Annotated in this window: 106 protein-coding genes and 1 pseudogene (1 of these 107 running past the window's edge); 43 read left to right on the forward strand and 64 right to left on the reverse strand. The window is 59.7% G+C overall.

The annotated features are described in order from the left end of the window. Positions 1–43: 43 nt before the first annotated feature. Positions 44–1,177 (reverse strand): AlgP family protein, encoded by a 1,134-nt coding sequence (locus tag AC1RQB_RS02305; RefSeq protein ID WP_063342172.1) that lies wholly within the window; start codon positions 1,175–1,177, stop codon positions 44–46. Between the two features lie 192 nt (positions 1,178–1,369). Here AC1RQB_RS02305 and AC1RQB_RS02310 point away from each other — a divergent pair, with 192 nt between their 5' ends. Then, a complete protein-coding gene (locus tag AC1RQB_RS02310; RefSeq protein ID WP_063342171.1) occupies positions 1,370–2,035 on the forward strand; it encodes an FKBP-type peptidyl-prolyl cis-trans isomerase in 666 nt (221 codons plus the stop codon). A 62-nt stretch (positions 2,036–2,097) separates the two neighbouring features. Here AC1RQB_RS02310 and AC1RQB_RS02315 read toward each other — a convergent pair whose 3' ends face one another. From AC1RQB_RS02315 to AC1RQB_RS02345, 7 genes are all read right to left on the reverse strand, one after another. After that, positions 2,098–2,556 carry an Rsd/AlgQ family anti-sigma factor gene (locus AC1RQB_RS02315; protein ID WP_063342170.1) on the reverse strand — a complete coding sequence of 153 codons (459 nt, stop codon included), beginning with the start codon at positions 2,554–2,556 and terminating at the stop codon, positions 2,098–2,100. Positions 2,557–2,735: 179 nt separating this feature from the next. Beyond that, positions 2,736–3,287 (reverse strand): disulfide bond formation protein B, encoded by a 552-nt coding sequence (locus AC1RQB_RS02320; RefSeq protein WP_063342169.1) that lies wholly within the window; start codon positions 3,285–3,287, stop codon positions 2,736–2,738. Positions 3,288–3,639: 352 nt separating this feature from the next. Beyond that, positions 3,640–4,878: a heme biosynthesis protein HemY gene (locus AC1RQB_RS02325; protein WP_063342168.1), complete on the reverse strand. Its 1,239-nt coding sequence runs from the start codon at positions 4,876–4,878 to the stop codon at positions 3,640–3,642. After that, positions 4,875–6,029: a uroporphyrinogen-III C-methyltransferase gene (locus AC1RQB_RS02330; RefSeq protein ID WP_063342167.1), complete on the reverse strand. Its 1,155-nt coding sequence runs from the start codon at positions 6,027–6,029 to the stop codon at positions 4,875–4,877. Before AC1RQB_RS02330 ends, AC1RQB_RS02325 begins: the two co-directional genes overlap by 4 nt. 16 nt (positions 6,030–6,045) lie before the next feature. Then, the gene (locus AC1RQB_RS02335) at positions 6,046–6,813 is read right to left on the reverse strand and encodes a uroporphyrinogen-III synthase (RefSeq protein ID WP_063342166.1); all 768 of its coding nucleotides are present in this window, start codon (positions 6,811–6,813) and stop codon (positions 6,046–6,048) included. Next, the gene (gene hemC, locus AC1RQB_RS02340) at positions 6,810–7,751 is read right to left on the reverse strand and encodes a hydroxymethylbilane synthase (RefSeq protein ID WP_008076101.1); all 942 of its coding nucleotides are present in this window, start codon (positions 7,749–7,751) and stop codon (positions 6,810–6,812) included. Before hemC ends, AC1RQB_RS02335 begins: the two co-directional genes overlap by 4 nt. Before the next feature lie 126 nt (positions 7,752–7,877). Further along, a complete protein-coding gene (locus AC1RQB_RS02345; protein ID WP_007899317.1) occupies positions 7,878–8,624 on the reverse strand; it encodes a LytR/AlgR family response regulator transcription factor in 747 nt (248 codons plus the stop codon). Between the two features lie 461 nt (positions 8,625–9,085). On the opposite strand from AC1RQB_RS02345, the gene argH reads away from it, so the two are divergent. Then, positions 9,086–10,480 carry an argininosuccinate lyase gene (argH, locus tag AC1RQB_RS02350; RefSeq protein ID WP_008076102.1) on the forward strand — a complete coding sequence of 465 codons (1,395 nt, stop codon included), beginning with the start codon at positions 9,086–9,088 and terminating at the stop codon, positions 10,478–10,480. Positions 10,481–10,599: 119 nt separating this feature from the next. Here argH and AC1RQB_RS02355 read toward each other — a convergent pair whose 3' ends face one another. After that, entirely contained in the window at positions 10,600–11,259 is a 660-nt protein-coding gene (locus tag AC1RQB_RS02355) for a glutathione S-transferase family protein (RefSeq protein WP_063342165.1), read from the reverse strand. 125 nt (positions 11,260–11,384) lie between these two features. On the opposite strand from AC1RQB_RS02355, the gene AC1RQB_RS02360 reads away from it, so the two are divergent. From AC1RQB_RS02360 to AC1RQB_RS02370, 3 genes are all read left to right on the forward strand, one after another. Then, complete coding sequence (locus tag AC1RQB_RS02360) at positions 11,385–11,669, forward strand: hypothetical protein (protein WP_008076105.1); 285 nt, start codon at positions 11,385–11,387, stop codon at positions 11,667–11,669. A gap of 343 nt (positions 11,670–12,012) precedes the next feature. After that, positions 12,013–12,258, forward strand: a complete 246-nt coding sequence (locus AC1RQB_RS02365) for a TIGR02647 family protein (protein ID WP_007894898.1) — start codon at positions 12,013–12,015, stop codon at positions 12,256–12,258. Positions 12,259–12,452: 194 nt separating this feature from the next. Continuing rightward, positions 12,453–15,299, forward strand: a complete 2,847-nt coding sequence (locus AC1RQB_RS02370; RefSeq protein WP_063342164.1) for a class I adenylate cyclase — start codon at positions 12,453–12,455, stop codon at positions 15,297–15,299. Between the two features lie 7 nt (positions 15,300–15,306). On the opposite strand, the gene rnk is transcribed toward AC1RQB_RS02370, so the two are convergent. The 3 genes from rnk to cyaY all read right to left on the reverse strand — a co-directional run bounded on the left by rnk (position 15,307) and on the right by cyaY (position 16,542). Continuing rightward, entirely contained in the window at positions 15,307–15,717 is a 411-nt protein-coding gene (gene rnk / locus AC1RQB_RS02375) for a nucleoside diphosphate kinase regulator (protein ID WP_063342163.1), read from the reverse strand. 269 nt (positions 15,718–15,986) lie between these two features. Further along, a complete protein-coding gene (locus AC1RQB_RS02380; RefSeq protein ID WP_081235258.1) occupies positions 15,987–16,205 on the reverse strand; it encodes a DUF1289 domain-containing protein in 219 nt (72 codons plus the stop codon). Positions 16,206–16,209: 4 nt separating this feature from the next. Next, positions 16,210–16,542: an iron donor protein CyaY gene (gene cyaY, locus AC1RQB_RS02385; RefSeq protein WP_063342162.1), complete on the reverse strand. Its 333-nt coding sequence runs from the start codon at positions 16,540–16,542 to the stop codon at positions 16,210–16,212. Between the two features lie 329 nt (positions 16,543–16,871). Here cyaY and lptM point away from each other — a divergent pair, with 329 nt between their 5' ends. The 6 genes from lptM to AC1RQB_RS02415 are packed head-to-tail and all read left to right on the forward strand — an operon-like array spanning position 16,872 to position 21,482. Further along, positions 16,872–17,051 (forward strand): LPS translocon maturation chaperone LptM, encoded by a 180-nt coding sequence (gene lptM, locus AC1RQB_RS02390; RefSeq protein ID WP_063342161.1) that lies wholly within the window; start codon positions 16,872–16,874, stop codon positions 17,049–17,051. Between the two features lie 9 nt (positions 17,052–17,060). Then, on the forward strand, positions 17,061–18,308 hold the full coding sequence (gene lysA, locus AC1RQB_RS02395) for a diaminopimelate decarboxylase (RefSeq protein WP_063342160.1): 1,248 nt from the start codon (positions 17,061–17,063) through the stop codon (positions 18,306–18,308). 4 nt (positions 18,309–18,312) lie between these two features. After that, positions 18,313–19,143 carry a diaminopimelate epimerase gene (dapF, locus tag AC1RQB_RS02400; RefSeq protein WP_063342159.1) on the forward strand — a complete coding sequence of 277 codons (831 nt, stop codon included), beginning with the start codon at positions 18,313–18,315 and terminating at the stop codon, positions 19,141–19,143. 13 nt (positions 19,144–19,156) lie between these two features. Beyond that, positions 19,157–19,882 carry a DUF484 family protein gene (locus AC1RQB_RS02405; protein ID WP_063342158.1) on the forward strand — a complete coding sequence of 242 codons (726 nt, stop codon included), beginning with the start codon at positions 19,157–19,159 and terminating at the stop codon, positions 19,880–19,882. 2 nt (positions 19,883–19,884) lie between these two features. Then, the gene (xerC, locus tag AC1RQB_RS02410) at positions 19,885–20,784 is read left to right on the forward strand and encodes a tyrosine recombinase XerC (protein WP_008007548.1); all 900 of its coding nucleotides are present in this window, start codon (positions 19,885–19,887) and stop codon (positions 20,782–20,784) included. Next, positions 20,781–21,482, forward strand: a complete 702-nt coding sequence (locus AC1RQB_RS02415; protein WP_063342157.1) for an HAD family hydrolase — start codon at positions 20,781–20,783, stop codon at positions 21,480–21,482. The genes xerC and AC1RQB_RS02415 overlap by 4 nt, the downstream gene beginning before the upstream one ends. Positions 21,483–21,644: 162 nt before the next feature. Here AC1RQB_RS02415 and sutA read toward each other — a convergent pair whose 3' ends face one another. The 4 genes from sutA to glnK all read right to left on the reverse strand — a co-directional run bounded on the left by sutA (position 21,645) and on the right by glnK (position 24,424). Beyond that, a complete protein-coding gene (gene sutA / locus AC1RQB_RS02420; RefSeq protein ID WP_008076129.1) occupies positions 21,645–21,968 on the reverse strand; it encodes a dormancy-specific transcriptional regulator SutA in 324 nt (107 codons plus the stop codon). 104 nt (positions 21,969–22,072) lie between these two features. Continuing rightward, positions 22,073–22,498 carry a secondary thiamine-phosphate synthase enzyme YjbQ gene (locus AC1RQB_RS02425; RefSeq protein WP_007989493.1) on the reverse strand — a complete coding sequence of 142 codons (426 nt, stop codon included), beginning with the start codon at positions 22,496–22,498 and terminating at the stop codon, positions 22,073–22,075. Between the two features lie 214 nt (positions 22,499–22,712). Next, a complete protein-coding gene (locus AC1RQB_RS02430) occupies positions 22,713–24,050 on the reverse strand; it encodes an ammonium transporter (protein WP_063342156.1) in 1,338 nt (445 codons plus the stop codon). 35 nt (positions 24,051–24,085) lie between these two features. Then, positions 24,086–24,424, reverse strand: a complete 339-nt coding sequence (gene glnK, locus AC1RQB_RS02435; RefSeq protein WP_002555808.1) for a P-II family nitrogen regulator — start codon at positions 24,422–24,424, stop codon at positions 24,086–24,088. Between the two features lie 418 nt (positions 24,425–24,842). Between glnK and AC1RQB_RS02440 the strand changes: the two genes are divergently transcribed. Both AC1RQB_RS02440 and AC1RQB_RS02445 read left to right on the forward strand, forming a co-directional pair. Next, entirely contained in the window at positions 24,843–25,109 is a 267-nt protein-coding gene (locus AC1RQB_RS02440) for an accessory factor UbiK family protein (protein WP_007894783.1), read from the forward strand. Between the two features lie 424 nt (positions 25,110–25,533). Then, positions 25,534–26,061, forward strand: a complete 528-nt coding sequence (locus tag AC1RQB_RS02445) for a BRO-N domain-containing protein (protein ID WP_063342155.1) — start codon at positions 25,534–25,536, stop codon at positions 26,059–26,061. Between the two features lie 11 nt (positions 26,062–26,072). Here the strand turns inward: AC1RQB_RS02445 and AC1RQB_RS02450 are convergent, their stop codons facing one another. After that, positions 26,073–26,336: a HigA family addiction module antitoxin gene (locus AC1RQB_RS02450; RefSeq protein ID WP_063342154.1), complete on the reverse strand. Its 264-nt coding sequence runs from the start codon at positions 26,334–26,336 to the stop codon at positions 26,073–26,075. 447 nt (positions 26,337–26,783) lie between these two features. On the opposite strand from AC1RQB_RS02450, the gene AC1RQB_RS02455 reads away from it, so the two are divergent. After that, entirely contained in the window at positions 26,784–28,277 is a 1,494-nt protein-coding gene (locus AC1RQB_RS02455; protein WP_063342153.1) for a YifB family Mg chelatase-like AAA ATPase, read from the forward strand. A 112-nt stretch (positions 28,278–28,389) separates the two neighbouring features. Here the strand turns inward: AC1RQB_RS02455 and glyA are convergent, their stop codons facing one another. Genes glyA through AC1RQB_RS02470 form a run of 3 tightly spaced genes read right to left on the reverse strand, consistent with a single transcriptional unit; the run spans position 28,390 to position 31,794 of the window. Beyond that, positions 28,390–29,655: a serine hydroxymethyltransferase gene (gene glyA, locus AC1RQB_RS02460; RefSeq protein WP_063342152.1), complete on the reverse strand. Its 1,266-nt coding sequence runs from the start codon at positions 29,653–29,655 to the stop codon at positions 28,390–28,392. A 34-nt stretch (positions 29,656–29,689) separates the two neighbouring features. Beyond that, on the reverse strand, positions 29,690–30,544 hold the full coding sequence (locus AC1RQB_RS02465; protein WP_063342151.1) for a YggS family pyridoxal phosphate-dependent enzyme: 855 nt from the start codon (positions 30,542–30,544) through the stop codon (positions 29,690–29,692). Further along, positions 30,544–31,794: a benzoate/H(+) symporter BenE family transporter gene (locus AC1RQB_RS02470; RefSeq protein WP_063342150.1), complete on the reverse strand. Its 1,251-nt coding sequence runs from the start codon at positions 31,792–31,794 to the stop codon at positions 30,544–30,546. The genes AC1RQB_RS02465 and AC1RQB_RS02470 overlap by 1 nt, the downstream gene beginning before the upstream one ends. Positions 31,795–31,947: 153 nt before the next feature. Here AC1RQB_RS02470 and pdxR point away from each other — a divergent pair, with 153 nt between their 5' ends. Further along, complete coding sequence (gene pdxR / locus AC1RQB_RS02475) at positions 31,948–33,447, forward strand: MocR-like pyridoxine biosynthesis transcription factor PdxR (RefSeq protein ID WP_063342149.1); 1,500 nt, start codon at positions 31,948–31,950, stop codon at positions 33,445–33,447. A gap of 42 nt (positions 33,448–33,489) precedes the next feature. On the opposite strand, the gene AC1RQB_RS02480 is transcribed toward pdxR, so the two are convergent. The 3 genes from AC1RQB_RS02480 to AC1RQB_RS02490 form a co-directional block, all read right to left on the reverse strand. Beyond that, the gene (locus tag AC1RQB_RS02480; RefSeq protein ID WP_063342148.1) at positions 33,490–34,704 is read right to left on the reverse strand and encodes an aldose 1-epimerase family protein; all 1,215 of its coding nucleotides are present in this window, start codon (positions 34,702–34,704) and stop codon (positions 33,490–33,492) included. 268 nt (positions 34,705–34,972) lie between these two features. After that, complete coding sequence (locus AC1RQB_RS02485) at positions 34,973–36,949, reverse strand: methyl-accepting chemotaxis protein (RefSeq protein WP_063342147.1); 1,977 nt, start codon at positions 36,947–36,949, stop codon at positions 34,973–34,975. A gap of 184 nt (positions 36,950–37,133) precedes the next feature. Further along, positions 37,134–38,054 (reverse strand): LysR substrate-binding domain-containing protein, encoded by a 921-nt coding sequence (locus AC1RQB_RS02490; protein WP_007894759.1) that lies wholly within the window; start codon positions 38,052–38,054, stop codon positions 37,134–37,136. Between the two features lie 157 nt (positions 38,055–38,211). On the opposite strand from AC1RQB_RS02490, the gene AC1RQB_RS02495 reads away from it, so the two are divergent. Continuing rightward, positions 38,212–39,609, forward strand: a complete 1,398-nt coding sequence (locus AC1RQB_RS02495) for a NorM family multidrug efflux MATE transporter (protein WP_063343916.1) — start codon at positions 38,212–38,214, stop codon at positions 39,607–39,609. Positions 39,610–39,717: 108 nt separating this feature from the next. On the opposite strand, the gene AC1RQB_RS02500 is transcribed toward AC1RQB_RS02495, so the two are convergent. Next, positions 39,718–41,391: a putative bifunctional diguanylate cyclase/phosphodiesterase gene (locus tag AC1RQB_RS02500; protein ID WP_008073357.1), complete on the reverse strand. Its 1,674-nt coding sequence runs from the start codon at positions 41,389–41,391 to the stop codon at positions 39,718–39,720. 263 nt (positions 41,392–41,654) lie between these two features. Here AC1RQB_RS02500 and rep point away from each other — a divergent pair, with 263 nt between their 5' ends. Both rep and AC1RQB_RS02510 read left to right on the forward strand, forming a co-directional pair. Then, complete coding sequence (rep, locus tag AC1RQB_RS02505; RefSeq protein ID WP_007894754.1) at positions 41,655–43,664, forward strand: DNA helicase Rep; 2,010 nt, start codon at positions 41,655–41,657, stop codon at positions 43,662–43,664. A 69-nt stretch (positions 43,665–43,733) separates the two neighbouring features. Continuing rightward, positions 43,734–44,306, forward strand: coding sequence for a xanthine phosphoribosyltransferase (locus AC1RQB_RS02510; RefSeq protein ID WP_063342146.1), 573 nt, complete (start codon positions 43,734–43,736; stop codon positions 44,304–44,306). Positions 44,307–44,433: 127 nt separating this feature from the next. Here AC1RQB_RS02510 and AC1RQB_RS02515 read toward each other — a convergent pair whose 3' ends face one another. The 6 genes from AC1RQB_RS02515 to dadA all read right to left on the reverse strand — a co-directional run bounded on the left by AC1RQB_RS02515 (position 44,434) and on the right by dadA (position 50,564). After that, positions 44,434–46,356: an acetyl-CoA hydrolase/transferase C-terminal domain-containing protein gene (locus tag AC1RQB_RS02515; RefSeq protein WP_063342145.1), complete on the reverse strand. Its 1,923-nt coding sequence runs from the start codon at positions 46,354–46,356 to the stop codon at positions 44,434–44,436. 133 nt (positions 46,357–46,489) lie between these two features. Continuing rightward, positions 46,490–46,903: a c-type cytochrome gene (locus AC1RQB_RS02520; protein WP_063342144.1), complete on the reverse strand. Its 414-nt coding sequence runs from the start codon at positions 46,901–46,903 to the stop codon at positions 46,490–46,492. 182 nt (positions 46,904–47,085) lie between these two features. Continuing rightward, positions 47,086–47,634 carry a cupin domain-containing protein gene (locus AC1RQB_RS02525; RefSeq protein WP_008073360.1) on the reverse strand — a complete coding sequence of 183 codons (549 nt, stop codon included), beginning with the start codon at positions 47,632–47,634 and terminating at the stop codon, positions 47,086–47,088. Between the two features lie 129 nt (positions 47,635–47,763). Continuing rightward, the gene (gene alr / locus AC1RQB_RS02530) at positions 47,764–48,837 is read right to left on the reverse strand and encodes an alanine racemase (RefSeq protein WP_063342143.1); all 1,074 of its coding nucleotides are present in this window, start codon (positions 48,835–48,837) and stop codon (positions 47,764–47,766) included. Between the two features lie 97 nt (positions 48,838–48,934). Next, positions 48,935–49,288, reverse strand: a complete 354-nt coding sequence (locus AC1RQB_RS02535; RefSeq protein ID WP_007894740.1) for a RidA family protein — start codon at positions 49,286–49,288, stop codon at positions 48,935–48,937. Then, on the reverse strand, positions 49,260–50,564 hold the full coding sequence (gene dadA / locus AC1RQB_RS02540) for a D-amino acid dehydrogenase (protein ID WP_007894735.1): 1,305 nt from the start codon (positions 50,562–50,564) through the stop codon (positions 49,260–49,262). The genes AC1RQB_RS02535 and dadA overlap by 29 nt, the downstream gene beginning before the upstream one ends. A gap of 156 nt (positions 50,565–50,720) precedes the next feature. Here dadA and AC1RQB_RS02545 point away from each other — a divergent pair, with 156 nt between their 5' ends. Continuing rightward, positions 50,721–51,209, forward strand: coding sequence for an Lrp/AsnC ligand binding domain-containing protein (locus AC1RQB_RS02545; RefSeq protein ID WP_003206849.1), 489 nt, complete (start codon positions 50,721–50,723; stop codon positions 51,207–51,209). Positions 51,210–51,325: 116 nt separating this feature from the next. Here the strand turns inward: AC1RQB_RS02545 and AC1RQB_RS02550 are convergent, their stop codons facing one another. Then, a complete protein-coding gene (locus AC1RQB_RS02550) occupies positions 51,326–51,679 on the reverse strand; it encodes a YkgJ family cysteine cluster protein (protein ID WP_063342142.1) in 354 nt (117 codons plus the stop codon). A 147-nt stretch (positions 51,680–51,826) separates the two neighbouring features. On the opposite strand from AC1RQB_RS02550, the gene AC1RQB_RS02555 reads away from it, so the two are divergent. Continuing rightward, positions 51,827–53,140, forward strand: a complete 1,314-nt coding sequence (locus tag AC1RQB_RS02555; RefSeq protein ID WP_063342141.1) for an NAD(P)/FAD-dependent oxidoreductase — start codon at positions 51,827–51,829, stop codon at positions 53,138–53,140. A 143-nt stretch (positions 53,141–53,283) separates the two neighbouring features. Here AC1RQB_RS02555 and AC1RQB_RS02560 read toward each other — a convergent pair whose 3' ends face one another. Then, positions 53,284–53,529, reverse strand: coding sequence for a DUF1127 domain-containing protein (locus AC1RQB_RS02560; RefSeq protein ID WP_063342140.1), 246 nt, complete (start codon positions 53,527–53,529; stop codon positions 53,284–53,286). A 179-nt stretch (positions 53,530–53,708) separates the two neighbouring features. Between AC1RQB_RS02560 and AC1RQB_RS02565 the strand changes: the two genes are divergently transcribed. Continuing rightward, on the forward strand, positions 53,709–55,127 hold the full coding sequence (locus AC1RQB_RS02565) for an aminotransferase-like domain-containing protein (RefSeq protein WP_063342139.1): 1,419 nt from the start codon (positions 53,709–53,711) through the stop codon (positions 55,125–55,127). Between the two features lie 4 nt (positions 55,128–55,131). On the opposite strand, the gene AC1RQB_RS02570 is transcribed toward AC1RQB_RS02565, so the two are convergent. The 4 genes from AC1RQB_RS02570 to AC1RQB_RS02585 form a co-directional block, all read right to left on the reverse strand. Beyond that, the gene (locus tag AC1RQB_RS02570) at positions 55,132–55,656 is read right to left on the reverse strand and encodes a DUF1120 domain-containing protein (RefSeq protein ID WP_008073368.1); all 525 of its coding nucleotides are present in this window, start codon (positions 55,654–55,656) and stop codon (positions 55,132–55,134) included. A 14-nt stretch (positions 55,657–55,670) separates the two neighbouring features. Then, on the reverse strand, positions 55,671–58,112 hold the full coding sequence (locus tag AC1RQB_RS02575; protein WP_063342138.1) for a fimbria/pilus outer membrane usher protein: 2,442 nt from the start codon (positions 58,110–58,112) through the stop codon (positions 55,671–55,673). Beyond that, positions 58,112–58,816: a fimbria/pilus chaperone family protein gene (locus tag AC1RQB_RS02580; RefSeq protein ID WP_063342137.1), complete on the reverse strand. Its 705-nt coding sequence runs from the start codon at positions 58,814–58,816 to the stop codon at positions 58,112–58,114. Before AC1RQB_RS02580 ends, AC1RQB_RS02575 begins: the two co-directional genes overlap by 1 nt. Positions 58,817–58,932: 116 nt before the next feature. After that, on the reverse strand, positions 58,933–59,583 hold the full coding sequence (locus tag AC1RQB_RS02585; protein ID WP_008073373.1) for a DUF1120 domain-containing protein: 651 nt from the start codon (positions 59,581–59,583) through the stop codon (positions 58,933–58,935). 234 nt (positions 59,584–59,817) lie between these two features. On the opposite strand from AC1RQB_RS02585, the gene AC1RQB_RS02590 reads away from it, so the two are divergent. Next, positions 59,818–61,446, forward strand: coding sequence for a phospholipase D family protein (locus AC1RQB_RS02590; RefSeq protein WP_241824471.1), 1,629 nt, complete (start codon positions 59,818–59,820; stop codon positions 61,444–61,446). Positions 61,447–61,630: 184 nt separating this feature from the next. Here AC1RQB_RS02590 and AC1RQB_RS02595 read toward each other — a convergent pair whose 3' ends face one another. Next, positions 61,631–62,776 (reverse strand): MFS transporter, encoded by a 1,146-nt coding sequence (locus tag AC1RQB_RS02595; protein WP_063342135.1) that lies wholly within the window; start codon positions 62,774–62,776, stop codon positions 61,631–61,633. A 184-nt stretch (positions 62,777–62,960) separates the two neighbouring features. Next, positions 62,961–64,454: an aldehyde dehydrogenase gene (locus AC1RQB_RS02600; RefSeq protein WP_038980753.1), complete on the reverse strand. Its 1,494-nt coding sequence runs from the start codon at positions 64,452–64,454 to the stop codon at positions 62,961–62,963. Between the two features lie 227 nt (positions 64,455–64,681). Between AC1RQB_RS02600 and AC1RQB_RS02605 the strand changes: the two genes are divergently transcribed. Continuing rightward, positions 64,682–65,044 (forward strand): cupin domain-containing protein, encoded by a 363-nt coding sequence (locus AC1RQB_RS02605; protein WP_008073381.1) that lies wholly within the window; start codon positions 64,682–64,684, stop codon positions 65,042–65,044. Positions 65,045–65,234: 190 nt separating this feature from the next. On the opposite strand, the gene rpmG is transcribed toward AC1RQB_RS02605, so the two are convergent. Then, positions 65,235–65,390, reverse strand: coding sequence for a 50S ribosomal protein L33 (rpmG, locus tag AC1RQB_RS02610; protein ID WP_007894709.1), 156 nt, complete (start codon positions 65,388–65,390; stop codon positions 65,235–65,237). Between the two features lie 11 nt (positions 65,391–65,401). Next, the gene (gene rpmB, locus AC1RQB_RS02615) at positions 65,402–65,635 is read right to left on the reverse strand and encodes a 50S ribosomal protein L28 (RefSeq protein WP_007894701.1); all 234 of its coding nucleotides are present in this window, start codon (positions 65,633–65,635) and stop codon (positions 65,402–65,404) included. A gap of 444 nt (positions 65,636–66,079) precedes the next feature. Here rpmB and AC1RQB_RS02620 point away from each other — a divergent pair, with 444 nt between their 5' ends. Then, positions 66,080–67,669, forward strand: coding sequence for an ABC transporter substrate-binding protein (locus AC1RQB_RS02620; RefSeq protein ID WP_063342134.1), 1,590 nt, complete (start codon positions 66,080–66,082; stop codon positions 67,667–67,669). A 72-nt stretch (positions 67,670–67,741) separates the two neighbouring features. Here the strand turns inward: AC1RQB_RS02620 and radC are convergent, their stop codons facing one another. After that, positions 67,742–68,416 carry a RadC family protein gene (radC, locus tag AC1RQB_RS02625; RefSeq protein WP_063342133.1) on the reverse strand — a complete coding sequence of 225 codons (675 nt, stop codon included), beginning with the start codon at positions 68,414–68,416 and terminating at the stop codon, positions 67,742–67,744. Between the two features lie 135 nt (positions 68,417–68,551). On the opposite strand from radC, the gene coaBC reads away from it, so the two are divergent. From coaBC to argB, 5 genes and pseudogenes are all read left to right on the forward strand, one after another. Beyond that, complete coding sequence (gene coaBC, locus AC1RQB_RS02630; RefSeq protein ID WP_063342132.1) at positions 68,552–69,760, forward strand: bifunctional phosphopantothenoylcysteine decarboxylase/phosphopantothenate--cysteine ligase CoaBC; 1,209 nt, start codon at positions 68,552–68,554, stop codon at positions 69,758–69,760. Between the two features lie 5 nt (positions 69,761–69,765). Beyond that, positions 69,766–70,221 (forward strand): dUTP diphosphatase, encoded by a 456-nt coding sequence (dut, locus tag AC1RQB_RS02635; protein WP_007894692.1) that lies wholly within the window; start codon positions 69,766–69,768, stop codon positions 70,219–70,221. A gap of 65 nt (positions 70,222–70,286) precedes the next feature. After that, the gene (locus AC1RQB_RS02640; protein WP_063342131.1) at positions 70,287–70,487 is read left to right on the forward strand and encodes a hypothetical protein; all 201 of its coding nucleotides are present in this window, start codon (positions 70,287–70,289) and stop codon (positions 70,485–70,487) included. After that, positions 70,478–71,881: pseudogene (locus AC1RQB_RS02645) on the forward strand (phosphomannomutase/phosphoglucomutase); the annotation flags it as partial. The gene AC1RQB_RS02640 and the pseudogene AC1RQB_RS02645, both read left to right, overlap by 10 nt. Before the next feature lie 25 nt (positions 71,882–71,906). Further along, positions 71,907–72,812: an acetylglutamate kinase gene (gene argB / locus AC1RQB_RS02650; RefSeq protein WP_007894690.1), complete on the forward strand. Its 906-nt coding sequence runs from the start codon at positions 71,907–71,909 to the stop codon at positions 72,810–72,812. A 202-nt stretch (positions 72,813–73,014) separates the two neighbouring features. On the opposite strand, the gene pyrE is transcribed toward argB, so the two are convergent. After that, on the reverse strand, positions 73,015–73,659 hold the full coding sequence (gene pyrE / locus AC1RQB_RS02655) for an orotate phosphoribosyltransferase (protein ID WP_008062842.1): 645 nt from the start codon (positions 73,657–73,659) through the stop codon (positions 73,015–73,017). An 82-nt stretch (positions 73,660–73,741) separates the two neighbouring features. On the opposite strand from pyrE, the gene crc reads away from it, so the two are divergent. Then, positions 73,742–74,521, forward strand: coding sequence for a catabolite repression control protein Crc (crc, locus tag AC1RQB_RS02660; protein WP_007934608.1), 780 nt, complete (start codon positions 73,742–73,744; stop codon positions 74,519–74,521). A 174-nt stretch (positions 74,522–74,695) separates the two neighbouring features. On the opposite strand, the gene AC1RQB_RS02665 is transcribed toward crc, so the two are convergent. Together AC1RQB_RS02665 and rph are read right to left on the reverse strand one after the other, a co-directional pair. Beyond that, entirely contained in the window at positions 74,696–75,064 is a 369-nt protein-coding gene (locus AC1RQB_RS02665) for a DUF4870 domain-containing protein (protein WP_008073410.1), read from the reverse strand. Between the two features lie 29 nt (positions 75,065–75,093). After that, on the reverse strand, positions 75,094–75,816 hold the full coding sequence (gene rph / locus AC1RQB_RS02670; RefSeq protein ID WP_008007612.1) for a ribonuclease PH: 723 nt from the start codon (positions 75,814–75,816) through the stop codon (positions 75,094–75,096). A gap of 269 nt (positions 75,817–76,085) precedes the next feature. Here rph and AC1RQB_RS02675 point away from each other — a divergent pair, with 269 nt between their 5' ends. The 6 genes from AC1RQB_RS02675 (at position 76,086) to AC1RQB_RS02700 (ending at position 81,379) form a co-directional block, all read left to right on the forward strand. Next, a complete protein-coding gene (locus AC1RQB_RS02675; protein WP_063342130.1) occupies positions 76,086–76,949 on the forward strand; it encodes a YicC/YloC family endoribonuclease in 864 nt (287 codons plus the stop codon). 12 nt (positions 76,950–76,961) lie between these two features. Beyond that, entirely contained in the window at positions 76,962–77,582 is a 621-nt protein-coding gene (gene gmk / locus AC1RQB_RS02680; protein WP_008073412.1) for a guanylate kinase, read from the forward strand. Positions 77,583–77,749: 167 nt separating this feature from the next. After that, on the forward strand, positions 77,750–78,013 hold the full coding sequence (rpoZ, locus tag AC1RQB_RS02685) for a DNA-directed RNA polymerase subunit omega (protein WP_003177259.1): 264 nt from the start codon (positions 77,750–77,752) through the stop codon (positions 78,011–78,013). Positions 78,014–78,070: 57 nt separating this feature from the next. Beyond that, on the forward strand, positions 78,071–80,176 hold the full coding sequence (spoT, locus tag AC1RQB_RS02690) for a bifunctional GTP diphosphokinase/guanosine-3',5'-bis pyrophosphate 3'-pyrophosphohydrolase (protein WP_007934594.1): 2,106 nt from the start codon (positions 78,071–78,073) through the stop codon (positions 80,174–80,176). Positions 80,177–80,200: 24 nt separating this feature from the next. Further along, entirely contained in the window at positions 80,201–80,581 is a 381-nt protein-coding gene (locus tag AC1RQB_RS02695) for a RidA family protein (protein WP_003177257.1), read from the forward strand. 57 nt (positions 80,582–80,638) lie between these two features. After that, positions 80,639–81,379 (forward strand): hypothetical protein, encoded by a 741-nt coding sequence (locus tag AC1RQB_RS02700; RefSeq protein ID WP_063342129.1) that lies wholly within the window; start codon positions 80,639–80,641, stop codon positions 81,377–81,379. Between the two features lie 140 nt (positions 81,380–81,519). Here AC1RQB_RS02700 and AC1RQB_RS02705 read toward each other — a convergent pair whose 3' ends face one another. Next, positions 81,520–82,377 carry an SDR family oxidoreductase gene (locus AC1RQB_RS02705; protein WP_063342128.1) on the reverse strand — a complete coding sequence of 286 codons (858 nt, stop codon included), beginning with the start codon at positions 82,375–82,377 and terminating at the stop codon, positions 81,520–81,522. Between the two features lie 189 nt (positions 82,378–82,566). Between AC1RQB_RS02705 and exbB the strand changes: the two genes are divergently transcribed. The 6 genes from exbB (at position 82,567) to AC1RQB_RS02735 (ending at position 89,441) form a co-directional block, all read left to right on the forward strand. After that, positions 82,567–83,505 (forward strand): tonB-system energizer ExbB, encoded by a 939-nt coding sequence (gene exbB / locus AC1RQB_RS02710; protein WP_063342127.1) that lies wholly within the window; start codon positions 82,567–82,569, stop codon positions 83,503–83,505. Positions 83,506–83,511: 6 nt separating this feature from the next. Beyond that, complete coding sequence (gene exbD, locus AC1RQB_RS02715; protein ID WP_007934588.1) at positions 83,512–83,940, forward strand: TonB system transport protein ExbD; 429 nt, start codon at positions 83,512–83,514, stop codon at positions 83,938–83,940. Then, a complete protein-coding gene (locus AC1RQB_RS02720) occupies positions 83,937–84,683 on the forward strand; it encodes an energy transducer TonB family protein (protein ID WP_008007617.1) in 747 nt (248 codons plus the stop codon). The genes exbD and AC1RQB_RS02720 overlap by 4 nt, the downstream gene beginning before the upstream one ends. A 264-nt stretch (positions 84,684–84,947) precedes the next feature. After that, a complete protein-coding gene (locus AC1RQB_RS02725) occupies positions 84,948–85,877 on the forward strand; it encodes a hydrogen peroxide-inducible genes activator (protein ID WP_007894647.1) in 930 nt (309 codons plus the stop codon). 9 nt (positions 85,878–85,886) lie between these two features. After that, positions 85,887–87,962: an ATP-dependent DNA helicase RecG gene (gene recG, locus AC1RQB_RS02730; RefSeq protein ID WP_063342126.1), complete on the forward strand. Its 2,076-nt coding sequence runs from the start codon at positions 85,887–85,889 to the stop codon at positions 87,960–87,962. Between the two features lie 78 nt (positions 87,963–88,040). Continuing rightward, entirely contained in the window at positions 88,041–89,441 is a 1,401-nt protein-coding gene (locus tag AC1RQB_RS02735; RefSeq protein WP_063342125.1) for an aminoacyl-tRNA deacylase and HDOD domain-containing protein, read from the forward strand. A gap of 209 nt (positions 89,442–89,650) precedes the next feature. Here AC1RQB_RS02735 and AC1RQB_RS02740 read toward each other — a convergent pair whose 3' ends face one another. Further along, positions 89,651–90,028 carry a hypothetical protein gene (locus AC1RQB_RS02740; protein WP_063342124.1) on the reverse strand — a complete coding sequence of 126 codons (378 nt, stop codon included), beginning with the start codon at positions 90,026–90,028 and terminating at the stop codon, positions 89,651–89,653. Between the two features lie 588 nt (positions 90,029–90,616). Between AC1RQB_RS02740 and AC1RQB_RS02745 the strand changes: the two genes are divergently transcribed. Then, positions 90,617–90,997 (forward strand): DUF6124 family protein, encoded by a 381-nt coding sequence (locus AC1RQB_RS02745; RefSeq protein ID WP_063342122.1) that lies wholly within the window; start codon positions 90,617–90,619, stop codon positions 90,995–90,997. Between the two features lie 128 nt (positions 90,998–91,125). Here the strand turns inward: AC1RQB_RS02745 and AC1RQB_RS02750 are convergent, their stop codons facing one another. From AC1RQB_RS02750 to tssF, 18 genes are all read right to left on the reverse strand, one after another. Next, on the reverse strand, positions 91,126–92,487 hold the full coding sequence (locus AC1RQB_RS02750) for a lysozyme inhibitor LprI family protein (RefSeq protein ID WP_063342121.1): 1,362 nt from the start codon (positions 92,485–92,487) through the stop codon (positions 91,126–91,128). Positions 92,488–92,530: 43 nt separating this feature from the next. Continuing rightward, the gene (locus AC1RQB_RS02755; RefSeq protein ID WP_241824470.1) at positions 92,531–93,019 is read right to left on the reverse strand and encodes a hypothetical protein; all 489 of its coding nucleotides are present in this window, start codon (positions 93,017–93,019) and stop codon (positions 92,531–92,533) included. 340 nt (positions 93,020–93,359) lie between these two features. Then, positions 93,360–93,923, reverse strand: coding sequence for a hypothetical protein (locus AC1RQB_RS02760; RefSeq protein ID WP_241824469.1), 564 nt, complete (start codon positions 93,921–93,923; stop codon positions 93,360–93,362). A gap of 5 nt (positions 93,924–93,928) precedes the next feature. After that, positions 93,929–96,637: a glycoside hydrolase family 24 protein gene (locus tag AC1RQB_RS02765; RefSeq protein ID WP_063342119.1), complete on the reverse strand. Its 2,709-nt coding sequence runs from the start codon at positions 96,635–96,637 to the stop codon at positions 93,929–93,931. A 16-nt stretch (positions 96,638–96,653) separates the two neighbouring features. Next, on the reverse strand, positions 96,654–97,673 hold the full coding sequence (locus tag AC1RQB_RS02770) for a tetratricopeptide repeat protein (RefSeq protein ID WP_063342118.1): 1,020 nt from the start codon (positions 97,671–97,673) through the stop codon (positions 96,654–96,656). A gap of 5 nt (positions 97,674–97,678) precedes the next feature. Next, positions 97,679–99,715: a type VI secretion system Vgr family protein gene (locus tag AC1RQB_RS02775; RefSeq protein ID WP_063342117.1), complete on the reverse strand. Its 2,037-nt coding sequence runs from the start codon at positions 99,713–99,715 to the stop codon at positions 97,679–97,681. 28 nt (positions 99,716–99,743) lie between these two features. Then, entirely contained in the window at positions 99,744–100,760 is a 1,017-nt protein-coding gene (locus AC1RQB_RS02780; protein ID WP_063342116.1) for a serine/threonine-protein kinase, read from the reverse strand. Beyond that, on the reverse strand, positions 100,757–101,485 hold the full coding sequence (locus AC1RQB_RS02785) for a PP2C family protein-serine/threonine phosphatase (protein WP_008007637.1): 729 nt from the start codon (positions 101,483–101,485) through the stop codon (positions 100,757–100,759). The genes AC1RQB_RS02780 and AC1RQB_RS02785 overlap by 4 nt, the downstream gene beginning before the upstream one ends. Continuing rightward, positions 101,485–105,009: a type VI secretion system membrane subunit TssM gene (gene tssM / locus AC1RQB_RS02790; protein WP_063342115.1), complete on the reverse strand. Its 3,525-nt coding sequence runs from the start codon at positions 105,007–105,009 to the stop codon at positions 101,485–101,487. Before tssM ends, AC1RQB_RS02785 begins: the two co-directional genes overlap by 1 nt. Positions 105,010–105,022: 13 nt before the next feature. Then, complete coding sequence (gene icmH / locus AC1RQB_RS02795; RefSeq protein ID WP_063342114.1) at positions 105,023–105,898, reverse strand: type IVB secretion system protein IcmH/DotU; 876 nt, start codon at positions 105,896–105,898, stop codon at positions 105,023–105,025. Positions 105,899–105,903: 5 nt separating this feature from the next. Further along, positions 105,904–107,235 carry a type VI secretion system baseplate subunit TssK gene (gene tssK, locus AC1RQB_RS02800; protein WP_063342113.1) on the reverse strand — a complete coding sequence of 444 codons (1,332 nt, stop codon included), beginning with the start codon at positions 107,233–107,235 and terminating at the stop codon, positions 105,904–105,906. Positions 107,236–107,237: 2 nt separating this feature from the next. Next, complete coding sequence (tssJ, locus tag AC1RQB_RS02805) at positions 107,238–107,738, reverse strand: type VI secretion system lipoprotein TssJ (protein ID WP_063342112.1); 501 nt, start codon at positions 107,736–107,738, stop codon at positions 107,238–107,240. A gap of 5 nt (positions 107,739–107,743) precedes the next feature. Next, positions 107,744–108,940, reverse strand: a complete 1,197-nt coding sequence (gene tagH, locus AC1RQB_RS02810) for a type VI secretion system-associated FHA domain protein TagH (RefSeq protein WP_063342111.1) — start codon at positions 108,938–108,940, stop codon at positions 107,744–107,746. A gap of 17 nt (positions 108,941–108,957) precedes the next feature. Next, complete coding sequence (locus tag AC1RQB_RS02815) at positions 108,958–109,098, reverse strand: hypothetical protein (protein WP_007894589.1); 141 nt, start codon at positions 109,096–109,098, stop codon at positions 108,958–108,960. A gap of 271 nt (positions 109,099–109,369) precedes the next feature. Further along, a complete protein-coding gene (locus tag AC1RQB_RS02820) occupies positions 109,370–110,887 on the reverse strand; it encodes a sigma-54 interaction domain-containing protein (protein ID WP_008007647.1) in 1,518 nt (505 codons plus the stop codon). 10 nt (positions 110,888–110,897) lie between these two features. Beyond that, positions 110,898–113,546, reverse strand: a complete 2,649-nt coding sequence (tssH, locus tag AC1RQB_RS02825) for a type VI secretion system ATPase TssH (RefSeq protein ID WP_063342110.1) — start codon at positions 113,544–113,546, stop codon at positions 110,898–110,900. A 13-nt stretch (positions 113,547–113,559) separates the two neighbouring features. Continuing rightward, a complete protein-coding gene (gene tssG / locus AC1RQB_RS02830) occupies positions 113,560–114,567 on the reverse strand; it encodes a type VI secretion system baseplate subunit TssG (protein ID WP_063342109.1) in 1,008 nt (335 codons plus the stop codon). Continuing rightward, a protein-coding gene (gene tssF / locus AC1RQB_RS02835; protein WP_063342108.1) for a type VI secretion system baseplate subunit TssF crosses the window boundary here: on the reverse strand, positions 114,531–114,583 show its 3' end. 1,735 nt of this gene lie beyond the right edge of the window; the window shows 53 of its 1,788 coding nt (coding positions 1,736–1,788); the start codon falls outside the window, past its right edge; it ends in the stop codon at positions 114,531–114,533. Before tssF ends, tssG begins: the two co-directional genes overlap by 37 nt.

Consider the following 114,583-nt stretch of genomic DNA (forward strand, 5'->3'; position numbering starts at 1 on the left):
CCCCCCCCCCCCCCCCCCCCCCCCCCCCCCCGGCAACCGGCACTTAGGAAGCGCTGGTTGGGGTGGTTGCTGCGATCGATGCGGCGGCCGGCGTTGGCGCTGGCGTGGCTGTCGAGGTGGCTGCTGCTAAGGCAGACGTTGCTGCCGGAGCCGGGTTGGCTGGCTTGGCAACTGGCGCGGCGGCCGGCTTGGCGGCAACCGGTTTTTTCACCGCTGGTTTTGCAGCCGGTTTGGTAGCGGCAGGTTTGGCTGCTGGTTTCGCTGCGGCAGGTTTTGCAGCAGTAGCTGGCTTGGCTGCAGCAGGTTTTGCAGCAGCAGTTTTGGCAGCCGGTTTGGCTGCAGCTTTTGCAGCTGGTTTTGCAGCTGGCTTGGCAGCTGTTTTAGTCGCGACTGATTTCGCGGCTGGCTTGGCAGCAGGTTTCGCAGCGGCAGGTTTCGCAGCGGCAGTTTTTGCAGCTGGTTTTGCAGCTGGTTTTGCAGCTGGTTTTGCGGCCGGTTTGGCAGCTGCTTTCGCCGCTGCAGTTTTCGCCACCGCGGGTTTAGCAGCAGCGGTTCTGGCAGCCGGTTTAGCGGCAGCTGTTTTGGCAGCGGCTGGCTTGGCGGCAGGTTTGGCAGCGCTTGCAGCGACTGTTTTTTTCGCCGCAGGTTTAGCGGCAGGTTTTGCTGCGGCTTTCACCGGTGCTTTGGCAGCCGGTTTGGCAGCAGGCTTGGCCGATGCTTTTGCAGCAGCCGGTTTGGCAGCGGCTTGCTTGGCAGGAGCCGCAGCAGGCTTGGCCGAACGCAGGGACAGCGCCTTGCCGACAGCCTCTTGTACACGACCGACGCCCTGGGCCAGTTTCAGGCTTTCTTGAGCATCGCGCTTGAGTTGCAGAATGTAGCTGCGCGTTTCGGATTGACGATCCTTGAGGGCATCGAGCAAGTCCTCAAGCTCCTTCACCGCACCCTTGGCTTTGGCTTGTGCCTTGGCCTTGCCGGCCGCCGCAGCGTCCTGCAATTTGGTCCGGGATTTGTGCAACTTTTCCTGTGCTTTTCCGCGCTGCTTCTCCAGTTTGGCGAGCAGTTTTTCAGCATCAGCCAAGGCTTGGGAACAAGCGTTTTCCAAATGCTCGAGCAGGCTGCCCGAGAGTTGTTGGAGTAAGTGCAACGGAGTATTTACTGGCTTCTTGGTGGCCGACATGGTTTACCTCCTGGCTGACGTGAATGCGGCTCATACTAGACCTCTGCTGCAACCGCCGCTAGGGCATGTTGACAGTATCGAAAGCACTACGTTGCAACGAAGTAAAAATGTTCTGTGCTTGCGCAAAACCAGTTCACCTTTGAACGCATTCACACTGGCATAATCCTGCGCATCTCAGGTCGGAGAGTGCCCATGTCGCGCTACCTTTTTTTATCGTTGTGCGTGGTTTTTTCTGTGGCGCAAGCCGCCGAAAAAACCGCCGCAAATGACACTCACGATCTCGCTTACAGCTTGGGCGCAAGCCTTGGCGAACGCTTGCGCCAGGAAGTTCCGGACCTGCAACTTCAGGCCCTGCTCGAAGGTTTGCAACAAGCCTATCAAGGCAAGCCGCTGGCACTGAAAGATGAGCGGATCGAACAGATTCTGGCTGAGCATGAAGCCCGGATTGCCATGCAGTCGCCTGTACCACAAAGCGAATTGGCATTGGAAAACGAGCGACGGTTTCTCGCTGAAGAAAAAGCCAAACCCGGCGTTCGCGAACTGGCCGATGGAATATTGCTGACAGAGTTGGTGCCAGGCACCGGTGCCAAGGCCGGTCCGAATGGCAAGGTCCAGGTGCTGTATATCGGACGCCTGCCTGACGGCTCAGTGTTCGACCAAAACAGCGAGGCGCAGTGGTTCAGTCTTGATAGTGTGATAGCGGGCTGGCGCAGTGCGCTGCAAAACATGCCGGTCGGCGCGACATGGCGCCTGGTGATTCCATCGGCCCAAGCCTATGGTGCCGAGGGTGCCGGCGACCTGATTGCGCCATTCACGCCGCTGGTATTCGAGGTCGAATTGCGCGGTGCTAAAAGCTGAAAACCGGAATCGAAAAACGGCGCGCATTTGCGCACCGTTTTGAGGGTGTTGCTGGATAAGGTTCAGGCTTGAACCGAATCCTCTTCCTTGTGAGCAGTGTGCAGCACTTCGATCAGGCAATCTTCCAGCTCGAAGCGTTCGTGCAACAAGCCACCCAGCTCCTTGAATTTCTCCGCGACACACTTGCCGGCATCACATAGATCGTTGAACGCCAGCAGCTTCTCGGTGATGACGTCGATGCGCGGGTAAATTGTCTCGGCCAACTCCAGACCGCGAGTATCACCGAACGCCCTGGCTTCGCCGGTCAGCTGTTCGTAGATCTCGAAATGCCCGGCTGACACGTAGTCGACCAGCACACCGCAGAACTCCTGCAACTGTTTTCGGTTCTCGCCCAGAGCCTCGGGCTTGTCGCCGAGAGCATCATAGGCCCGAACCAGTTCGTGACGCTCCTGCAACCAGCGGTCGATCAGCAGATGCACTCCACCCCAGCGTTCCTGAGCATTCTGACAACTTTCGAGCATGGTGATTCTCTCTTCCCTTGTGGGTCATGCTGCTCTACACCTGTCGCACACTTGAAGATCAAGAATCGACCAGGCAGAGCGTCATTCGAGCAACATAAATCCAATGACACGTGCGGGCCAGATTATGCCCGCGCGCCTATGGCTTCAAGGTACGCAGGAGATAAAGTTCATACAAGTGTTTAATCACCCGCCAATGCCCGGTGCGACGACTCGCCGCTGAGCGGTTGCTGACACGCGATCCAGACAAGGCGCAGCAACTGATACCCGCCCAGAATCATCATCGCAACGAAGAACAGCAAACTCCATTCCGGGATGCTCAGGTCGAACAGCGTCCAGGAAATTTCCGCGCAATCGGCGGTTCCTTTGAACATTCGCTGCACGACACAAAGCCAGGGCATAGTGGCGAACAGATCGGCCAGATCAGGCGAACATGTCGATAACTGATGCACCGGATCGCTCTGCAACACCACCTGCCGCCACGCCGTGATGGTGCCCGCCAGACTGCAGAACAGACCCAGCAACCAATACAGGAAGGATCCAAAGCGTCCAGGCCCCTGCACTGAAGCCGCCAGGCAGACACCCGTCAGCAGCGCCAGGCAAACCCGCTGCAACAGGCACAACCCGCACGGCTTGAGGCCGACCGCATATTCCAGGTGATAGGAAACGCCCAAGGCCAGGGCACCTGCAATGAAAACCATGAAAAACAAGGAGCGTGAGCAGGCCAAAGACATGGCTTTTCCGTAACAGTAGAGACAGGCGGTTACGGTAGAGGAAAGCGCAGCAGCCTTTCAAGGCAGGCCCCCACGGACACTTCACCAGAAGTGTAGGGAATTCCCGACAGCGTCGAGAGGATTTGATGTAGTCCTCTGTAGGACTTTGCCGGCAAAGGATTACAACGCTGAAACAGCGGCGGATTCGAAGCGATTACCGCCCTGTAGCAGCTGCCGAAGGCTGCGTTCGGCTGCGCAGCAGTCGTCATCCGTCTAACGCGCCCCACCTGATCAAACCGTGGCGCCTGATTTACGACTGCTGCGCAGCCGAACGCCGCCTTCGGCAGCTGCTACATAGGTCCGACTCAGGAAATCAGGCGTGAGCCGGCACCGGCAGCGGTGCCGCCAGCAAACGCTCATCCAATAGACCCAAGCCCTCCTGGAACAGCTGATTACTGCGTTCGGTGTCACCCAGTTGCGCCAGCAACCGCGCCAGCTCGGCGCAGGCTTCAGGGTTGCGCTGCACGCGCAGGCTGCTCTCCAGATAATCCCGGGCCTTGCCCCACAGACTGCTTTGCAGGCACAAACGGCCCAACGTCAGCAGCAGGCTCGGGTCGGCGGGATGATCCTTGAGCCAACCCTCGGCGGTGTGCAGTTGCCTGGCCGCATCGCTGCCGCGAACCAGCCCGTAAAGGCGTGCCAGATGGCTGTCGTATTTGCGCTTGAGGGCTGCACGCAGGACCTCCTCGGCCTCGACCTGTGCCCCTAGTTGCCGCAATTGCTCGGCATAGGCCAGCACCAGTTGCGGTTCCTGGCGCTGAGCGGCGGTGAGTTGCTGCCAGGCGCGATTGAGCGATTGCAAACCGACCGTTCCGTCCTCTTCCCGCTGCGCCGCCAACGAAAGATTTTCACCCCAGGCACGACGCTCCAGCTCAGCCAGTTCGGCCGGTGGCAATACCTTGTCCTTGCGTAACTCCGGCAACAAGCGAATCACTGCCGACCAGTCGCCCCGCTGCTGAAGCAGGCGCTGCAACTGGCGCAGGGTCTGGACGTTATGAGGATGACGCTCGTGCATGGCTTGCAGGGTCACCAGCGCGCCTTCAGTGTCGCCGCGGTCAGTCTGCAACTGGGCATGGTTCAAGGCAATCGCCAGCTCGGCCTGGGGCTGCCGCTCGAGGGCGCGCTCCAGCAGGTTGTCGCTTTCCTCGTAGTGACCTTGTTCGTTCGCGGCGCGGGCGGCACCGAGGTAGTAGAGCAGCGGCTGGCGCTCGGCTTCCGCTGCGCGATACAGATGACGCTGCGCACTGGCCCAGCGGCCCTCGGCCAAATCCAGCTGACCGTGTTCTATCGCCACTTGCACCCGCCGGCTGCGATTGCGCCGGGACCATGGATTGACCACTCCACCGGAAGTCGTCACCAGCTCGATCAGCGCCTTGATGCCCCAGAACACCAGCCACAGCACGGCCACCAGGGCGAGGGTTGCCCACAGGCTCGATTCGTAACGGAAAGTTTTGTAGGCGATCAGCACATAGCCAGAATGCTCGGCAATCGCCAGCCCCAGCGCGGCAGCCGCCGCGATGACCACGAACACGATCACATAGAGGCGCTTCATGGCGTGGCCTCCTGCGTCGTGCTCGCGGCAGGTTTGGCCAGAGGTTTCACCGACTCCTCGGCGTTGACGTTGCGCCGCTCAAGATAGGCCTGGACCGTACTCAACGTGCCCGTCAGATCTGGCGTGATCACCGTGACTGGCTGCTTGCTCAACTCGGCCACCTGCTCCAGCATGACTTTGCTCTGAGGGTTGTCCGGGTTGAAGTTGCTCTTGAGCACGTCCCGCGCTTCGGCCAGCGCTTGGGTGTAAACCGCGGCCTGGCCATTGAGCGCGGCCCATTGCGCCTGCTCCAGCGCCAGACTGAGAGCCAGACGCACCTGGCTCAGGCTCTGCCCTGCCAGCAACGGTCGGACATTCTTGTCGGCGTTGAAATCGATGCGGATATAACGCGAGATCTGATCCCACCATTGCGCCCAGCGACTGGCGCCATCGCCATCAGCGGTCAGGCCCAGCAGGGATTCACCACGATCCTTGTACTCAGGCGCCAGCTCGGTGAGGTTGATCACCTGATCGCGCAAGGCACCCAGTCGCAGGAACAACCCGGTGCGATCCGGCTGTTCGGTACTGCGCAGGGCCACCAGGGTTTTTGCCACTTGCTCGCGAGCGGCGAAAGCCCCGGGGTCGTTCTGTTCACGAAGAATTTCGTCGGCGCCTTGCACCAGAGCCTGGGCGCTGCTGATGTCCTGCAATGCCGACAGACGCAGGCTGGCCAGGCGCAGCAAGTGCTCGGCTTCGGCCAGACGCCAGTCCTTGCGGCTCGCGCCGAGGACGGTTTCCAGACGTTGATTCAGACGTTGCTGATCGCCTTGGAGTTGCGTGACCAGACGACTGCGCGCGTCGAGTTCCTCGGCGGCAGGCATTTGCTCGAGGCGAGCCGTCAGGCGTTGTTCGTTGAGCTTCAAGCTCTGGGCCTGATCGTTCAGCGCCTGAACCTGACTCAACTGTTGCTGGTTATTGGCTTGCAGGTGACGCACCTGCCAGACTCCCCAGCCGCCCACAGCAACACCTGCCGCGCCCAACAGTAGCGCGACGATTGCCAACCCATTGCCTCGGCGCTGCTCAACAGCAGGTGGCGCAGTTTCAACCGGTGCATCAGCCGGTGCATCAAGCACGGGCCGGACGTCATCTTTAGGCAAGGCTGTTTCGCTCACGTATCCATCCTTTGCATTAGAAAACGGGCACGGGGTGTTCCCGTAACGCCGCCAGCAAGGCCGCGGCACTGGCGCCACGACAATCCACAACTGTTTGGGCCCCGGCGGCGCGTGCCAGCTCGGCGACCCTGGGGCTTGGAACAAACAACGGCAGCCGCACCATGCTCGGCCAGGCATCGCCAGCCAATCGGTGCAGGTGCTCAAAACCCTGTCCACTGCTGACCACCAGCCCGTTCAAGCGTTCCGCCTTGATCCGGTCAGGCAGCGTTGCCGACGGGTACTGTGGCAAACCACGTCGGTACAACTCCAGATACTCGACACTAGCACCAAGCTCGCGTAAACGCTCAGCCAGCAACTCGCGCCCACCCTCCCCGCGCAGGATCAGCACTCGCGGATCGGGGCCGGCGACAGCCTCGCGCAACGGCGCAAGCTCAAGCAAGGCTTCGCTGTCATCGCCGTCGACCGGGAAGCTCACATCCAGCCCGCTATCCTCGAGAATCTGCGCCGTCGCCGCGCCCACGCTGAACCACTTCAGGCCCGGCGGTTGCGGCCAGTACTGGTTGAGCAGGCTGACAGCGATTCTGGCGGCCGGTTTGCTGACCACGATCACCGCGCAATAGTTTTCCAGGTTCTGAATCACTTCGCGCATTGTGTCAGAGGCAGGAATCGGCTCGATATCCAAAAGCGGCAAGCTGCTGCTGAAAATCCCCGCGTCGGCCAGCACACGGGCAAGCGCCGCCGATTCATCCGCAGGGCGCGTCAGCAACAGGCGCCAGCCAGTCACTCGTGCCCTGCCTCGCCATAGACTGCTTTCAGAATGTCGGCGGCGCCCTGGCTCAGCAGGTCTTCAGCCACTTGCACACCCAATGCCTCGGCATCAGCCCGCGGCGCCCGGGCCTCGGCGCTGAGCAACAGGCCGCCGCCCGGATCACCCACCAACCCGCGCAACCAGATTTGCTCGCCTTCAAGCACGGCGTAGCAAGCGATCGGCACCTGGCAGCCGCCATTCAAATGCTTGTTGAGCGCACGTTCGGCGGTAACGCGAGTGGCCGTGTCCTGATGATGCAGCGGCGCCAGCAGCGCATGGATTTCAGTGTCGGCGCTACGGCATTCGATACCGACCGCGCCTTGGCCACCGGCCGGCAGACTGTCTTCGACACTGATGGCCGAGGTGATGCGGTCTTCGAAGCCCAGGCGAATCAAACCCGCCGCGGCGAGGATGATAGCGTCGTATTCGCCGGCATCGAGCTTGGCCAGGCGAGTGTTGACGTTGCCGCGCAGGAAGCGGATTTCCAGGTCCGGGCGGCGGGTCAGCAACTGCGCCTGGCGACGCAAGCTGGAGGTGCCGACGATGCTGCCTGGCGGCAACTCATCAAGGCTGGTGTAGGTATTGGAGACAAAGGCATCGCGCGGGTCTTCGCGCTCGCAGATGCAGAACAGACCGAGGCCTTCAGGGAAGTCCATCGGCACGTCTTTCATGGAGTGCACGGCGATGTCGGCTGCGTTTTCCAGCAGCGCGGTTTCCAGCTCCTTGACGAACAAGCCCTTGCCGCCAATTTTCGACAGCGGCGAATCGAGCAGCTTGTCGCCTCGACTGACCATCGGGACCAGCGTCACGAGCAGGCCCGGATGGGCCTCTTCCAGACGAGCCTTGACGTATTCGGCCTGCCACAGGGCGAGAGCACTTTTGCGGGTGGCGATGCGGATTTCGCGAGAGGACATGGATCAATCCGTACTGAATAGATACGGCAGATAATAACAGCTCAGCCAAATCCGCTTTGACTTGTATCAGAAACTGCATGGCCTCCCTGGCCCTCAATGTCCGGTAATAGGGTAGAAATCCGGCCCCTAAAGCTGTTGCATCATTTTTCGCACGCCGGCCACATGGCGTCGACTGACGATCAGGGCATCGCCGTTCAGGCCTTTGAGAAACAGCTGGAAATGCCCCAAGGGCGTGCGTTGCAGCCGCTCGATGCGTTCACGAGCCACCAGTGCATTGCGGTGGATCCGCACGAAACGGTCGCCAAATTCGTCTTCGAGGGCCTTGAGTGGTTCGTCGAGCAGCACTTCACCGCCTTCATGACGCAAGGTGACGTACTTGTGGTCGGCAATGAAGTAGACCACCTGACCCAACGGAATCAGCTCGATGCCTTTTCGGGTGCGGGCGCTGATGTGGCTGCGCGGACCGCTACCGGTTTCGGCCGCAGGGCGAGTCAAGGCCGCGAGCTGGACGCGATTGGGTCGCTCGGCTTTCTTTAATGCTTCGTGTAACTGTTCTGTGCGCACTGGCTTCACCAGATAGCCCACGGCGCTGGCCTGTAGGGCTTCCACGGCAAATTCATCGGGCCCGGTGCAAAACACCACGGCGGGCGGGGTTTCGCGTTCGCACAATCGTGCAGCCACTTGCAGGCCATCGAGGCCCGGCATGCGAATATCGAGCAGCACGATATCCGGTTTGTGACTGTCGATCAGTGCCAACGCCTCTTCGCCGTTCGTGGCGCTGGGCTCCAGGACATTGTATCCCTCGAGTTCGCCCACCATTCGGCTCAGGCGCTCGCGGGCCAGGGGTTCGTCATCAACGATCAGGACATTCATATTGCGCTGGATTCCTGCGTGAGTCTCGCACAAGGATAGCGTAGACAGGTGAAGTGACGTCCGTCACCGCGATCCACGCTAAGACTAGCGCGAGGGCCAAAAAGTGCCGCGAGACCGGCGGCTAAATTTTTATCTGCCGCGTGACTGGCGGCCCAGGCCCGCAATGGCGAGGCATCGCCGTAGGGTTTGCTGATACACAATATGAACACCCCTCTTCTCTCTATAGTCAGCTGCAGCATCGAGAAGTGCGCTGATCCTCTGTCCAACTGTAGACGGTTGCCGGGACGATATTGCTCAATTGAGAAATATCGTTGTGCAATTTCCGCATCGCTTGCTTCGAGCAGGGGTCGCACGATGAGAAAAAAACCTGTCGACCAGTGTCAGCGACAGGATTGGCAACCCTGTTATTATCCGCGTCAGCGTTTCACGCCATCTTTCTTCAAGCCGATACGAGCGAATTCATGAGCACTGACAAGACCAATCAGTCCTGGGGCGGCCGCTTCAGTGAACCCGTCGACGCCTTCGTCGCCCGCTTCACCGCCTCCGTCACCTTCGACCAGCGCCTGTATCGCCACGACATCATGGGCTCGATCGCCCACGCCAGCATGCTGGCCAAGGTCGGCGTGCTGACCGATGCCGAGCGCGACAGCATCATCGATGGCCTGAACACCATCCAGGGTGAAATCGAGGCCGGCCAGTTCGACTGGCGCATCGACCTTGAAGACGTGCACATGAACATCGAGGCGCGTCTGACCGACCGCATCGGCGTGACCGGTAAAAAGCTGCACACCGGCCGCAGTCGTAACGACCAGGTCGCCACCGACATCCGCCTGTGGCTGCGTGACGAGATCGACCTGATCCTGGGCGAAATCACCCGCCTGCAACAAGGCTTGCTGGAGCAGGCCGAGCGCGAAGCCGCCAGCATCATGCCGGGCTTCACTCACCTGCAAACCGCCCAGCCGGTGACCTTCGGGCACCACATGCTGGCCTGGTTCGAAATGCTCAGCCGCGACTACGAACGTCTGGTCGACTGCCGCAAGCGCACCAACCGCATGCCGCTGGGCAGCGCCGCGCTGGCGGGCACCACTTACCCGATCGACCGCGAGTACACCGCTCAACTGCTGGGCTTCGACGCGGTCGGCGGTAACTCCCTGGACAACGTGTCCGATCGCGACTTCGCTATCGAATTCTGCTCGGCCGCGAGCATCGCGATGATGCACTTGTCGCGTTTCTCCGAAGAATTGGTGCTGTGGACCAGCGCACAATTCCAGTTCATCGATCTGCCGGACCGTTTCTGCACCGGCAGCTCGATCATGCCGCAAAAGAAAAACCCGGACGTGCCGGAACTGGTTCGCGGCAAGACTGGCCGGGTATTCGGCGCATTGATGGGCTTGCTGACCCTGATGAAAGGCCAACCATTGGCCTACAACAAGGACAACCAGGAAGACAAGGAGCCGCTGTTCGACGCCGCCGACACCCTGCGCGATTCGCTGCGAGCCTTTGCCGACATGATCCCGGCGATCAAGCCGAAACACGCGATGATGCGCGAAGCGGCCCTGCGCGGTTTCTCCACCGCCACTGATCTGGCTGACTACCTGGTGCGCCGTGGCCTGCCGTTCCGTGATTGCCACGAGATCGTCGGCCATGCGGTGAAGTATGGCGTGGACACCGGCAAGGATCTGGCGGAAATGAGCCTGGAAGAACTGCGCAAGTTCAGCGACCAGATCGAACAGGACGTATTTGCCGTGCTGACCCTGGAAGGCTCGGTGAATGCCCGTGACCATATCGGCGGGACTGCGCCGGCGCAGGTCAAGAAGGCTGTTGCTCGCGGCCAGGCGTTGCTCGCCAGCCGTTAAAAGCTTCGCGGGCAAGCCTCGCTCCCACAAGGATCTCCGACGGGCCAAAATCTATGGCAGACAGAGAAACCTGTGGGAGCGGGCTTGCCCGCGAAGGCATTCTCAAGATCGTTACACGTCTACTTTTTGGACGCGATCATCTCCAGGAACGCTGGCATCGCCGCGTCCTTGTCCTTTGCGATCCGCTGCACATGCGGATTCTGCTCCAGACGCTCCAGCAGCGCCCTGGCCGCTGGCATCTCGGCCAACAGATCGATATCAAACAGCTTCTGCGCCACGGCACGCGCCAACGGCACGCTGTAGAGGAAATACAGATCGGCCACGCTCAGGCTGTCACCCGCGACGTAGGGGGCGAACTTGCCATGCCTGCTCAGGGCAGCAAAGCCCAGCAGCAACTCGGCCTTGGTTTTCTCTTTGATCGCGTCCGGCACGGCCATACCGAAGAACGCCTCGGCATAGCACGCGCGGCCCGGCAACTCGATGTACAGCTCGATCTCCTTGGCCAGCGCCAACACCTGCGCCCGTTCGAACGGATCACTGGACAGCAGCGGCGTGCCTTTCTGGCTCTGCTCGAGGTACTCGAGAATCACGCTGGTTTCATTGATGAAACCTCGTTCGACGCCCAGCACTGGAACCTTTCCGCGTGGGCTGATGGCTAGCGTCTCGGGGGTAGTGCCCGGGTAAAACGGCACCTCTTCAAACGGCAGTCCCTTCTCCAGCAACGCCAGCTTGACCATGTTGTAGTAGTTGCTGACGCAAAATCCATAAAGCTTGAGCATTACATAGCCTCCAGGCCGTGCAAGGGGTTGGCAGCGCCAGTTATAGAACGCCCGGGCACTTCCTGCCAGCAGCATCACAGCGCTGAATGCAGGTAAACTGGCCGCCTTAACTTGAGGAGCCTGCCATGAGCGAGCCAACTGATATCGAGATCGACGAAGAAGAGTTCGCCGAAAACACCCTGATCGAAGCCATCGAAAACCAGATCGAAAGCGATAACCCGCCAGCGGCCAAGGCGACCTTCAACAAGCTGACCCTGGTGGGTTACGAGCGTGAGGAAATCCTCAACCTGATGGCCCACGTGCTGGCGGTGGAAATCGACGCGATCCTCGAAGAAGACCGCCCGTTCAACAGCGAATGGTACGAAACTGCGCTGCGCGCGCTGCCAGAGTTGCCACCGGAAAAGAAATAAGCCGAGCCCTGGCACGGAATACTGTTCACTTAAGAGAGTCTTGAATCAGAGTAACCTGTGGCGAGGGAGCTTGCCCCCGTTCGGCTGCGTAGCAGTCGCAAAGCTTTTGGGGTCGCTTCGCGACCCAACGGGAGCAAGCTCCCTCGCCACAGGCAAGCCCCCTCGCCACAAAAGCCCGCCTCCACATAGATTGTCACCAATCAGTACCGCCTTGCCCCAGACGCTGACTAAACTGGAAACCACCCCAAGGCGAAAAAACCCTGTTACGAGCACTGGACATGCTGCGCGAGTGGGCTCACCTTAGGAGCGCTATCGTCCAATTCCTAGAAAGTCTGGAGTCCTTATGTCGCTTACCCCTGAGTTGGTTGCCGAACTGGAAATCCTCGCCCTCTTCAACCTGGACAGTTCCCAGGAAGGTTTGAAAATTCATCAGACCGCTGCCCCGAAAGCCATTGCCGCTGCCCAAAGACTGTTCGATAAAGAATTGATCACCCAGCCCGATGGCGGTTATCTGACCAGCCTGGGGCGTGACGCTGCACAAAATGTGCAAACCGTTCTAACCATTCTGTCCGTGCGCGAAACAGCCTGAGCCTCACCGCATCGCCCACGGAAACCTCTGTCACGGGATTTCCGCGGGCACACTTTGGTGCCCGCTGTCGCTGTACGATAGAAACCTGACGCCAGAAATACAAAATCAGCTTAAAAGTCCCGGGGCCGAGGCGCTAAACTGCCCCTCATCCCGAGCCCACCACGTCCGAGCCCCGCGAGCCGGATTGAGCTGACATGACCCGCACCCATGAAATCCGCCCCGATCTGGACGAGGGAATCGACCGCAAGGTTCTCAGCCAGCTGCGCGCCCGTTTTCTGAAGCTCAACGAGGGCCGCATGGCCCGCGCCATGGAAGGGTTGTCGACCCGCCAGCAAACGGTGCTGACCCTGCTGCCGCTGTTTTTCCACGTCAATCATCCGTTGTTGCCGGGTTACGTTTCGGGTAGCACCCCGGCCGGGCTGTCGAATTTCGAACCTGACGCCAATACACTCGCCGAAGCCCAGCGCCTGACCCGCTCGTTTTCCTACAAGCCACGCCACGGCAGCAACCCGCCGCGACCGATTCACGGCCTGTTCCTGATGGGCAGCCTCGGTACCCTGGCTCAAGCCGATCAGAGCGATATGGACGTCTGGGTCTGTCACGGGCCGGACTTGAGCGAAAGCGAACTCAGCGAGCTGCGCAAGAAATGCCAGTTGCTTGAAATATGGGCCGCCAGCCAGGGTGCCGAGGCACATTTCTTCCTGATCGACCCTGCTCGCTTCGTGCTCGGCGAGCGCGATACCCAACTGAGTTCGGAAGACTGCGGCACCACCCAGCACTACCTGCTGCTGGACGAGTTCTACCGCACCGCGATCTGGCTGGCTGGCCGCACACCCATCTGGTGGCTGGTGCCGGTTTACGAGGAGGCCGCGTACGACCGTTACACCCACACGCTGCTTTCCAAGCGATTCATCCGTGCCGACGAAACCCTGGACCTGGGACATCTGGCGTACATCCCGCCCGGGGAATTCATCGGTGCCGGGCTCTGGCAATTGTTCAAGGGCATCGAGTCACCGTACAAATCAGTGCTCAAACTGCTGCTGACCGAGGTGTACGCCAGCGAACACCCCAAGGTCCAGTGCCTGAGCCTGCGTTTCAAGCAGGCGGTGTTTGCCAATCGACTGGACCTCGACGAACTGGATCCATACGTCGTGGTTTACCGGCGCATCGAGGAATACCTCACGGCCCGGGGCGAACCGGAACGCCTGGAGCTGGTACGCCGCGCGCTGTACCTGAAGGTCAACCGCAAGCTCACCGGCAGCAGCGGGCGCACCCAGAGCTGGCAGCGTTCATTGCTCGAACGCCTGGCCAACGAATGGCAGTGGGATCAGCGTCAGCTCGCATTGCTCGACAGCCGCAGCCAGTGGAAAGTCCGCCAGGTCAGCGCCGAACGCCGAACCCTGGTTGGCGAACTGAACTACAGCTATCGCTTCCTGACGCAGTTTGCCCGCAACGAGCAGACCGTCAGCCTGATCAACAAGCGCGACCTCAATGTGTTGGGCCGGCGGTTGTACGCAGCCTTCGAGCGCAAGGCCGACAAGGTCGAATTCATCAACCCGGGCATCGCCCCTGATCTGGCCGAAGACACCTTGACGCTGGTGCAGGCACCCAACAAGAAAGAACCGGGGCAAACCCAATGGGGTTTGTACAACGGCAGCCTGGCCGCCCACGAATGGGAGCATTTCGCGCCAATCAAGCGCAGCCGCCAGCTGCTGGAACTGCTCACCTGGTGCCACCGCAACGGCGTGATCGACAGCAGCACCCGCCTGGCCCTGCACCCCGGCACCAGCGACTTGAGCGAGTTCGAACTGTTCAACCTGCTTGGCAGCCTGCAACAAAGCATCGCCCTGCCCCTGACCACTGTCGCCGAAGAGCCTTTGCTGCGCGCCAGTGTGCCGAGCGAAGTACTGATTCTGGTGAACGTCGGCATCGACCCGCTCAAGCACCATCGCGACCTGAACATCCTGATGACCACCGAGCGCACCGACTCGCTGAGCTACGCCGGCGTGCGGGAAAACCTGGTGCTGACCCTGGATCAGGTCACGCTCAATAGCTGGAACGAGGTGCTGGTCAGCCGTTTTGACGGCCCCCACGCCCTGCTCGACTGCCTGCGCGATTACCTCAACAATCTGCCGGACGGGCCACAACAGCCCAAGCTGCGGGTGCGTTGCTTCTGTCACAACCGCGCACAATTCATTGCCCGGCGGGTCGAAGAAATCCTCGACACCGCGCAGAACCTGCTGCTGAGCAAACTCAATCATCGTTACCTGATTCAGGTCCAGCAGCACTACCACGTGCTGGAGCTGGTGCCGGGCCAGGTCAATCACATTGCCCTCGCCACCCTGCCGGCGCTGTTCGATTACCTCGGCGAAGAACTGGCGAGCTATAGCCCGTTTCATCTGGACCCGATGGCACTGGAAGACCACGACCTGGCGCTGATCCTGCCCATGGGGCAACCCGACTGCGTTCAGGTGTTCTACCGGATTAACGAACACCAGGCCGATGTGTATGTACTGGATGAATTCAATGCCCTGTGGCAGCAACGCTTGCCCTATCACGACGAACAAAGCCTGTTGGTGCCACTGCAACGTTTCCTGCAATCGATTCAGTACCGGCGCGATGCCTTGCTGCCGATGGACACCGCCCAGCCGCTGAGTCTGGAGACTTTGTATTACCAGTTGTTGCCTTCAGGCTCCGCGCGGGCGCGCCGGGTAGAAGCCCGGCCGGCACCGCAAACCCCGGTCAACAAACCGTTCTATGACGTGCAGGCCATCGTCGGCAAAGCCGCACCAGGGCAGGTGCAGGTCACGTTGTATTGCAATCAGCGGGAATTTTCAGAGCTGGAACATGGCGACGAACTGTTCAGCGTAGTCGCCCGGGAAATCGTCGAGCAGCGCCGCGAGACCGAACGCTATCGCTGCTACATCACCGACCTGGACCTGTCGGGCCTGCTCGGTGATGGTCAGGGTTCAAGCCATCTGTATCTGCGCTACAAGGCCGACCTGGAGCGCGCCTTGAACGAGGCGCTCGAGCAGGTCTGAGGCATGGTCAAACGTTGTAATCGCCGCCATTGGCAGGTTGCGATTCGACTTCCAGCAAAGTCAGTTTGAGGGTCTTGCCGCCCGGTGCCGGCCAGTCGATGTGCTGACCGACTTTCAGGCCCAGCAAAGCACTGCCCACCGGCGCCAGAATGGAAATCCGGCCTTCGTCGGCGTTGGCATCCTTGGGGTAAACCAGGGTCAGGTGATAGTCCTTGCCGCTGCTCTCTTCACGGCAATGCACACGGGAATTCATGGTCACGACATCGGCGGGCACTTCATCGTGACCGACCAGGGTATCGGCGCGATCCAGTTCGGTTTGCAGCGCGATAACGCCCGGCAGCGTGTCATCCAGGCTGTCGATCAGGCGCTCCAGACGTTGCACGTCCAGACGGGTAAGGGTGATGGAAGGTGCGGTCATGATCAGGGCAGACTCCTTTCTTCTGCACGAAAAAAGCAAAACCCCGCCAGAAAAAGGCGGGGTTTTCACGAGCCTCGATGGGTTGAGGCGTCTCTGGACACTATCACAGCTCAATAAATATACAAGTGAGGCCGCTGAACGCACTCTTTAGGGTTGGCGAGTAACTTTGTGGCGAGGGAGCTTGCTCCCGCTGGGGCGCGCAGCGGCCCCGAAAAGTTCACGACTGCTGCGCAGCCGAACGGGAGCAAGCTCCCTCGCCACAAAAGCCCTTAAGCCAAAGCTTTGCGTTGTGCAGCCTGCGCACAAATCACTCGCCGCCGCTCATCGTCGGCCGAACGCCATTCGCGAATGTCTTCGACATGGCGAAAACACCCCAGACAAACCTTCTGCTCATCCAGCCGACACACACCGCTGCACGGCGACGGCACCGCCGGGCTGACATTGCTGTAAAGCGGTTTGGGCGGACGAACGGGAGCGGGCTGGGTCACGATCTCACAGACCTTCGAAATCGAGTTCGACGTCGGCTTGCTGCTTGACGATGCGCTCGAGCATTTCGCCCAGTTGCTCTTCGCTCTTGTCGCACATCCAGCGTTCGCTCTCTTCGTCATAATCAAAATGGAAGCCACCCGACACGGCCGCCAGCCACAGCTGACGCAGCGGCTCCTGACGACTGAAGATCAATTGGCTGCCGCTTTCGAACTTGACGGTGAGCACACCGGCCGAACTCTCCAGATCGATATCCAGGCCACTCTCGTCGAAAATATCCTCCAGCGTCTGCTGGGTTGCATCGACCAGGTCGTGGAAACGGGCTTCGGTCAAACTCATTGCGGGAACCTCAAAAAGTGTCTACTCACGCTCAAGCGCCGCAAGATACGGGCGAGCTCCGGTGATTGCAAAGGATAACGATCAAGCGTCGATATCGATATGGTAGCGCTGTACCTGTGGGAGCGGGCTTGCTCGCGAAGGGGCCAGCACATCCAACATGTTTGTTGACTGAACCACCGCATTCGCGAGCAAGCCCGCTCCCACAATGGACTGCACCTAACTTACCGGCATCCGGCGAAGGCCCGCCGGACGGGAGGCCCGTCGCATAGGCAAGCTGCCGGGTGGCCGGTATACTCCGGCGCAATTAACGCATTTTCAAGGATTTCGCCATGAAGCGCCTGATCTCTTCCCTTGCTGCGCTCGCTTCGCTCGTCGCTTTTGTCAGCTTATTATCGGCCTGTGGTCAAAAAGGCCCGCTGTACCTGCCTGATGAAAATCAGGACCCTGCAGAGCAAGCCAAATCGTCGCAGCAGACTCCGTCGAAAGCCCACAAGCACGACGTCTACTAAGGGAACGCTATGGACGCTTTTAACTACCGTGACGGTGAGCTGTTCGCGGAAGGGGTTGCCCTGTCCGCCATCGCCGAGCGCTTTGGTACACCGACCTACGTTTACTCCCGTGCCCACATCGAAGCCCAGTACCTGGCTTACGCCGATGCGCTGGCCGGCGTGCCACACCTGGTCTGCTTTGCGGTCAAGGCCAATTCCAACCTGGGTGTACTGAATGTCCTGGCGCGTTTGGGTGCCGGTTTCGACATCGTTTCCCGTGGCGAACTGGAACGCGTACTGGCCGCTGGCGGCACTGCTGACAAGATCGTGTTCTCCGGTGTCGGCAAGACCCGTGACGACATGCGTCGTGCGCTGGAAGTCGGCGTGCACTGCTTCAACGTCGAGTCCACCGATGAGCTCGAACGCCTGCAAGTAGTGGCCGCCGAGCTGGGCGTTCGCGCGCCGATCTCGCTGCGCGTGAACCCGGATGTCGACGCTGGCACCCACCCGTACATTTCCACTGGTCTTAAAGAGAACAAGTTCGGCATCGCCATCGCCGATGCCGAGGACGTGTACGTCCGCGCCGCACAACTGCCTAACCTGGAAGTGGTCGGCGTCGATTGCCACATCGGTTCGCAACTGACCACCCTGCCGCCGTTCATCGACGCCCTTGACCGCCTGCTGGGCCTGGTCGACCGTCTCGGCGATTGCGGCATCTACCTGCGCCACATCGATCTCGGTGGCGGTTTGGGCGTGCGTTATCGCGATGAAGAGCCGCCATTGGCTGCCGACTACATCAAAGCCGTGCGCGAGCGTCTAGACGGTCGTGACCTGGCCCTGGTGTTCGAGCCGGGCCGTTTCATCGTCGCCAACGCCGGCATGCTGCTGACCCAGGTCGAGTACCTCAAGCATACCGAGCACAAAGACTTCGCCATCGTCGACGCGGCCATGAACGACCTGATCCGCCCGGCGCTGTATCAAGCCTGGATGGACGTCACCGCCGTGCGCCCGCGCAACAGCGCCGCTCGCGCCTACGACATCGTCGGCCCGATCTGCGAAACCGGCGACTTCCTGGCCAAGGATCGTCAACTGGCCCTGGAAGAAGGCGACCTGCTGGCCGTGCATTCGGCCGGTGCCTATGGGTTTGTCATGAGTTCCAACTACAACACCCGTGGCCGCGCCGCTGAGGTGTTGGTGGACGGTGATCAGGCATTTGAAGTGCGTCGCCGTGAGACGGTAGCCGAGTTGTTTGCTGGCGAAAGCCTGCTGCCGGAGTAAAACCATGCTGCTGCGTTTTACCAAGATGCACGGCCTGGGCAATGATTTCATGGTCCTCGACCTGGTCAGCCAGCACGCGCACATCCTGCCCAAGCACGCCAAGCAATGGGGCGATCGGCACACCGGCATCGGCTTCGACCAGTTGCTCATCGTTGAGGCGCCGAGCAATCCGGACGTGGATTTCCGCTATCGGATCTTCAACGCCGACGGCTCCGAAGTGGAACAGTGCGGTAACGGTGCGCGCTGCTTCGCCCGCTTCGTGCTCGACAAGCGCCTGACCGCCAAGCGGCTGATTCGCGTCGAGACCAAAAGCGGCATCATCGAACTGGACATCCGCAACGATGGCCAGATCAGCGTCAACATGGGCGCCCCGCGCCTGGTGCCGGCCGAGATTCCATTCGACGCCCCGAACCAGGCCCTGAGCTATCAAGTCGACGTCGACGGCACCACGGTCGAACTGGCCGCGGTGTCCATGGGCAACCCCCATGCCGTGTTGCGGGTCAGCGACATCAACAACGCACCGGTGCATGAACTGGGGCCGAAAATCGAACATCACCCGCGCTTCCCGGCACGGGTCAATGTCGGTTTTCTCCAGGTCATCGACCGGAGCCGTGCGCAGTTGCGCGTCTGGGAACGCGGGGCCGGGGAAACCCAGGCATGCGGAACCGGCGCCTGTGCTGCCGCAGTGGCCGCGATCAGCCAGGGGTGGATGGATTCGCCGCTATTGATCGACCTGCCCGGCGGGCGTCTGTCCATTGAATGGGCAGGCCCAGGCCAACCGGTCATGATGACCGGCCCGGCAGTGCGCGTATACGAAGGACAAGTGCGTCTTTGAGTGAGCCAAATCCATGACCGACAAGCCCCAGGTTCCCGCCCTACAGCCCGACGAATCCCCTTCCGAAAGCCTTGAGGCGGCGGCGATTGCCGCGTACCTGGAGGCTCATCCGGATTTCTTCATCGAGCACGAAGAACTACTCCCGGCCCTGCGCATTCCGCACCAGCGCGGCGACACCATTTCGCTGGTCGAACGCCAGATGACGATTCTGCGCGACCGCAATATCGAGTTGCGTCATCGCCTTTCGCACTTGATGGACGTGGCCCGGGACAACGATCGACTCTTCGACAAGACCCGCCGCCTGATTCTCGCGCTGATGGACGCCACCAGCCTAGAAGATGTGGTGATCAGCGTTGAAGACAGCCTGCGCCAAGACTTCCAGGTACCCTTCGTCAGCCTGATCCTGCTGGGCGACAACCCGATGCCGGTGGGTCGCTGGGTGACGCATGCCGACGCGCAAACGGCCATCGGCGGCTTGCTCTCGGAAGACAAAAGCGTCAGCGGCAGCCTGCGCGAGCATGAACTGGACTTCCTGTTCGGCGAAGAACAGCGCAAGCAGATCGGCTCCACCGCTGTCGTCGCCATCTGCCACCAGGGCATCCACGGCGTCCTGGCCATCGCCAGCCGCGATCCGCAGCACTACAAGAGTTCGGTGGGCACGCTGTTTTTGAGTTACATCGCCGAAGTCATGGGGCGCGTGCTGCCACGGGTCAACAGCTCCCTGCGCTCGGTACGCTGACCATGGAACGACAACTGGACGCTTACTGCGAACACCTGCGCAGTGAGCGGCAGGTGTCGCCTCACACGCTGTACGCCTACCGCCGCGACCTCGACAAAGTGCTGGGCTGGTGCATCAAACAGAACATCGACAGCTGGGCAGCGCTGGACATCCAGCGCCTGCGCAGCCTGATCGCTCGCCTGCATGCCCAAGGCCAATCGTCCCGCAGCCTGGCGCGCCTGCTGTCGGCGGTGCGCGGGCTCTATCACTATCTAAACCGCGAAGGCTTGTGCGATCACGACCCGGCCAATGGCCTGGCGCCGCCCAAGGGCGAACGCCGCCTGCCGAAAACCCTCGACACTGACCGCGCGCTGCAACTGCTTGAGGGTGCGGTAGAGGATGATTTTCTCGCGCGTCGGGATCAGGCGATTCTGGAACTGTTCTATTCCTCCGGCTTGCGCCTTTCCGAACTGACCGGGCTCAACCTTGATCAGCTGGATCTGGCTGACGGCATGGTCCAGGTGCTCGGCAAGGGCAGCAAGACTCGACTGTTGCCAGTGGGCAAAAAGGCTCGCGAAGCACTGGAACTGTGGCTGCCACTGCGGGCCATGACCAACCCGGCGGACGACGCAGTGTTTGTCAGCCAGCAAGGAAGACGCCTCGGCCCTCGGGCGATTCAGGTACGGGTCAAGGCTGCCGGTGAGCGCGAGTTGGGGCAGAACCTGCACCCGCACATGTTGCGACATTCCTTCGCCAGCCATTTGCTGGAGTCCTCTCAGGACTTGCGGGCGGTGCAGGAACTGCTCGGCCACTCAGACATCAAGACCACCCAGATCTATACCCACCTGGACTTCCAGCACCTGGCGACGGTCTACGACAGCGCCCATCCACGGGCCAAACGCATTAAAGGCGATGATTCATGACCATCCAATTGATCACCTTCGATCTCGACGACACCCTGTGGGACACCGCCCCGGTGATCGCCAGCGCCGAAGTCATTTTGCGTGAATGGCTGACCGAGCATGCACCGAACCTGGGCGCGGTACCGGTGGAACACCTGTGGTCGATTCGCGAGCGCGTGCTGAGCAGCGAACCGAACCTCAAGCACCGCATCAGTGCCCTGCGTCGGCGGGTGTTGTTCCATGCGCTGGAAGAAGCCGGTTATGGACATATCGAAGCATCCGACCTGGCCGATCAGGGTTTCGAAGTGTTTCTGCATGCACGACATCAGATCGAAGTGTTCCCTGAAGTCGAGCCGACGCTGGAGACGCTGGCCAAGCATTACGCCTTAGGCGTGGTGACCAACGGCAATGCCGATGTGCGTCGATTGGGGCTGGCGGATTACTTCAAGTTTGCCCTGTGCGCCGAAGATATCGGCATCGCCAAGCCCGATGCGCGACTGTTTCATGAAGCGCTGCAGCGTGGCGGGGCAACCGCCGAAACAGCGGTGCATATTGGCGACCATCCCGGCGATGACATTGCCGGCGCTCAGCAGGCGGGGTTGCGGGCAATCTGGTTTAACCCGGCGGGCAAGGTATGGGAAGCACAGACGGCACCGGATGCCGAGATTCGTAGCCTGAACGAATTGCCGGGGTTGTTGGCGCGGTGGAATACAGTTTAGTTTTGAGGTGATCCCGAAAAGATCGCAGCCTTCGGCAGCTCCTACAGGTGTACACCATCAATAATGTAGGAGCTGCCGAAGGCTGCGATCTTTTGATTTTGTTTCACCCATGAAAAAGCCCGCAGCGACGGCGGGCTTTTTCAGCAAGCAAGAAGCAGGCGCTTAGATAGGCCGGCTGCCGTACTTGTTATCAGGCTTCTTGGGAGGATCGGCGACCACATTGGCCTCCACTTCCTGCACCTTGCCGCCCCGCGCAAGAAACTCTTCCATGGCCTTGGCCAGGGCGTCGCGTTCCTTGTTCTTGGCTTCGACGCTCGGCAGCTCATCGACCGATACCGCAGCCTTGGCCTTGCCTTTGGCAGTCGGAACGGCCACATCACCGCTGTCGTCTTCAGCGACGTCTTCTGCCGCCGCTTCAAGGCCTTCTTCGGTTTCGTCTTCGTCGCCTACTTCGAGGTCGTCGTTTTCCAGATCATCGTCGCTCATGTTCTACCTCATGACTTGCGAAAAGCAGATTAGTTATAGCCCAGCTTTGCTGTCTGTCGACGGCTGCCGGAAAAAAATCAACCACCACTGGTGACCAGCGGTTTTCATGCCCCTTCACCGTGCACGGTGGCGAGGACTTTACGGGCACCGCCGTGATCACGGTGCTCGCCCAGATAAACACCTTGCCAGGTCCCCAACGCCAGTCGGCCTGCCGAGATCGGCAAACTGAGCTGACAGCCAAGTACGCTGGCCTTGAAGTGCGCCGGGAGGTCGTCCAGGCCTTCGTCGTTATGCTCATAGCCGTCTGTTCCTTGTGGGATCAGACGATTGAAAAATCGTTCGAAGTCGCGACGTACCGCCGGATCGGCGTTCTCGTTGATGGTCAACGACGCCGAGGTATGCTGTAGCCACAAATGCAACAGACCGACCCGACACGCCTTGAGTTCAGGCAAGCCAGCGAGTAATTCGTCCGTTACCAGATGAAAGCCTCGGGGCCGTGCTCGCAAGGTGATCAGAGTCTGTTGCCACATACAGTTCTCCGCACGTTCGGGGCGCATTCTAGCGCGCTCTGGAAAAAAACAAAGGCCCTAATATTCCTTCAATCGTGTAAGCCATTGGCCGTAGAAAATCGCCCGTCGTAAACGCGACTGAACGCGTGAGAAAAAACCTTTCAGCCCTTCCTTCACTGACAAATTCCAGACAAAAAAATGCCCGGCAAGCCGGGCAAATTTTTCATGCGCGTGCTTACAAGTTGTAGCCGCGTTCGTTGTGAAGCGCCAGATCGATGCCGACAGCTTCTTCTTCCTCGGTGATACGCAGCCCCATGACAGCGTCCAGGACCTTGAGGATGATAAAGGTGACGATCGCGGTGTAGATCACCGTGAAGCCCACGCCTTTGCATTGAATCCAGACTTGAGCAGCGATGTCGGTAACGGTGCCGAAGCCACCAAGGGCCGGTGCCGCGAACACGCCAGTCAGGATTGCGCCGAGGATACCGCCGATACCATGCACGCCGAAGGCATCCAGGGAATCGTCATAACCGAGTTTGCGTTTCAGGGTGGTGGCGCAGAAGAAGCACACCACGCCCGCCGCCAGACCGATCACCAGAGCGCCCATCGGGCCCACGGTGCCTGCCGCCGGAGTGATTGCAACCAGACCGGCCACCACACCCGAGGCGATACCCAGTGCGCTTGGCTTGCCGTGAGTGATCCACTCGGCAAACATCCAGCCCAGCGCCGCAGCAGCGGTGGCGATCTGGGTGACTAGCATCGCCATGCCGGCAGTGCCGTTGGCGGCGGCAGCGGAACCGGCGTTGAAGCCGAACCAGCCGAACCACAGCATCGCGGCGCCCATCAGGGTGTAGCCGAGGTTGTGCGGAGCCATCGGGGTGGTCGGGAAACCTTTACGCTTGCCCAACACCAGGCAGGCAATCAGACCGGCCACACCGGCGTTGATGTGCACCACGGTGCCGCCGGCGAAGTCGAGAACGCCCCAGTCCCACATCAGGCCGCCGTTACCGGACCAGACCATGTGCGCGATCGGTGCATAAACCAGGGTGAACCAGATGCCCATGAAGATCAGCATGGCGGAGAACTTCATCCGCTCGGCGAACGCACCGACGATCAACGCGGGGGTGATGATGGCGAAAGTCATCTGGAAGGTGATGAAGACCGCCTCGGGGAACAGTGCCGCGGGACCGGTCAGGCTCGAAGGCGTGACACCGGCGAGGAACGCCTTGCCCATGCCGCCAAAGAACGAGTTGAAGTTGACGACGCCCTGCTCCATGCCGGTGGTGTCGAACGCAATGCTGTAGCCATAAATGACCCACAGAATGCTGATCAGACCGGTAATGGCGAAGCACTGCATCATCACGGAAAGAATGTTTTTCGAGCGAACCATGCCGCCGTAGAACAGCGCGAGACCGGGAATGGTCATGAACAGCACAAGGGCTGTCGAGGTCATCATCCAGGCGGTATCGCCGGAATTGAGGACTGGGGCCGCCACTTCGTCTGCCGCCATGGCCAGGCCGGGCATTACGAGGGACAACAGGGCTCCTAGCCCTGCGAATTTACGCAGAGTCATATTGTTTTCTCCTGGGGCGTTGGGTTTGTGGCGGCTTAGATTGCGTCGGTATCGGTTTCGCCGGTACGGATGCGAATCGCCTGTTCCAGATTGACCACGAAGATCTTGCCGTCACCGATCTTGCCGGTGTTGGCGGCCTTGGTTATCGCCTCGATAACCCGGTCCAGATCCTTGTCGTCAATGGCGACATCGATCTTCACCTTGGGCAGAAAATCGACCACGTACTCCGCGCCGCGATACAGCTCGGTGTGACCCTTCTGCCGACCGAAGCCTTTGACCTCAGTAACGGTAATGCCCTGCACGCCGATCTCGGACAGCGACTCGCGCACGTCGTCCAGTTTGAACGGCTTGATGATGGCAGTGACTAGCTTCATGAAAACTCTCTCCCGAATTGGTGGACTTGCCCCAGGAAAACAAACCCGACTCAAGTCTAAGCGCAGTGCCTGGCTTTGTAACGCATCGTTCGGCCTTACCTGCCCGTCCGACGCCAGCTAACCACTCCGCACGAAACTTCCCCCGTTCCGCTTGGCGCACTGCATTCGTCACAGCGACTGCATCAGTGCATGGGTCACCAGCGACTAAGCAGAAAGCTTGCCATCTATCCAAAACCCATTGATTTCAATACCTTGGCCGCTACCGAAGAGCCTCTCGCCCGATTGACGCAACCGTTACGCACAACAACAGTGCGCGGCCGCCCACTCGACTGCGCGAAAAGCGTGCATCGCTGCTGCCGAGATTGACTATAGACACTGCGTGATACACTGCCCGCCATTGTTGACAGGAACATTTCCCATGCTCGCGCCCAAAGACTTCCTCGACGCCCTGAGCGGCACCGCCTCCCGCCTCTTCAGCGGCGACACCCCACTGCCAAAAAGCGAAATCGAAAGCCAGTTCAAGGCTTTGTTGCAGAGCGGCTTCAGCAAGCTGGATCTGGTGAGCCGGGAAGAGTTCGACAGCCAGATGGTCGTACTGGCACGCACCCGCGCACGGCTCGAGAGTCTTGAAGCGAAAGTGGCGGAGCTGGAAGCGAAGCTCAATCCACCTGCTGACGCCGAGTAACTGATCGTTCCCACGCTCTGCGTGGGAATGCCGCCAGGGACGCTCCGCGTTCCGCTCCAGATGTGACGCAGAGCGTCACGGGATGCATTCCCACGCAGAGCGTGGGAACGATCATTCAGCGCTAATTCAAGGCTGAGTCCTACAAGAAAACCACCGCCGTCCGATTGCGCCGCAAAGCCCCGGTTCCTAAGCTAACCCAATGCTGAATGTTCAGCACTGGGTTTGGCGACCCGGAAGCTTAAGGCGCACGACGACCATCCGATGGCGGGCTTATTCCCGCCACATCGAGTCATGGCGGTTGTGCGTGGGAGATCTTCGGGTCTGCCGGGTTCCTTTTGCTCCGGTTCGCCAACCCGCGTACAGCTGCCACCCAATCGTTTGGCGACGATTGACGGCAGCCCCTTTTGCAAAAGGAGCTGTATCAATGAATAGCGATGACGCTTATCTGATTCCCCACATCTTCACCCGCCACAAACTCCACCTCCACGCCCTCCTCCTGGAAAACCAACCCTGGTTCAGCGCCCGAGACCTCGGCCGCCTACTCCGCCTCTTCCTCGACGAACGAGCGCTACGCAAACTCGATCCCGACCAACACCAAACCGTACAAATGCTCATCCACGGAGCCATCGAAAACACACTGCTGATCAGCGAATCCGGCGTCTACGCGTTACTGGTTTACCACTACTGCCCCGAATACCGAGGCCTGCGCGAATGGCTGACCCACGACGTGGTGCCAGCCCTCAGAGACGCCCAACAACCCACCTCAACCGAACGCCCGATTCTGAGCCTGCTGAATTGGCCGCAGATGTCGTTGAGTTTGCTGCACTGGAATAACCAGCCGTGGATTCGGCTGCAAGACGTTCCGCAGCTGCTGCCGAATGAGGAACGACCGCGAAGTCCGGTCAATGCGCCGTGGTGGAAGCGTGCTTCGCGGGTGCTGCAGTCTTTTTAATTACCCGAAGCTCACCCACGCTCGATTTCGGCTCTGCGCTGATCGTAGGTCGATTGCAGGTTTAGCCAGAACTCGGGCGTGGTTTTCAGGTAGAGCGAGAGCTTCTTTGCGAGCTCAGGACTGATACCACTCTCCTGCATCACAAGGGCTCTCACGTCACCCGCGCCTTCATTCAACAAGCTAGCTAGCCCAGCCGCCGTAATGCCCAGAGGCACTAGAAACTCCTTTTCAAGGATTTCGCCAGGGTGAATCGGCCGCATTCCAGAATTACTCATTTCCCCTCCTGAGGGCTCGATCAGCTGTGATCATAAGCAGCCACGTCGATCCGACAAGTGCGTTCGTGAGTTTTCACCGAAGTCCTTCATTTATCCAAGACCGGTCCTACAAAAAACTAGCTGCCATGGCTGATTACGCCTAAATACTGGCCGCGACATAACCTTTGTAGCAGCTGCCGAAGGCTGCGTTCGGCTGCGCAGCAGCCGTGAAATCAGATCACGCAGTGCATCTGGCAGACCGCACAACTTGAATTTACGACTGCTGCGCAGTCGAACGCAGGCTCCGCCAGCTGCTACGGATTGCGTTACGGCTTAACTGACTGGAATCAGCTCCCCCAGCAACATCCTGCGAAAGTTTGGTTACTCCGTCGCCACGCTAAATCATCCGCCCACGACTACCCTTCAAAAAACCGCAGGAAGCGGTCCTCGTCAGCTCAAGGAACGACCATGTCCCTCTCCATCGTCCACAGCCGCGCCCAGGTTGGCGTGGAAGCGCCCGCCGTTACCGTAGAAGTCCACCTGGCCAACGGGTTGCCGTCACTGACAATGGTCGGTTTGCCCGAAGCCGCCGTGAAGGAAAGCAAAGACCGGGTGCGCAGCGCGATCATCAATTCCGGCCTGCAATTTCCGGCACGGCGCATCACCTTGAATCTCGCTCCCGCCGATCTGCCAAAGGACGGCGGGCGATTCGATCTGGCGATTGCCTTGGGAATTCTCTCGGCCAGTGTGCAAGTGCCAACATTGACGCTGGATGACGTGGAGTGCCTGGGAGAGCTGGCACTGTCGGGCGCAGTGCGGGCAGTTCGTGGGGTGTTGCCGGCAGCGCTGGCGGCGCGCAAGGCCGGGCGCACGTTGGTGGTGCCGCGGGCGAATGCCGAGGAGGCGTGCCTGGCTTCGGGGTTGAAGGTGATTGCGGTGGATCATTTGCTGGAAGCGGTCGCGCATTTCAATGGCCACACGCCCATCGCCCCCTACGCGTCCAACGGTTTGCTCTACGCCAGCAAACCCTATCCAGACTTGAACGAAGTGCAAGGGCAACTCGCGGCCAAGCGAGCCTTGCTGATTGCGGCGGCAGGGGCTCATAACTTGCTGTTCAGCGGACCGCCGGGGACGGGGAAAACGTTGTTGGCGAGTCGTCTGCCGGGGCTGTTACCGCCATTGGCCGAGAGTGAGGCGCTGGAAGTCGCGGCGATTCAATCGGTCGCCAGTTGTGTGCCGCTAAGTCATTGGCCACAGCGTCCTTTCCGACAGCCACACCACTCCGCGTCAGGCCCCGCACTGGTGGGCGGCGGCTCGAAACCGCAACCCGGCGAAATCACCCTCGCCCACCATGGCGTGCTGTTCCTCGATGAGCTCCCGGAATTTGATCGCAAGGTATTGGAGGTATTGAGAGAGCCACTGGAATCCGGCCACATCGTGATTTCCCGCGCCAAGGACCGCGTACGCTTCCCGGCACGCTTTCAATTGGTCGCGGCGATGAATCCTTGCCCCTGTGGATATCTTGGCGAGCCCAGTGGTAAATGCAGTTGTACACCGGACATGGTCCAGCGTTACCGCAACAAACTGTCGGGGCCACTGCTGGACCGCATCGACCTGCATTTGACCGTAGCCCGGGAAAGCACGGCGCTGAACCCGATCAAGGCCGGTGACGACACGGCCAGCGCTTCTGCCCTGGTTGCCCAGGCCCGGGAGCGTCAGCAACAGCGTCAGGGCTGCGCCAACGCCTTTCTCGACCTGCCAGGGCTACGCCAGCATTGCGCGTTATCCAAAGCAGATGAAGGCTGGCTGGAAAGCGCCTGCGAGCGACTAACCCTTTCGCTTCGTGCTGCTCACCGCCTACTGAAAGTCGCCCGCACCCTGGCGGATCTTGAACAAGTAGACGCTATCAGTCGCAGCCACGTAGCCGAAGCACTGCAATATCGGCCATCAGCACCCAGCTAGAGACGCAACAGGTTGGCATCGGATGCACCCGTTCGTCCCAGGCGCCTTGCCGCGCGCCTGGTTTTTCGCCCAATGACGGACATCAGCCTGGTAGTAGCCCGGAGTAACAGGGTTAACGATAGACAGGATGACGGCGGCAGAGCTCCACCACCTGTTCGCGCACGTGGTGCCCGACCCTTTCGCTGTCGCCGTTTTCCAAGGCGTCCAGGACGTCGCACAACCAGCCCGCCAATTGTTCACATTCGATCACGCCGAAACCACGGGTAGTGATGGCTGGGGTACCGATGCGCAGCCCGGAAGTCACGAACGGTGAGCGTGGGTCGTTGGGCACCGAATTCTTGTTAGCGGTGATGTAGGCATTGCTCAGGGCCGCATCAGCTTCCTTGCCGGTATAGGGCCTGTCGGACAGGTCGATTAGCATCATGTGATTATCGGTGCCACCGGAGACGATCTTGTAACCACGCTCTTGCAGCACGGCCGCCATGGCCCGGGCGTTGATCACCACTTGGGTCTGATAGGTTTTGAACTCGGGCCTCAGTGCTTCCTTGAAAGCGACGGCTTTGGCGGCGATCTGGTGCATCAATGGGCCGCCCTGAACACCCGGGAATACCGCAGAATCGAGTTTTTTGTAGAATGCTTCATCTTGCCCCTTGGACAAAATCAAGCCACCCCGTGGGCCCCGCAGGGTCTTGTGCGTGGTGCTGGTGACCACATGGGCGTGCGGCAATGGGTCCGGGTATTCTCCTGCGGCGATCAACCCTGCGACGTGGGCCATGTCGACCCAGAAAATGGCTCCGACCTTGTCGGCAATCGCCCGCATGCGCGCCCAGTCTTTGTACCGGGAGTAGGCGGAAAAACCACCGATCAGCATCTTCGGCCGGGTTTCCAGGGCGATACGTTCCATCTCGTCGTAGTCAAGAAAGCCCGTCTCCGGGTCAAGGCCATAAGGAACGATCTTGTAATGACGGCCCGAGAAGTTTGAAGGGTTGCCGTGGGTCAGGTGGCCACCTTGGGCCAGGTTCATGCCCATCACCGTATCGCCGGGATTGATCAATGCCAGGAATACCGCGGCGTTCGCCTGTGCACCCGCATGCGGCTGCACGTTGGCGTAGTCGCAGTTGAACAGGGCCTTGACCCGCTCGATGGCCAGGCGCTCGGCCACATCGACATATTCGCAGCCGCTGTAGTAGCGCTTGCCTGGATAGCCTTCGGCATATTTATTGGTGAGCACGGTGCTCTGGATTTTCATCACCAGAGGGCTGGCGTAATTTTCGGAAGCGATCAGTTCGACGTGGTCTTCCTGACGATGTTCTTCGTTATGAATCGCCTCACACAGCTCGGCGTCGAATGCTTTAAGGGTCAGCGTTGAGTCGTACATATGAAGGGGTCCTTGGTTGGGAAAGTAAGCTGGTTTACAACGGTGCAGAGGGGATCGGATGGCTTCCTGTGTGCTCATCACTTTCCGAACGGGCATCCGCGGTCGGCCAGTAGTAGGCATCCGGCATGGCACGTGCGCCGAAGATGGCCTGACCGACACGCACCACAGTCGCCCCTTCTTCAATGGCGATTTCGAAGTCACCAGACATGCCCATGGACAGTTCCTCCAGCCCGACGCCCGCCGGGGCGTGCTGGCGCAAGCGCTCGCGCAGTTCGCGCAGCCGTACAAAGCAAGGGCGGACACGGACCACGTCGGCCGAAAACAGCGCCAGCGTCATCAAACCACGCACCCGTAACGCCGAGAACGCCGGCAGGGCGTACAAAAAGTCCGCGACGGCTTCGGGCGCCAAGCCGTATTTGCTGGCTTCGCCGGAGGTATTGACCTGAACGAACACATCCAGTTGGCGCCCCTCGATGTGCAGGCGACGATCCAGAGCCTCGGCCACTCGCAGGCTGTCCAGCGCCTGAAACTCACTGGCAAAACGCGCCACCTGCTTGGCCTTGTTGGTTTGCAGGTGGCCGATAACCGACCATCGCAGATCGGCCAGATCGGCCATGGCCTGCGATTTGCGCTGCGCTTCCTGCACTTTGTTCTCACCCAGTAGCCGGCAGCCGGCGGCGTAGGCCAGACGCAGATGAGCTTCGTCAAAGGTTTTGCTGACCGGCAGCAGGCGCACACTCGCCGGATCACGTCCGACCCGCTGACAGGCATTGGCGATTCGCTGCTGCACGGCTGCCAGGTTGCGGCGAAAGTCCTCAACGCTGGTGGCCTGTGGGTAACGGCCATGACGCTCGTGCAGGGTGACGGTTTCTTCCAATTGATCGAGCATCAGTGGGTGGCTCCTTTAGTCGTCACAACAGCGTCGGCAGCCGGAATGACTACCGCCTCGCGACGCGGCAAGCGCCCATTGAGTAAGGCGTAGGCCGCCAGACCGATCAGCAATCCCCAAAACGCCCCACCGATCCCCAGCAAGGTGATGTTCGCGGCGCACGCCAGAAAGGTAATCAGCGAGGCTTCGCGGGTTTTGACGTCAGCCATGGCACTGGCCAGGCTGGCGCCGATAGTGCCGAGCAGGGCCAGCCCGGCCAGCGTCGTAATGAAGGTGGGCGGGAACGCCATGAACACTGCGGCGAGGGTCACCCCGAAAATCCCTACGAGGATGTAGAACAATCCCGCGGCAACCCCGGCGACCCAGCGCTTGGACGGATCCTCCGAGGCTTCCTTGCCTGTGCAGATGGCCGCCGTGATGGCCGCGACGTTGAAGGCGTGGGAACCGAAGGGTGCCATCAGTAGGGAGCCCAGCCCTGTGACAGTCAGGATAGGGTTAGCACTGGTACTGAAGCCATCGTTGCGCAGTACCAGCATGCCCGGCATGTACTGGCCGGTGAGGGTGATCAGGAACAGCGGCAGCGCCACGCTGAGCAGCGCATTGATCGAAAACTCGGGCTGGGTGAATACAGGTGCCGCGAATTGCAGCGCCAGCCCCGACAGTTCTACACGGCCCTGCGTCAGAAGAAACGCCAACCCCAGCACCAGAATGCCCACCACCGCGTAGCGCGCGGTAAAGCGCTTGAGCAAAACGTAAGCGGCAATCAGCAACCCGACCAACACCGGGTCAAGACTCATGCCACCAAATGCGCCGATACCGAACTGCAGCAAGATACCGGCCAGCAGCCCCGCAGCCACACCCGGCGGAATCAGTCGGATGACTTTTTCGAAGCAGCCGGACAAACCCAGCAGCACGAAGGCGGCGGCTGAAATGATGTACGCACCTACTGCCTCGGCGTAGGGCGTAGTAGACAGCGCGACGACCAAAAAGGCCGCGGCGGGTGTCGACCAGGCAGTGATGATCGGCTCACGACTCACCCAACTGAGAAACAGCCCGGTGATACCCACGCCAATTGACACCGACCATACCCACGACGCCGTCATCTCGGGGCTGAGCCCGGCGACTTTGGCGGCCTGAAAAACCAGGATGAACGTGCCGCCATAGTTGACGATGACTGAAATCAGCCCGGCGACGATCGGATGCAGAAGATCGCGTAAACGCAGGGGCGATGGGGATGCTGAAGAAGACACGATTGCTTTGCTCCTTGCAAAACGAGGTGTTGGCCCGGGCGAGGGGATTTATAGCGCTGAAATGACCGAGCGCAGAGGCAGTGGCGAGAGGCGAATTCTACGGATAGGATGGCCTGCTACTACAGGCCAATTTATTCAATCAGGGCAGACCGCATGGCTAGAACGTTCGAACTGGAAACGCTCAAAATGCGCCTCAGCGATGTCGAGTTTCAGCTGTTGGATCTGCACCAGCGGATTCAACGCGCATTGCGTGCATTGATCCTCGAGGGCGCCCTTGACCCAGGCTTGAAGCTGCCTGCGACTCGGGTCTTGGCCAAGTCACTGGGGATTGCCCGCGATACCGTTGAGAACGCCTATGTGCAACTGCACCGCGACGGTTTTATCGTGCGGCGCGAGGGGGCTGGCAGTTATGTCTGTGAAACGCTGGGTACCGACTTGCGCGGCGCAGCGCGCCGACGCATCAAGGCGCAAGAGGTCAAAGGCAACCAGGCGGCACCGGGAGCGGGATTGAGCCAGCGCGGGCGGATGATCTTCGACAGTGGCGGCGTTACCGATCAGCAGGTGATCAAAGCGTTTGCGACCGGCCTGCCGGAAACCCGCACTTTCCCCACCGATGTCTGGGAGCGCCTGCAACGCCAGGTGATGAAGGACTATCGCGCCAACGTGCTGTTGCACGGCGACCCGCAAGGTGCCGAGCCGCTGCGCAAGGCCATCGCCACCTACTTGAACCTCGAGCGTGGGGCCAAGTGCTCCGCAGACCAGATCCTGGTGCTGAGCAGCACTCGCCAAGCCCTCTTTCTGTGTGCGCAGTTGTTGGTGGACGCCGGCAAACCGATCCTGCTGGAAAACCCGGGTTATTTTGGTGCCAGGAAAGCCTTTGAAACCGCCGAGACCAAGGTTCTGCCCATCGATGTCGATGAACTGGGCATACGCACCGACCTGCTGTACGCCGATCGCAGCGGCGCCAACTGCGTCTATGTCACGCCTTCTCATCAATACCCCACCGGCGCGACCTTGCCGCTGGAACGCCGGCTCGAGCTGATCAACTGGGCCGCAGAGAAGGGCAAGTGGATCCTGGAAGATGACTACGACAGCGAGTTTCATTACGACGGGCAGCCGACCGCCTGCGTGCAGGGCCTCGATAAGTACCAGCGCACTCTCTACCTCGGCACCTTCAGCAAGACCCTCTACCCCGGGTTGCGAATGGGCTACATGGTCTTGCCCCACGAGTTGATCAAAGCCTTCACCTACGCGCGCAGCATGATGGACGGCCATACGCCCCAAATCCTGCAACTGACCCTTGCACGCTTTATGGAAGACGGCCATTACAACGCCCATGTCCGGGCCATGCGCAAGCTCTATGCCGGGCGCCGAACCATCATGCTCGACGCCATTGGCAAGCATTTGGACGGCATCGTTACCGCCTTGCGCCCCCAGGGCGGGCTGCAAATTCCCTGCCTGCTGCATGATGGCTGGTCGGAGGAAAAAACCATCCGCCAGGCAGCCAGCGCGGGCGTGCAGCTCTCCGGCCTCAGCCGGTTGTACGCCGGCGATCAGAAGAAACAAGGTTGGCTATTGGGTTACTCGTCCTTGACCGCTTATGAAATCGAAGCCGCCATGCTGCACCTGGCCAATGCGCTGAAAACCAGGTAGAGCAGCGTCAAGCGGCCAGTGGCCCAAGGCATGGAGTCAGCGTCACCCCTTGGTCAGATCAACCAACGGCGTCTGCCGCACCTCAGTCTCCCGCCCACCCTGAATCTCGCTCACCCGCTTCAACGCCTTATCCACAGCCACCTTATCCGCCAACAAGCTGTAGCTGATCCCGAACTGCTTCTGTTCCTTCGGCCCAATCGTCGGCACCAGGTTCAGTGGCCGCTGATACCGGCGGTTGTAGGAAAAACTCGTCCCCGGCTCCAGCCCCGTGACATAGCCCTGCCCTTGGGTATCGGTGTTTTTCCACAGGGAAAACACGGGCAGTGTTTGAGTATTGAAGCCGACCGAGACACCCAGGCTGCCGGCCTTGTTATGCAGCACGGTCAGCGTATCGCCCTTGGCATCGGCATACGGCACCACGTTGTAGACCGTTTCGTCGTAGTCCTTGGTCGGTGCGCGGTAGGTTTGCCAGTCCGGCAAGTCTCCTTTGGCCTTGTCATTGAACGGCGATACCTGTTTCACCGGCGCGGCGAAGCGGGCGCCCTGCTCCAGGAATGGGGTGCTGAAGTTGCTGTGATACAGCGCCTGGTATTCCTTCGGATAGTCGCCGTTGTTGGTCAGGGTGTCGTTGAGGGCGAACGCTACGCTGCCGGGTTCGGTGACCAGTTCGGTTGCGACGGAGAAGTCGACTTTCTTGAACGCCTGTTCTTTCAGCTCGCCGCGCAGGGTGATGGCGTACGGCGGTTTTTCATCGATGTGCAGGGTGACTTTGTTCGCGGGGATGTTGGCGGCGCGACCGTGCAGGGTCAGCAGTTCACCATTGTCGATGCCGGGGTGGCCGACCCATTCGTAGCCGCAGCGGGTGACCAGTTCGTTGAAACCTTCCAGCCAGCCCAGGCCACCTCGGCCGTTGAGTTCGATGAAGGATGGATTGACCACTTCCTTGACCGGCGAATCCCAGCCCATACGCACATTGCCGACCGAGGCCTGCAGGACGTTCATGCCACGAGTCGGTACCACCGAGAGTTTCATTGTGCCGTTATCAATGTCGACGATGCTGACACCCTCCTGCCGACCGCCATGCAAGGTGCGTAGGGTCACACTGAAGGGTTTGTCGGTTTTTACCCCGAGTTGCTGGCTGGTGATCTGCCAGTTCTGGGCGGCTTTGTCGGTGTCGAGCAGGACGTAGTCCCAAGCCATGGCTTGGGAAGCAGCGGACAGTGCGCTGAGAGCAACGAAGAGTTTGAGCGGGGTCATGGCAGCAGCCTTTCTTGGAGTTGTGCCAATTTTATAGACTTGAAGAAACGTTTCAGCAAGCATAAAAATCGAGACACTGGTGCTAAATGCCAAGTAATACGACTAGAGAGGAATTGATCCGCAGATTTGGGACAAATCCTTGAATTGGGGTCGATCCCTTCGCGAGCAAGCCCGCTCCCACATTTGATCTCGGGTGTTCACACATACTGTGTTCACCGCAGATCTACTGTGGGAGCGGGCTTGCTCGCGAAGGGATTTCAGAGGCGACTCAACGAAACCGGTCAACCTCATGCCGCAAGTCCGCCGCCAGCTTCTCCAGCTCTTTGGCAGTCACAGCCAGGTTCGACACCACTTCGCGCTGTTCACTGTTCGCCAAAGCGATGCTTTGCAGATTGCTGCTGAGCAAGGTCGCGGTGCTGCTTTGTTCCTGGGTCGCGGTGGTGATGGCGGCGAATTGCTGACCGGCCGAGCGGCTTTGCTCATCGATCCGTGCCAGCGCCGAGGCGACGTTGGCGTTGCGCGACAGGCCTTCCTGCATCAGCACGTTGCCCTGCTCCATGGTGCTGATGGCGTTGCCGGTTTCCTGCTGGATGCTTTGGATCATCCCGGAAATTTCATCAGTGGCCTGGCGCGTACGCGAGGCCAGGTTGCGCACCTCATCGGCCACCACCGCAAACCCGCGGCCCTGCTCACCGGCGCGGGCGGCTTCGATGGCGGCGTTGAGCGCCAGCAAGTTGGTTTGTTCGGCGATCGCGGTAATCACCCCGACAATGCCGCCGATTTCCTGGGAGCGCTGCCCCAAGGTATTGATCACCGTCGCGGTGCTGTTCAGAGCACCGGCGATTTGCTCCAGGGATGAGGACGCTTCGTCCATCGACGTACGACCGATCTGGGTTTGTTGTGCGTTTTCCTGCGCCAGTCGCTGGGTATTGCCCATGTTGTCGGCGATGTTCAACGAGGTGGCGCTGAATTCTTCTACGGCGCCGGCCATGCTGGTGATTTCGCCGGACTGCTGTTCCATCCCTTCATAGGCGCCACCGGACAAACCGGACAACGCCTGGGCACGGCTGTTGACCTCTCCCGAGGCCTTACGAATGTGCTCGACCATGGTCGACAAGGCCTGGCTCATCTGGTTGAAGGCGCGGGCAAGTTGACCGATTTCGTCGTTGCTCGACACGTTCAGGCGCACACTCAAATCACCGGCGCCCAAGGCTTCGGCCTGACGCACCAGATCCCCCAGCGGCGCCAGTTTGCTGCGCAGCAACCAGACCGCCGCACCGACCGCCAGCAACATCGCCAGCAGACTGCCGATCGCCAATTGAATACCGACGCTCCAGGTCACCGCGCGGATTTCGGTTTTCGGCATGCTCGCCACCACCGACCACGGCCCGCCTTCGAACGGCACGGCAACACTGTAAAAGTCTTGCGACTTGTCGTTCCAGAAGTCGCCTTTGCCCGGTGTCTTGGCCAGACCGACGATGCTCGGGACCGCCTGATCCAGCGCTTGCACACCGGCAATCGGCACCAGCCATTTGCCTTGTTCATCCAACAACGCCAGGGAACCGGTCTGGCCGATGCGGAAGCGTTTGAGGTTGGCGAACTGCGCGTTCTGCGCGTCGGTGTAATCGAATCCTACGTACAGCACGGCAATGATCTTACCGCTGCTGTCGCGTACGGGGGTGTACTGCGACATGTAGAAGCGTTCGAACAGCAACGCTCGCCCCACATAACTCTGCCCCGCCATCAAACGGGCGTAAGCCGGGTTCGCGTGGTCGAGCAGAGTGCCAATGGCACGGCTGCCGTCTTGTTTGGTGACATTGGTGCTGACCCGAATGAATTCTTCTCCGCTGCGCACGAACACGGTCGCAACACCAGCGGTCATCTGCTTGAACTCGTCGACTTCCGCAAAGTTGTTGTTCAACACTTCACTGCCCAAGTGCAGGCCCGGGGTCTGCACACCCGCCACGGTCACCGGCTCATCCGGATGCACGCTCAAACCGGCGCTGAAGCGCTTCTCGAACAGGCCGGCCAGGCGCTGGGTGCTTTCACGCAAAGTGCCGTGAAAGGTGCTCAACTGATCGGCAAGCAAGCGGGCCTCACTGGCCAGATGCTCTTCGCGGGTGGCGAGGTTGGCGGTGTCCAGCGAGCGCAGGGCGAACACGGTACTGCCGCTGATGACAATCGCCAGAATCACGGCAAGCGCAAGACCCAGCTGTGAGGCAATCCGAGCACGAGGTTGAGACATGACAGCTCCTGACCCAGTGGCCGGATCATTCTGATCCATCGCACACTCGGCAAAATTTCTGATTGTGGGGAAAACACGGAACCTGCACCAAGGTCCCATCAGCAGATTTTCGGCGGCAACACTGAATACTTGAGTAATTAACGGGGATATGGCTCAAGGCCGCCATTGCGGCGGCTCTATCGATTCAGCCCAAGCGTTCGACATCCGGTAATTCCATGGCCCGGACTTCGCCTTGCAGGAAATCGCTGAGGCGACGCAAACGTTCGCCGCCGGGGCGGGTTTTCGGCCAGACCAAGTAATAATTCTCACCACTGGCGACGGCCGTCGGCCACGGCAAACTCAGACGTCCCTGTGCGACATCCTCCGCCACCATCAGCAAATCGCCCATGGACACGCCGTAACCTCGGGCAGCGGCGATCATGCCCAGCTCCAGCGTGTCGAACACCTGCCCACCCTTGAGCGAGACTTGATCGGTCAGGCCCATGCGCTCCAGCCAGTTGCGCCAGTCGCGGCGGTCCGGCGTCGGGTGCAGCAACTCGGTACTGGCCAGGCGCGCAACGTCCCATGGTTGATCCTTCAGAAGATTCGGCGCGCCTACCGGAATCAGCTCTTCGGGGAACAGGAAAGTCGCCTCCCAGTCTGGGGGAAAATGCCCGTTGCTGAGGATGACGGCGCAGTCGAAGGGCTCATGGTTGAAGTCCACCGTATCGATGTCCATCCAGGCGCTGGTCAGTTGCACTTCGTTGCCCGGGCGCAAGTGTCGAAAACGGCTGAGCCGCGCCAACAGCCAGCGCATGGTCAGGGTCGATGGGGCTTTCATGCGCAGAATGTCGTCCTCGGCACGCAAGGTATTGCAGGCCCGCTCGAGGGCGGTGAAGCCTTCACGAATGCCGGGCAGGATCAGCCGCGCCGATTCGGTCAGTTGCAGGTTGCGCCCGCTGCGATGAAACAGCCGACAGGCAAAATGCTCTTCGAGCGTACGAATGTGCCGACTGACCGCACTTTGCGTGATCGACAGTTCTTCGGCCGCGCGGGTAAACGAGCTATGCCGCGCCGCCGCTTCGAATGCTCGAAGGGCGTACAAGGGAGGAAGACGACGGGACATCAGGAAGGCTCCTATAGCGCGATGGAATCAACTTATCAGAAACTCCCCAGCATGAGTTTTAATCATGCCACCCATCCTTTTTATCCCTTTGTGCAAACCCCGCAGAGCGCCGAGAATCGACGCTTCCTGTTATCTCTGACAATCGAGCGTGATGACCATGCAGCATCCAGCGCGTATTGAACTCTGGGCCATCCTGCGGCTGGCGGGGCCGTTGATTGCCTCGCAGTTGGCGCACATGTTGATGGTCCTCACCGACACGTTGATGATGGCGCGCCTGAGCCCCGAAGCGCTGGCCGGCGGCGGTCTGGGTGCAGCGACGTATTCGTTCGTGTCGATCTTCTGCATTGGCGTGATCGCCGCCGTCGGCACCCTGGTGGCGATTCGTCAGGGTGCGGGCGACATCATTGGCGCAGCGCGGCTGACCCAGGCCGGGCTGTGGCTGGCCTGGTTGATGGCGCTGGTGGCGGGTTTGCTGCTGTGGAACCTCAAACCGGTGTTGCTGCTGTTCGGCCAGACCGAAACCAACGTCCAGGCTGCCGGCCAGTTTCTGTTGATCCTGCCGTTCGCCCTGCCTGGCTACCTGAGCTTCATGGCGCTGCGTGGTTTCACCAGCGCCATCGGCCGGGCGACACCGGTGATGGTCATCAGCCTCGCCGGCACCGTGGCTAACTTCCTGCTCAACTATGCGTTGATCACCGGCATGTTCGGTCTACCGAAAATGGGCCTGGTGGGCATCGGCCTGGTCACGGCGATCGTTGCCAACCTGATGGCGCTGGCGCTCGCGCTGCATATTCGTCGGCATCCGGCCTACGACGCGTATCCATTGCGCCAGGGTCTGTCGCGGCCCAACCGTCAGTACTTGAAAGAATTGTGGCGCCTGGGCCTGCCGATTGGCGGCACCTATGCGGTGGAAGTCGGTCTATTCGCCTTCGCCGCGCTGTGCATGGGCACCATGGGCAGTACGCAACTGGCGGCGCACCAGATCGCCCTGCAAATCGTTTCGGTGGCGTTCATGATTCCGGCGGGGCTTTCCTACGCGATCACCATGCGCATCGGCCAACATTACGGTGCCGGGCAATTGCTTGATGCGCGGCAGGCCGGACGGGTCGGGATCGCCTTTGGTGCGGCGGCAATGCTGGGTTTTGCGATGGTCTTCTGGCTGCTGCCGCATCAATTGATCGGCTTGTTCCTGGACCACAACGACCCGGCGTTCCGCGAAGTCATCAACCTGGCCGTGAGCCTGTTGGCGGTGGCGGCATGGTTCGAGCTGTTTGACGGCACGCAAACCATCGCCATGGGCTGCATCCGCGGGCTCAAGGATGCCAAGACCACGTTCCTGGTGGGTTTGGGTTGCTATTGGCTGATTGGCGCACCGGCTGCCTGGTGGATGGCCTTCCATTTGAATTGGGGGCCAACGGGGGTCTGGTGGGGGCTGGCGCTGGGGCTGGCGTGTGCGGCGGTGAGCCTGACGCTGGCGTTTGAGTGGAAGATGAAGCGGATGATTCGGCGGGAGCCGTCGTCAGGGGCGAGTTTCCAAATCGCCCAGCCAGATTGAGATCCCCTGTGGGAGCGGGCTTGCTCGCGAAAGCGGTGTGTCAGTCGACATCTACGTTTACTGATACACCGCTCTCGCGAGCAAGCCCGCTCCCACATTTGTCCGTGTTTAAACCACGACTTCCAGTGCGGGCTGCTGACTGCTGCCGAACGTCAGGTACTCAACCAGTTCCGCCAACGGCAACGGCTTGCTGATCAGATACCCCTGCACCTGATCGCAACCAAAGCCGCGCAACAAATCCAGTTGTTCCGGCGTTTCCACGCCTTCGGCGACCACTTCGAGGTTGAGGTTGTGCGCCAGGTTGATCATCGCGTGCACCAGTTTGCGATTCTCTTCCCGCTCTTCCATGCCGCCGACAAAGCTCTTGTCCACCTTCAACAACGCAATCGGCAGGCTGTTGAGGTGCACGAACGAAGAGAACCCGGTGCCGAAGTCGTCCAGCGAGAAGCGCACGCCCAAACGCCCGAGGGCGTCCATGGTCTGCTTGACCAGATCGCTGCGACGCATCACCGCGGTTTCGGTCAGTTCGAATTCCAGCCATTGCGCCTCGACGCCTCGCTCGGCAATCAGCCGGCTCAGGGTCGTCAGCAATTGGCTGTCCTGAAACTGCCGGAACGACAGGTTGATCGCCATGTGCAGCGCTGGCAGACCTCGTTCTCGCAACGCCTGCATGTCCCGCAAGGCCCGGGAAATCACCCAGTAACCCAGCGGCACGATCAAGCCGCTTTGCTCGGCCAGCGGCACGAATTCACTGGGGGGCAACAAGCCGCGTTCGCCATGACGCCAGCGAACCAACGCTTCGAGGCCGACGATCTGACCGTCCTCAAGGTTCAGGCGTGGCTGGTAATGCAGCTCCAGCTCATCGCGGCGCAAGGCCCGGCGCAGCTCGCTTTCAAGGTCGGCGATGCTGCGGGCATTGCGATTGATCCGTTCGTTGAAGATGTGAAAGGTGCAGCCCTGAGTGCTCTTGGCCTGTTGCATGGCGATATGCGCGTGCCACATCAACGGGTCGGCGCCGGCCTGCGCTCGTGCGTGAGCGATGCCGAGGCTGGACCCGATCAACAGGCTTTCACCGTCGATCCAATAGGGTTCGGACAGCGCTTCGGTAATGCGTTCGGCCATCCATTCGGCGCGCTGAGGGGCGCGGCGGGTGTCGATCAGCAGGGCAAATTCATCGCTACCCAGCCGCGCCAGTTGATCGCTGGCCTCCAGTTGGCTTTTCAGCCGCGAGACCACTTGCAGGATCAGCCGATCGCCAGCCTGATGGCCGAGCGCGTCGTTGGCGTGTCGAAAGTTGTCGAGGTCGAGGTGACCGAGGGCCAAGCCTCGACCTTCGTTGTCGGCCAGGCGCGCCGCCAGCAAGGTCTGGAAACCCTGACGGTTGGCGATACCGGTCAACGGATCCTGCTCGGCCAGGCGCTGCAACGTGTTTTCCAGCACGCCGCGTTCACGCACATGGCGCAGGCAGCGGCGCAACATGCCGGGATCCAGCAGATTGCGCACCAGCCAGTCGCTCACACCGTCGGGCGGCGCCAGCGGCTCGTGTTCGAGCAGCAACACCGTCGGCAGGTTGCAACGGCCGGGTGCCGGCTGCAGAGCAGGAATCGTCAACAACACCGCGCTGCGGTTGTCATCGAACAGGTTGCTGACCGACTCCCAGCTCGGCGCGCTGAGCAGCACAGCCGAACTCCCCATCGGAGCCAGACACTCGCGCAACAACGCTGCCCACGCTGGCTCTTCGGCCAGTAACAGCAAACGCAAGGGTTCGACAGGCGTAGACAAGCTAGCTCCCTAGACTCTGCAAAGATGTAGGCGGCGGGCATTATGCCGCGCAGATAACCAATGACCAAATGACATCGGTTATCAAACACGGCTTTTGTGTCTTGAATACGAACATTAGACGCAAATTCAATACGCATCCTGCGTGAAAGTATCAAAACCGGCAAATAGAGATCGCGTGTTACGTCACAAGTCGGAGAGAGCAGCACAATTCGCTGAGCCTGTTAAAATGCCGGCCCATTTCGCTAATGACTCCCTGATTTCGTATGTCCCGACTCAATCCCCGGCAGCAAGAAGCCGTGAGCTACGTCGGCGGCCCTCTTTTGGTGCTCGCCGGTGCAGGCTCCGGCAAGACCAGCGTGATCACCCGCAAAATTGCGCATCTGATCCAGAGTTGCGGCATCCGCGCCCAGTACATTGTCGCCATGACCTTTACCAACAAGGCCGCGCGGGAGATGAAGGAACGGGTCGGCACCCTGCTCAAGGGCGGCGAAGGCCGCGGTCTGACGGTCTGCACCTTCCATAACCTGGGCCTGAACATCATCCGCAAGGAACACGTGCGGCTGGGCTATAAGCCGGGTTTCTCGATCTTCGACGAGACCGATGTCAAAGCCCTGATGACCGACATCATGCAGAAGGAATACTCGGGCGACGACGGCGTCGACGAGATCAAGAACATGATCGGCTCGTGGAAAAACGACCTGATCCTGCCGCCCGAAGCCCTGGAAAACGCACGCAATCCCAAGGAACAGACCGCCGCCATCGTCTACACCCACTACCAGCGCACGCTCAAGGCGTTCAACGCGGTGGACTTCGACGACCTGATCCTGCTGCCGGTAAAACTGTTCCAGGAACACGACGATATCCTGGAAAAATGGCAGAACAAGGTCCGCTACCTGTTGGTGGACGAATACCAGGACACCAACGCCAGCCAGTATTTGCTGGTGAAACTGCTGATCGGCAAGCGTAACCAGTTCACCGTGGTGGGCGATGACGACCAGTCGATCTATGCCTGGCGCGGCGCCCGGCCGGAAAACCTGATGCTGCTCAAGGATGATTACCCATCCCTGAAAGTGGTGATGCTCGAGCAGAATTACCGCTCCACCAGCCGCATCCTGCGTTGCGCCAACGTGCTGATCTCCAACAACCCGCACGAGTTCGAAAAACAGCTGTGGAGTGAGATGGGCCACGGCGACGAAATCCGCGTGATCCGTTGCCGCAACGAAGACGCCGAAGCCGAGCGCGTGGCCGTGGAACTGCTGACCCTGCACCTGCGCACGGATCGGCCATACAGCGATTTTGCGATCCTGTATCGCGGTAACTACCAGGCCAAGCTGATCGAGCTGAAGCTGCAGCACCACCAGATTCCGTATCGCCTGTCTGGCGGCAACAGCTTTTTCGGACGTCAGGAAGTGAAAGACCTGATGGCCTACTTCCGCCTGATCGTGAACCCGGACGACGACAACGCCTTCCTGCGGGTGATCAACGTCCCACGCCGGGAGATCGGTTCGACCACGCTGGAGAAGCTGGGCAACTACGCCACCGAGCGAAAAATCTCGATGTACGCCGCCACCGACGAAATCGGTTTGGGCGAGCATCTGGACACGCGCTTCACCGATCGCCTGTCACGCTTCAAGCGTTTCATGGACAAGGTCCGCGAACAGTGCGCCGGCGAAGACCCGATCTCGGCCCTGCGCAGCATGGTCATGGACATCGACTACGAGAACTGGCTGCGCACCAACAGCTCCAGCGACAAGGCCGCCGATTACCGCATGGGTAACGTCTGGTTCCTGATCGAGGCGCTGAAGAACACCCTGGAGAAAGACGAAGAAGGCGAGATGACCGTCGAAGACGCCATCGGCAAACTCGTTCTGCGCGACATGCTGGAGCGTCAGCAGGAAGAGGAAGACGGCGCCGAAGGCGTACAGATGATGACCTTGCACGCCTCCAAGGGTCTGGAATTTCCTTACGTGTTCATCATGGGCATGGAAGAGGAAATTCTCCCGCACCGCTCCAGCATCGAAGCCGACACCATTGAAGAGGAACGTCGCCTGGCCTACGTCGGGATTACCCGAGCGCGTCAGACGTTGGCGTTCACCTTCGCCGCCAAGCGTAAGCAATACGGCGAGATCATCGACTGCGCGCCCAGCCGCTTCCTCGATGAACTGCCGCCGGACGACCTGGCCTGGGAAGGCAATGACGACACCCCTGTTGAAGTCAAAGCCGTCCGCGGTAATACCGCATTGGCGGATATACGCGCGATGTTAAAGCGCTAGAATTGGCTACTTTTTAACCGAACACTTTTTACACGCCAGCCGCACACGGCGTCAGTAGAGGAAAGCTTCATGGAAGCACTGCACAAGAAAATTCGCGAAGAAGGCATCGTGCTTTCCGACCAGGTCCTGAAAGTCGACGCCTTTCTGAACCACCAGATCGACCCGACCCTGATGAAGCTGATCGGCGACGAATTCGCCACGCTGTTCAAGGACTCGGGCATCACCAAGATCGTCACCATCGAAGCCTCGGGCATTGCCCCGGCAATCATGACCGGCCTGAACCTTGGCGTGCCGGTGATTTTCGCCCGCAAGCATCAGTCCCTGACCCTGACCGAAAACCTGCTGTCGGCGACCGTTTACTCGTTCACCAAGCAGACCGAAAGCACCGTGGCGATCTCCCCGCGCCACCTGACCAGCAGCGACCGCGTGCTGATCATCGACGACTTTTTGGCCAACGGTAAGGCGTCGCAAGCGCTGATCTCGATCATCAAACAGGCCGGCGCGACCGTTGCTGGCTTGGGTATTGTGATCGAGAAATCGTTCCAGGGCGGCCGTGCGGAACTGGATGCCCAGGGTTATCGCGTTGAATCGTTGGCGCGGGTGCAGTCGCTGAAGGATGGCGTTGTAACCTTCATCGAATAAGCCCTCTGCATCACCGAACCTGTGGGAGCGGGCTTGCCCGCGATGAGGTCATAACATTCAACATTGATGTTGGCTGTTCCACCGCCATCGCGGGCAAGCCCGCTCCCACAGTTTTTTGTGGTGACTGTTACTGCGCAGTGGCCTTCAGGCCGGTCAGCAACAACCGCTGAAACAAATCCTCCTTCAGCCCTTCCGGTTTCGTCAGCTGCATCCTTTCCAGATGCACCGGAAACTCCGAAGCCGCTGGCGCATCCAGCGCAGCCTTGCCCAATTCCAGAATCTCGGTGAGCTTGAACTTGCTCTTCAACCAGTTCAGCGCCCGCAATAAGTCCCGCTCCTCAGCGGTGAAATCGCAACCCAGCGGATACTCCGGAAACAGATTCGAATGCCGCACCTGAATGGCCTGCAAACGCTGTGGGCTGTTGTCGGCGAAACGCGGATCGAGGCGAAAATGCTTCGGCAATTTGCCAACGTTCTGCGCCTGCTCGATCAGCCCCGGCTGGAAGCGTGAGTCGCTGATGTTGAGCAACGCCTCGATCACCGCCGCATCGGTCTTGCCCCGCAAATCGGCGATGCCGTATTCGGTGACGACGATGTCCCGCAGATGTCGTGGGATCGTGCAGTGGCCGTACTCCCAGACGATATTCGAACTGACTTCACCGCCCGACTCGCGCCAACTGCGCAGCAGCAGGATCGAACGCGCGCCTTGCAGCGCATGGCCCTGGGCGACGAAGTTGTATTGCCCGCCGACACCGCTCAGTACCCGCCCGTCTTCAAGTTGATCGGCCACGCCGGCGCCGAGCAAGGTCATGGTGAAGACGGTGTTGATGAAGCGCGCATCGAGGCGCTGCAAGCGTTTGAGCTCTTCCTGACCGTAGAGCTCATTGATGTAGCTGATGCGGGTCATGTTGAATTCGAGCCGCTTACTCTGCGGCAACTCGCGCAAGCGCTCATAGAAACTGCGCGGCCCGAGGAAAAACCCGCCGTGCACCGAGATGCCGTCAGTCTGCGCGGCCTCTTCCAGCGTGCCGGCATTCGCCTGCTGCTGGGTTGGCACATCCGGGTAGACCTTGCGCCGCACGATCCCGGCATCCGCCAACACCAGCAAGCCGTTGACGAACATTTCGCTGCAACCGTACAGGCCCTTGGCGAAAGGTTCGATACCTCCTTCACGCTCAATCAACTGCGCCCACTGGCTGAGATTCAAATCCCCTAGTAACGCCTTGTAACCGTCACTGTCAGTCTGCCGCGCCAGCAACGCTGCCGTCAGGGCATCGCCCATGGAACCGATGCCGATTTGCAAGGTGCCGCCGTCGCGCACCAGCGTGCTGGCGTGCAGCCCGATGAAATGATCCTGGAAACCCACCGGCATATTCGGCGTGGAAAACAGCGTGGTGTTGTCTTTCGCGTCGATCAGCAGGTCGAAGGTGTCGATGCCGATTTCCGCATCGCCGGGCATGTACGGCAAATCGTTGTGTACCTGGCCCACCATCAGGATCGTCTCCCCCGCCGCCCGACGCTTGGCGATCATCGGAAACAAGTCGAGGGTGATATCCGGGTTGCAGCTCAGGCTCAGGCGATCGGGATGCTCGCTGTGGCTGGCGACCAATTGCGCCACCAGGTTCAAGCCAGCGGCATTGATGTCCCGGGCCGCGTGGCTGTAATTGCTGCTGACATAATCCTGCTGGGCCGAAGCACTGTTTAGCAGGCTGCCTGGCTGCAGGAAGAATTGATGGACGTGAATGTTGGCCGGCAGGCTGTCGCGATGCAAATCGGCGAGAAAATCCAGCTCCGGATAATCGCCGAACACTCGCTCGATGAAAGGTTCGAGGAAGCGCTTTTGCAAGCCATCGCCCAATGGCGGGCGTCCGAGGCACAGGGCGGTGTAAATCGTCAGTTGCCGCTCGGGCAGTTGCGCGATCCGTTGATACAGCGCGTTGACGAAGTGATTGGGCTTGCCCAGCCCCAGCGGCAATCCCATGTGGATATGCGCCGGCAACCGCGCCAGGACGTCATCGACCGCCTGTTCGATAGAACACAACTGCACCATCTGATCCTCCCGCCGTTCCATGAGTTGGGGTTGGACCGAGCTTGCCGGGGATTCGCCGCAAAGCATAGCCTCAGCGGAAAATCGCACGCACAAAAAAGCCGCTCGAAAGCGGCTTTTCGCTGAAAATGAAGGCTTATTTCAGGCCGGACATCTTCTGGATGGCGCCCTTGAGATCGCCATCAGAGCAATCGGCGCAAGTGCCTTTTGGTGGCATCGCGTTGACGCCGGAGATTGCTTTCGCCAGCAAGCCGTCGAGGCCGCCTTCTTTCTTGGCGCGCTCGCCCCAGGCGGCGGCATCGCCGATTTTCGGCGCGCCCAACAGGCCGGTGCCGTGGCATGCGTTGCAATGTTTTGCAATCACTGAGTCAGGGGTTTTGGCATCACCACCACCCGCAGAAGCAGCGACTTCCATCCCCTTGCACTCTTTGCCCTGCACACAAACCTGGCCAACGGGTTCAAGACGTTTAGCAATATCGTCGTTGGTCGCAGCTTGTGCGCTGACTGCCCAAAGGGCCAATACGGTTGCTGGTGCGGCCAGCATTTTCATAATTAGGTTCACGCGTACACCCTCAATGGTGGCTAGTCACGCCCACGGCCACGGTTCGCAGGCGGGCGCAAGTATAGCGGTAAGCCCGTCACACTGAAACAACCCCAAAGTCGAAGGGGTCTTATCGTGGGAAGGAAATACAGCAGGGGCGTCTGCGCAAACCGGGCAGGACGCCTCTTCTCTTAGAAATTCGCTGGAGTGGCTGCGCTGATTAGTCGCGCCGGGGCATCGAACGGATTACGGAAACGGTGTGGCTTGGTACTTTCAAAGTAGTAGCTGTCGCCGGCTTCGAGCACAAATGTTTCGAGCCCGACCACCAGTTCCAGCCGACCTTCCACCAGAATTCCAGTCTCCTCGCCCTCATGGGTGAGCATCTCCTCACCGGTGTCGGCGCCTGGCGGGTAGATTTCATTGAGGAACGCGATAGCCCGGCTCGGATGAGCCCGGCCGACCAGTTTCATGGTCACTGCCCCATCGGAAATGTCGATCAGCTCGTGGGCTTTGTAAACGATCTGAGTCGGTATTTCCTGCAGGATTTCTTCGGAAAAGAACTCGACCATGGACATGGGAATCCCGCCCAGAACCTTCCTCAGCGAACTGATCGAGGGGCTGACGCTGTTCTTCTCGATCATCGAAATGGTGCTGTTGGTAACACCCGCGCGTTTGGCGAGCTCACGCTGGGAAAGACCTTTGAGCTTACGGATCGATTGCAGTCGTTCACCGACGTCCAATGCTGGAGCCTCCAGGGGTTCAGGTTTGCAGGAATATTGAGCGTTATCATGGCGACAGCGTTCAGTATTTACAACACTTGGGCCTGAATCCTGTTTGGCGAAGCGACTTTCGGTCGGGAACGTTTTTCGTCAGGCCCCGGAATAGAGCAGCGGCACTCGACGCAGGTTGCAGAATATCTGGTAAGGAATCGTGCCCGCGGCCGTCGCAACGTCACTGGCGAGGATATTTTTGCCCCACAACTCGACGGGCGAACCAAGGCCGGCTTGCGGCACGTCGGTCAGGTCGATGCAGAGCATGTCCATCGACACGCGGCCAATCAACTGGCTGCGCTGCCCGGCGACCATCACGGGCGTACCGGTCGGTGCCTGACGTGGATAGCCGTCGGCATAACCCATCGCCACCACGCCCACGCGCATCGGCTTGGGTGTGATGAATTTCGCGCCGTAACCAATCGGTTCGCCGGTCGGCAGTTCACGCACGCAAATCACTTTCGATTCCAGGGTCATCACCGGTTGCAGGCGGGACGCCACGGCATTGGCCTCTTCGAAAGGCGTTGCGCCGTAGAGCATGATGCCCGGGCGCACCCAATCGCTCGGAATCTGCGGCCAACCGAGCACCGCCGGCGAATTACGCAGGCTGATTTCAGCCGACAACCCCTGACGCGCCGCCTCGAACACCGCAACCTGTTCGGCGCTGGTCTGGCAGTGCAGCTCATCGGCGCGAGCGAAGTGACTCATCAGCACGATCTTCGCCACTTTGCCGCTGGCCAGCAGCCGTTGATAGGCCGCCTGGTAATCCGCCGGGTGCAGGCCAACCCGATGCATGCCGGAGTCGAGCTTGAGCCAGACCGTGATCGGTTTGCTCAGCGCGGCTTTTTCGATGGCCTCGAGCTGCCACAGCGAATGCACCACGCACCAGAAATCATGCTCGACGATCAACGACAGCTCATCGGCTTCGAAAAAACCTTCGAGCAACAACACCGGCGCACGAATGCCAGCGGCGCGCAGCTCCAATGCTTCTTCGATGCAGGCAACGGCAAACCCGTCCGCCTCGGCTTCCAGCGCCTGGGCGCAGCGTACCGCGCCATGACCATAGGCATCGGCCTTGATCACCGCGAGGGCCTTGGCCCCGGTCACTTCGCGGGCGAGCTGGTAGTTGTGGCGCAGGGCTTGGAGGTCGATCAGGGCACGGGCTGGACGCATGGCGGCAGACTTCTAGTCGGTCATTGAAAAAAAACCGGCGCTGGCTGACAGCGTGAACCGCCAACAGCACCGGGAGAGGGATCTTTCTGGCTGAGCGTTATGGCAGCGCGGCAACAACCGACAGCTCGACCAGGATTTGCGGTTCACACAGCTTCGATTCAACGGTAGCTCGGGCCGGTGCGACGCCTTTTGGCAGCCACTGGTCCCACACCGAATTCATGCCTGCGAAGTGCGCATCGATGTCTTTCAGGTAAATCGTCACCGACAGCAGGCGGTTCTTGTCGGTCCCCGCCAGATCCAGCAAACGCTCGATGTTGGCGAGGGTTTCACGGGTCTGCTGTTCAATCCCGGCGCTCATGTCATCGCCGACCTGCCCTGCCAGATACACGGTACTGTTGTGGACAACGATCTGGCTCATGCGCTCATTGGTGAGCTGGCGCTGGATTGACATGTTTTGCGGACTCCTTGAGTTTGTTGCCATAACGGGAAATATCGAGGCCTTCGGCGCTGATCTGCGGCGTTCTCTTCGCCATCAGGTCAGCCAGCAAACGACCGGAACCACAGGCCATGGTCCAGCCGAGCGTGCCGTGGCCGGTATTCAGAAACAGGTTTTTGAACGGTGTGGCACCGACAATCGGGGTGCCGTCCGGAGTGGTCGGACGCAGACCGGTCCAGAAACTCGCCTGGGCCAGATCGCCGCCCTGAGGATAAAGGTCGTTGACGATCATCTCCAGGGTTTCGCGCCGACGCGGGTTCAACGACAGGTCAAAACCGGCGATTTCCGCCATGCCGCCGACGCGGATGCGATTGTCGAAACGGGTGATCGCGACCTTATAGGTCTCGTCGAGAATGGTCGACGTCGGGGCCATCGCCGGGTTGATGATCGGCACGGTCAGCGAGTAACCCTTGAGCGGATACACCGGCGCCCGGATGCCCAACGGCTTGAGCAATTGCGGCGAGTAGCTGCCGAGAGCGAGCACGTAGCGGTCGGCGGTTTCCAGCTTGCCGTCGATCCACACGCCGTTGATGCGATCACCGGCGAAGTCGAGGCGCTGGATGTCCTGGCCGAAACGGAATTCCACACCCAGTTTCGTGGCCATTTCAGCCAGGCGGGTGGTGAAGATCTGGCAGTCGCCGGTCTGGTCGTTCGGCAGGCGCAAGGCACCGGCGAGAATGTCGGTGACACTGGCCAGGGCCGGTTCGACCCGGGCAATGCCGGCACGGTCGAGCAGTTCGAACGGCACGCCGGACTCTTTCAGCACGGCGATGTCTTTGGCGGCGCCATCGAGTTGCGCCTGGGTGCGGAACAGCTGGGTAGTGCCAAGGCTGCGGCCTTCGTAGGCAATGCCGGTTTCGGCGCGCAGTTCGTCGAGGCAGTCGCGGCTGTACTCGGACAGGCGCACCATGCGCTCCTTGTTCACCGCGTAACGGCTGGCGGTGCAGTTGCGTAGCATCTGCGCCATCCACAGGTATTGGTCGATGTCGGCGGTGGCCTTGATTGCCAATGGCGCGTGACGCTGCAACAGCCACTTGATGGCTTTGAGCGGTACGCCCGGCGCGGCCCACGGCGAGGCATAACCCGGCGAAACCTGCCCGGCGTTGGCGAAACTGGTTTCCATGGCCGCCGCTGGCTGACGGTCAACCACCGTCACCTCAAAGCCGGCCCGTGCCAGATAATAGGCACTGGCGGTACCGATGACGCCGCTACCCAAGACCAGAACGCGCATTTTCATATCCCTCATCGCGGCTTACCGCTGACGTTTAGTGTGCAGACCGAAGATGTGGGCAGTTTAAAAAAGATTAGCCAGTGCTTTTCACTATATAAGTGCCTATATTTGGCGACAATTCTCGGCAAAAACCCTTTTCACGGAGGCGCATCCCCTATGCGGACCAACACTCAGACCAAACGTGAGCTGGACAAGATCGACCGCAACATCCTGCGGATCCTGCAAGCGGACGGGCGCATTTCCTTTACCGAACTCGGGGAAAAGGTCGGTCTCTCCACCACGCCCTGCACCGAACGGGTACGGCGACTGGAGCGCGAAGGGATCATCATGGGCTACAACGCCCGCCTGAATCCGCAGCACCTCAAGGGTAGCTTGCTGGTGTTCGTCGAGATCAGCCTCGACTACAAATCCGGCGATACTTTCGAAGAGTTCCGACGCGCGGTGCTGAAACTGCCCCACGTACTGGAATGCCATTTGGTATCAGGGGACTTCGATTATCTGGTGAAAGCACGGATTTCCGAGATGGCCTCGTACCGCAAACTGCTGGGCGACATCTTGCTCAAGTTGCCGCATGTGCGCGAATCCAAGAGTTATATCGTGATGGAAGAAGTGAAAGAGAGCTTGAACCTGCCGATTCCGGATTGACCCACCCGATCATTCCCACGCTCCGCGTGGGAATGCAGCCCGGGACGCTCTGCGTCCCATCCAGAGCCGAACGCAGAGCGTCCGAAGAGGCATTCCCACGCAGAGCGTGGGAACGATCAAACCAGCACCTGCCGGGTAGAAGCCATGTATTCATGAATCTGCTTCTCGACCCGCGGATGGATCAGCTCCACCGGTCGCCGCCCGTTGGGGCATGGCAATGTCTTGGTGGTGCCGAACAGCCGACAGATCAGCGGTCGTTCGTCATACACCGTGCAGCCGTTGGGTCCCAGATGGACACAATTGAGTTCATCCATCGCCGCATCCTGCTCGGCCCGGGTCTTGCGCGGCAGGCGGGACATTTCTTCGGGCGAGGTGGTCACCGGCCCACAGCAGTCATGGCAGCCGGGCACGCACTCGAAAGAGGGAATCTGCTGGCGTAGCGCGCGAATCTTCTGACTGTTGCAACTCATCGAAGCGGTGACCAAATGTGGAATAGACCGGGATTCTGACGCAAAAGCCCCGATCCAGACAGCGCCAACCGACCGGTGTTGCCCGCGTCCGAAGCGGCGGCTTATGCTCCGTCAACTTTTTCAAACACACGCATCAGGATGACGGATATGAACGTCCCCGTTCAGCAACCTGCCCCGAGCCATCAACACGCGGCCTCTTATTACGCCGCCAGCAGCCTGCCTCAGCCCGATCTTGCGGTACTCACAGGTGAGCTGGTTGCGGACGTGTGCGTGGTGGGCGGCGGGTTCTCCGGGCTGAACACCGCGCTCGAACTGGCCGAACGCGGCTTCAGCGTGGTGCTGCTGGAAGCGCACAAGATCGGTTGGGGCGCCAGCGGACGCAATGGCGGGCAGTTGATTCGCGGCGTCGGCCATGGCCTCGATCAGTTCGCCAACGTGATCGGTGCAGACGGTGTGCGTCAGATGAAATTGATGGGCCTGGAAGCGGTGGAAATCGTCCGACAGCGGATTGAGCGTTTTCAGATCCCTTGCGACCTGACCTGGGGCTACTGCGATCTCGCCAACAAGGCTCAAGACCTGGAAGGCTTCGCCGAAGACGCCATCGAGCTGCACAGCCTCGGTTATCGTTACGAAACCCGTCTGCTGCAAGCCCACGAAATGCACAGCGTGGTGGGTTCCGACCGCTATGTCGGCGGTTTGATCGACATGGGCTCCGGGCATCTGCACCCACTGAACCTGGCACTGGGCGAAGCGGCCGCCGCCGGGCAATTGGGCGTGAAGCTGTTCGAACGATCGGCGGTGACCCGCATCGATTACGGCCCCGAGGTCAAAGTCCACACCGCCCAGGGTACGGTTCGCGCGAAGACGCTGGTGCTGGGTTGCAACGCCTACCTCAACGATCTCAATCCGCAACTCGGCGGCAAGGTGCTGCCCGCCGGCAGTTACATCATCGCCACCGAACCCTTGAGTGAAGAACAGGCTCACGCCTTGTTACCGCAAAACATGGCGGTCTGCGATCAACGGGTGGCGCTGGATTACTACCGACTCTCGGCCGACCGACGTTTGCTGTTCGGCGGTGCCTGCCATTATTCAGGGCGCGACCCGAAAGACATCGCCGCGTACATGCGACCGAAGATGCTGGCGGTGTTCCCGCAACTGGCCGGGGTGAAAATCGACTATCAATGGGGCGGGATGATTGGCATCGGCGCCAATCGCCTGCCGCAGATCGGTCGGCTCAAGGAGCAGCCGAATGTATATTACGCCCAGGCCTATTCCGGTCATGGGGTGAACGCCACGCATCTGGCGGGCAAGTTGTTGGCTGAGGCTATCAGCGGCCAGCAGAGCGGTGGTTTCGACCTGTTTGCCAAGGTGCCGCATATCACCTTCCCGGGTGGCAGGCATTTGCGTTCGCCGTTGTTGGCGCTGGGGATGTTGTGGCATCGGATGAAGGAGTTGGTCTGATCGGTTAGCTGCGTTCTTACGGGCCTCATCGCGGGCAAGCCCGCTCCCACAGGGATTAGCGGTGAACACAATTCTTGTGAACACCAGCAACCATTGTGGGAGCGGGCTTGCCCGCGATGAGGCCCGCAAGAACGTCATAGAACTCAGATCCGCCAGAACGGCTTAAGCCCCTCCTCCCGCGCCTGCTCCCGACTCAATCCGACATCCCTGAGCTGTTCCGGCGTCAATTCCAGCAACACCTTGCGCGTGTGCAGACGATGCCAGAACAGACCCCAGCGACCCAGGCCGGACGGTGCGTTGCGCATGACCGCCTCGCATGCACCGTTCTTTTGCCCTGCCGCCAGTTCCTGACTGTGTAACGTCAGCCGCACATCGCTCAAGCCGTTCATTTTCGTCGCTCCTGTTTACTTGGGTAGCCAGAGCTTTCATGATGCGCGGACGGCGAAAAGCATTACAGATTCAACGAATGTGTATTAACTCCATACAGATTTTCCGTTTCAGCCTCTGAATCACATATTTTCGCCCCATCTGTACTGGTTAACCGAATCACTCACACCGAGACTGCGCCATGACCCTTTACGTCAACCTCGCCGAGTTGCTCGGCACGCGTATCGAACAGGGCTTCTATCGCCCCGGCGACCGGTTACCCTCGGTGCGGGCATTGAGTGTCGAACACGGGGTCAGCCTGAGCACGGTGCAGCAGGCCTATCGAGTGCTGGAAGACGTTGGTCTGGCGATGCCCAAACCCAAGTCCGGCTACTTCGTGCCCGTAAGTCGCGAACTGCCGGAGCTGCCAGTAGTTGGCCGGCCGGCCCAGCGACCGGTGGATATTTCGCAGTGGGACCAGGTGCTGGAACTCATCCGCGCCGTGCCGCGCAAGGACGTCGTGCAACTGGGTCGCGGCATGCCGGACATCACCACGCCGACCATGAAACCGCTGCTGCGCAGCCTGGCGCGAATCAGCCGTCGGCAGGACATGCCCGGTCTGTATTACGACAACATCTATGGCACCCTTGAATTGCGCGAGCAGATCGCTCGCCTGATGCTCGACTCCGGCTGCCAGTTGAGCGCCAACGATCTGGTGATCACTACCGGTTGCCACGAAGCACTGTCCACCAGCATCCGCGCCATCTGCGAGCCGGGTGACATCGTCGCCGTGGATTCGCCGAGCTTTCACGGCGCCATGCAGACGCTCAAAGGCCTGGGCATGAAAGCGCTGGAAATCCCCACCGACCCGCTCACCGGCATTAGCCTCGAAGCTTTGGAACTGGCATTGGAGCAATGGCCGATCAAGGCCATACAGTTGACTCCCAACTGCAACAACCCGCTTGGCTACATCATGCCGGAGGCGCGCAAACGTGCGTTGTTGACGCTCGCACAGCGTTTCGACGTGGCGATTATCGAGGACGATGTGTATGGCGAACTGGCCTACACCTACCCTCGCCCACGCACGATCAAATCCTTCGACGAAGACGGCCGCGTCCTGCTCTGCAGTTCTTTTTCCAAGACCCTGGCACCAGGCCTGCGCATTGGTTGGGTCGCACCGGGCCGTTATCTGGAACGGGTGCTGCACATGAAGTACATCAGCACGGGCTCTACCGCGCCGCAACCGCAGATTGCGATTGCCGAATTCCTCAAGGCCGGGCACTTCGAACCACATTTGCGGCGGATGCGCACGCAATACCAGCGCAATCGCGACGCGATGATCGACTGGGTGACCCGCTATTTCCCCACCGGTACCCGGGCCAGCCGTCCGCAAGGCAGCTTCATGCTGTGGGTCGAACTGCCGGAGGGCTTCGATACCCTGAAACTCAATCGGGCGCTGCATGATCAAGGCGTACAGATTGCTGTCGGCAGTATCTTTTCCGCCTCGGGCAAATACCGCAATTGCCTGCGAATGAACTACGCGGCCAAAACAACCCCGCAGATCGAAGAAGCAGTGCGCAAGGTCGGTGCGACAGCTATCAAATTGCTGGCTGAGGGCTGAACGATCAGTCCAGCTGAAATCGTCCCCATGCCTGGAACGGGGTTATGTCGCGAACGCGTGTCGCTTGTGGGGAGACGAGGGTTTCGATATCCAGTTCCAGGCGCCAATGCTGGCCAGCCAGAGGCTGACCGTCGAGCCTGGGTCGGATGCGATCGCCTGGCCGCAGCAGCGCTACGTTGTGCGCGCCATCGGATTCTCTTAACCAGTTGACTGCCTGGCCATCGAGTCGTGTAGCAACCAGACGCATCTGCATAAAGCCCGGCCCGAACCGATAGTGCTGCGCGTCGACAGCCGGCGCCTCGAACCGTAGCGTCATCGGTTGCGGCTCGCTGCATTGCACGTTCAGATATATCCGCCGAATGCCGAAACTCAGAGCCGACCCCGTATTCGACGCCTGCAAGCCATCACGGGTATGCGAACCATAATCCAGCACCATGGGATTGAGCTGCATCGTGCAGTCCGCCTGCGCATAACTTGGTAGCGCGACCGGCCACAATGCCAGCAACAAGAGCCTGACAAAATCTTTCATGAACGTCCTCTGGATCAACTATCACCCGCCCGACAGGTCACTTCGGCGGTCTGGTAAGGCGCGGTGGTTTCTGGGAGTTGGCGGGTGTCGAACTCAAGCAGGCAGCGACGATCGTCGGGCAACGTCAATTGCAGCCCAAGCCACTCGGGAGCATCGGCGATGTACACCAGACCGGTCTCAACCACACTGGTCAGGTACACACCCTCGCTGTCGTACACCGCCCCTCCCTTGGGTACCCATTGCCCGGCCTCGGTTCGCACATGCAGCATCAGCCGGCGGGCGCTGCTCAGCTTAAAGTCGAGTCGAGGTACCGCGCCGCGTCCGGTTTCGATTTCCTGAAAACCATTGAGCACTTCGACATTACGCGGCAGGCTGACGGTGTCTATTTCCAGACGACTGCTCTGGTACGCCGGCAGGCTGGCCGCTACCGCCCTGCCAGTGCCATCGGTCCAGACCGGTCCCTGAGGCGTGCTGATTTTTACCCCGGCATCGGAGCCAATCTTCAGCAGACCAAAAGTATCGCGCAGTGCATAAGGTGATGGCGTGAGTCCACTTTCGTGAACAGCCACACCGCCGCGCAACGCGAAATCATAGCTGCGGGTGCCGACACTGCTGTGCGAATAGCCGAGGTCGACACTGGTGTAACGAGGCAGCAGACTGATGCGCCCGTCGAGATTTGTCTGACCGGTATCGGCACGTTCGGCATTGATGCTGTAGCTCGATGTCTCGCTGACTTGTTCGTTGTAACGTGCGCCGGTGCGCATCCCCTGCTGGCGATCCTGACGACCGTATACCCTCAGACTACGGTTTCGCCCGAGGGGAAAGCCAAGGGTGGCGTAAACGCCGGTACCGCGATCATCGTCACCACTTTCGCGCTGCACATTCAGCGACAGGTTGGCAGCACCGAATTCCCGAGACCATGAAGCACTGATCCGCGATCGATCCGAGCTACCGGCCATGGCATAGCGGGTCATCGAACCACTGAACGCGCCCCAATGCCGATCTGAATAATTAACTGAAGCCCCCCATTGACGTTCTGCCCGGCCATAAGGGTCATCGTTCAGAGATTCCGACCCGATGTCCGCCAAGGTTCGAAACCCGTTAGTGCGCTGAGCTGCGGTCAAGCTGGCGGACAAGCCGGGGCCCAACGAGGTGCTGAAAGTCGCCTGCAGGCTTTGGCCCTGCCCCGCTGACGCTGTACGCGAACTCAAGTGCTGAATGCTCACCATCGAGTCGCGCGTCAAGGCTTGTTGCACTCCCCAGCCCAATGACTGATAGGCGCTGCTCCCCATCCAACCGGCGGTGAATAACGAGTCCGAGCCCCACTGCCAATCCTTGCTGGCGGCAAAAAACGAGGGTGTCTCACGCTCGTCATGGGTGAACCGCCGCACCTGGCCCGCCGCGATGGCGAAGCCCGGTGGGGTCAACCCACTCAGCGGACGCACATTGGCTGCCGGCACCCGGAAGTGGCGCTGTTCGCCGCTTTCTTCGATGACTGTGACTTCAAGGTCCAGTTGAAGGCTGAGTACAGGTATATCGCGCAAGGTGAATGGCCCAGCGGGAACCAGGGTGGTGTAAATCACGACACCGCTTTGGCGCACTTCTATCCGTGACGGTGAGTAAGCTATCCCTTCGACCGCCGTTCCGACGCCGAGACCTTCCTGACTGCGCAAGGCGAACGCTGTTTCCGGCAGGACCTGGATGCCGGTAAAGGGCTCACCGGCAAACAGCGACGAACGCATATTGAGCTGGCCAAGTTGTACATTGGCCTGATAACGCTCCCAGGTTCGCGATGCCTGGGTGTACAACGTTTCAAACCGCGCCACCCCCTCGAAGGCAGTGTAATTCTGGCGACTGCGCACGACCCAGTCTCCGGCATTGAATCCCAGTTCCGTACCCAGGTTGCGATACTGCCTGGAGGCGTCCGCGCCTGAGCTGGAAACCACTAGCGCGTCATAGTTCAACACCCCCGCCACACCACCTGACGCCCAGTTTCGCTGTAGCCGAGGCTGCGCGAGCAACAGATCAGTGGGAACCAGAAGCGCCACTTGTTGCTGGCCTGGAGAGAGTCGCACCTGCGCAGCGGCTATCCCCTCGGTTGCCCGTAAACACGCTTTGTCGTCAGCACTGTCGGGCAAACCTGGCGGCGCAGCAATACCGGCATAATCGAGCAGGTTCGCATCAAGGCATAACTGGCCTTCGTCATCGAAGGTGGCCAACACCTGCCCGATGGGCGAGCCATTGACCTGCAAGAGGACTCGCGTACGGCCGGCCTGAAAACGGGGTAAATCGCGAAAATGCTCGGCGACTTTCGGGTCGATGCCCCGGGCCTCAAGCACCGCGCGATCGAATTCGATCGGCGTTTCGCCCCAGGCTTTTCCTGTCACATCAATCACCAGAATCAGACTGCCGACCCAGCAACGTAAGCCGCCATACCAAGGATTGCGGCGACTCATTATCGGCGGCTCAACGGCGCATCATGGCTGTCGACGGCGAATCCATAAGTAGTCGCGGGAAAAATCCGCACATGGGTGCCCAACGTCGACACGGCGGTGAGCGTCAGTACTTCGCCGGGCAGAATGTAGGTGCGCCCGAGATCGAGCATCGCGCCACTGGGGATCAAGCTCACCGATTTGGCGAGCCGCACTACATAGGGGCCGGGATTGCTCACTTGCACCCGGTCGCCAACAACGCTCCAGAGCAGATGTTTCCAGGGCGCGCGGTCCACTGCCAAGTTGGCCGGGCGCAAGATCACCGGAATGTTCTGCCGCACGCCCAGGCTGAGCCGAGCACCGTCGGCGCCTTGACGAGGCTTTATTCCCTCGAACACCACCCGTTTCAGGCGTTCGGTTTCCAGAGATTTAGTGCTGCGCAAGATGAACCTGACCTGCTGGCTCTGCCCCGGCTCAACCCGGGCCACGGGTGGAGTCAGCAGCAACAGCGGTTCGTCATCCTCTGCGATGTGTTCGATCGTGCTGTGGAGCAATGCCGGTTGTTCGTCGGAGTTTTTGACATTGAGGGTCGCTTCGCCCAATGCCTCATCGACTATTACGACAGGGGTTTGCGGCACCATGCCAGCCGCCATCGCCAGCGCACTGAAAAATGACAGGCACAGGGCCGCAATGGCACCGAGCGCCTGCAAAGATTTAGGGGGACACATGAAGTTCTCCAGAGGGCATCGACCAGCACGGCGAACGCAATGCCTGTCGATGCCCGATAACACGCCAGGAAACGGCCAATAGCGGTATGACCGTCAGCCCGTTATGCAGCGTCGGCTCAGAGGTAGAACACGTCGAACGTCACCGAACCGTCGAGGGGAAACTCGTCGGTGGTCGCGGGCAGTTCGGAGGTCGGGCGAATAGCCGCAGCCACTTTCATCGGAAAGACATGCAGACGCGCGGCGGCCGGGCCGGCTGCTGCACCAGGCCCCCAGGAATACGAAACCGGGGCGTTGGACATCAGGCCGCTGACCGGAACTCGCCATACCGGATTGGCCGGAGAGCGCACCAGGAAAGTCTGCGGGTTGCCATCGGTCAGGGGCTGGCCGGTCAGTAGGCCGAAACCGCCGATGCCGACGCCATTCGTGCTGCCGAGGCCATAGTAAAGTTGATCACCGGAGCGGCCATTGAACGTGAGGCCCGGCACTTTGGTACCGCCCCGATTGTCCGTGACTGCAATCTCCACCGCAGCGGGTGCGTCGCATGCGATCTTCAACGTGATGTCTCGCGGCGGGAGATCGTTTTGTGTTGTCGCGCTCAACGTCGAGGAAAAGATCCGCCCCAGATCGACGTTACTGCCACCGGCGAAAGCAGGAATGCAGGAAGTCGGAATGACCGTACCGCTGATATTCAGGTCGACACTTGCCGCTTGAACGGTTAATGGAGCGATGGCTGCTGTTAAAGCGGCCATCAAAACAAGCTTCTTCATAAACACTTACCTGTGAATGGATGAAAGTACCAACGCGTCGAATGCAGCGGGAAATCAGGCTTTCTTCCGACACGTCGAATACCCGGCGATCATTCCGTTTCTTGTAGGTTTTTTATGTAGGGGAAGTCGCCATATCAATTGGGCATCGGCGACAGAACCTGTGGCTCTTTTCGTTTCTCACCGTCGGATCCGATCAATCACAGTCATGCCACCCTTCAAACGTGTGCGATCCCAATGCCGTGCCATACTTCCGTTGACCCCGACGCGAGAAATCCTGCCTTGATACTCATTCCGGTCCGGCCCTTCGCTTTGTTGCTCGCCTTGTTGCTCGGCAGTTGCACCAGCCTTGATGTCGTCCGAGAACCGAGTCAGGCCCTACCGGCGGCGAACTCGGCGTTCGGCCGGTCGATCCAGGCACAGGCTGCCCCCCATGAGGGCCAATCGGGTTTTCGCTTGCTCTCCGATAGCGCCGAGGCCTTCACCGCCCGCGCCGAGCTGATTCGCAACGCCCAAAGCAGCCTCGATCTGCAGTACTACATCGTCCATGACGGCATCAGCACACGAATACTGGTGAGCGAGCTGCTCAAGGCCGCCGACCGCGGCGTGCGGGTGCGGATTCTGCTCGACGACACCACCAGCGATGGCCTGGACCGGATCATCGCGACCCTCGCCGCCCATCCGAAGATTCAGATCCGCGTATTCAACCCGCTGCACCTGGGCCGCAGCACCGTCGTTACGCGAACGATGGGCCGGTTCTTCAACCTGTCGCAGCAACACCGGCGCATGCACAACAAACTGTGGGTGGCGGACAACAGCGCGGCTATCGTTGGAGGGCGTAACTTGGGGGACGAGTATTTCGATGCCGAGCCCAACCTGAATTTCACCGACATCGACATGCTCAGTGTCGGCCCGGTTGCAGAGCAGTTGGGACACAGCTTCGACCAGTACTGGAACAGCGCCCTGAGCAAGCCGATCGAGCAGTTTCTCTCGACCAAGCCGACAGCCAGGGATCTGAGAAACACCCGGGTCCGACTGGACGAATCCCTGGAGGAAACGCGCAAACAGAACCACGCGCTTTATCAGCAGTTAATGGCCTACACCACTCACCCGCGCCTGGATGTCTGGCGCCGGGAGCTGATCTGGGCCTGGAACCAGGCATTGTGGGACGCACCGAGCAAGGTGCTGTCCGACGGCGAACCTGACCCGCACTTGCTGCTGACCACCCAGTTGGCGCCCGAGCTCAATGGGGTCAGCAAAGAGCTGATCATGGTCTCGGCCTACCTGGTACCCGGCCAACCGGGGCTGGTTTACCTGACCGGTCGCGCCGATGCCGGCGTATCGATCAGTGTGCTGACCAACTCACTGGAAGCCACCGACGTACCAGCCACGCACGGTGGTTACGCGCCTTATCGCAAAGCCTTGCTGGAGCATGGGGTGCAGCTGTTCGAATTACGCCGTCAGCCCGACGACAATGGAGACAACGGCGGTAGCGGATCGAACCTGTTTCACGGCGGCAGTAGCTCCTACCGTAGTTCTGACTCCAGCCTGCACAGCAAGGCGATGATTTTCGACCAACAGAAAGCCTTCATCGGCTCGTTCAATTTCGACCCGCGCTCGGTACTGTGGAACACCGAAGTCGGGGTACTGGTGGACAACCCGCAGCTCGCCGGACGAGTGCGTGAACTGGCACTGGAGGGTATGGCGCCTGCCCTGAGCTATCAGGCCCGGCTGGAAAAGGGTCAAATCGTCTGGGTCACCGAAGATGACGGCAAGCCGCACACATTGACCAAAGAACCAGGGGGTTGGTGGCGGCGTTTCAATTCATGGCTCAGCAGCATGGTCGGCCTGGAGCGGATGCTGTAGTCAGAAGGCTGGTGATGAATTGTGGCGAGGGAGCTTGCTCCCGTTCGGCTGCGCAGCAGTCGCAAATCGGCATCCGTGTTCTATTTGAATAAGCGGTGGGCATGATTCAGGGCCGCTGCGCGACCCGACGGGAGCAAGCTCCCTCGCCACAGGCAAGCTCCCTCGCCACAGGGTTGTGCAGCGCTCAGGCTGGTTCGGCAACCACACCAAACGCCCCTTGCCGCGACACCAGAATCACCAACCCCAACGCGCCCGCCGCCATTAGCAATGGCAAGGCATGCCCGCTGATCCACTGGCTCCCGGCACCGGCCGCCAAGGGCCCGATCAGGCAACCAATTCCCCATAACTGTGCGATATGGGCATTGGCGCGCACCAAGGCATCGTCGCGATAGCGCTCGCCAATCAAGATCAGCGACAAGGTGAACAAACCGCCGGCACTGGCACCAAACAATACCCACAACGGCCAGATCACTAACGTGTCGATCAGCAACGGAATCGCCAGGCTCGACAGCAACAAGAGCATCGCACAGCCGGTGAACAACGTACGCCGTGACAAGCGATCGGCCAGCGCACCAATCGGCAACTGCAGCAAGGCATCACCCACCACCACGGTACTGACCATCGCCAAGGCGATTTCCGTGGTGAAGCCCTGACGCAGGCAATAGACCGGCAGCAAGGTCAGGATCATCGCTTCGAACGCCGCGAACAGCGACACCGCCCAGGCAATCGCCGGCAAGCCGCGGCAGAAGGTCAACAAGTCACCGAGGGTTACGCTGCAAGCTTCGCTGGTGGGTGCGCCGCTGCGGCCCAACAGCAGGAACGGTGACGTCATCAGCAAACCGACGCCGACCCAGAAACCATAATCATGCTCGGTGCCCAACGCCCCCAACAGTAACGGCCCGGCCAGCTGACTCAACGCGTAACTGCTGCCGTACAGCGCCACCAGTCGACCGCGCCATTGCTCAACCACCAGTTGATTGATCCAGCTTTCACCGAGGATAAAGACGAGGGTCAGGATCACCCCGATCATCAACCGCAACACCAACCAGACCGGATAGCTCGGCCACACTGCCAACAACCCGATGGACACCGCCCCGGCCCACAGGCACAGGCGCATCAGATTGGCCGTGCCAAGACGGGCCGCGAGGTGGCTGGAGACTTTCGCCCCCAGCAGTACGCCAATGGCCGGCATCGCCGCCATCACGCCGATCGCGAACGAGCCGTAACCCCAGCCTTCCAGACGCAGCGATACCAACGGCATGCTGACACCCAGGGCCAGGCCGACACTCAAGACAGACGCCAAAACGGCGAAATACGTCGCCCAACGCATGTTCCACACTCCTGTGGATATTTTATGTACAGCACAAAACACTGTGGGAGCAGGCTTGCTCGCGAAGAGGCCATCACATCCAACATTGATGTTGGCTGTTACACCGCCTTCGCGAGCAAGCCCGCTCCCACAGGGGATCTGTGTCGTTCAGGAGCCCAATTTACATTCGGGCTCCTTTACTGACTTACAACTTGATCCAGGTCGCCTTCAGCTCGGTGTACTTGTCGAACGCGTGCAGCGATTTGTCGCGACCGTTGCCGGACTGTTTGAAGCCACCGAACGGCGCGGTCATGTCGCCGCCGTCGTACTGATTGACCCACACGCTACCTGCACGCAAAGCCTTGGCGGTCAGGTGAGCCTTGGAGATGTCGGCGGTCCAGACTGCAGCGGCCAGACCGTAAGGCGTGTCGTTGGCGATCTGGATGGCTTCTTCAGCGCTGTCGAAGGTGATGACCGACAACACCGGACCAAAGATTTCTTCCTGAGCAATTTTCATCGCGTTGCTCACGCCATCGAAAATCGTCGGCTCAACGTAAGTGCCACCGGTTTCCTGAAGAATGCGCTTGCCGCCCGCCACCAGTTTGGCGCCATCGGTGTGACCGGACTCAATGTAAGACAACACAGTGTTCATCTGCTGGGTGTCCACCAGCGCACCGACATTGGTGGCCGGGTCCAGCGGGTTGCCCGGCTTCCAGGTTTTCAGGGCCTCGATCACCAGCGGCAGGAATTTGTCCTTGATCGAACGCTCGACCAGCAGGCGCGAACCGGCGGTGCAGACTTCGCCCTGGTTGAAGGCGATGGCACCGGCAGCGGCTTCGGCGGCGGCTTGCAGGTCCGGCGCATCGGCGAACACGATATTCGGGCTCTTGCCGCCAGCTTCGAGCCAGACGCGCTTCATGTTCGATTCGCCGGAGTAGATCAGCAGTTGCTTGGCGATCTTGGTCGAACCGGTAAACACCAGGGTGTCGACGTCGTTGTGCAGGGCCAGGGCCTTGCCGACGGTATGACCGTAGCCCGGCAGCACGTTCAGCACACCTTTCGGGATACCGGCTTCAACCGCCAGCGCCGCAATGCGGATCGCTGTCAGCGGCGATTTTTCGGAAGGCTTGAGGATCACCGAGTTACCGGTGGACAGCGCCGGGCCGAGCTTCCAGCAGGCCATCATCAACGGGAAGTTCCACGGCACGATTGCGCCGACCACGCCGACCGGCTCGCGAGTCACCAGACCCAGCTGATCGTGCGGGGTGGCAGCGACTTCGTCGTAGATCTTGTCGATGGCTTCACCGCTCCAGCTCAGGGCTTGCGCCGCGCCGGGAACGTCGATGTACAGGGAATCGCTGATTGGCTTGCCCATGTCCAGGGTTTCGAGCAGGGCCAGCTCTTCGGCGTGCTGTTTGAGCAGGCCGGCAAAACGAATCATGGTGGCTTTGCGTTTGGTCGGCGCCAGGCGCGACCAGGCGCCGGAATTGAAAGTCGCGCGGGCGTTGTCCACGGCACGCTGGGCGTCAGCGGCGTCACAGCTGGCAATCTTGCCCAGCAGACGGCCATCGACCGGGCTGATGCACTCGAAGGTCTCGCCGGAGACGGCATCGGTGTATTCGCCATTGATGTAGGCGCGGCCTTCGATCTTCAGATCGCGAGCCCGCTGCTCCCAGTCGGCACGAGTCAGGGTGGTCATTCGAGTGTCCTCCTCTTATTGAATACGAGTGCCCCGCGTTCTATGTGGGCGCTGTCAGGAATTCTGCCCGGCCAGCCTGCTTTTCGGCTCAAGGCAACCATTACCCTAAACCAGCGGCCGGTGAAGTTTCAATATATTTGACACAAGGCTGGCAAACGGCCTTGCGATGTTCATTTTAATAAACATAGACTTTCAATTTTCCAGCGCAATCACGGGGGAATACCAGCATGAGCATTCAGGATATCGTCGATTTCAGCCAGGCCAACACCCAGCCCGATCGTTACCGGCCCGACCCTGCAAAAGTCCTCAAGGGCGACCCCGAGCAAGCGGTGTACAACCACTACAACAGCCCGTGCGGCCAGATGAGTGCAGGTGTTTGGGAAGGCGAAGTCGGCCAGTGGCGAGTGAACTACACCGAGCACGAATACTGCGAAATCCTTCAGGGGGTTTCAGTGCTGCGCGACGACGATGGCAATGCCAAGACCTTGCGTGTAGGTGATCGCTTCGTGATCCCGGCGGGCTTTCGTGGGACTTGGGAAGTGCTGGAGCCTTGCCGCAAGATTTATGTGGTGTTTGAACAGAAGGCTTGAGGAGTTGTGCTGCCCCGGCCGCCCCCTTCGCGAGCAAGCCCGCTCCCACATTTGATCTGCGTCGTTCACAAATCCAATGTGGGAGCGGGCTTGCTCGCGAAGGGGCCGGTCCAGGCAATACAAAATAGACAGGCACAAAAAAGGCCCGCATCTCGCGATACGGGCCTTTTTCGTAAGAGGGAAAAATCAATTACTTGATTTTGCCTTCTTTGTAGATCACGTGCTTACGAACAACCGGATCAAATTTCTTGATCTCGATTTTGTCCGGAGTAGTGCGCTTGTTCTTGTCGGTAGTGTAGAAGTGACCAGTACCGGCGCTCGAAATCAAACGAATCAATTCACGCATGATTAGCTCCCTTAGATCTTGCCGGCTTTGCGGATTTCGGCCAGCACGACAGTGATGCCACGCTTGTCGATGATACGCATGCCTTTGGCAGATACGCGCAGACGCACGAAACGTTTCTCTTCTTCAACCCAGAAGCGGTGATGCTGCAGGTTCGGCAGGAAACGACGACGGGTTTTGTTGTTTGCGTGGGAAATGTTATTCCCAGTCACCGGACCCTTACCGGTAACTTGACATACTCTCGACATGCCTCAGCCCTCTAAAACCACATGCCCAACCCGGCATGGGTTGGCCGCTTAATCTCTCAGTCATTTGGCGCCAGGCGCCGCGTTTCTTTAGAGGTCTTACCGGCTACACCTACAGTGAAGGAACCGGGCCCCTAGAAAAGAGCGCTGCTTTATACCAGAAAGACTGAAGAGCAACAACATTCCGTGTGCGCGGACTTAATAAATTCCCCATTTTTCGGCCACCGGGCGCCTTGGATAAAGGCTGTCGCCGATTAAGACCGCTCGTCGCAGAGAATCGGCCAACCGACCGATTCCGGGTTTTCCTCGGTCCGCATCACCGAAACAAGCGCACATAGTCCCCTTAAAATGAAAAAGGGGATAGTCATTTGCAAAAGAGCCCACTAGGGTAAGACTTTTCCAGACTGCACTTGCAGATGGGCCTTCGATCTGTAAAGGAATCCGACCATGCGCCTCGCTGCCCTACCGCTGCTGCTCGCCCCGCTTCTACTGAGCCCACAGGCTATGGCCGCCGCCCTGAGCGTCTGCACCGAAGCCAGCCCGGAAGGGTTCGATGTGGTGCAATACAACTCGCTGACCACCACCAACGCCTCGGCCGATGTGCTGATGGACCGCCTGGTGGACTTCGACACGGCCAGCGGCAAAGTGGTCGCCAGCCTTGCGGAAAGCTGGGAAGTCACGCCCGATGGCCTGACCTACGTCTTCAAATTGCACCCGCAGGTGAAATTTCATCGCACCGAATACTTCAGCCCGACGCGTGAACTGACCGCCGAAGACGTGAAGTTCAGCTTCGACCGCATGCTCGACCCGGCGAACCCATGGCACAAAGTCGCCCAAAGCGGTTTCCCGCACGCCCAGTCGATGCAGTTACCCGCGCTGATCAAGAAGATCGACGCATTGGACCCGCTTACCATCCGCTTCACCCTCGATCACCCGGACTCGACTTTCCTGCCCACCCTGAGCATGGGTTTCGCCTCGATCTATTCGGCCGAATACGCCGACCAACTCATGAAGGCCGGCACTCCGGAAAAGCTCAACAGCCAGCCGATCGGCAGCGGCCCGTTCATCTTCACGCGTTTCCAGAAAGACGCCTCGATTCGCTACAAAGCCAACCCGGATTACTTTCGTGGCAAGCCGTCGGTGGACCCGCTGATCTTTGCCATCACTCCGGATGCCAACGTGCGTTTGCAGAAATTGCGCCGCAACGAATGCCAGATCGCCCTGTCACCCAAGCCTCTGGATGTACGGGCCGCGCTGAAAGAGCCAACCTTGAAAGTCGAAAAGACTGACGCCTTCATGACCGCCTTCGTCGGCATCAACAGCCAGCATCCGCCGCTGGATAAACCTGAAGTACGCCAGGCGATCAATCTAGCGTTCGACAAGGCCAACTATGTCAAAGCCGTGTTCGAAGACACCGCCGAACCCGCCAACGGCCCATATCCGCCCAACACCTGGAGCTACGCCAAAGGCTTGCCGGGCTACTCGCACGACGTCGAAAAGGCCCGTGCGCTGATGGCCAAGGCCGGACTCAAGAATGGTTTCCAGACCACCATCTGGACCCGCCCTTCCGGCAGCCTGCTGAACCCCAATCCGAGCCTCGGGGCGCAATTGCTGCAGTCCGATCTGGCGGAAATCGGCATCCAGGCCGAGATTCGAGTGATCGAATGGGGCGAACTGATTCGCCGCGCCAAGGCCGGCGAGCACGATCTACTGTTCATGGGCTGGGCAGGCGACAACGGCGACCCGGATAACTTCCTCACACCGCAGTTTTCCTGCGCGGGGGTCAAATCCGGCACCAACTTCGCCCGCTACTGCAACCAGGACCTGGACAAGCTGATCAGCGCCGGCAAGACCACCGGCGAGCAAGGTGTGCGCACCAAGCTTTACGAACAGGCCCAGGCGCTGATCCAGCAACAGGCGTTGTGGCTGCCACTGGTGCACCCGACAGCCTTCGCGCTGACACGTAAGGATGTGCAGGGCTATCAGGTCAGTCCGTTTGGCCGGCAGGACTACTCAAAAATCAGCTTCAAGCCATAAGCGGCAAGCGGCAAGCATTCCGCGCACTGCTCCAGCTTGCCGCTTGAAACTTGAAGCTTGCCGCTGCCTCCCTCACATCCACCCGTACTCGGCCATGGACAGCGGATCGCCGTCACCGACGATGAAATGATCGAGTACCCGCACATCGATCAGGTCCAGCGCCTCTTGCAGACGCTTGGTCAGCATTCGGTCGGCCTGACTGGGATCGGGGTTACCCGACGGATGGTTGTGGCACAGGATCAGCGCTGCGGCGTTATGGGCCAGAGCGCGTTTGACCACCTGCCGGGGATAGACGCTGGTGTTGTCGATGGAGCCGCGGAACAGCGCTTCGAACGCCAATACCCGGTGCTTGGAATCCAGAAACAGGCAGCCAAACACCTCGTGGGGCTCATGGCGGAGCATCGACTTCAGATAATCACGCACAGCCTGCGGATTTTCCAACGCCGACTTATAGCGCGAGCGTTCAGCCAAATGCCGTCTGCCCATTTCCTGAACTGCCTGCAACTGAGCGAATTTCGCAGGGCCGAGCCCTAACTGTTTGCTGAATGTTTTTTGATCAGCCTCCAGTAGCGAACGCAGGCCGCCAAACTGAGTCAACAAATGTCGCGCCAGATCTACCGCACTTTTGCCGGATACGCCGGTACGCAAAAAAATCGCCAGCAGTTCGGCGTCCGAAAGACTCCCCGAGCCTAACTCCAGTAACCTCTCCCGCGGCCGCTCGGCCGCCGGCCAATCGCGAATGCTCATAACACCTCCATGTCTGTGGGCGCCGCTGTTCCGTAGCGGTCGCTGTGATATCGTAGCCCATCTTTTTTGCAGGCGATTTCACTCCTGGGGAGGGGGTATCGCCATGCAGTCATCAACGAAATGAAAGGCAGACCTATGCAGCGGCTGTATCGGAAACGCATCGTTCTGGGCGTCGGCGGCGGTATTGCTGCCTACAAGAGCGCCGAGCTGGTTCGCCGCCTGATCGACCAGGGCGCAGAAGTGCGCGTGGTCATGACCCGCGGCGGCAGCGAATTCATTACCCCGCTGACCATGCAGGCCTTGTCCGGGCATCCGGTCCATCTCGATTTGCTGGACCCTGCGGCCGAAGCCGCGATGGGCCACATCGAGCTGGCCAAATGGGCCGACCTGGTGCTGATCGCCCCCGCCACCGCGGACCTGATCGCCCGCCTGGCCCAAGGCATCGCCGACGACCTGCTGACCACGCTGGTGCTGGCCACCGACGCGGTGGTCGCGGTGGCGCCAGCGATGAACCAGGCCATGTGGCGCGACCCGGCGACCCAGGCCAACCTGCACACCCTCGAAAGCCGTGACCTCAAGGTCTTCGGCCCGGCCTCCGGCAGCCAGGCCTGCGGCGACGTCGGCATGGGCCGCATGCTCGAAGCCACCGACCTCGCCCAGTGCGCGGCAGACTGCTTCCAGCGCCAGGCGCTGACCGGTAAACATGTGCTTATCACCGCCGGCCCGACCCAGGAAAACATCGACCCGGTGCGCTACATCACCAACCACAGCTCCGGGAAAATGGGCTTCGCCCTGGCCGAGGCCGCGGTAGAAGCCGGCGCTCGCGTAACCCTGATCACAGGTCCCGTGCACCTGCCGACCCCGGATCGCGTCACGCGTATCGACGTGGTCAGTGCCCGCGACATGCTCGCCGCCTGCGAAGCGGCGATCCCTTGCGACCTGTTCATCGCCTCTGCTGCGGTCGCGGACTACCGTCCGGAAGTCGTCGCCCCACAGAAACTCAAGAAAGACCCTACGAACGGCGACGGCTTGTTGCTACAGATGGTGCGCAACCCAGACATCCTGGCCACCATCGCCACCCGTCCCGACCGTCCGTTCAGTGTCGGTTTCGCCGCCGAAACCGAACACTTGCTCGATTACGCTGCACGCAAGTTGAAAGACAAGAACCTCGATCTGATCGTCGCCAATGACGTCGCGAACCCGAGTATTGGCTTCAACAGCGAAGAAAACGCCTGCAGCGTGATCGACCGTGAGCTGCACGCCACACTCTTCGCCCAGACCAGCAAGAGCAAAATTGCTCGCCAGCTGATCACTTTTATCGCCGAACGTCTGAACCAGGTTTAATTTACATGCACGCTTTGCAAGCCAAGATCCTCGACCCCCGCATCGGTACCGAATTTCCGCTGCCGCAGTACGCCACGCCAGGCTCCGCCGGCCTCGACCTGCGCGCCATGCTGGAAAAAGACACCGTCATCAAGCCGGGCGAAACCCTGCTGATCCCTACCGGCCTGTCGGTGTACATCGGCGATCCGGGCCTGGCGGCGTTGATTCTGCCGCGCTCGGGCCTGGGCCATAAGCACGGCATCGTGCTGGGCAATCTGGTCGGCCTGATCGACTCCGATTACCAGGGCCCGCTGATGGTGTCGTGCTGGAACCGTGGCCAGACCGATTTCAACATGGTGGTAGGCGAACGCCTGGCCCAATTGGTGCTGGTGCCGGTAGTCCAGGCGCATTTTGAAATGGTCGAAGAGTTCGTCGAAACCCAGCGTGGTACCGGCGGTTTCGGACACTCGGGCAGCCACTAATCATCAGCATTCAGGCTGGGAGCGCTGCCCGGCCTGACCTGTCCTCTGCATTTTAAGGATGAAAATTGCAAAGACGTCATCTGGAAGGTTTACCACTGGAAATCAAGGCATTGGCCGGCCAATTGCTCGCCGATGCTGATGGCATGGCCTTTACACACCACGAACTCTCTGCCGAAAACGCCGTCATACCCTTCAGTTTGAGCCAGCCCACGAGTTTTTCGCAGGCTTGTCCAGCCACTTTAGAGATGGAGCATTTCCAGAAATGAGCACCCCAGCCCAAGTCGCACCCAAGTTCCCCGACAGCATCTTCCGCGCCTACGACATTCGTGGCACCGTCCCGGAATTCTTGAACGCTGAAACAGCTTATTGGCTTGGTCGCGCCATCGGCTCCCAGAGCCTGGCCCAGAACGAACCCAACGTATCCGTCGGCCGTGACGGTCGCCTGTCCGGTCCGGAACTGGTCGAACAACTGATCAAAGGTCTCGCCGACAGCGGTTGCCACGTCAGCGACGTCGGCCTGGTGCCAACGCCTGCGCTGTACTACGCCGCCAACGTACTGGCCGGCAAATCCGGCGTGATGCTCACCGGCAGCCACAACCCGTCGAATTACAACGGCTTCAAGATCGTCATCGCTGGCGACACCTTGGCCAACGAACAGATCCAGGCCCTGCACGACCGCCTCAAGACCAACAACCTGAGCAGCGGCAAGGGCAGCATCACCCAGGTCGAGATCCTCGACCGCTACAACACCGAAATCGTCCAGGACATCAAACTGGCCCGCCGCCTGAAAGTGGTGGTCGATTGCGGCAACGGCGCGGCCGGCGTGATCGCCCCGCAGCTGATCGAAGCCCTGAACTGCGAAGTCATCCCGCTGTTCTGCGAAGTCGATGGCAACTTCCCGAACCACCACCCGGACCCGGGCAAGCCTGAAAACCTCGTGGACCTGATTGCCAAGGTCAAGGAAACCAACGCTGACCTGGGCCTGGCTTTCGACGGCGACGGCGACCGTGTGGGCGTTGTCACCAACACCGGCAGCATCGTCTTCCCTGATCGCCTGTTGATGCTGTTCGCCCGCGACGTCGTGGCGCGCAATCCGGACGCGGAAATCATCTTCGACGTCAAATGCACCCGCCGCCTGATTCCGCTGATCAAGGAATACGGCGGTCGTCCGCTGATGTGGAAGACCGGTCACTCGTTGATCAAAAAGAAAATGAAACAATCCGGCGCCCTGTTGGCCGGCGAAATGAGCGGGCATATCTTTTTCAAGGAGCGCTGGTTCGGTTTCGACGATGGCATTTACGCCGCCGCACGGCTGCTGGAGATCCTCAGCAAGGAAAAATCCACCGCGGAAGAGTTGTTCGCGACCTTCCCGAACGATATTTCTACGCCAGAGATCAATATCCATGTGACCGAAGAGAGCAAATTCAGCATCATTGATGCACTGCACGATGCGCAATGGGGCGAAGGCGCCGACCTGACCACCATTGACGGCGTGCGAGTCGACTATGCCAAAGGCTGGGGCCTGGTTCGCGCCTCCAACACCACACCGGTGCTGGTGCTGCGCTTCGAGGCCGATGACGAGGCTGAATTGCAGCGCATCAAGGATGTGTTCCACGTCCAGCTGAAACGCGTTGCACCTGATCTCCAATTACCGTTTTGATTTAACGAAGCACCCGGAGCCCTGAATGACCCTCGAACGCGAAGCCGCCGCCAACACCGCCAAGGTCCTGTCCGAAGCGCTGCCTTACATTCGCCGCTATGTCGGCAAGACGCTGGTGATCAAATACGGCGGCAACGCGATGGAAAGCGAGGAGCTGAAAACCGGCTTCGCCCGCGACATCGTGCTGATGAAAGCCGTCGGCATCAATCCGGTGGTGGTTCACGGTGGCGGCCCGCAAATCGGCGACCTGCTCAAGCGTCTGTCGATCGAGAGCCACTTCATCGATGGCATGCGCGTGACTGACGCGCAAACCATGGACGTGGTGGAAATGGTCCTCGGTGGCCAGGTCAACAAAGACATCGTCAACCTGATCAACCGTCATGGCGGCAGCGCCATCGGCCTGACCGGCAAAGATGCCGAGCTGATTCGCGCGAAAAAGCTCACCGTCACCCGTCAGACGCCGGAAATGACCCAGCCGGAAATCATCGACATCGGCCACGTCGGCGAAGTAGTCGGGATCAACACCGACCTGTTGAACCTGCTGGTCAAAGGCGACTTCATCCCGGTGATCGCGCCAATTGGCGTCGGCGCCAACGGCGAGTCGTACAACATCAACGCCGATCTGGTGGCCGGTAAAGTCGCCGAAGCGCTGAAGGCTGAAAAGCTGATGCTGCTGACCAACATTGCCGGCCTGATGGACAAGTCGGGCACGGTTCTGACCGGCCTGACGACTCAACAGGTCGACGACCTGATCGCCGACGGCACTATCTACGGCGGCATGCTGCCGAAGATTCGTTGCGCGCTGGAAGCGGTACAAGGCGGTGTGGGCAGCTCGTTGATCATCGATGGCCGGGTGCCAAACGCGATTCTGCTGGAAATCTTCACCGATACGGGTGTGGGTACGCTGATCAGTAATCGCAAGCGTCACTAAGCCACACAAACCAAAAGACCCCGCTCAGCCTGGCTGAGCGGGGTCTTTTTTTGCCTGCAATCCCTGTGACAATCCACCTTTTGTGGCGAGGGAGCTTGCTCCCGCTTGAGTGCGCAGCACTCACAAAATCCTTGGGTCTGCTACGCAGCCCAGCGGGAGCAAGCTCCCTCGCCACACAAGCCCGCGCCCACAGGGGATGCGGTTAGACGCCGAATTGTGCGCGGTAGGCTTCAACCGCCGGCAGGTGTTGCTTGAGCTGCGGGTCATCCGCCAGGAACTCGAGCACCTGATTCAGCGAAACAATGCTGATCACCGGGATGCCGAAGTCACGCTCCACTTCCTGGATGGCCGACAATTCGCCGTTGCCACGCTCCTGACGGTTCAGGGCGATCAACACGCCCGCGGCTTTGGCGCCGTCCTGGGAAGCGATGATCTGCATCACTTCACGGATGGCGGTGCCTGCGGTGATCACGTCGTCGATGATCAGCACGTCGCCGGTCAATGGCGCGCCAACCAGGCTGCCGCCTTCGCCGTGGGCCTTGGCTTCCTTGCGGTTGAAGCACCATGGCAGATCACGGCCATGATGTTCGGCCAACGCCACGGCGGTGGTCGCCGCCAATGGAATGCCCTTGTAGGCCGGGCCAAACAGCACGTCGAACGAAATACCGCTCTCGGCGATGGCTGCCGCATAGAAACGACCCAGCTGCGCCAGGGCAGAGCCCGAGTTGAACAGGCCGGCATTGAAGAAGTAAGGACTGGTGCGCCCGGACTTCAGGGTGAACTCACCGAAGCGCAAAACGCCACGATCAATGGCAAAACGAATGAAGTCGCGCTGATACGCTTGCATGAAAAAAACCCCAAATACCACGGATTTAGCTAATTAGGTAGACGCCGTGTATCATACCCGCACGCGATTTTTGGGGCCACTTATGCGGATCATCAGTGTGAACGTCAATGGGATTCAGGCTGCAGTCGAGCGTGGTTTGCTCAGTTGGCTGCAAGCACAGAATGCCGACGTCATCTGCCTGCAGGACACCCGCGCCTCCGCCTTTGAACTGGACGATCCAGCCTTCCAACTGGATGGCTACTTCCTTTATGCCTGCGAAGCTGAAGTTCCCGCCCAAGGTGGCGTGGCTTTGTACTCGCGGTTGCAACCGAAGGCAGTCATCAGCGGTCTCGGCTTCGAGACAGCCGACCGCTACGGGCGTTACCTGCAAGCCGATTTCGACAAGGTCAGCATCGCGACCTTGCTGCTCCCTTCGGGGCAGAACGGCGATGAAGATTTGAACCAGAAGTTCAAGCTAATGGACGACTTCGCCCGTTATCTGGATAAACAGCGGCGCAAACGTCGCGAGTACATTTATTGTGGCTCGCTGTACGTGGCGCAACAGAAGCTGGATATCAAGAACTGGCGCGACAGCCAGCAATCCCCGGGATTCCTGGCACCTGAGCGCGCCTGGATGGACGAGATTGTCGGCAACATGGGTTATGTCGATGCCCTGCGCGAAGTCAGCCGTGAAGGCGACCAGTACAGCTGGTGGCCAGACAACGAACAGGCCGAGATGCTCAACCTGGGCTGGCGTTTCGATTACCAGTTGCTGACCCCTGGCCTGCGCCGCTTCGTACGCAGCGCACGCCTGCCACGTCAGCCACGGTTCTCTCAGCACGCACCGCTGATCGTGGACTACGACTGGACGCTGACAATCTAAGCGTCTTATCGCAGATGCAAAAAAGCCGACATCGCTGTCGGCTTTTTTGTGCGCAATGATTACTCAATGTGGGAGCGGGCTTGCTCGCGAAAGCGGTCTGACAGTCAACGATGATGTTGAATGTTATGGCCTCTTCGCGAGCAAGCCCGCTCCCACAGGGGACCGCGTCTCGGCCTATTTGATCAGGCGCCAGGTGAACGGATACCGGTAAGGGAACCCTTCATTGGCCTTCACGCCAGCAATGATCGTCAGCACCAGCGCACCAATCGCGACCAGACCAAACAGGAAGAACCCGACGATCACCACCATCAGCAGGAAGCAGATGGCCGAAGCAATGGCGACGGTGATCTGAAAGTTCAGCGCTTCCTTGCCTTGCGCGTCGATGAACGGGTCTGACTCGCGTTTCATCTGCCAGAGAATCAGCGGCCCGATCAGCGTACCGAACGGCAGCCAGATCCCCAGCAAGGCGGACAGGTGACAAAACATCGCCCACTGACGAACCTCTCGGCTCGGTGTGGGTAGCGGCAGTTGCTCGTCACTCATGGCGTCCTCCTTGCGTGGAGCAGGTCCGATCAGTCGGCCAGTGCAGCCTTCTGCAGTTCGAAAATCTCGATCATGCCTTTCTTCGCCAGCGCCAGCATCGCGTTCAACTCTTCCGGCTGGAACGGCGCGCCTTCGGCAGTGCCCTGTACTTCGATGAAGCCGCCAGTGCTGGTCATCACCACGTTGAGGTCAGTCTCGGCAGCCGAATCTTCCAGGTAGTCGAGGTCAAGCACAGGCTCGCCCTGGTACATGCCCACCGAAACGGCAGCGATCATTTGCTTGAGCGGGTCGCCACCTTTGAGGCCGCCACGCTTCTTGATCACTTTCAAGGCGTCGATCAATGCAACCATCGCACCGGTAATGGACGCGGTGCGGGTGCCACCGTCAGCCTGGATCACGTCGCAGTCGACGTACAGGGTGACGTCGCCCAGCTTGGTCATGTCCAGCGCAGCGCGCAGGGAACGGCCGATCAAACGCTGGATTTCCAGAGTACGACCGCCTTGCTTGCCGCGGCTCGCTTCACGCTGGTTACGCTCGCCGGTGGCGCGGGGCAACATGCCGTATTCGGCGGTCAACCAACCCTGGCCCTGACCTTTGAGGAAACGCGGCACGCCGTTCTCGACGCTGACGGTGCAGATGACTTTGGTATCACCGAACTCGACCAGTACAGATCCCTCGGCGTGTTTGGTGTAGTTGCGGGTAATGCGGATCGAGCGGAGCTGATCGGCAGCGCGACCACTTGGACGTTTCATAGGGATTACCTGTACGGAGGACGGAAAACTGCCGAGCATTATAGAGCCGTGGGCCGCCAGTGGGCACTTCTAAAAAAATCGCCCGACGATTGAAGCCTCTGAATAGAGCTTAGCCGACGGCGTGCAGCTCTTTGTCACAGCGTGTGTTTGGGCGCATCCGCCCCACTGCGCTACAATCCTGCGCCTTTGCTGCCTGTCGGCTTTAATTCACAGATAGCGGGTCCGCCAAACCATGGGTTACGCGCCGACCTGCATTGCGAGGTACCTCCATGGTGCACAGCATGACCGCCTTCGCCCGCGTCGAGAAAGCCGGTGTCCAGGGCACCCTGAGCTGGGAATTGCGCTCGGTCAACAGCCGCTACCTGGAACCCCACCTGCGTTTGCCGGAGTCTTTCCGCGACCTCGAAGGCGCGGTCCGCGAAGCCCTGCGCCAGGGACTGTCCCGGGGCAAGCTCGAATGCACCCTGCGCTTTACCGAAGAAAGCACCGGCAAACCGCTGCAAGTGGACCGTGAGCGCGCTGCTCAACTGGTCGCTGCCGCCGAAACAGTCGCCAGTCTGATCAAGAACCCCGCCGCACTGAACCCGCTGGAAGTCCTGGCCTGGCCCGGCGTACTGGTGGCTGATGCCGCCGACCCGCAAGCGCTGAATGCCGAAGCCCTAACGCTGTTCCATCAGGGCCTGAAAGAACTCAAGGCCGGTCGCGAGCGCGAAGGCACTGAGCTCGCGCGATTGATCGACGAGCGCCTGACCTCCATTGAAGGGGATGTGGTGATCCTGCGTGAGCTGGTCCCGCAGATGCTGGCCACCCAACGCCAGAAAGTTCTCGACCGCTTCACCGACATGAAGGCCGACCTCGACCCGCAGCGACTGGAACAGGAAATGGTCATGCTCGCGCAAAAGAGCGACGTCGCCGAAGAACTGGATCGCCTGAGCACTCACATCATCGAAGTTCGCCGGGTGCTCAAGTCCGGCGGCGCTGCCGGTCGGCGCCTGGACTTCCTGATGCAGGAACTCAACCGCGAAGCCAACACACTGGGCTCCAAAGCCTTCGACCAGCGCAGCACCCAAGCGGCGGTCAACCTCAAAGTGTTGATCGAGCAGATGCGCGAACAAGTGCAGAATATTGAGTAAGGCAAACCCGACATGACCCACAGTACCGGCACCCTGTACATCATTTCCGCCCCTTCGGGCGCGGGCAAGAGCAGCCTGGTCAAGGCCCTGACCGACGCCGACCAGGAGATCCGTGTCTCGGTCTCCCACACCACCCGCGCCATGCGCCCCGGTGAAGTGAACGGTGTGAACTATCACTTCGTCGAACGCAGCGAGTTCGTGAAGATGATCGAGCACGGGGATTTCCTCGAGCGCGCCGAAGTGTTCGGCAATCTCTATGGCACCTCACAAAGCCACCTGCAGCAAACCCTGGATGAAGGCCACGACCTGATTCTGGAAATCGACTGGCAGGGCGCAGAACAAGTGCGCAAGTTGATGCCCCAAGCACGCTCGATCTTCATTCTGCCGCCGTCCCTGGAAGCCTTGCGTCAACGCCTGAACAATCGCGGCCAGGACAGCAACGAGGTCATCGAAGGCCGGATGCGTGAAGCCGTCAGCGAAATGAGCCACTACGTCGACTACGACTACCTGATCATCAACGACGATTTCGCCCACGCGCTGCGGGATTTGCAGGCGATTTTCCGCGCCAATCAGCTGCATCAAAAGCGTCAGCAGCAGCGTCACGGTAAATTATTGGCTGAACTGCTCGACTAAACAGCCCTTTCCAAAAGCGCTGCAAGGGCTTTACATTGGCACTTATAGCGCATTGAAGGGCTTGATCAAAAAATCAGCGCTTCCCTAATCGCTGGTGATTTTTTAAACTGTTGAGTCCGCTCGCCCAACCGGGCAGCGCGCATATTGCATTCGCTCCGAGGAATACCATGGCCCGCGTAACCGTTGAAGACTGCCTAGAACACGTGGAAAACCGCTTTGAGCTGGTCATGCTCTCTACCAAGCGTGCCCGTCAACTGGCCACCGGCGGCAAAGAGCCCCTGGTTCAGTGGGAAAACGACAAGCCTACTGTTGTAGCGCTGCGTGAAATCGCTGAAGGCCTGATGAGCTACGAGTTCATCGCCAACGCTGAAATCGTCGAAGACGAACCGCTGTTCGCAGCGTTCGAGGACGAGTCCAACGAGGCAGTATAAGGCCATGCCTGGTCGACGTAGCACGGCGCGGGGTCACAACGAACGGCAGGAATTATCATGCCGAGCATAGACGCCCTCGCCGATCGCTTATCGACCTACCTCGGCAAGGACCAGGTCAACCTGGTCCGCCGAGCGTACTTCTACGCCGAACAAGCCCACGACGGTCAACGCCGCCGCAGCGGTGAGGCGTACGTCACGCACCCACTCGCGGTTGCGAATATTCTTGCCGACATGCACATGGACCATCAAAGCCTGATGGCGGCCATGCTGCATGACGTGATCGAAGACACCGGTATTGCCAAGGAAGCGCTGCAAGCGCAGTTCGGCGAAACCGTGGCCGAACTGGTCGACGGGGTCAGCAAACTGACCCAGATGAACTTCGAGACCAAAGCCGAAGCCCAGGCCGAAAACTTCCAGAAAATGGCCATGGCCATGGCGCGCGATATTCGCGTGATCCTGGTCAAGCTGGCCGACCGCCTGCACAACATGCGCACCCTGGAAGTATTGTCCGGTGAAAAACGCCGGCGGATCGCCAAGGAAACCCTGGAAATCTATGCGCCCATCGCCAACCGGCTGGGCATGCACGCCATTCGCATAGAGTTCGAAGACCTCGGCTTCAAGGCCATGCACCCGATGCGCTCCGCGCGGATCAACCAGGCGGTCAAACGCGCCCGGGGCAACCGCAAGGAAATCGTCAACAAGATCGAAGAGTCCCTCAGCCACTGCCTGGCCATCGACGGCATTCAGGGCGAGGTCAGCGGTCGTCAGAAACACCTCTACGGCATCTACAAGAAAATGCGCGGCAAGCGTCGGGCCTTCAACGAGATCATGGACGTCTACGCGTTCCGGATCATCGTCGACAAGGTCGATACCTGCTACCGCGTGCTAGGCGCTGTACATAATTTGTACAAACCGTTGCCGGGTCGCTTCAAGGATTACATCGCGATCCCCAAGGCCAACGGCTACCAGTCGCTGCACACCACGCTGTTCGGCATGCACGGTGTACCGATCGAAATCCAGATCCGCACCCGTGAAATGGAAGAAATGGCCAACAACGGCATTGCCGCCCATTGGCTGTACAAATCCAGCGGCGACGAGCAACCCAAAGGCACTCACGCCCGCGCCCGTCAGTGGGTCAAAGGCGTGCTGGAAATGCAGCAACGGGCCGGCAACTCGCTGGAATTCATCGAGAGCGTGAAGATCGACCTGTTCCCGGACGAGGTCTACGTGTTCACGCCTAAAGGCCGGATCATGGAGCTGCCCAAAGGCTCCACGGCGGTCGACTTCGCTTACGCGGTGCACACCGACGTGGGCAACAGCTGCATTGCCTGTCGGATCAATCGTCGTCTCGCGCCGCTGTCCGAACCGCTGCAAAGCGGCTCCACGGTCGAGATCGTCAGCGCCCCCGGCGCGCGGCCGAACCCGGCCTGGCTCAACTTCGTGGTCACCGGCAAGGCGCGGACACACATCCGCCATGCGCTGAAACTGCAACGCCGTTCCGAGTCCATCAGCCTCGGCGAACGCCTGCTGAACAAGGTGCTCAACGGCTTCGACAGCTCCCTGGAAAAAGTCCCGGCCGAGCGCGTGCAGTTGATGCTCCACGAATACCGCCTCGAACTGATCGAAGACCTGCTCGAAGACATCGGCCTGGGCAATCGCATGGCTTACGTGGTCGCCCGTCGCCTGCTCGGCGAAGGCGAACAGCTGCCAAGCCCGGAAGGCCCGCTGGCGATTCGTGGCACCGAAGGCCTGGTACTCAGTTACGCCAAGTGCTGCACGCCGATCCCGGGAGACCCGATTGTCGGCCATCTGTCCGCGGGCAAAGGCATGGTGGTGCACCTGGACAACTGCCGCAACATCAGCGAAATCCGTCACAACCCGGAAAAATGCATCCAGCTCTCGTGGGCCAAGGATGTCACCGGCGAATTCAATGTCGAGCTGCGCGTCGAACTGGAACACCAGCGCGGCCTGATCGCCCTGCTGGCCAGCAGCGTCAACGCGGCCGACGGCAATATCGAAAAAATCAGCATGGACGAACGCGACGGTCGTATCAGCGTGGTCCAACTGGTGGTCAGTGTGCACGACCGCGTACACCTGGCCCGCGTGATCAAGAAACTGCGCGCCCTGACCGGGGTCATCCGCATCACCCGCATGCGCGCGTAGCCCACCCTTCACAAGGAGTCATACATGACCAAGACCGTTATCAACAGCGACAAGGCCCCGGCCGCCATCGGTACTTATTCCCAGGCGATCAAGGCTGGCAACACCGTTTACATGTCGGGCCAGATTCCTCTGGACCCAAAAACCATGGAACTGGTTGAAGGCTTCGAAGCCCAGACCGTCCAGGTGTTCGAGAACCTCAAAGCGGTGGCTGAAGCCGCTGGCGGTTCGTTCAAGGACATCGTCAAACTGAACATCTTCCTCACCGACCTGAGCCACTTCGCCAAGGTCAACGAGATCATGGGCAAGTACTTTGACCAGCCTTACCCTGCCCGCGCCGCCATCGGCGTAGCAGCCCTGCCGAAGGGTTCGCAGGTTGAGATGGATGCCATTCTGGTCATCGAGTAATGTGTCCGGCGCAGCCCTCTAAAGGCTGCGCCGATCTTGCTTTGAAAGGATTCCACCATGCGCCAAGCGCTAGCTCTCTCGCTGGTCGCCCTACTCTTGGGCGGTTGTGCCAGCAACCCTGCCGACCGCGACATCAGCGGCACCTGGATCAATCAAGTGGCGATCGATGCGGCAGCCAAAGGCGGCCCCCTGCGCGAAGCGCTCCAGGCCTATGGCCCGAACCTGGAATGGGACGTCAACACCAAGGCCGGTCAGGCCCGCTACACCAACGGTTTTGAAAATGTCGACGGCAAGCTGCTGGGCGAAGAGTCCGGCGCCTGGAAAGTCGACTTTTATGGCAGCTCGGGTAGTGAGCTGAAGCGTGACGGCAAGCAACTGAGCCAGGTCGCCAGCGACAATGAGCCGGAGCAAGTATTCGACCGTGCGCAGGTTACGGTGCCGGACGGCGCACCGATGGGTGCCAGTTTCGAACGCGCACTGTATTCAGCCTACATGGGCGGCAGCTGGAAAATCGTCAGCGGCCCCGGTGAAGGCAATACCGTGCAATTCCAGGCTGACGGCCAGGTTGCCGGCCTGCCGGGGGCGGATCGCTATGCCCTGTGCCTGGCCGGTGATTGCGCGTCGATGAGCGGCGGCAATGACAACATGTGGCTGCAGGCGAATGGTCAGGGCAACACCTGGATCTTTGCGCGCAAGGGCAAGGAACTGGAAATCCTCCAGGCAGTGAACACCGCACAGGCGGATGAAATGCCGCAGTTCACCCCGGGTGATCGCAAGTGGTTGCTGGAAAAACAGTAACCCGGCCCTGAGGCCAACGCAGAATCCATGTGGGAGCGGGCTTGCTCGCGAAAGCGGTGTAACAACCAACGATGATGTTGAATGTTACGACCCCTTCGCGAGCAAGCCCGCTCCCACATTTGGTTCGTGGTGACTGGAAGTCAGCAGCGGCCTTCGAGAGTCGCGGCATACCCTTCGCGGAAACTCGGATACTTCGGCTCCCAGCCCAACGCCTTCGCCCGGGCATTGCTGCAGCGCTTGCTGCCGGCACGACGCACACTGGCGTCTTCAGCCCATTCAGTCACGCCCAGGTACTCCCGCAACCAGCCCACTACCTCGGCCAACGGCGCGGGCGCATCGTCGACGCCGATATAGCAATCATCCAGCGCCACCCCGCGTCGATCCGCCTCAAGCAGAAACGCCAGCAACCCCGCCGCATCGTCGACGTGAATGCGGTTGGCGTACAACGGTGGATCGATCGCCACGCGATAGCCGCGGCGGACCTGGGTCAGCAGCCTCTCTCGACCCGGACCATAAATACCGGTCAGGCGCACGAGACTGGCCGGGATGCCGCTATCGAGCGCCACCTGCTCGGCTTCGAGCATCAAACGACCCGAATAACCGCCCGCCACCGTCGGCGATGCTTCATCGACCCACTCGCCATCCTGCTGGCCGTAAACGCTGCTGCTGGAAACGAACAGCAGTCGATTGGGTACTTGCCCATAGTCGTTCAGCCATTCCAGCACGTGCTGCAAACCCTGCACATAAGCGGCGCGGTAACCCGCCTCATCGTGATCGGTAGCCGCCGCGCAATACACCAGGTAATCCACCGCACCGATTGGCCAGGTCGCCGGGCAGTCTTTATTGAACAAGTCGCCGGCAACGCCGATCACGCCCTGTGGCAGGCGTGAGACATCACGTCGCAAGCCATGAACCTCCCACCCACAAGCCAGCAATTGCGTGGCCAGACGACTGCCGACATCACCGCAACCGGCGATCAAAACAGAAGGCGCGGACATTAGAAAACTCCTATCGGAAAGCTACAGACTAGCGTCGGCAAAGGACACGCGGCTAGCAATGAAGGAAAAAAAGATACTCTATTACTTTTGTTAACAAGAATTACTTGCAATAATGCCTGCCACTTTTGTTCTCGGCCTCACGAGGCCTGGAAGAACATTTACCGTTTTTTCCTTTCAGGTCCGGCCAGCATGACACCCAATCAATTCCCCGCTTCGCCAACCAAACGACCTCGCGCCTGGAGCGCGGTGGCCGCCCTGCTGCTCAGCCTGATGCTGGCGCCGACCGCCGCCTTCGCCGATGCACAAGCGCCGGCCACACAGCCTGCAGCTCAAACACCTGCCGTGGCGCCTGTCGCGACGGATCTGGCCGTGGACTCTGCTGACGCGCCGCAAGTACTAGAAGCCGACAACTCCCTGGGCATGGCCCATGACCTGTCGCCATGGGGCATGTACCAGAACGCCGACATCATCGTGAAAATCGTGATGATTGGCCTGGCTATCGCCTCGATCATCACCTGGACCATCTGGATCGCCAAGGGCTTCGAGCTGATCGGCGCCAAACGTCGTCTACGCGTAGAAATCGCTCACCTGAAAAAAGCCGCCACCCTTAAAGAAGCCAGCGCGACAGCGGCCAAGGAAGGCACCCTTGCCAACCTGCTGGTCCACGACGCGCTGGAAGAAATGCGCCTGTCGGCCAACAGCCGCGAGAAGGAAGGCATCAAGGAACGTGTGAGCTTCCGCCTGGAGCGCCTCGTCGCTGCATGCGGTCGCAACATGAGCAGCGGCACCGGCGTACTCGCCACCATCGGTTCCACCGCGCCGTTCGTCGGCCTGTTCGGTACCGTGTGGGGCATCATGAACAGCTTCATCGGCATCGCCAAAACCCAGACCACCAACCTCGCTGTCGTAGCTCCCGGCATCGCCGAAGCTCTGCTGGCAACCGCGCTGGGCCTGGTTGCAGCGATTCCTGCGGTGGTCATATACAACGTCTTCGCCCGTTCCATTGCCGGTTACAAGGCACAAGTGTCCGACGCCTCGGCAGAAGTCCTGCTGCTGGTCAGCCGTGATCTCGACCACCTGCCGACCGAGCAGCGCAGCTCGCAACCGCACATGGTGAAAGTGGGGTAATCGGCCATGGGCCTGCATTTGAAAGAAGGCGCAGACGACGATCTGGCCGAGAACCACGAAATCAACGTCACGCCGTTCATCGACGTGATGCTGGTGCTGTTGATCATCTTCATGGTGGCGGCGCCGCTGGCCACCGTGGACATCAAGGTCGACCTGCCCGCCTCTACCGCCAAACCGGCGCCGCGACCAGAGAAACCGGTGTTTCTCAGCGTGAAGGCTGACCAGCGCCTGTTTCTCGGCGAAGACGAAGTGAAGACCGAAGCCCTCGGTGCCACGCTCGACGCCAAGACCCAGGGCAAGAAAGACACGACGATCTTCTTCCAGGCCGATAAAGGCGTGGACTACGGCGACCTGATGAGCGTGATGGACGCCCTGCGCGCCGCCGGCTACCTGAAGGTCGGCCTGGTCGGACTCGAGACGGCAGCCAAGAAATGATCAACACGCGCCAAAAGCTGACGCGTTACAGCGGGAGCCTGGCCGTGGTGCTGGGCGTTCATGCGCTGGCCATTGCGCTGGCGCTGAACTGGACGTCGCGCCCGCCGATCGAGCTGCCGCCGCAAGCGATGATGGTCGAGCTGGCGCCGGTTCCGGCCCCGCCACCGCCCGCACCGCCAAAGGTGATTACGCCGCCACAGCCACCGGCCCCGGTGGAAGAACTGCCGCTGCCCAAACTTGCTGAAGCGCCGAAGGCCGAGATCGCCGTACCGAAACCGGTCAAACCCAAGCCCAAGCCTCAACCGCCCAAGCCTGTGGAGAAAAAGCCGGAGCCGCCAAAGGAGAAACCCTCCGAGGAAAAACCGAGCGACGCGCAACCGACCCAGGCACCGACGGAGAAATCCGCTCAGCCGGCACCCGGCCCATCGCCGGCGCAGCAAGCGGCCAAGGCCAGTTGGCAAGGCACCCTGCTCGCGCACTTGGCCAAGTACAAAAAGTACCCGGCCAGTGCACAGCAGCGGGGCAAGGAAGGCTTGAACCGTCTGCGCTTCGTGGTGGATGCCGAAGGGAACGTGTTGTCGTTCGAACTGGTGGGTCGCTCCGGCAACGCCGATCTGGACCGGGCCACCCTGGAAATGATCCGCCGCGCCCAACCGCTGCCCAAGCCACCGGCCGACATGCTGAACAACGGCTCCATCGAAATCGTTGCGCCGTTCGTTTACTCGCTGGAACGCCGCCGCTAAACACAATACAAAAACCTGTGGGAGCGGGCTTGCCCGCGATAGCGATATAACAGTCAACAAAGATGTTGGATATGATGGCCCCATCGCGGGCAAGCCCGCTCCCACAGGTTATGCAACAACCATAAAGGCACCGAAAGGTGCCTTTTGCATATCTGGCAACGGCAAACCTGCATTGCCCAGTGTCACTCAACACACTCAGTCTGATAACGTGCGTCTATCGATTGCAGCCGGTATGCTTGGCCCGCAACTTCATGGACGCTTGCTATGACTCTGACAGAATTACGCTACATCGTTACCCTCGCCCAAGAGCAGCACTTCGGCCACGCCGCCGAGCGTTGCCACGTCAGCCAGCCGACCCTGTCGGTGGGCGTGAAAAAGCTTGAAGACGAACTCGGTGTGCTGATTTTCGAGCGCAGCAAGAGCGCCGTGCGCCTGACTCCGGTCGGCGAAGGCATTGTCGCCCAGGCACAGAAAGTCCTGGAACAAGCCCAAGGCATCCGCGAACTGGCCCAGGCCGGCAAGAACCAGTTGACCGCCCCGCTGAAAGTCGGCGCGATCTACACCGTCGGCCCGTACCTGTTTCCGCATCTGATTCCACAACTGCATCGGGTCGCCCCGCAGATGCCGTTGTACATCGAAGAAAACTTCACCCACGTGCTGCGCGACAAACTGCGCAACGGCGAGCTCGACGCGATCATCATCGCCCTGCCGTTCAACGAAGCCGACGTGCTGACCTTGCAGCTCTACGACGAGCCGTTCTACGTCTTGATGCCGGCCCAGCACCCGTGGACCCAAAAAGAATCCATCGACGCCGCCCTGCTCAACGACAAGAGCCTGCTGCTGCTCGGCGAAGGCCACTGCTTCCGCGATCAAGTGCTGGAAGCCTGCCCGACCCTGACCAAAGGCAACGACGGCGCCAAGCACACCACGGTGGAATCCAGCTCGCTGGAAACCATCCGCCACATGGTCGCATCGGGCCTGGGCATTTCGATCCTGCCGCTATCGGCGGTGGACAGCCACCACTACGCCCCAGGCGTGATCGAAGTGCGCCCACTGAGCGCGCCCGTGCCGTTTCGCACCGTGGCCATCGCCTGGCGCGCGAGCTTTCCGCGGCCGAAGGCGATTGAAATCCTCGCCGACTCCATTCGCCTGTGCTCGGTGGCCAAGCCGCCAGCGCCGGTGGTGGCCGGTTAAGTCGCTGCCATGACCGAGTTGTCGCAAGTGTCGGTGACGGCACTCAAGGGTGTCGGCGAAGCCATGGCCGAGAAACTGGCCAAGGTCGGCCTGGAGAACCTCCAGGACGTGCTGTTCCATTTGCCGCTGCGCTATCAGGACCGCACCCGTGTGGTCCCGATCGGCCATTTGCGACCTGGGCAAGACGCCGTGATCGAAGGCACCGTCAGCGGCGCCGACGTGGTCATGGGCCGGCGCCGCAGCCTTGTGGTGCGTCTGCAGGACGGCACCGGCGGGCTCAGCCTGCGCTTCTACCATTTCAGCAACGCCCAGAAAGAAGGCCTCAAACGCGGCACACGCATTCGCTGCTACGGCGAAGCGCGGCCCGGTGCGTCGGGGCTGGAGATCTACCACCCGGAATACCGCGCCATCACCGGCGACGAGCCGCCGCCGGTGGATGAAACCCTGACCCCGGTCTACCCGCTCACCGAAGGCCTGACCCAACAGCGTTTGCGCCAGTTGTGCATGCAAACCCTGACCCTGCTCGGCCCCAGCAGCCTGCCCGACTGGCTGCCGACCGAACTGGCCCGGGACTATCAACTGGCGCCGTTGGCCGATGCGATCCGCTACTTGCATCACCCGCCCGCCGATGCCGATGTCGACGAACTCGCCCTCGGTCATCACTGGGCCCAACACCGTCTGGCCTTCGAAGAACTGCTGACCCATCAACTGTCCCAGCAGCGCCTGCGCGAGAGCATGCGTGCCCTGCGCGCGCCGTCGATGCCGAAAGCCTCAAGGCTGCCACAGCAGTATTTGGCCAACCTCGGCTTCACCCCGACCGGCGCCCAACAACGGGTCGGCAACGAAATCGCTTACGACCTCAGTCAGCACGAACCGATGCTGCGGCTGATTCAGGGCGACGTCGGCGCCGGCAAAACCGTGGTCGCTGCCCTCGCCGCACTGCAAGCGCTGGAGGCCGGGTATCAAGTCGCATTAATGGCGCCCACAGAAATTCTCGCCGAGCAGCATTTCATCACCTTCAAGCGCTGGCTCGAACCACTGGGCATCGAAGTCGCGTGGCTGGCCGGCAAGCTCAAGGGTAAAAATCGTGTAGCCGCGCTGGAGCAAATCGCCAGCGGTACGCCAATGGTGGTCGGCACCCACGCGTTGTTTCAGGAAGAGGTGCAGTTCAAGAACCTGGCGCTGGCGATCATCGACGAACAGCACCGCTTCGGCGTGCAGCAGCGCCTGGCATTGCGACAGAAAGGCGTCGGCGGGCGGATGTGTCCGCACCAGCTGATCATGACCGCCACGCCGATCCCCCGGACGCTGGCCATGAGCGCCTACGCCGACCTCGACACCTCGATCCTCGACGAGCTGCCGCCCGGCCGTACGCCCGTAAACACGGTGCTGGTCACCGACACCCGGCGCGTCGAAGTGATCGAGCGAGTGCGCAGCGCTTGTGCCGAAGGGCGTCAGGCCTATTGGGTGTGCACGCTGATCGAAGAGTCTGAAGAGCTGACCTGTCAGGCCGCCGAAACCACTTATGAAGACCTCACCGCCGCCCTCGGCGAGTTGAAAGTCGGCTTGATCCACGGTCGCATGAAGCCCGCCGAGAAAGCTGCGGTGATGGCCGAGTTCAAGGCCGGCAACCTGCAACTGCTGGTCGCCACTACCGTGATCGAAGTCGGCGTGGACGTGCCCAACGCCAGCCTGATGATCATCGAAAACCCCGAACGCCTCGGCCTCGCGCAGCTGCACCAACTGCGTGGCCGTGTCGGCCGGGGCAGCGCCGTCAGCCATTGCGTGCTGCTTTACCATCCGCCGCTGTCGCAGATCGGCCGTCAGCGCCTGGGCATCATGCGCGAAACCAACGACGGTTTTGTCATCGCCGAAAAAGACCTCGAACTGCGCGGCCCCGGCGAAATGCTCGGCACGCGCCAGACCGGTCTGCTGCAATTCAAGGTCGCCGACCTGATGCGCGACGCCGACTTGCTGCCTGCCGTGCGCGACGCCGCTCAGGCGCTGCTGGAGCGTTGGCCGGATCACGTCAGCCCGCTGCTCGACCGCTGGCTACGCCATGGGCAGCAATACGGCCAAGTGTGAGCACTGTCGCAGTTTCTGGACCCTGGCGTTAAACAAGCTGGTTATACTTCTGCAATTGTTTGCAAACGGATACAGACCATGACAGAAGCTGCCCTCGCCCCCGAAACCCCGCACGCTCCGTCTGTTATTCGGCTGCTGCTCGGCAAGCTGGGCATCGCCTACGAAGAAGTCCTCGACCATCACGGCCTGAACGCCGCGCGTAAAGTGCAGGCAGTTTTGCTGGACGATGCGGTCGGCGCGCTCATGGTGCTGTTCCCCCAGAGCCAATTGCTGGACCTCAACCGCCTCGCCGAACTCACCGGTCGCCGGTTGACCGCTGTATCCACCGAACGCCTGGTAAAAATGCTCGGCAAACACAGCCTGAGCCTGCTGCCCGGCCTGCCGGCGCTCACCAGTTCGCCGTGCCTGTATGAAGAAAGCCTGCTGCGCGAACCGACGTTGCTGATCAACTCGGGCGAGCCGGGCGTGCTGCTGGAAATCTCCAGCGACGATTTCAAAACCATGCTGACCAAGGCCAGCGCCGGCAATTTCGGCGAAGCCGTGAACCGCATCCGTCCAAACCTCGACCGCCCCGACGATGACCGCGAGGAAATCACCCAGGCCGTGCAAGCGTTCACCGCGCGGCGCATCCAGCAGCGCCTGGAAGAGACCATCGAGATTCCGCCGCTGGCCGAAACCGCGCAGAAAATCATCAAACTGCGCGTCGACCCCAACGCCACCATCGACGACATCACCGGCGTAGTGGAAACAGACCCGGCCCTGGCCGCACAAGTCGTCAGCTGGGCGGCGTCGCCGTTCTACGCCTCGCCGGGCAAGATTCGTTCAGTGGAAGACGCCATCGTCCGGGTATTGGGTTTCGACCTGGTGATCAACCTGGCGCTGGGCCTGGCCTTGGGCAAAACCCTGAGCCTGCCCAAAGACCACCCGCAACACACCACGCCGTACTGGCAGCAATCGATCTACACCGCCGCCGTCATCGAAGGCCTGACCCGCGCCATGCCCCGCGCCCAGCGCCCGGAAGCCGGCCTGACCTACCTCGCCGGCCTGCTGCACAACTTCGGTTACCTGCTGCTGGCCCACGTGTTTCCGCCGCACTTCTCGCTGATCTGCCGCCACCTGGAAGTCAACCCGCACCTGTGCCACAGCTACGTGGAACAACACCTGCTGGGCATCAGTCGCGAACAGATCGGCTCATGGCTGATGCGCTTCTGGGACATGCCCGACGAACTGGCCACCGCCCTGCGCTTCCAGCACGACCCAAGCTACGACGGCGACTACGCCGAATACCCGAACCTCGTCTGCCTGGCCGTGCGTTTGCTGCGTAGTCGCGGGATTGGTTCGGGACCGGATGAAGATATTCCGGATGCGTTGCTGGAGCGTGTGGGGCTGACTCGCGACAGAGCCAACGACGTGGTCAGCAAAGTGCTTGAGGCTGAAGTGCTGCTGCGTGAACTGGCTTCGCAATTTAGCCAGGCCTGAATGCAGCCATAAAAAATGCCCCACACTTGATCGAGTGTGGGGCATTTTTTTGTGGCGAGGGAGCTTGCTCCCGCTCGACTGCGCAGCAGTCGCAAACCCAGCCACCAAGGTGTGTCAGATGCAACCGAAGTCTCAGGGTTTGGGGCCGCTTCGCAGCCCAGCGGGAGCAAGCTCCCTGGCCACAAAAGCCCTTTGACCAAAGACCTGCGTCAAGCTTTAGCCTTCCTAGGCTTCAAATACTTGGTCAACCCCTGAAACCAGATCACCAACGCCGGGTTGCCCTTGATCTGAATCGACTTGTCCTGAATCCCCGTCATAAACGCCAACTGCTTGTTCTTCGCCTGCATCGTGGCAAAACCATACGCCGCGTCTTTAAAGGCAATCGCAAACGCCGGCTCGGCATACACACCCGACTTGCTGGTAATGCGCTGATCCTTCACAAAGAAATGCCGCGCCACCTTCCCGTCCAGGGTCTGTAGCTGAAACACCAATGCCTTGTCACCCAACTGCTGCTGAAACGCAGGATTAGTCCGACTGGCCTTACCCATCAACAAACCCAGCATCCACAGAAGAAAACGAAATTTCATGCGCACAGCCTCAAGAGAAAAGTGAACGGCCGGCGCAGTGTAGCGGCTTCAAGCCAGAACGCCACCGTCGGGTTGCGTTAGAAGAAGATGAACCGCTTTTCCCGTATGATGACCGCCAAGTCACGCTTTCCCCGCCTCCACCTTGATCGTTCCCACGCTCCCGCGTGGGAATGCATCCCGTGACGCTCCGCGTCACTTCCAACACCCGCCCTACACCTGAAGAAACACATTCCTGTAGGAGCTGCCGAAGGCTGCGATCTTTTGATCTTGATGCCCTCAAACTTCTCGGACATTTCCTTCAAAACGCCGGGCTGTCCATGAACTAGGCAGCTTGGTCCCTCATCGATAACCTCTGTTCGTCACCGCAAAATCGGTGACTCGGACGTGCAAGTCCAGAATCGGCACACAATCGGTTATGGCTATTCATCGAGCGTTTTCTTATGCTCGCGAATCGTTATGGCGGCTGTGTGTGGGAGACCTTCGGGTTTGCCGGTTTGCCGATTCCGGTCTTGCACACCTATACACAGCTGCCACCTCATTCGAAGCGCAAGCGAAACGGTGTTAGCTCCTAATATCGGTACTATTTCAATGATCAAGCCAACACCGAATCCTCCTGAAAACCCAGCCACATCCCCCTACGAATCCTTCGATTCCAGAAAACTCCACGAAGCCGCCGAACGCGCCCTCGACCACCATTTCGCCCCACCACCCAACGAAAAACCCAAACGCAAAGGCAAACTCTTCACCGTCTCCCCCGACATCGACACCGAAGCCCTCCTGGCCAACGCCTCAGAAGACCTGCTGTCCATCAGCGCCATCGCGGCCAACCTGGCCGATGACGCGGACGGTGCACGGCGCTCCTTAGCCTTGGCGCTCAGCAGATTGGCGGATGGGGTCCGGTTGTTGGTGGAGCGAGCGCTGGATCATATTGATTCGCCGAATCCGGCGGAGCATCGGGCGAAGGCGTAGCAACTTCGCGAATAGAGAACGGGGGGCTTCGCGTCCCCCTTCTTGCTGAACCAAAATCGCACCGAGCCTCAATACGATCGACCAGTTGAACGTCCCCTTCTTCAACGTTTATATCTGCCCAGCGAAATTCACAGACAGTGGCTAGCCTTTATGTCTGAGCCTTGCGAAACCAAGCGCTTCACGCTGTCGCTACCCTGCGGGCTACCTTTGTCAGCTGACAACTGATAACAGGCCAACGCCCGGGACATATCCTTCGTTCCCAACTCGCCACTCTCAAAAGAAGAAGCCAGATAGTTAATCGCCTCTGAGGATCCCATGGAAACCGCGCGAATAACTTCCCTTTCTGCCTGCTCGGGGTGCAGGCAAGGGCCGTTATAGTCAGTGGAATTACCGTTACAAAAATAAGTGGCATAACCCAACGCGCCGCTCGGTGTCGTCGATGCCGCTTTAAACAGAGCCTCAAGCTTGCTGGTTTCCAACTGAGGTGCCATCTGCGAAAGACTCAAGCTTGCCGCCGACAGACTCGCCTGTGGATCACCCGACTCTGCAGCACATACATAATTTTCCAGGGACGCTTCATGCAACTCTTTAGTCAGCCGGTATTGTTCAAGCGCGCCTAAACCACCCAAACCCTCCGCACGTTGATAGCAGAAATTCTCGGCACGGCTCATTCCGGGTTTACTGGATGCAACAAGCTCCTTCTCGCTTATCGACCAATCCTCAATCCCCACCAGCGCCCAGCACGACTTTTTAGAAAAGTTAAAAATCTTGATATTGCTGTTACCGGCCCGTTTATCCACAACGTTCATGTGAGTGTCGTCGACCGTTTCGATCTCAACCCCCTCAGTCTTGCCTTCCATCGCAGCCATCAACGGAAACGCCAAACTCGAGCCTGTCTCAGCAGTAATTTGCGGTTCAAAGCGACCAGGGTCCGAAGTCCGCTTCAACACCAGTATTTTTACCGCCAGCGCGGTTAGACGTTTCTGGGACTCAGTACTGGCAGAGAATGCCGGCAGAAACTGAGCAAAGTTCTGGGATGGACACGAGACACCTGATCCACGCCCAACAGCGGAGCCACTCACGATGTCGGGCGCAATATTGTCCAGAAAGACTATGCGCTCTCGGCTCATTCTTGCGATGCAATTGTTCACCGTCGCTACATAGACGGACGTGCCAGGCTTAATCTCAAACGCTTCGAGCGGACAATTCGCATCGCGCAGTTTTATCCACACACGCTGTGCTTCTTTGACCTTCGCCGTATACGCCGCCCCTGTGTCGGGTTCGGCTTGATACTGCGTTTCGAGTCGAGCCATCAACTGGTGGTAACTCGTATTCAACTGAGAATCGGCAGCGTTCTTCGCGACATCAGAACACCTATCAACTTGCTCGCTTATGGTGATCTCGTTGCAATCATCCTGCGCAAACGCAGTGGGCAAACCTAGGAGGCCACTAAACACTACTCCAACAATTAGCCTGATAAACTGATTCATCCCAATCATCCTTGTAGTTTTCTACAGATCCCTTCGTAAGGGGTTATGGCGTATTAAGGTGCTTCTTTACGTAGGCCTTTATCGAGGCCGCATCTTTATAAGCAAACGTTTGTGGCACACCCTCACTAAAGCCATCGATCCCGCTCAAGTACCTATTAGCCTGAATCAATTGATTGGAGATCAACCTACCATTACTACTTCGTGCATAAGCATAGACCTGATACAGAGTACCGTAGGTACCAATGCCTCTACTGTTAATTTCCCAAGAAACCAAAACAAAGACATTTCTTACACCCTGAACCGGATAAAAAAATATCGACTCGACCTTGGGTGACGAACCAGCAACATCATATTTATAAACTAACTGTCTAGCCGATACTCCATCGTTGTTTTTCACGTCGAGGACTAAAGACACGGGATACTCTGCATCTCCCGTGTCCAAAACCGATAACTCCGCATTTTCGACAATAGTTATTTTATAGGGCCCATCTACTACCGCCCCCCGCAGATAGAGGCTATCATCCTGAGCCACGGAGACTCTACAGAGCATAAACACTAATAATAAAAAACAAAATTTACGCATCGAAACAACCTGTTTAAACAAACAATGGAAACCAAACACTCGACCTTGATTTATTCAGGTTCTGCGCTTCGGAAACCGGGTTACGCATTGCTTCGGCACGTTCATTTCCCAATAAGTACTAATCAGCGGTTCCCGAGTACAAAAAAGGGGACCACAATTATTTATCGACGGATAAACCTACCTCGCAAATAAATCCGTAAATAAATCAGTCCCCTTTTCGCTAGCCCCTCAACATAACGATATGAGAGGAGCAGCCACACTGCAGGTACCCCTCCGCCAATCACAAGAGTCAAAGGCCAGGGTACGTTATTTTTTTTGCAAAAGAGCTTTCATCCACTAAATCTCTTTTACTCACACCATACTTATTAATTAAATCTTCACGCGACCCTAGGGACCCAAAAGAGCGAAATGAATTACTATAAACGTAGTTTACCAACTTCCCATCTACCGAATAGTAACCATGCCACTCCGGGCATGCACCGCAGCCACCGTAACCGCCGATGGAAATCAAGCTTCCCTTACTGCCCTTAATGCAGGCCATCGAAACAACTACGTTTGAAAGAATTTTCACTGTAGATCCATTACTGGTCAACTGCGATACTTTTTCGATTTCCCGACGATTTTCCTGTCCATTTATTTTAATTATTTGATCTATACATACTGGAAGACCGCTGTGGTCTTCTGATTTTGCTACCGTCTCACTCTGACAAATAGATACAAGCTCTACTTTGGACCCATCACATTCCAAAATATCTATTTTTTCAGATAAACTGGAATTAGGTGCAGAAACTGCCATTGCCGAAACACAGAAAAAAGTTACAAATCCAGCCAAATACTTCTTATTGAAAATCACAAGAATCACTCCATCAAATCAGCAATAAACCCAACTTTCATTGGCAGATCAGTTTCACCGGACAACTCTTGACTGACCATATTGTTATACTCAGCCACAACATCCTCTAACTTTACCGTGGGCTGACCATAAGGAGATCCAGGAAGGCTTGCCCACTCTTTATTACATTTTTTTATGGCTGCTTTTATATCCCCACGCATAATTTCCGGAAGCGCGTCCCTACGATATTTTAAAATAACAACACAATATCTATCTTGCATCTCTGGAGTAAAATCGGTAATACCGTGTTCCTCCCGGAGCTTGATGATGCCAGGGTCATCCCAAGCATACCTCATGACTTGATATGCTCCTGCAGCAGATGAAGAAATAATCTGGCCTGTCTTTTTTACGGTCTTTTCCATAAGAAGGCGCGGATGATCTGCAAATGTTTTTCCATAGTCTTTAATGAAAGACTCTCCACCAAACAAATGCTCGTACCCTTCTAGACCAATAGTTCCTTCACCAATTTTCAGCATTCTCAAGAAAGCACGAATTCGCGCTTCCTCAAGGGTCATAACATGAACCTTCTTTAAATTATCGATAAATGCTATTGGATGGAAGTGATAAATTGACTTTGGCAAGGCGACCTGCATAGCTCCTGCCATTTCGTCCCAAAAGACAAGTTTATCTATTCTTTCTTGCTCGAGTTTCAATACCGCAGGAGTGTCTACAAGAAGCTCCTTCAGCCTGGCCCACTTCGCCTCAGATGATTTTGCCTGCCATTCCGTAGGATGATAGGCAATAAGTTTAGCCCAACGACTACGCAGGTCTGCGTCTCGAAGTGCCGTCTGTAACTCTTCGACAGTTACATTACCGTCGGCCACGCCTTTACTATCGATTTCGGAGTAGATTTTCTTAAAAAAATCCGGCATCGCATCAACATCTAAAAAACCATCAGAGCTTTCATCACTTTCTTTAACGATACTAAATCCTAGCTTTTCCCAATCATGCTGACTTAGAATGGTGGCACCTTCTTTCTTCAAGAAGCCATCCAATGAAAGCGACTCGCTTTTAATCGACAACCCAAACCATTCTTTCCCACTTGAATCTTTTGAAACTTTCGCCTTACTTACAGGAAAAATGATCTTTTCTGTAACAGGTGATAGTTGCGGAGAGAAAGATACCTTGCCATCCACCTCAGACTTTTTATATAAATCAGTTCCCACATCGAGTACAAGGTGCTGATTCCCACTCATCAATTCCTTCGGATTCTTCACAAGAGTGGAAATATCATCACTACTAAAAACTTCCAGATGAACCTGATGTTTACTTAACTTTCCGCCAGCGGGGCCGGCAAGCACTTCATTCAAACCAAGGTAGCCGATCGGATCTCCCGCTTTTATAGGTATATTTGTAAGCACAACATTATCAAAATTTGTGGGTGTAACAGGTTCCCAATCAACAAGATGATTGGGTTTAACATTTTCCACGCAAACCCAGAAGGCAGGTGGAATTGCGCCACCCTTTTTCAAGCCAGTAGGAACCGATGAGTTACTCGGAACAAACGTACACTCGGCCATCTTCATAAGTTTGTCTTTCACATACAAGTTCAGAACTTTTTCGCTATCAAACTCAATAATACTGGAAGCGCAAAGAACCATGTCGGCACTGATTTTATCCCCTGCTTTCGCGCCATTGACTTTTGACTCAGGAGGATTTCGTAACTGCAGACCTTTTGCAGCGACCCTAGCCCTAATTTTACCCTGCCAATATACTGGCCTTAGCCTTTCAACTTTCGCCTTGGAAGGATAGGCTGAAAAAGGCAACAAATGCATATAAAGACTGAAAAACGTCATTACACTTTCTGATATCGCATCACCTATTTCATTAGGCTTCCCCGGCGCCTTATAATCATGCCTCACCAAACAAAATGAACTTGAATACTTCAAGTCCACTTTGGAGTCACCCTGCTCGAATTTAGACGTTACGTAGTTTTCATTTAAGCGATATGCGACAACAACCCCATCAGCAATACATCGAACAGGCTGTTCCTCTAAACACTGAGGCGCACCAAGTTCACTTATATGAATACCACCATGCCAAAAATTGTGCCCTCCCAAAAGATAGTTTCCAGAAACTTCTTTTTCCAGCATGGAGTAAAACTCATCCGCAGTTTCGTATTGGCGCCCATCTGCCTTCCGGACAGGGTATTGGAAAGTCATGACCGGTGAATTCGTGGCCTTTGGCTCAGACTTCGGAGTTGGCGCAGGCGATTCCGCCGTACCATTTCTATACTCTTCTTTAGCCCTGAGGAATTTCGTTGGGATTGGCCAATAGAACGCTGGATCCTTAGTACCGAAATAGGTAAATGATGGTCCTTTTTTTGTTTGAGCTCCGAAAAACTTTCCCGCTGTACCGGTTGAATTAACTTCCTGGACAATACCAGTATGGAATAGTTTATCACCTCCACCCAGCGGAGTCTCATCAATCCAAAGGGCAATATCCCCCTTCTTAACGTCCGGAGGCACCACAGCTGTGTAATAAGAAGAGTCCACCATCACACGTGTATCTTCATACGGAATTTTGTAGCCAGCGCCTGTCAACAACAAATTAACCATATGTGAACAATCGATTAGTTTATTGCCGGCGGCATTAGTCTTTATGCCATCGCCACCCATTTTGTACACATAGCCACGGTTCTCGTAATTACCCGTTAAATCTAGTGGTTCTGTCATTTCTGCTTCCTGCAAATTAATAGCAATGGCTAACTTCAGTCGATTCAGCGGTTTGCGACTTTAATCTGGTTGAATTATTCAGGGCGATTGTGTTTCCTTTACTGGCGGCCAAGCGATAGCAATCCTTCGCTCTGGAAGTATCCTTGGTCACCAACCTGCCTTCCTCAAATGTCTCACCCAGTTTGTTCATAGCATCGGGTGAGCCCATGGATGCGGCGCGAATCAACTCCCGTTCTGCTTCTTCCGGATGCTGGCAAGGACCCTCAGGATCCGTGTCATTGCCATAACAGTAAAATGTGGACAGCGCGGAAGCTCCACTTGCAAGAGTGGTGGCTGCAGCCTTGAATAGCGCCTCTACCTTGCCTGTCTCCAACTGCGACGCCATTCCAGAAAGACTCAAACTGGCAGCACTCAAACTCGCCTGGGGATCACCGGAAGCAGCCGCACAAACATAATTTTCCAACGAAGCCTCAAAAAGCTCTCCTGTCAGAGGATACTTTTTCAGTCCACCAAGTCTTCCGAAGTTTCGTGCGCGTTGATAACAAAAATTCTCAGCAGTACTCATGGTTAGAGTACTCGCTACCACAAGGTCTTTCTCGTTGATCGACCAATCTTCAATCCCCTCAAGTACCCAGCATGCCTGACGAGAAAAATTCAAGATCTTTATGTTGCTGTTACCCGCGCGCTTATCCACAACGTTGAAGTGCCTGTCGTCGACCGCTTCGACTTCGACACCTTCTGTCTTGTCCGTGGCTACGGGCGCCATTAGCGGAAACGCCAAATTGGAGCTGCTGACTCCCGTCGTTTGCGGCTCAAAAACCCCATGCTCTCCCACCGGTTTCAAAACCAGCGACTTCACAGTCATCGCAGTCAACCGCTGCTGGGTTTCAGCATTCGCAGAGAACGCCGGAAGGAACTTGGCAAAATCCTCAGACGGGCACTCATCCGCATAAACGCTGCCATGAAACAGGCTCAGCAGCAACGCGGTGAAAACCGCTACAGCGAAGCCATTGCTCTTCTTCAAAACACCATTCATGTCGATCACTCAGAAAACACAAAAAAAGCCTTCGGCTTAACCTTCTCAGGCACCGCATTCCCCAACGCCTGATCCATCAAACTCCCCGCTTTATCCTTATCCGCCGCCCCCGGTAGCACCGGTGGTTTAATCCCAATCCCGGTCCCCGAGCCCGCCGAACCACCCGCATTAATCTTCACCACCGGCCCAACCACGGTCACACCACCGGCATCCAGCTTGATAAAACTCCCCCCGGCCTTAACCGTGAGCTCCATCCCGGCCTCGATAACAATCTTGTCCCCAGCCTTGAGGTGAATCTCTTTCCCCGCACTGGTCAGCTGCGCAGTCCCCAACTTCACATGCTGGTTCTGCCCAACCGTCAGGTGATCATCCACCCGCACTTCACTCTTGCGATCAGCAATCGTGGTTCGATGTTCCTCAGCCTTCAGCTCGGTGTAGGTGTTCTTCACCACCGTATCGTGGCGTTCATTCCCCACCCGAATCTTCTGGTCGTGCTCGATGTTTTCATCCCAATCCCGCTGGGCATGAATAAAGATCTGCTCCGCCCCTTTCTTGTCTTCAATCCGCAGTTCGTTGTACCCGCCGCCCCCCGGTGAGCTGAGGGTTTTGAACACGGTGCGGGTTCTGTTCGCCGGCAGTTCGTAGGGAACCTGGTTTTCCTTGTGGTACAGGCAACCGGTCACCAGCGGTTGGTCGGGGTCGCCTTCGAGGAAGGTGACGAGCACTTCCATACCGATACGCGGGATGGCGATGGCGCCATAGCGGTCGCCAGCCCAACTCGAAGAGACGCGCATCCAGCAGCTGGTTTTGTCATCCGCCAGGCCTTCGCGGTCCCAGTGGAATTGCACTTTGATGCGGCCGTATTGGTCGCAGTGGATTTCTTCGCCTTTGGGCCCGGTGACCATGGCGGTCTGGCTGCCGAGGACGCGGGGTTTGGGGTGTTCCAGGGCGGGGCGGTAGAAGACGTTCCACGGGGTGGCGAGGAAGCGGTTGCGGTAGCCCTGGTGGAAGTCGTCTTTGTTGTTGGTGGTGTCGCTGGTCACGGATTCTTCGAGCACTTGCGGCTGTTTGCCTTCGTGGACGATTTCGGTGAGTAGCCAGAGGTCGTTCCACTCGGTGCGCGGGTGGTCGGAGATTTCAAGGAAGTGGCCGCTGGCGAGGGTGGTCTGGTCGCCATGGCCTTCGGCTTGCTGGTAGTCGGCGCGGTGGCGTTCGAGGGCGCGTTGGCTGAGGAATTTGCCGCGGGCGCGGTCGAGGAAGCGGCCGGGGTAGTCGTAGTCTTCGAGGTCCGGTTCGGTGCTTTCGCCGTCGGGTTTATAGCTGGCTTCGAGTCGCAGGTTGGGCTTTTCGAAGTCGTAGTCGCGGCGGGTGACGCGGCCGGTGCGGGTTTCCAGGCGCAGTTTGAAGCCTTTGATTACCGGTTCGTCGGCGACCATGCCGCTGCCTTGTACATAAGCCGTTGGCTGGCCGAGTTTGGGGAACACGGTCTGGTTGTCGCCGAACACCAGCAGGTGGGCTTTTTCGCTGTGCTGGAAGTGGTAGTGAATACCTTCCTCTTCGCACAGGCGCTGGACGAAGTGCAGGTCGGTTTCGTCGTATTGCACGCAGTAGTCGCGGTCCGGGCACGGGGTGTTCAGCTGGAAGCGGTAGGCGTTGCTCTTGATGCCGTGTTCTTCGAGGATCAGCGCGATGATTTTCGGCGCCGACATCTGCTGGTAGATGCGCTGGTTGGTGCGGTGATGCAGGTATTGCAGCTGCGGCACCAAGGAGACTTTGTAGCGGGTCAGGCGCTTGCCGGCATCGCCTTGGGCGACTCGGTAGATCTGGCCGTGGATGCCACTGCCTTTCGGGTCGAATGCGAGGAACGCCTGCTTGTGCAGGAGCTTTTCCAGGTCCAGGTCCGGGTTTTCGCTGACCAGTTCCAGGTCGAAGCGATACGGCTGGCTGATGCCTTCGGTGCCGGTGAACGACAGCACTTGCAGGTCGCCCACATAGTCTTCAACGGTCAGGCTGAAGTGCGTTTCGTTAGCTGGGTTGAACATAAAGTGCTCCCTGTTCGAATGTCATCCGTTACGCCCGAAGTCGCAGACGTTGTAGCCAGGACGAAGTGGCGCCCAAGGCGTCACGCAATTGGGTGGCAGTGATGCTGCGTTCTGCCGCGTTGAAACTCAGCGCCGTTCGCAGGGCTGGCCAGCAGTGTTTCGGTAGATGCTTGGGTGCTTGCAGTTCTCGTTCGAGGTGCCCGTCGCGGGCCTCGGTCGAGGGCAAGCGGCGGAACGGGTGTTTGCCGCCCGCCAGTTCGTAGATCACGCAGGCCACGCCGTACACGTCCGCGCTGGCCGAAAGTGGCTGGCCTTCGAGCAGTTCGGGGGCGGCGTAGCCGGGGGTCCAGGCGTTGAAGCGGTTGCGGCTCAGGTGTGGCAGGCCGGGCAAGATGCCCTCTTGCGCCTGGCCGAGGCCGAAGTCGAACAGGCGCACGCCCTCTTCGCTGAGCATCACGTTGCTCGGTTTCATGTCGCCGTGCAGCACGCCGCGAGCGTGGGCGTAGGCCAGCGCGTCGAGCAGCGGCAGCGCGATGTCGCGCAGTTCTTTCCACGGCAGGCCCAGGGGCCGCTCGCAGAGCAATTTGTCCAGGGTCAGCCCCCGCATGAGTTCCATAGTGATGAAGGCGCGCTGGCAGTCGGTGTCCACTTCAAAGGTGTGCGGTCGCAGCACGTTGTTGTGGCGCAGTCGTCGGGTCAGGGCGAACTCGCTGTAGAGCAAGGCACTGGCATCCGGCGACTCGGCAAATTCTTCGCTGAGTATTTTCAGCGCGATGTAAGGATCGGGATCGCCGAACTGTTCGCTCAGCAAGTCCCGTGCACGGTAAACCGCGCCCATGCCACCGGCACCGAGCAGGCGCTCGATGCGGTAACGTCCCGCCAGCACGTCCGGCAGTTCTCCGATACTGGCCCGGGTCGGCGTCAGCGCAGGCTCGGCCTGATGCGGCTTTCCGTTTAGAGGCGTGGCGAAGGCGAAGTAAGTCAGGTTATTGGCTTCTTCCTCGGTCACCAGCAGGTCGTCGATCAGTGGCATGAGTTCAGTCATTGGCGGATCACCACGGCAGTCAGATTGTCCCGGGCCGAGCCACGCAGAGCGCCGTCGAACAGACGTTCCAGCGCAACGTGCGGCGCGGTCAGGCTCAGGGCGTTGCCCAGGGCATCGCTAGTCAGCCCTTGATACAAACCGTCGCTGCACAGCAAAAACGCATCGCCGGGATAGACCTCGAGTTCGAGCACGTCCAGGGTCAGCTGCTCGGCAGCCCCGACCGCACGGGTCAGGGCATGGGCGGCCGGGTGAGCCTGGGCTTGCTCGACGCTCATGTTCTGCTCGTCGATCAATTGCTGTTGCAGCGAATGGTCCTTGGACAGCTGATACAAACGCTGGCCGCGCCACAGGTAGCAACGGCTGTCACCGGCCCAGATGCAGGCCGCGCGATTGCCTTCCACCAGCAGCGCCACCACGGTGCTGCCCATGATGCTGTCATGGCGCCCGGCGGTGACGGTCAACTCCTGACCCAATCGGCGGTTGAGCCAGTGCAGGCACTGGCGAATACCTTTGAGTCGTTCGTCGAAGTCGTCCTGCACCGGCAACTCCGCCAGGCTGGCGACGATCAACTGGCTGGCGATGTCGCCGCCCTGATGACCGCCCATGCCGTCCGCGACCACCCACAGCCCCTGCTGTGGACAGTCGAGAAAAGCATCTTCGTTGCGCGCCCGAACCTTGCCCGGATCGGTACGCGCAGCGCTGCGCCAGGGACTGGCAACCAGCATCAGAGCTGCACCGGCATACGGAAAGTACGCAGCACACCCATGTCGAACGGGTTCGGCGTGCGCTGGCTCGTCAGCAAGTAGTTGGCGCGCAGGCCACCCACATCAGCCTTGAGCACCAACACGTCGCGACCGGTCAGGTACTCGGTTTGCATCAGGTCGAACAGACGGAACAGCGACCAAGGGCCGGAGTTCTTCTCGATGCCGATCGGGCGGCCAGCCATTTTGTCGAGGACCAGGCTGGTGCGACCGTCTTCAGCGTCGGTCGGCCATTTGAAGGACACCGGTACGATCGGGCCGTGGCGGTATTCAATGGTCTTGTCGCCAAACTTGAACTCGGAACGGCTGACGGCCGGGTCGAGGGTGTACGGCTCCAGTTTGAACTGCACTTGCGGCTCGGCCGGGTTGCTGGCGAAGAAGCTCTGGCGGATCACTTGTGCCGCGGCCATCTGGTCGAGGTAGACCTTGGAGATCGGCATGCTGTGACCGTCGATGCTGCGCAGGCGGTAGTTGCCTGGGTCGCCACTCACGAATGGACGCATGTAGTTGTCGAAGAAGCGGTCGGCGATGCCTTGGGCCTTGAAGAACTCGCGGAAGTCGCTGATTGCGACATCGCTGGTGCTGTGGGCGCTGAACGGGTAACGCTTGTTGATCGCCTTGCCGTAGAAGCTGTAGAGCTCGTTCTGATAACGCTGGTTCAGGTACTGGTAGGAATCGTTGAGCACCAGACGCCAGGTGTCTTCGGCCAGCACGTTGAACCATACGCTGACAGGGCGCGGCAAACGGTTCGACGCATTGCGCAAGTTGCTCAGCGCATCACGCTGGCCGCTCATGCGGGTCTTGGCCATTTCGAACGCAGCCTGTTCCGGCGCACTGGCACGGGCCAGGCTCGACAGTTGCAGTTGCAGGTCGTTGAGTGCTGTCAGTGCCGGGGTCAGGTCAGCGGCCGGGCCGTTGTTGTCGTCCAGCAAGCGGTGCAGCGGTTCGAAGCGACGTTGCAGGGATTTCTTCGCGGTGTCCGGCAAGTTCTTGGTCATGTCTGCGGCTTTATCAGCAGCGGCCGCAGCGAGTTTGCCGAGCTTGCCGCCCTTCTCGCCCAGTTTGTCAGCCGCCTCGGCGGCTTCATCGGCACTGTCGGCGATCACCGGGAACCGGGTGTTCTCGCGCACTTCCACCAGCAGTTGCAGCACCGGGGAGTTGGCGGACGTCAGGCCCGCCAGTTGCTCGGCGCCTTCACCGGCGTCGTTGATCGGTGGCAATGCCACCTGGCCGACCGCTTCGCTCCAGAAGTTGGCGTAGTCGCGAAAATACAGCTGCTCCAGCTCGACCATCAGGCGACGCAAGTCCATGCCGCTGATGCCCGAGCCTTCGCCCAGCACCCAGTTGTCACGCAGGATGTCGGTGACCAGCGCCGTGCCCTGGACCGAGAAATACTGCTGATAACCCTGTTGGGTGTAGAACCCCGGAATCACGTAATCGGTGCCGACAAACAGCGCACCCTGCGGGCCCAAGTGTTGGCTGAAGCGGTATTCCGGCAGATTGCGAGCCTGCTCGCGCAGCATCCGGTAAACCACGTTGACCAGCGACTCGCTGCGCAGCACCTGACGCGCCTGCGCCACCAGTTGCTCGTTCAGCGGGTAGATAAATGGCTGCTTGAGCAATCGCTCGAAGTGCGTGTTCAAGCCGTTCTGCACTGCAGTGTTGCCGGCGTAGCGCAGGGACCAGTCAGTGGCGACCCAATCCTTGAGCCAAGCAGCATCGCGGCGATCCTTCATGTTCAACATCAGGTACGCACGCAGGCTGTTGAGCAGGCGTTCGCGGTCCTTCATGTTGGCGCGGATCTGCCCTTCCAGCAGGGTCGCAACCCGTGGCAGCAATTGCGCTTCAAGCTCACGCTCGTAGGCGCTCTTTACCACCGGATTGGCGTCTTCACCCTGGTACAGGCCGCCGCGCTCGTGGTACGACACGTCACCCTTTTTCGGGAAGACCTGAGTCGCCGCGTAGCGGGTGTCGAGGGTCTTGAGCACCGCCATCGAATCATCGCGCGCAGTCAGGGCCGAGCGTTGCTGATTCCAGGTTTGCGCCAACGAGCGCAGGTTTTCCAGACGCTCATAGTTGGCCGAGAAACCGCCAGCCCACAGCATGCCGAACAGCGCCAGTGCGGCCAGTGCGCCCACGTATAACGCACGTTGGCCCCAATGGATGCGGCTGCGCTCGCGCTTGTCCAGACCGGCCAGATCGGCCTCGGGGAAAATCACCCGGCTGAGCAAATGGTGAATGAACCGCGAACGGCCACTGCGCAGGGTCGGCAGCACGCCAGCGTTCATCCCCAGATTGGCGCCGATGCCGGCGGTGGTCTGGTCCATTTCCTGAGTCAGGTGTGGTGCGCTGGTCAAGTAGAAACCGCGCAACTGGCTGACACGCTGGTAGCGGTTGCCGGTGAACGCCATGTCGACGAACAGGCACAGACGCTCGCCGATCTGCCCCAGTTGATGCGGGAAGTCGAGGATGCGACCACGGCGCTGGGTGTCGCGCTCCTGGTGCATGCGCATGATCACCTGGCTGTTCAGGCGACGCAGCAGCTCTTCGAACTCGGCGCGCAGCACAGCCACGTCGGTGCCGCTCTGCTCTTTGCGGAAGCTGGTGCCGAGTACCTGATCGCTTTCTTCGCGGGTCAGCTGATCGAAGAACTCGTCGAAACCGAGCAGGCGGTCGGCCTTGCTCAGCACCAGATAAATCGGCACGTCGACGTGCAGTTTCTGATGCACGTCTTGCAGACGCGCACGCACCTGGCGAGCCAGGGTGTCGAGGTCTTGCTCGCTGCCGCCCAGCAGTGTTTCCACCGGGATGGTCACCAGCACACCGTTCAATGGACGGTTGCGGCGACGCTTGCGCAGCAGGTCGAGCAAGGTGCTCCAGGCGCTGCCATCGACTTCCGCATCCGGTTGGGTCAGGTAACGCCCGGCGGTGTCGATCAGCACGCCGTGGTCGGCGAAGTACCAGTCGCAATGCCGAGTGCCAAGGGTGTCGCGGGTGAGTTTGCGGTCGATCTTGTTGATCGGAAACTCGAGGCCCGAGAAGTCCAGCAGACTGGTCTTGCCACTGCCCTGCGGGCCGATCAGCAAGTACCACGGCAAATCACTGCGCCAGCGCTCGCTGCGACCGCGATAGAGGCTCGAGGTCTTCAGGGTTTTCAACGCATCCTTGAAGCGTGCGCGAAGCTCTTTCTGCTCTTCGTCGATCAGCTCTTCGCGGCGGATACGGTCCTGGCCGTCTTCGGTTTCTTCGATGGCCTTTTTGCGCACACCAGCGCGCCAGCTGACGAAGACCATGGTCAGGCCCCAGATCAGGAACAGCACACTGATGGTCAGCAGGCGGGAGGTCGAACCTTCCCAGAACTTGTAGTCATTGACCGCCAGCAGCGGCCCGACGAACCACACCAGCAGCGCGATAAAGAGCACCAGCAGCAGGGTCCAGACCCAGGTCTGGCGCAGGAATGCGCCGACTTTCTTGAAAAACTTTTTCATCACACGTCCCTGTTTACGGCTTCGACTGCGGCTGAACCGCGACCGGATCCAGCTGCTGGTAAGGTTGCAGAACGGTTTCGCGTTGCTCGCCCAATACCCAGGCGAAACCCGAATACATCACCACCAGGCAGACCACGGTGAACAGCACCACCATCCACGCCGGCACGATGCGCACCAGGCTGCGACGCTGATCGTTCAAGCCCTCCCAATGCGGCGACAGCTCACGCGGCACGTCGCCGCGCAGTTGACGAATCTGCCGATACAAAGCATCGCGGATGCCTTCGAGTTCGAGCATGCCGCGGGCTTGCACTCGGTACTTGCCTTCGAAACCGAGGGACAGGCACAGGTACATCAGCTCCAGCATCGGCAGGTGCTTGACCGGGTTTTTCGACAGACGATCCAGCAGCTGGAAGAACTTCTCGCCACCGAAGGTTTCGTTGTGGAAGCTGCTGAGCAGGCTCATCTGCGACCACTCGCTTTCGTTGCCCCACGGCGTGGTGACGACGGCTTCGTCGACCACGGTGCAGAGCACGTAACGGGCGGCCATCACCTGGCTGCTTTCAGCGCCGTTATGCAGCGCACGCACTTCAAACAGTTTGAGCCCGGCGGTCAGTCGCTCGTTGAGCGTGTACAGGTCTTCGCGGGTGTCGCTGTGCTTGAGCCGCACCACTTCCGACAGCAGCTCGGACGCCGCGGCCACCAGCGAGTTGAGGCTGATGTTGAACGCTTCGGCCGGGCGCAGGCGCGCGGCGTAGATCATCCGTTCTTCCAGCTGTTCGAAACGCGGCGGCGCAGCGAAGTCAGTCAGCGGACTCGACGCCGGGCCGTGGCCCTGGCGGTCGAGCAGGACGGTTTTGTCGTCCTGGTTGTATTCCATGTCCTTGATCATGTCGGTCAGTTCCTGATGGCCCAGAATTTCAGTTCAAGCTCGGCGAATTCGCCGGACACGTGAAACGCGAAGCCGCCGGAGCGCTCGAGTTGCGCCAGGTCTTCGGAACTGAGTTCGAGGATGAAATAGGTTTTGTTGGAGTGGAACGCGATCTGCCGTGGGGCCACCGGCAACGGTTTGACCTTGATGCCCGGCAGGTGCAGGTTGACCAGTTGGCGAATGCGCTCCACGGGGCCGACCTTGAGGTGCGCCGGCAAGCGATGACGCAGTTCTTCGGAGTCGCAGTTGGCACTGGCCGCGAGCACGAACGAGGCCGAACCCAGTAGTTTGTGGTCGTGCAAGGGCGACACGATGATCCCGTACTGACGCGCTTGCAGCACCAGTTCGATGGCGTGCTGTTCGAGCACCATCGACAGCACCTGACGAATCGCTTCCATCAGTTTGCGGAAACTCGCGCCCTGGTCGCTGTGCTGGTAACGGCTGTCCAGACGCGGGCGTTTGTTCTCGCTGGAAAACGTCGCCAGATCGCCGAGCATGGTCAGCAGTGTGCGGTACAACTCCTCCGGGTGAACCTGTTCCAGGCCGAGGTAATGGCGCAGCAGCAGTTCGGTGCGGTTGATCAGTTGCAGCATCATGAAGTCGCCGATTTCCGCGCCACCGACCTTGCCGTTGGAGCTGATCCGCTCGGCGATGGTGTCGCCCCGGTGGCCGAGCATGCTGATGACTTCTTTGAGGCACGACAGCAAGTAGCTGGAGGAGTGCGCCTGAATATAGGTCGGCACGAAGTCGGGGTCGAGGCTGATCACGCCGTCGGGCGTGGTATCGAGCACTTCGCAGATTTTCAACTTCACGTAGGCCTGATCGCTCTGCTGCTCACCGAGCAACAATTTGAAGTCCGGACGACCGCAGCTGACCTGGCTGGCGGAGTCGTCACCGGCATTGGAGTCGGCGACTTCCGCGTCGTACGCGGTGTAGCGCGCCAGCACGTCGGACTGCTCCGGGCGGCGAGACTCGATGTGGTTACCGGTGACCAACGGCAGGGCCAGGTAGATCGGCGTGTTGCCAGTGTTCGGCGGCACGTCCAGCGCCAACGGCTCTGTGTTGCCGCCCAGTTCGAACAGGCTGCCGTCCGGCAGAATCCCCGAGGCCTGGCTGATCACCAGTTTGCCCATGTTGAGGAACTGCAAGTCGATTTCCAGGTTCAGGAAGCCCCAGATGTAGCTGCCTAGCAACTGGGTACGGGTCTTCATCTGGTGGTCGTAGTAACGATCGTTGTGCTGGAAGTGCTGCGGACGCAGCAGCATGCCTTCCTGCCAAATGACTTTATGCGCATTCATGTTCAGTCATCCGCCTTGGCGAGCGTTTCGTGGGTATTGCGGATGCCGGCCTGATCGAGGGTCAGGTCAGCCACGGTGACTTCCAGCGCAGTGATTTGCACGGTGTAGCGCCATTTGGTTTCCGGCAGGTCGCGGTAGGCCGCGAGCACGCCGACGTAACGGCTGCCCTCCTCCACGCTAAGCTTGAGCTCGACGGTTTCACCCGGACGCAGCTCGAGTTCTTCGCTGGCCACCAGGTCCGGGACCAGGGATTCCTTGGCGCGTTCGTAGAGGCTGAAGAAGTCGGCGTTCTCGAACGTCACCGGGTGCTTGAGCTCGAACAGACGCACGACAATCGGCGACGGACGCCCGTTGAGGTCCGGGTTCAGCTGATCGCTGCCGGTGAGCTTCAGGTTGACTTTGGTCACTTTGGAATACGGCGACAACGACGAGCATCCGGCCAACAGCACGAGGGCAATGAGCGCCGTCAGCGTCTTGAAAAAAGCGGTCGAGCAGCGAGACATGCGCATCATCCTTGGTGGTCGGTGTGTAGGGTGGAAATCAGGCGGATCTGCTCTTCGTAGGCCTGGGCGAAGTCGCGGGCCAGCAGGCGCTCGCTCCAGTCATCGTCCAGACGCAGGGCCTGGTGATAACGCCCGTAAGCTCTCCAGCGACTGCCTGAAGTGGCGAGCAACGGCTTGTTGTCGCGCTCGAAGCGCAGGGTCAGTTGTTGCGGCGAGAAGTGCTCCAGGGTGCCGCGAACGGCGGCGCGACTGGCGGTCAGCAACGCGACCTGATGCGCCTGCAAATCGCGGAACGCACGGGAGATCGCTTGCTCGGCCGGCAACTGGCCCGGCTTGTTGCCCTGCAACAAAATGCCCAGCGCTTCACCGGCATCGACGGCAAATTTCAGTGGATTCTTGTGGGTGCCTTGCACGGTGGTCTGGGCCAGGCGCAGTTCGTTTTTCAGCTCGCTGCGGGTGCGCAGGCTCTGCTGCAAACCGCCGACACTCTGCTTGAGTAGACGCGCTGCGTTCAGCGCCAGGGCTTCGCGAGCGTCGTGGTCGAGGCCTTTGAGGTCCACGCCGAGGGCGGCACCGAAGTGTTCCCAGAAGCCTTCGCTCTGACGCTCGACCGCTTTCGGCGGCGGCGCTGGCGCAGGTTCTGCCGGGGCGGCGATCAGCTCCGGGACCATCAGGCTTTCCATGTCGATGCGCGCGTAGTCGGCACGCTGACGGGTGTCTTCGATGGTGGTGCTCGGGGAAATCAGTTCGTCGATTTCCGAGTACACACGCTCTTGCTGGTCGAGGGCATTCAGCGGGTCGAGGTCGAGGAAGGCATCGTCCGGAATGATGCTGCCTGCAGCCTGCGGACGGCCAACTTCAACGTCGAACGTCGCCGGGTCGCGCACCAGCCGCGCGCGGATCTCGAAGTCACCCAGCACGTACACGCTGCCGTGTTCGATGCGCATTGGCTCGCCTTTGCGCAGACGCGCACCGCTTTCGCTGTCCTGGATACCGTTGCTGCTGGTATCGGTCAGGAAAAACGTGCCTTCGCGGTAGCTGATCAACGCGTGGTGGTTGGACAGGTGACGCTTGCGGTCGGGGATGATCCAGTCGCAATCCTCGCCCCGGCCGATCACGCCACCGGCCTGCTTGAAGGTCTTCTGGCACAAATCCGTGGGCACGAACTGCTTGGTGTTCAGCATTTCGAAAACCAGTTCCATGGTGATACTCCTTGCGGTCACTTGCCGCGATTGACCGCCTGCGGATCACCCAATGGGCGATAGGTGTTGTCGTTGTATTTGTAATTGCCGCTACAGCCGCCGAGGCCGCATAGAACGACGAGGGTCAGCAGGACGGCTTGCCAGTGACGAACAGGCATCAGAGGGTCTCCAGGGGGTAGACAAAGCACAAAGCGCCGACCCGTTTGGGTGGCGCTGTTAGAAGCGAATGAGGCAGGTTCGAGCACTCTAGCCATGGGGCCTGAGCGCTGCCTTTGTGGCGAGGGAGCTTGCTCCCGCTGGGCTGCGGAGTAGCCCCAAAACCAGCTGTCCCGTTTATTCAGGCAGACCGTGTTGGCTGGATTGCGACTGCTGCGCAATCGAGCGGGAGCAAGCTCCCTCGCCACAGGATTTCGCCGCTCAAAAATGGGGTTAGCCATCGAAATCACCCAAATTGATATTCAGGCGCCCGAGGCGATAAAGCAGCGTGCGGCGCGGCAGTCCGAGTTCACGGGCGGCGAGGGTCTGGTTGCCGTCGTTTTTGCGCAGGCAGTCGAGCAGCAAACTGCGTTCGACCTGCTCCAGGCGTTCGCGCAGGTTCAGACTGTTGTCTTCCGGCATGGCTTCCATGCGCAGGGAGAAATGCTCGGCCAGCAACTCGCCGCCTTCGCACAGCAATACCGCGCGTTCGACCAAACCTTTGAGTTCGCGAACGTTGCCGGGGAAGGCATACCCGGACAGGTGATCCAGCGCCGCGTCGGACCAACGCACGGCATCGCGTTGCAGAAACGCGCAAGCCTTGTCGGCGAAGTGCCGGGCCAGGTCGAGGATGTCGCCTTCGCGCTGACGCAGGGCCGGCAGCTCGATCGGGAATTGCGCGAGGCGGTAGTACAAGTCCTCGCGGAATTTGCCTTCGCTGACCAGCACCGCCAAATCCCGGTGCGTCGCGGCGATGATGCGCACGTCGATCTTGTGGGTGTCGTTGGAACCCAACGGGCGGATCTCGCCTTCCTGCAACACGCGCAACAGCTTGGCTTGCAGGGACAACGGCATGTCGCCGATTTCATCGAGCAACAAGGTGCCGCCATTGGCCGCGTCGAACAGCCCGGCACGGTCGCGGTCGGCGCCAGTGAAAGCGCCTTTGCGGTAGCCGAACAGCTCGCTTTCCAGCAGGTTCTCGGGGAACGCCGCGCAGTTCTGCACGATGAATGCCTGGGAACGTCGCGGACCGCAGTCGTGAATCGCCCGCGCGACCACTTCCTTGCCGGTGCCGGTTTCGCCGCGCAGCAGCACGGTGTACGGGCTGTGCAACACTTTGCTGATCAGCGAATAGGTCTGGCGCATCGCCGCGCTCTTGCCGATCAAGCCATAACCGCTGACGCTCGGGACGCTAACCGATGCCGGTCGTGTATCGCCGGCCGGCCGACGCAAACGTTGCAGCAAGTGCAATTGGCCGAGCACGAACGAGCCCAGTTGACCGAGGGAATCAGCAAAGCCTTGCAGGTCAATCTGCCGGCGACTGGCACACAGCAGCAAACCTTCGACAGCCTTTTGCTGATTGACCAACGGCACGCACAACAGTGACTGCCAGGGCGTGGCCTGGAGCGGTAGAAAACTGGTTTCGTGCAGGCTGCCGCTCAGCTCGCTGAGGCATACCACGCGGTTCTGGCACAAGGAGAATTGCAGCAGTTGTTCACCGTTGTAATCCGCCGGCAGGCTCGCCCCTTCCCGAGGTTGCAGAATGCCGTTCAGGCACTCGGCGTTCATCCCCAGGCAGGTATGGGTCGCGTCCAGCAGGTACAGCTGCGTCAGCTCGCAGCCGCTGAGCTCGGCCAAACCGCGCACGAAGTCACCCAGCAGCGCAGCACCGTCCGCCGCGCGCGACAGGCTGGCGAATTGCGCCAGCAAGGCTTCGGCATAGACCAGCGGTTGCGGCACTTGAGTGAACATCACACCCACCTCAGGCGAACTCGCACATCACGCTGGCGTCACCATCGAACGTCGCATGCACACGCTTGAGGCTTTCGCCGGTAGCCATTGCGTCAAGCAAACGGTCAGCCACCAATGGCAGCACGTGCAGGTCCAGCAAGTGGTCGATCAGGCGTGCGCCGCTGTCGCTTTGGGTGCAGCGTTCGGCCAGGTGATCGACGAGGTCCTGGGAGTAAGTGAAATCGAGCTGACGACGGTTCAGGCGCTCGCCCAAACGACCGAGTTTGATTTCGATCAGCTCGCGCAGCACCGGGCCACCGACCGGGTAGTAAGGCACCACGCGCATCCGCGCCAGCAACGCCGGTTTGAAGTGCTTGCTGAGCACCGGGCGAATAGTTTCTTCGAGGACTTCGGCAGTCGGCCGCGCACCGTTTTCGCAGAGTTCGCTGATGCGGTCGCTGCCCAGGTTCGAGGTCATCAGGATCAGCGTGTTGCGGAAGTCGATCTCGCGCCCTTCCCCGTCGTTGGCCACGCCTTTATCGAAGATTTGGTAGAACAGGTTGAGCACGTCCGGGTCGGCTTTCTCGACTTCATCGAGCAATACCACCGAGTACGGTTTCTGCCGCACGGCTTCGGTGAGCATGCCGCCCTCGCCGTAACCGACGTAGCCTGGCGGCGCACCGATCAGACGCGAGACGGTGTGCTTCTCCTGGAACTCGGACATGTTGATGGTGGTGATGAAGCGGTCGCCGCCGTACAGCAAATCGGCGAGGGCCAGCGCGGTTTCGGTCTTGCCGACGCCGCTCGGGCCGACCAGCAGGAACACGCCGACCGGGGCATCAGGCTTGTTGAGGCCAGCGGCAGTGGCGCGCATCGAACGGTCGAGGGCATGAACCGCTTGTTCCTGACCACGAATGCGTGTGCGCAGGTCGATGGCGAAGCTCGCGACCTTGGCGTTGTGCTCACGGGCCAGTTGCGCCAATGGCACGCCGGTCCAGGCGCTGATCACTTCAGCCACCAGACGCGGGCAGACTTCGAAGCTCACCAGACGCTCCTTGACCTGGGCATCGGTCAGGGCGCGGTGAGTTTCGTTCAGCGCAGTTTCCAGGGACGCGACGCTTTGTGCTTCGTCTATTGGCAGGGTTTCAATCACGGTGCCTTCAGCGTCTTCTTCAACCGTGATGGTCGGTTCGACGGCAGCGGCTTCACGGGCCTTGGCCAGTTGCTGACGCAGATCCAACAGGCGCTCGGCCAGTGCTTTTTGTTCGGTCCAGAGGGTTTCCAGAGCGACCCTTTCTTCTTCGGCGTCGGCCAGGCGATCTTCCAGAGCGTCCAGCGCTTCATGGTCAATCAACAGACCGGCCTCGGCGTCGCGACGCAGGGCTTGGCGCTGACGGCCACCTTCGGCCAGCTCACCACGCAAGCGCTCCAGGCTTTCCGGGGCGGCGGCGAGGCTGATGCGCACACGGGCGCACGCGGTGTCGAGCACGTCGACGGCTTTGTCCGGCAACTGACGGCCGGCGAGATAGCGAGCAGACAACTCGGCCGCTGCAACCACTGCGTCGTCGCGCAGGTAGATGCCGTGGCTCTTCTCGTAGACCTGAGCCAGGCCACGCAGGATGGTTACCGCTTCGCTGACAGTCGGTTCGTGCAGTTGCACCGGTTGGAAACGACGGGCCAGGGCCGGGTCTTTCTCGAAGTATTTTTTGTACTCCGCCCACGTAGTGGCGGCGATGGTGCGCAACTCACCACGGGCCAGGGCCGGTTTCAGCAGGTTGGCCGCGTCGGAGCCGCCGGCATTGCCGCCCGCGCCGATCAGGGTGTGGGCTTCGTCGATGAACAGGATGATCGGTTTCGGCGAGGCTTTGACTTCGTCGATCACGCCTTTGAGGCGACGTTCGAACTCACCTTTGACGCTGGCACCGGCCTGCAACAGGCCCATGTCCAGCGACAGCAGTTCGACGCCTTTCAAGACTTGCGGCACTTCACCAGCCGCAATGCGCGAGGCCAGGCCTTCGACGATCGCGGTTTTACCGACGCCGGCTTCACCAACCACGATCGGGTTGTTCTTGCGCCGACGAGCGAGGATGTCGACCATCTGGCGGATCGCGCCATCGCGGCACAGTACCGGGTCGAGTTTGCCGTCGCGGGCCTGTTGGGTCAGGTTGTGGGTGAAGCGCTGCAGCAGCGATTCGCCGGGCACGGCGGGTTTACCGGTGGCCGGTTGTTCTTTCTGCGACAGCGCGAATTCTTTCAGGCGCTCGATGTTCAGCTTGGCCAGCAACGACTGATAACGGCTGCCGGCATAACGCATCGGGTTGCGCAGCAGGGCGAGGATCAACGCGGCTTGCTCGACCTGGCTCTGGCCCAACTCGAGGTTGGCCACCAGCAACGCGTCTTGCAGCCACTGCACCAGTTCCGGGGCGAACACCGGGTTACGCGAGGCGCTGTGCTCGACCCGCGATTGCAGCGCGGCGCTCAGTTCGCCGGCATCGACTTCGGCATCTTGCAACGCCCGTGCGAGCAGGCCTTGCGGGCGTTCCAGCAGGCCCAGCAGCAGGTCTTCGACGAGGATCTTGCTGCCGCCACGGGCGACGCAGCGTTCGGCAGAACTTTCCAGGTCTCGACGGGTTTCGGCGTCCAGCGCCTGGATAAGTTGTTGCAGGTCTACGTTGATCATGTGTCATCTGTCCTTAATGAATTTTGCTGCCCAGGGTCACCACGCCGTCCGCTTTCTCGCGGCCGAGCCAACTGGTCCACCCCAGGCGACAGGCGTTCTGCTCACCGATGCGCAGTTCGCGGATTTCTTCCTGGCGCAGCACCAGGCGAATGTCGTAATCGAGCGGGTCACGCAGGGTGAACCGCACCAGCGCGCACAGCGGCTGGTAGCCGAAACCGATCGGCAGGAATTCGTGAAAGCGTTGCCAGTCGAGCTCGCGGATATGAATGCGGAATTTGCCGCTGCGATCGCGCACGTGTTCGCCCAGCACCAGGTCTTCGCCGAGCATGCTGTTGGCGCGACCCAGGCGATTGCGTTGCTCGTCGAGGATTTCAACGCGGCGCTCGATGCACTGCTCGATGGTCAGTTCGGCGTGCTTGAAGTAGTAGCGCAGCACCGCTTCGATCAACGCCGCCGAGTGCGCCCGCAAGCTGAGCAGGCCGAGGTATGGCAGCAGGCGTTTCCAGTTCAGTTCCTGGGCCTTGCGGATCTCTTCACCACCGAGGCCGATCAGGGCAAACAGCTGCGTCGAAAACGGGTCGAGCGCGCCGCTCTGGAAGCTCGCGCGGTAGCGGTACTTGCGCCAGATCGGCAGCATCAGCCGTTGCAGGCGATGGTGGAACAGGTCGAGGAAGTTGCGGGTCGGGTTGCCGTCTTCGCTGTCGCCCAGGGCCTGTTCGCCATAGAACGCCGGCAGCGGCGAACCGGAACCGACCAGGCCGATCAGGTTGAAACGCAGACGCGCACGCATCTGCCCATGCTCTTTGAAAAACTCCACGCGATCGACGTCGCTGCCAGGGAAACCCAGGCTCGGGTTGGCCTGGAATTCCAGTTGGTCGTACAGGTCGTCTTCGCTCAGGTGCGGGTGTGCATCGCGCAGCCGGTCAATTACCAGCAGCACGGCTTGAAACAGCGAGTACTCGCGTATTACCCGGGTCAGCCCGCTTAAAGCAGGGGCTGCAGGCCCATACGTGGTGTCCATTGGTACACCTCTCCCT

This window comes from Pseudomonas sp. GW822-FHT02E03, assembly GCF_058802325.1.

Coding starts and splice junctions, on each gene's coding strand:
- AC1RQB_RS02305 (WP_063342172.1), bottom strand. CDS start 1,177: ATGTCGGCCACCAAGAAGCCAGTAAATACTCCGTTGCACTTACTCCAA.
- AC1RQB_RS02310 (WP_063342171.1), top strand. CDS start 1,370: ATGTCGCGCTACCTTTTTTTATCGTTGTGCGTGGTTTTTTCTGTGGCG.
- AC1RQB_RS02315 (WP_063342170.1), bottom strand. CDS start 2,556: ATGCTCGAAAGTTGTCAGAATGCTCAGGAACGCTGGGGTGGAGTGCAT.
- AC1RQB_RS02320 (WP_063342169.1), bottom strand. CDS start 3,287: ATGTCTTTGGCCTGCTCACGCTCCTTGTTTTTCATGGTTTTCATTGCA.
- AC1RQB_RS02325 (WP_063342168.1), bottom strand. CDS start 4,878: ATGAAGCGCCTCTATGTGATCGTGTTCGTGGTCATCGCGGCGGCTGCC.
- hemC (WP_008076101.1), bottom strand. CDS start 7,751: ATGTCCTCTCGCGAAATCCGCATCGCCACCCGCAAAAGTGCTCTCGCC.
- AC1RQB_RS02345 (WP_007899317.1), bottom strand. CDS start 8,624: ATGAATGTCCTGATCGTTGATGACGAACCCCTGGCCCGCGAGCGCCTG.
- argH (WP_008076102.1), top strand. CDS start 9,086: ATGAGCACTGACAAGACCAATCAGTCCTGGGGCGGCCGCTTCAGTGAA.
- AC1RQB_RS02355 (WP_063342165.1), bottom strand. CDS start 11,259: ATGCTCAAGCTTTATGGATTTTGCGTCAGCAACTACTACAACATGGTC.
- AC1RQB_RS02360 (WP_008076105.1), top strand. CDS start 11,385: ATGAGCGAGCCAACTGATATCGAGATCGACGAAGAAGAGTTCGCCGAA.
- AC1RQB_RS02365 (WP_007894898.1), top strand. CDS start 12,013: ATGTCGCTTACCCCTGAGTTGGTTGCCGAACTGGAAATCCTCGCCCTC.
- AC1RQB_RS02370 (WP_063342164.1), top strand. CDS start 12,453: ATGACCCGCACCCATGAAATCCGCCCCGATCTGGACGAGGGAATCGAC.
- rnk (WP_063342163.1), bottom strand. CDS start 15,717: ATGACCGCACCTTCCATCACCCTTACCCGTCTGGACGTGCAACGTCTG.
- cyaY (WP_063342162.1), bottom strand. CDS start 16,542: ATGAGTTTGACCGAAGCCCGTTTCCACGACCTGGTCGATGCAACCCAG.
- lptM (WP_063342161.1), top strand. CDS start 16,872: ATGAAGCGCCTGATCTCTTCCCTTGCTGCGCTCGCTTCGCTCGTCGCT.
- lysA (WP_063342160.1), top strand. CDS start 17,061: ATGGACGCTTTTAACTACCGTGACGGTGAGCTGTTCGCGGAAGGGGTT.
- dapF (WP_063342159.1), top strand. CDS start 18,313: ATGCTGCTGCGTTTTACCAAGATGCACGGCCTGGGCAATGATTTCATG.
- AC1RQB_RS02405 (WP_063342158.1), top strand. CDS start 19,157: ATGACCGACAAGCCCCAGGTTCCCGCCCTACAGCCCGACGAATCCCCT.
- xerC (WP_008007548.1), top strand. CDS start 19,885: ATGGAACGACAACTGGACGCTTACTGCGAACACCTGCGCAGTGAGCGG.
- AC1RQB_RS02415 (WP_063342157.1), top strand. CDS start 20,781: ATGACCATCCAATTGATCACCTTCGATCTCGACGACACCCTGTGGGAC.
- sutA (WP_008076129.1), bottom strand. CDS start 21,968: ATGAGCGACGATGATCTGGAAAACGACGACCTCGAAGTAGGCGACGAA.
- AC1RQB_RS02425 (WP_007989493.1), bottom strand. CDS start 22,498: ATGTGGCAACAGACTCTGATCACCTTGCGAGCACGGCCCCGAGGCTTT.
- AC1RQB_RS02430 (WP_063342156.1), bottom strand. CDS start 24,050: ATGACTCTGCGTAAATTCGCAGGGCTAGGAGCCCTGTTGTCCCTCGTA.
- glnK (WP_002555808.1), bottom strand. CDS start 24,424: ATGAAGCTAGTCACTGCCATCATCAAGCCGTTCAAACTGGACGACGTG.
- AC1RQB_RS02440 (WP_007894783.1), top strand. CDS start 24,843: ATGCTCGCGCCCAAAGACTTCCTCGACGCCCTGAGCGGCACCGCCTCC.
- AC1RQB_RS02445 (WP_063342155.1), top strand. CDS start 25,534: ATGAATAGCGATGACGCTTATCTGATTCCCCACATCTTCACCCGCCAC.
- AC1RQB_RS02450 (WP_063342154.1), bottom strand. CDS start 26,336: ATGAGTAATTCTGGAATGCGGCCGATTCACCCTGGCGAAATCCTTGAA.
- AC1RQB_RS02455 (WP_063342153.1), top strand. CDS start 26,784: ATGTCCCTCTCCATCGTCCACAGCCGCGCCCAGGTTGGCGTGGAAGCG.
- glyA (WP_063342152.1), bottom strand. CDS start 29,655: ATGTACGACTCAACGCTGACCCTTAAAGCATTCGACGCCGAGCTGTGT.
- AC1RQB_RS02465 (WP_063342151.1), bottom strand. CDS start 30,544: ATGCTCGATCAATTGGAAGAAACCGTCACCCTGCACGAGCGTCATGGC.
- pdxR (WP_063342149.1), top strand. CDS start 31,948: ATGGCTAGAACGTTCGAACTGGAAACGCTCAAAATGCGCCTCAGCGAT.
- AC1RQB_RS02480 (WP_063342148.1), bottom strand. CDS start 34,704: ATGACCCCGCTCAAACTCTTCGTTGCTCTCAGCGCACTGTCCGCTGCT.
- AC1RQB_RS02485 (WP_063342147.1), bottom strand. CDS start 36,949: ATGTCTCAACCTCGTGCTCGGATTGCCTCACAGCTGGGTCTTGCGCTT.
- AC1RQB_RS02490 (WP_007894759.1), bottom strand. CDS start 38,054: ATGTCCCGTCGTCTTCCTCCCTTGTACGCCCTTCGAGCATTCGAAGCG.
- AC1RQB_RS02495 (WP_063343916.1), top strand. CDS start 38,212: ATGCAGCATCCAGCGCGTATTGAACTCTGGGCCATCCTGCGGCTGGCG.
- rep (WP_007894754.1), top strand. CDS start 41,655: ATGTCCCGACTCAATCCCCGGCAGCAAGAAGCCGTGAGCTACGTCGGC.
- AC1RQB_RS02510 (WP_063342146.1), top strand. CDS start 43,734: ATGGAAGCACTGCACAAGAAAATTCGCGAAGAAGGCATCGTGCTTTCC.
- AC1RQB_RS02515 (WP_063342145.1), bottom strand. CDS start 46,356: ATGGTGCAGTTGTGTTCTATCGAACAGGCGGTCGATGACGTCCTGGCG.
- AC1RQB_RS02520 (WP_063342144.1), bottom strand. CDS start 46,903: ATGAAAATGCTGGCCGCACCAGCAACCGTATTGGCCCTTTGGGCAGTC.
- alr (WP_063342143.1), bottom strand. CDS start 48,837: ATGCGTCCAGCCCGTGCCCTGATCGACCTCCAAGCCCTGCGCCACAAC.
- AC1RQB_RS02535 (WP_007894740.1), bottom strand. CDS start 49,288: ATGTCAATCCAGCGCCAGCTCACCAATGAGCGCATGAGCCAGATCGTT.
- dadA (WP_007894735.1), bottom strand. CDS start 50,564: ATGCGCGTTCTGGTCTTGGGTAGCGGCGTCATCGGTACCGCCAGTGCC.
- AC1RQB_RS02545 (WP_003206849.1), top strand. CDS start 50,721: ATGCGGACCAACACTCAGACCAAACGTGAGCTGGACAAGATCGACCGC.
- AC1RQB_RS02550 (WP_063342142.1), bottom strand. CDS start 51,679: ATGAGTTGCAACAGTCAGAAGATTCGCGCGCTACGCCAGCAGATTCCC.
- AC1RQB_RS02555 (WP_063342141.1), top strand. CDS start 51,827: ATGAACGTCCCCGTTCAGCAACCTGCCCCGAGCCATCAACACGCGGCC.
- AC1RQB_RS02560 (WP_063342140.1), bottom strand. CDS start 53,529: ATGAACGGCTTGAGCGATGTGCGGCTGACGTTACACAGTCAGGAACTG.
- AC1RQB_RS02565 (WP_063342139.1), top strand. CDS start 53,709: ATGACCCTTTACGTCAACCTCGCCGAGTTGCTCGGCACGCGTATCGAA.
- AC1RQB_RS02570 (WP_008073368.1), bottom strand. CDS start 55,656: ATGAAAGATTTTGTCAGGCTCTTGTTGCTGGCATTGTGGCCGGTCGCG.
- AC1RQB_RS02575 (WP_063342138.1), bottom strand. CDS start 58,112: ATGAGTCGCCGCAATCCTTGGTATGGCGGCTTACGTTGCTGGGTCGGC.
- AC1RQB_RS02580 (WP_063342137.1), bottom strand. CDS start 58,816: ATGTGTCCCCCTAAATCTTTGCAGGCGCTCGGTGCCATTGCGGCCCTG.
- AC1RQB_RS02585 (WP_008073373.1), bottom strand. CDS start 59,583: ATGAAGAAGCTTGTTTTGATGGCCGCTTTAACAGCAGCCATCGCTCCA.
- AC1RQB_RS02590 (WP_241824471.1), top strand. CDS start 59,818: ATGCCGTGCCATACTTCCGTTGACCCCGACGCGAGAAATCCTGCCTTG.
- AC1RQB_RS02595 (WP_063342135.1), bottom strand. CDS start 62,776: ATGCGTTGGGCGACGTATTTCGCCGTTTTGGCGTCTGTCTTGAGTGTC.
- AC1RQB_RS02600 (WP_038980753.1), bottom strand. CDS start 64,454: ATGACCACCCTGACTCGTGCCGACTGGGAGCAGCGGGCTCGCGATCTG.
- AC1RQB_RS02605 (WP_008073381.1), top strand. CDS start 64,682: ATGAGCATTCAGGATATCGTCGATTTCAGCCAGGCCAACACCCAGCCC.
- rpmG (WP_007894709.1), bottom strand. CDS start 65,390: ATGCGTGAATTGATTCGTTTGATTTCGAGCGCCGGTACTGGTCACTTC.
- rpmB (WP_007894701.1), bottom strand. CDS start 65,635: ATGTCGAGAGTATGTCAAGTTACCGGTAAGGGTCCGGTGACTGGGAAT.
- AC1RQB_RS02620 (WP_063342134.1), top strand. CDS start 66,080: ATGCGCCTCGCTGCCCTACCGCTGCTGCTCGCCCCGCTTCTACTGAGC.
- radC (WP_063342133.1), bottom strand. CDS start 68,416: ATGAGCATTCGCGATTGGCCGGCGGCCGAGCGGCCGCGGGAGAGGTTA.
- coaBC (WP_063342132.1), top strand. CDS start 68,552: ATGCAGCGGCTGTATCGGAAACGCATCGTTCTGGGCGTCGGCGGCGGT.
- dut (WP_007894692.1), top strand. CDS start 69,766: ATGCACGCTTTGCAAGCCAAGATCCTCGACCCCCGCATCGGTACCGAA.
- argB (WP_007894690.1), top strand. CDS start 71,907: ATGACCCTCGAACGCGAAGCCGCCGCCAACACCGCCAAGGTCCTGTCC.
- pyrE (WP_008062842.1), bottom strand. CDS start 73,659: ATGCAAGCGTATCAGCGCGACTTCATTCGTTTTGCCATTGATCGTGGC.
- crc (WP_007934608.1), top strand. CDS start 73,742: ATGCGGATCATCAGTGTGAACGTCAATGGGATTCAGGCTGCAGTCGAG.
- AC1RQB_RS02665 (WP_008073410.1), bottom strand. CDS start 75,064: ATGAGTGACGAGCAACTGCCGCTACCCACACCGAGCCGAGAGGTTCGT.
- rph (WP_008007612.1), bottom strand. CDS start 75,816: ATGAAACGTCCAAGTGGTCGCGCTGCCGATCAGCTCCGCTCGATCCGC.
- AC1RQB_RS02675 (WP_063342130.1), top strand. CDS start 76,086: ATGGTGCACAGCATGACCGCCTTCGCCCGCGTCGAGAAAGCCGGTGTC.
- gmk (WP_008073412.1), top strand. CDS start 76,962: ATGACCCACAGTACCGGCACCCTGTACATCATTTCCGCCCCTTCGGGC.
- rpoZ (WP_003177259.1), top strand. CDS start 77,750: ATGGCCCGCGTAACCGTTGAAGACTGCCTAGAACACGTGGAAAACCGC.
- spoT (WP_007934594.1), top strand. CDS start 78,071: ATGCCGAGCATAGACGCCCTCGCCGATCGCTTATCGACCTACCTCGGC.
- AC1RQB_RS02695 (WP_003177257.1), top strand. CDS start 80,201: ATGACCAAGACCGTTATCAACAGCGACAAGGCCCCGGCCGCCATCGGT.
- AC1RQB_RS02700 (WP_063342129.1), top strand. CDS start 80,639: ATGCGCCAAGCGCTAGCTCTCTCGCTGGTCGCCCTACTCTTGGGCGGT.
- AC1RQB_RS02705 (WP_063342128.1), bottom strand. CDS start 82,377: ATGTCCGCGCCTTCTGTTTTGATCGCCGGTTGCGGTGATGTCGGCAGT.
- exbB (WP_063342127.1), top strand. CDS start 82,567: ATGACACCCAATCAATTCCCCGCTTCGCCAACCAAACGACCTCGCGCC.
- exbD (WP_007934588.1), top strand. CDS start 83,512: ATGGGCCTGCATTTGAAAGAAGGCGCAGACGACGATCTGGCCGAGAAC.
- AC1RQB_RS02720 (WP_008007617.1), top strand. CDS start 83,937: ATGATCAACACGCGCCAAAAGCTGACGCGTTACAGCGGGAGCCTGGCC.
- AC1RQB_RS02725 (WP_007894647.1), top strand. CDS start 84,948: ATGACTCTGACAGAATTACGCTACATCGTTACCCTCGCCCAAGAGCAG.
- recG (WP_063342126.1), top strand. CDS start 85,887: ATGACCGAGTTGTCGCAAGTGTCGGTGACGGCACTCAAGGGTGTCGGC.
- AC1RQB_RS02735 (WP_063342125.1), top strand. CDS start 88,041: ATGACAGAAGCTGCCCTCGCCCCCGAAACCCCGCACGCTCCGTCTGTT.
- AC1RQB_RS02740 (WP_063342124.1), bottom strand. CDS start 90,028: ATGAAATTTCGTTTTCTTCTGTGGATGCTGGGTTTGTTGATGGGTAAG.
- AC1RQB_RS02745 (WP_063342122.1), top strand. CDS start 90,617: ATGATCAAGCCAACACCGAATCCTCCTGAAAACCCAGCCACATCCCCC.
- AC1RQB_RS02750 (WP_063342121.1), bottom strand. CDS start 92,487: ATGAATCAGTTTATCAGGCTAATTGTTGGAGTAGTGTTTAGTGGCCTC.
- AC1RQB_RS02765 (WP_063342119.1), bottom strand. CDS start 96,637: ATGACAGAACCACTAGATTTAACGGGTAATTACGAGAACCGTGGCTAT.
- AC1RQB_RS02770 (WP_063342118.1), bottom strand. CDS start 97,673: ATGAATGGTGTTTTGAAGAAGAGCAATGGCTTCGCTGTAGCGGTTTTC.
- AC1RQB_RS02775 (WP_063342117.1), bottom strand. CDS start 99,715: ATGTTCAACCCAGCTAACGAAACGCACTTCAGCCTGACCGTTGAAGAC.
- AC1RQB_RS02780 (WP_063342116.1), bottom strand. CDS start 100,760: ATGACTGAACTCATGCCACTGATCGACGACCTGCTGGTGACCGAGGAA.
- AC1RQB_RS02785 (WP_008007637.1), bottom strand. CDS start 101,485: ATGCTGGTTGCCAGTCCCTGGCGCAGCGCTGCGCGTACCGATCCGGGC.
- tssM (WP_063342115.1), bottom strand. CDS start 105,009: ATGAAAAAGTTTTTCAAGAAAGTCGGCGCATTCCTGCGCCAGACCTGG.
- icmH (WP_063342114.1), bottom strand. CDS start 105,898: ATGATCAAGGACATGGAATACAACCAGGACGACAAAACCGTCCTGCTC.
- tssK (WP_063342113.1), bottom strand. CDS start 107,235: ATGAATGCGCATAAAGTCATTTGGCAGGAAGGCATGCTGCTGCGTCCG.
- tssJ (WP_063342112.1), bottom strand. CDS start 107,738: ATGTCTCGCTGCTCGACCGCTTTTTTCAAGACGCTGACGGCGCTCATT.
- tagH (WP_063342111.1), bottom strand. CDS start 108,940: ATGGAACTGGTTTTCGAAATGCTGAACACCAAGCAGTTCGTGCCCACG.
- AC1RQB_RS02815 (WP_007894589.1), bottom strand. CDS start 109,098: ATGCCTGTTCGTCACTGGCAAGCCGTCCTGCTGACCCTCGTCGTTCTA.
- AC1RQB_RS02820 (WP_008007647.1), bottom strand. CDS start 110,887: ATGTTCACTCAAGTGCCGCAACCGCTGGTCTATGCCGAAGCCTTGCTG.
- tssH (WP_063342110.1), bottom strand. CDS start 113,546: ATGATCAACGTAGACCTGCAACAACTTATCCAGGCGCTGGACGCCGAA.
- tssG (WP_063342109.1), bottom strand. CDS start 114,567: ATGGACACCACGTATGGGCCTGCAGCCCCTGCTTTAAGCGGGCTGACC.